107 protein-coding genes and 1 tRNA gene (2 of these 108 cut by a window edge) are annotated in these 115,343 nt (G+C 31.6%); 30 read left to right on the plus strand and 78 right to left on the minus strand.

The genetic code is table 11. The features are described 5' to 3' along the window. On the plus strand, nucleotides 1-1,561 hold the 3' portion of the coding sequence (locus N508_RS03705) for an acyl-CoA mutase large subunit family protein (RefSeq protein ID WP_023275058.1). 80 nt of this gene lie to the left of the window's left edge; only the last 1,561 of its 1,641 coding nucleotides appear in the window; the start codon falls outside the window, past its left edge; its stop codon occupies nucleotides 1,559-1,561. Between the two features lie 200 nt (nucleotides 1,562-1,761). Here the strand turns inward: N508_RS03705 and N508_RS03710 are convergent, their stop codons facing one another. After that, entirely contained in the window at nucleotides 1,762-2,622 is an 861-nt protein-coding gene (locus tag N508_RS03710) for a hypothetical protein (RefSeq protein ID WP_023275059.1), read from the minus strand. Nucleotides 2,623-2,760: 138 nt separating this feature from the next. Further along, a complete protein-coding gene (locus N508_RS03715; protein WP_023275060.1) occupies nucleotides 2,761-3,699 on the minus strand; it encodes a DDE-type integrase/transposase/recombinase in 939 nt (312 codons plus the stop codon). A 198-nt stretch (nucleotides 3,700-3,897) separates the two neighbouring features. On the opposite strand from N508_RS03715, the gene N508_RS03720 reads away from it, so the two are divergent. The 3 genes from N508_RS03720 to N508_RS03730 all read left to right on the plus strand — a co-directional run bounded on the left by N508_RS03720 (nucleotide 3,898) and on the right by N508_RS03730 (nucleotide 5,045). Continuing rightward, entirely contained in the window at nucleotides 3,898-4,263 is a 366-nt protein-coding gene (locus N508_RS03720; protein WP_023275061.1) for a hypothetical protein, read from the plus strand. A 34-nt stretch (nucleotides 4,264-4,297) separates the two neighbouring features. Continuing rightward, nucleotides 4,298-4,891, plus strand: a complete 594-nt coding sequence (locus N508_RS03725; protein WP_023275062.1) for a ribonuclease H1 domain-containing protein — start codon at nucleotides 4,298-4,300, stop codon at nucleotides 4,889-4,891. Between the two features lie 72 nt (nucleotides 4,892-4,963). Beyond that, nucleotides 4,964-5,045: transfer RNA gene (locus N508_RS03730), tRNA-Leu, on the plus strand. Between the two features lie 568 nt (nucleotides 5,046-5,613). Here the strand turns inward: N508_RS03730 and N508_RS03735 are convergent. From N508_RS03735 to aspA, 4 genes are all read right to left on the minus strand, one after another. Beyond that, nucleotides 5,614-6,027 carry a YolD-like family protein gene (locus N508_RS03735; protein ID WP_023275063.1) on the minus strand — a complete coding sequence of 138 codons (414 nt, stop codon included), beginning with the start codon at nucleotides 6,025-6,027 and terminating at the stop codon, nucleotides 5,614-5,616. Continuing rightward, nucleotides 6,027-7,529, minus strand: coding sequence for a Y-family DNA polymerase (locus tag N508_RS03740; RefSeq protein ID WP_023275064.1), 1,503 nt, complete (start codon nucleotides 7,527-7,529; stop codon nucleotides 6,027-6,029). Before N508_RS03740 ends, N508_RS03735 begins: the two co-directional genes overlap by 1 nt. 529 nt (nucleotides 7,530-8,058) lie before the next feature. Next, nucleotides 8,059-8,598: a hypothetical protein gene (locus N508_RS03745; RefSeq protein ID WP_023275065.1), complete on the minus strand. Its 540-nt coding sequence runs from the start codon at nucleotides 8,596-8,598 to the stop codon at nucleotides 8,059-8,061. 129 nt (nucleotides 8,599-8,727) lie between these two features. Next, a complete protein-coding gene (aspA, locus tag N508_RS03750; RefSeq protein WP_023275066.1) occupies nucleotides 8,728-10,146 on the minus strand; it encodes an aspartate ammonia-lyase in 1,419 nt (472 codons plus the stop codon). A 380-nt stretch (nucleotides 10,147-10,526) separates the two neighbouring features. Between aspA and N508_RS03755 the strand changes: the two genes are divergently transcribed. Together N508_RS03755 and N508_RS03760 are read left to right on the plus strand one after the other, a co-directional pair. Next, nucleotides 10,527-11,999, plus strand: coding sequence for an LTA synthase family protein (locus tag N508_RS03755; RefSeq protein ID WP_023275067.1), 1,473 nt, complete (start codon nucleotides 10,527-10,529; stop codon nucleotides 11,997-11,999). Next, nucleotides 11,984-12,478, plus strand: coding sequence for a cupin domain-containing protein (locus N508_RS03760; protein ID WP_023275068.1), 495 nt, complete (start codon nucleotides 11,984-11,986; stop codon nucleotides 12,476-12,478). Before N508_RS03755 ends, N508_RS03760 begins: the two co-directional genes overlap by 16 nt. Here the strand turns inward: N508_RS03760 and N508_RS03765 are convergent. The 3 genes from N508_RS03765 to N508_RS03775 form a co-directional block, all read right to left on the minus strand. Then, nucleotides 12,475-13,413: an AEC family transporter gene (locus N508_RS03765; protein ID WP_023275069.1), complete on the minus strand. Its 939-nt coding sequence runs from the start codon at nucleotides 13,411-13,413 to the stop codon at nucleotides 12,475-12,477. The two genes, N508_RS03760 and N508_RS03765, sit on opposite strands and share 4 nt — an antisense overlap. Nucleotides 13,414-13,483: 70 nt before the next feature. Beyond that, a complete protein-coding gene (locus tag N508_RS03770; RefSeq protein ID WP_023275070.1) occupies nucleotides 13,484-14,098 on the minus strand; it encodes a DNA-3-methyladenine glycosylase in 615 nt (204 codons plus the stop codon). 20 nt (nucleotides 14,099-14,118) lie between these two features. Beyond that, the gene (locus N508_RS03775; protein WP_023275071.1) at nucleotides 14,119-14,373 is read right to left on the minus strand and encodes a DUF3781 domain-containing protein; all 255 of its coding nucleotides are present in this window, start codon (nucleotides 14,371-14,373) and stop codon (nucleotides 14,119-14,121) included. A 204-nt stretch (nucleotides 14,374-14,577) separates the two neighbouring features. On the opposite strand from N508_RS03775, the gene N508_RS03780 reads away from it, so the two are divergent. Then, nucleotides 14,578-15,000, plus strand: coding sequence for a PepSY-like domain-containing protein (locus tag N508_RS03780; protein WP_023275072.1), 423 nt, complete (start codon nucleotides 14,578-14,580; stop codon nucleotides 14,998-15,000). 1,226 nt (nucleotides 15,001-16,226) lie between these two features. Further along, nucleotides 16,227-16,649 carry a PepSY-like domain-containing protein gene (locus tag N508_RS03785; protein WP_023275073.1) on the plus strand — a complete coding sequence of 141 codons (423 nt, stop codon included), beginning with the start codon at nucleotides 16,227-16,229 and terminating at the stop codon, nucleotides 16,647-16,649. 942 nt (nucleotides 16,650-17,591) lie between these two features. Here N508_RS03785 and N508_RS03790 read toward each other — a convergent pair. The 6 genes from N508_RS03790 to panD all read right to left on the minus strand — a co-directional run bounded on the left by N508_RS03790 (nucleotide 17,592) and on the right by panD (nucleotide 24,781). Further along, nucleotides 17,592-19,592, minus strand: coding sequence for a methyl-accepting chemotaxis protein (locus N508_RS03790; RefSeq protein ID WP_023275074.1), 2,001 nt, complete (start codon nucleotides 19,590-19,592; stop codon nucleotides 17,592-17,594). A gap of 121 nt (nucleotides 19,593-19,713) precedes the next feature. Continuing rightward, nucleotides 19,714-20,652 (minus strand): DDE-type integrase/transposase/recombinase, encoded by a 939-nt coding sequence (locus N508_RS03795; protein ID WP_023274862.1) that lies wholly within the window; start codon nucleotides 20,650-20,652, stop codon nucleotides 19,714-19,716. 393 nt (nucleotides 20,653-21,045) lie between these two features. Next, nucleotides 21,046-21,900: a hypothetical protein gene (locus tag N508_RS03800; RefSeq protein WP_023275075.1), complete on the minus strand. Its 855-nt coding sequence runs from the start codon at nucleotides 21,898-21,900 to the stop codon at nucleotides 21,046-21,048. Beyond that, nucleotides 21,901-22,704, minus strand: a complete 804-nt coding sequence (gene larE, locus N508_RS03805) for an ATP-dependent sacrificial sulfur transferase LarE (protein WP_023275076.1) — start codon at nucleotides 22,702-22,704, stop codon at nucleotides 21,901-21,903. It lies immediately after the preceding gene. Then, nucleotides 22,704-24,227, minus strand: a complete 1,524-nt coding sequence (gene nhaB / locus N508_RS03810; RefSeq protein WP_023275077.1) for a sodium/proton antiporter NhaB — start codon at nucleotides 24,225-24,227, stop codon at nucleotides 22,704-22,706. Before nhaB ends, larE begins: the two co-directional genes overlap by 1 nt. A gap of 125 nt (nucleotides 24,228-24,352) precedes the next feature. Further along, on the minus strand, nucleotides 24,353-24,781 hold the full coding sequence (gene panD, locus N508_RS03815) for an aspartate 1-decarboxylase (protein ID WP_023275078.1): 429 nt from the start codon (nucleotides 24,779-24,781) through the stop codon (nucleotides 24,353-24,355). A gap of 106 nt (nucleotides 24,782-24,887) precedes the next feature. Here panD and N508_RS03820 point away from each other — a divergent pair, with 106 nt between their 5' ends. Next, entirely contained in the window at nucleotides 24,888-25,664 is a 777-nt protein-coding gene (locus N508_RS03820) for a TSUP family transporter (protein WP_023275079.1), read from the plus strand. 463 nt (nucleotides 25,665-26,127) lie between these two features. Here the strand turns inward: N508_RS03820 and N508_RS03825 are convergent, their stop codons facing one another. The 10 genes from N508_RS03825 to hemE form a co-directional block, all read right to left on the minus strand. Beyond that, the gene (locus N508_RS03825) at nucleotides 26,128-27,105 is read right to left on the minus strand and encodes a class II fructose-bisphosphate aldolase (protein WP_023275080.1); all 978 of its coding nucleotides are present in this window, start codon (nucleotides 27,103-27,105) and stop codon (nucleotides 26,128-26,130) included. A gap of 14 nt (nucleotides 27,106-27,119) precedes the next feature. Further along, the gene (locus N508_RS03830; protein WP_023275081.1) at nucleotides 27,120-27,662 is read right to left on the minus strand and encodes a flavodoxin family protein; all 543 of its coding nucleotides are present in this window, start codon (nucleotides 27,660-27,662) and stop codon (nucleotides 27,120-27,122) included. A 148-nt stretch (nucleotides 27,663-27,810) separates the two neighbouring features. After that, entirely contained in the window at nucleotides 27,811-28,020 is a 210-nt protein-coding gene (locus N508_RS03835; RefSeq protein ID WP_023275082.1) for a hypothetical protein, read from the minus strand. A gap of 14 nt (nucleotides 28,021-28,034) precedes the next feature. After that, nucleotides 28,035-28,502 (minus strand): hypothetical protein, encoded by a 468-nt coding sequence (locus tag N508_RS03840; protein ID WP_023275083.1) that lies wholly within the window; start codon nucleotides 28,500-28,502, stop codon nucleotides 28,035-28,037. Then, nucleotides 28,474-28,857 (minus strand): hypothetical protein, encoded by a 384-nt coding sequence (locus tag N508_RS03845; protein WP_023275084.1) that lies wholly within the window; start codon nucleotides 28,855-28,857, stop codon nucleotides 28,474-28,476. The genes N508_RS03840 and N508_RS03845 overlap by 29 nt, the downstream gene beginning before the upstream one ends. Nucleotides 28,858-28,859: 2 nt before the next feature. Then, nucleotides 28,860-29,321, minus strand: a complete 462-nt coding sequence (locus tag N508_RS03850) for a hypothetical protein (RefSeq protein WP_023275085.1) — start codon at nucleotides 29,319-29,321, stop codon at nucleotides 28,860-28,862. Next, nucleotides 29,318-29,896 carry a UbiX family flavin prenyltransferase gene (locus N508_RS03855; protein ID WP_023275086.1) on the minus strand — a complete coding sequence of 193 codons (579 nt, stop codon included), beginning with the start codon at nucleotides 29,894-29,896 and terminating at the stop codon, nucleotides 29,318-29,320. The genes N508_RS03850 and N508_RS03855 overlap by 4 nt, the downstream gene beginning before the upstream one ends. Further along, nucleotides 29,896-30,750 (minus strand): UbiA-like polyprenyltransferase, encoded by an 855-nt coding sequence (locus tag N508_RS03860; RefSeq protein WP_023275087.1) that lies wholly within the window; start codon nucleotides 30,748-30,750, stop codon nucleotides 29,896-29,898. The genes N508_RS03855 and N508_RS03860 overlap by 1 nt, the downstream gene beginning before the upstream one ends. Before the next feature lie 14 nt (nucleotides 30,751-30,764). After that, entirely contained in the window at nucleotides 30,765-31,730 is a 966-nt protein-coding gene (hemH, locus tag N508_RS03865; RefSeq protein WP_023275088.1) for a ferrochelatase, read from the minus strand. 1 nt (nucleotide 31,731) lies between these two features. Then, nucleotides 31,732-32,739, minus strand: coding sequence for a uroporphyrinogen decarboxylase (gene hemE / locus N508_RS03870; protein ID WP_023275089.1), 1,008 nt, complete (start codon nucleotides 32,737-32,739; stop codon nucleotides 31,732-31,734). 325 nt (nucleotides 32,740-33,064) lie between these two features. On the opposite strand from hemE, the gene serA reads away from it, so the two are divergent. After that, nucleotides 33,065-34,696 carry a phosphoglycerate dehydrogenase gene (serA, locus tag N508_RS03875; protein WP_023275090.1) on the plus strand — a complete coding sequence of 544 codons (1,632 nt, stop codon included), beginning with the start codon at nucleotides 33,065-33,067 and terminating at the stop codon, nucleotides 34,694-34,696. Between the two features lie 175 nt (nucleotides 34,697-34,871). Here the strand turns inward: serA and ligA are convergent, their stop codons facing one another. The 6 genes from ligA to mltB form a co-directional block, all read right to left on the minus strand. Next, nucleotides 34,872-36,842, minus strand: coding sequence for an NAD-dependent DNA ligase LigA (gene ligA, locus N508_RS03880; protein ID WP_023275091.1), 1,971 nt, complete (start codon nucleotides 36,840-36,842; stop codon nucleotides 34,872-34,874). Nucleotide 36,843: 1 nt separating this feature from the next. Further along, nucleotides 36,844-38,043, minus strand: a complete 1,200-nt coding sequence (locus N508_RS03885; RefSeq protein WP_023275092.1) for a peptidase U32 family protein — start codon at nucleotides 38,041-38,043, stop codon at nucleotides 36,844-36,846. 205 nt (nucleotides 38,044-38,248) lie between these two features. After that, nucleotides 38,249-39,520, minus strand: coding sequence for a hypothetical protein (locus tag N508_RS03890; protein WP_023275094.1), 1,272 nt, complete (start codon nucleotides 39,518-39,520; stop codon nucleotides 38,249-38,251). Nucleotides 39,521-39,533: 13 nt separating this feature from the next. Further along, nucleotides 39,534-40,685, minus strand: a complete 1,152-nt coding sequence (locus N508_RS03895) for a PorV/PorQ family protein (RefSeq protein WP_023275095.1) — start codon at nucleotides 40,683-40,685, stop codon at nucleotides 39,534-39,536. A gap of 20 nt (nucleotides 40,686-40,705) precedes the next feature. Next, a complete protein-coding gene (locus tag N508_RS03900; protein ID WP_023275096.1) occupies nucleotides 40,706-41,572 on the minus strand; it encodes a hypothetical protein in 867 nt (288 codons plus the stop codon). 20 nt (nucleotides 41,573-41,592) lie between these two features. After that, entirely contained in the window at nucleotides 41,593-42,591 is a 999-nt protein-coding gene (gene mltB / locus N508_RS03905; RefSeq protein ID WP_179077829.1) for a lytic murein transglycosylase B, read from the minus strand. Between the two features lie 341 nt (nucleotides 42,592-42,932). Here mltB and rpe point away from each other — a divergent pair, with 341 nt between their 5' ends. From rpe to N508_RS03970, 13 genes are all read left to right on the plus strand, one after another. Next, nucleotides 42,933-43,577 (plus strand): ribulose-phosphate 3-epimerase, encoded by a 645-nt coding sequence (gene rpe, locus N508_RS03910; protein ID WP_023275098.1) that lies wholly within the window; start codon nucleotides 42,933-42,935, stop codon nucleotides 43,575-43,577. Between the two features lie 254 nt (nucleotides 43,578-43,831). Beyond that, nucleotides 43,832-44,194 (plus strand): response regulator, encoded by a 363-nt coding sequence (locus N508_RS03915; protein ID WP_023275099.1) that lies wholly within the window; start codon nucleotides 43,832-43,834, stop codon nucleotides 44,192-44,194. 139 nt (nucleotides 44,195-44,333) lie between these two features. Further along, a complete protein-coding gene (locus N508_RS03920) occupies nucleotides 44,334-46,835 on the plus strand; it encodes a sugar phosphate nucleotidyltransferase (RefSeq protein WP_023275100.1) in 2,502 nt (833 codons plus the stop codon). Nucleotides 46,836-46,973: 138 nt separating this feature from the next. Further along, nucleotides 46,974-49,064: a glycoside hydrolase family 57 protein gene (locus N508_RS03925; RefSeq protein ID WP_040636509.1), complete on the plus strand. Its 2,091-nt coding sequence runs from the start codon at nucleotides 46,974-46,976 to the stop codon at nucleotides 49,062-49,064. A gap of 25 nt (nucleotides 49,065-49,089) precedes the next feature. Beyond that, on the plus strand, nucleotides 49,090-51,135 hold the full coding sequence (locus N508_RS03930; protein ID WP_023275102.1) for an alpha-amylase/4-alpha-glucanotransferase domain-containing protein: 2,046 nt from the start codon (nucleotides 49,090-49,092) through the stop codon (nucleotides 51,133-51,135). A gap of 4 nt (nucleotides 51,136-51,139) precedes the next feature. After that, nucleotides 51,140-52,162, plus strand: a complete 1,023-nt coding sequence (locus tag N508_RS03935) for a galactose-1-phosphate uridylyltransferase (RefSeq protein ID WP_023275103.1) — start codon at nucleotides 51,140-51,142, stop codon at nucleotides 52,160-52,162. Continuing rightward, on the plus strand, nucleotides 52,159-53,577 hold the full coding sequence (locus tag N508_RS03940) for a glycogen synthase (RefSeq protein ID WP_023275104.1): 1,419 nt from the start codon (nucleotides 52,159-52,161) through the stop codon (nucleotides 53,575-53,577). Before N508_RS03935 ends, N508_RS03940 begins: the two co-directional genes overlap by 4 nt. A 3-nt stretch (nucleotides 53,578-53,580) precedes the next feature. Beyond that, a complete protein-coding gene (locus N508_RS03945) occupies nucleotides 53,581-54,327 on the plus strand; it encodes a DUF4912 domain-containing protein (protein WP_023275105.1) in 747 nt (248 codons plus the stop codon). Nucleotides 54,328-54,329: 2 nt separating this feature from the next. Continuing rightward, complete coding sequence (locus N508_RS03950; protein WP_040636510.1) at nucleotides 54,330-55,907, plus strand: glycoside hydrolase family 57 protein; 1,578 nt, start codon at nucleotides 54,330-54,332, stop codon at nucleotides 55,905-55,907. Between the two features lie 607 nt (nucleotides 55,908-56,514). Further along, nucleotides 56,515-57,120, plus strand: a complete 606-nt coding sequence (locus tag N508_RS03955) for a carboxymuconolactone decarboxylase family protein (RefSeq protein ID WP_023275107.1) — start codon at nucleotides 56,515-56,517, stop codon at nucleotides 57,118-57,120. 215 nt (nucleotides 57,121-57,335) lie between these two features. Further along, nucleotides 57,336-59,333 (plus strand): methyl-accepting chemotaxis protein, encoded by a 1,998-nt coding sequence (locus N508_RS03960; RefSeq protein ID WP_023275108.1) that lies wholly within the window; start codon nucleotides 57,336-57,338, stop codon nucleotides 59,331-59,333. Nucleotides 59,334-59,434: 101 nt separating this feature from the next. Then, complete coding sequence (locus N508_RS03965; RefSeq protein ID WP_023275109.1) at nucleotides 59,435-61,726, plus strand: tetratricopeptide repeat protein; 2,292 nt, start codon at nucleotides 59,435-59,437, stop codon at nucleotides 61,724-61,726. Nucleotides 61,727-61,782: 56 nt separating this feature from the next. Then, a complete protein-coding gene (locus tag N508_RS03970; RefSeq protein ID WP_023275110.1) occupies nucleotides 61,783-62,988 on the plus strand; it encodes a dicarboxylate/amino acid:cation symporter in 1,206 nt (401 codons plus the stop codon). A gap of 364 nt (nucleotides 62,989-63,352) precedes the next feature. On the opposite strand, the gene N508_RS03975 is transcribed toward N508_RS03970, so the two are convergent. From N508_RS03975 to N508_RS04045, 15 genes are all read right to left on the minus strand, one after another. Continuing rightward, nucleotides 63,353-64,660, minus strand: coding sequence for an aminotransferase class I/II-fold pyridoxal phosphate-dependent enzyme (locus N508_RS03975; RefSeq protein ID WP_023275111.1), 1,308 nt, complete (start codon nucleotides 64,658-64,660; stop codon nucleotides 63,353-63,355). Nucleotides 64,661-64,757: 97 nt separating this feature from the next. After that, on the minus strand, nucleotides 64,758-65,681 hold the full coding sequence (gene lpxK / locus N508_RS03980) for a tetraacyldisaccharide 4'-kinase (protein WP_023275112.1): 924 nt from the start codon (nucleotides 65,679-65,681) through the stop codon (nucleotides 64,758-64,760). Beyond that, nucleotides 65,678-66,454, minus strand: a complete 777-nt coding sequence (locus N508_RS03985; protein ID WP_023275113.1) for a glycosyltransferase family 2 protein — start codon at nucleotides 66,452-66,454, stop codon at nucleotides 65,678-65,680. Before N508_RS03985 ends, lpxK begins: the two co-directional genes overlap by 4 nt. After that, nucleotides 66,441-67,487 (minus strand): glycosyltransferase family 9 protein, encoded by a 1,047-nt coding sequence (locus N508_RS03990; RefSeq protein ID WP_023275114.1) that lies wholly within the window; start codon nucleotides 67,485-67,487, stop codon nucleotides 66,441-66,443. The genes N508_RS03985 and N508_RS03990 overlap by 14 nt, the downstream gene beginning before the upstream one ends. 9 nt (nucleotides 67,488-67,496) lie before the next feature. Beyond that, complete coding sequence (locus tag N508_RS03995; protein WP_251930664.1) at nucleotides 67,497-69,215, minus strand: ABC transporter ATP-binding protein; 1,719 nt, start codon at nucleotides 69,213-69,215, stop codon at nucleotides 67,497-67,499. Between the two features lie 104 nt (nucleotides 69,216-69,319). Continuing rightward, nucleotides 69,320-69,598: a hypothetical protein gene (locus N508_RS04000; RefSeq protein WP_023275116.1), complete on the minus strand. Its 279-nt coding sequence runs from the start codon at nucleotides 69,596-69,598 to the stop codon at nucleotides 69,320-69,322. After that, nucleotides 69,580-70,665, minus strand: coding sequence for a radical SAM family heme chaperone HemW (gene hemW / locus N508_RS04005; RefSeq protein ID WP_023275117.1), 1,086 nt, complete (start codon nucleotides 70,663-70,665; stop codon nucleotides 69,580-69,582). Before hemW ends, N508_RS04000 begins: the two co-directional genes overlap by 19 nt. Next, nucleotides 70,665-71,201, minus strand: a complete 537-nt coding sequence (locus tag N508_RS04010) for an NUDIX hydrolase (protein WP_023275118.1) — start codon at nucleotides 71,199-71,201, stop codon at nucleotides 70,665-70,667. The genes hemW and N508_RS04010 overlap by 1 nt, the downstream gene beginning before the upstream one ends. Before the next feature lie 29 nt (nucleotides 71,202-71,230). Then, nucleotides 71,231-71,536, minus strand: coding sequence for a hypothetical protein (locus N508_RS04015; protein WP_023275119.1), 306 nt, complete (start codon nucleotides 71,534-71,536; stop codon nucleotides 71,231-71,233). A 16-nt stretch (nucleotides 71,537-71,552) separates the two neighbouring features. Next, nucleotides 71,553-72,677 carry a metal ABC transporter permease gene (locus N508_RS04020; protein WP_023275120.1) on the minus strand — a complete coding sequence of 375 codons (1,125 nt, stop codon included), beginning with the start codon at nucleotides 72,675-72,677 and terminating at the stop codon, nucleotides 71,553-71,555. A 2-nt stretch (nucleotides 72,678-72,679) separates the two neighbouring features. Beyond that, entirely contained in the window at nucleotides 72,680-73,579 is a 900-nt protein-coding gene (locus tag N508_RS04025; protein ID WP_023275121.1) for a metal ABC transporter permease, read from the minus strand. Further along, nucleotides 73,563-74,369 carry a metal ABC transporter ATP-binding protein gene (locus N508_RS04030; RefSeq protein WP_023275122.1) on the minus strand — a complete coding sequence of 269 codons (807 nt, stop codon included), beginning with the start codon at nucleotides 74,367-74,369 and terminating at the stop codon, nucleotides 73,563-73,565. Before N508_RS04030 ends, N508_RS04025 begins: the two co-directional genes overlap by 17 nt. A gap of 20 nt (nucleotides 74,370-74,389) precedes the next feature. Further along, entirely contained in the window at nucleotides 74,390-75,313 is a 924-nt protein-coding gene (locus tag N508_RS04035; protein ID WP_023275123.1) for a metal ABC transporter solute-binding protein, Zn/Mn family, read from the minus strand. 4 nt (nucleotides 75,314-75,317) lie between these two features. Continuing rightward, nucleotides 75,318-76,364, minus strand: a complete 1,047-nt coding sequence (gene ispG, locus N508_RS04040) for a flavodoxin-dependent (E)-4-hydroxy-3-methylbut-2-enyl-diphosphate synthase (RefSeq protein WP_023275124.1) — start codon at nucleotides 76,362-76,364, stop codon at nucleotides 75,318-75,320. Between the two features lie 428 nt (nucleotides 76,365-76,792). Beyond that, nucleotides 76,793-77,395 (minus strand): hypothetical protein, encoded by a 603-nt coding sequence (locus tag N508_RS04045; RefSeq protein WP_023275125.1) that lies wholly within the window; start codon nucleotides 77,393-77,395, stop codon nucleotides 76,793-76,795. A gap of 298 nt (nucleotides 77,396-77,693) precedes the next feature. Here N508_RS04045 and N508_RS04050 point away from each other — a divergent pair, with 298 nt between their 5' ends. From N508_RS04050 to N508_RS04060, 3 genes are read left to right on the plus strand one after another with little or no spacing between them, the layout of a single operon-like run. Then, complete coding sequence (locus N508_RS04050; RefSeq protein ID WP_023275126.1) at nucleotides 77,694-78,251, plus strand: hypothetical protein; 558 nt, start codon at nucleotides 77,694-77,696, stop codon at nucleotides 78,249-78,251. Then, nucleotides 78,248-80,395, plus strand: a complete 2,148-nt coding sequence (locus tag N508_RS04055) for a hypothetical protein (RefSeq protein WP_023275127.1) — start codon at nucleotides 78,248-78,250, stop codon at nucleotides 80,393-80,395. The genes N508_RS04050 and N508_RS04055 overlap by 4 nt, the downstream gene beginning before the upstream one ends. Before the next feature lie 17 nt (nucleotides 80,396-80,412). After that, on the plus strand, nucleotides 80,413-80,748 hold the full coding sequence (locus tag N508_RS04060; protein ID WP_023275128.1) for a hypothetical protein: 336 nt from the start codon (nucleotides 80,413-80,415) through the stop codon (nucleotides 80,746-80,748). 813 nt (nucleotides 80,749-81,561) lie between these two features. Here N508_RS04060 and N508_RS04065 read toward each other — a convergent pair. The 7 genes from N508_RS04065 to N508_RS04095 form a co-directional block, all read right to left on the minus strand. Continuing rightward, entirely contained in the window at nucleotides 81,562-83,280 is a 1,719-nt protein-coding gene (locus N508_RS04065; RefSeq protein WP_023275129.1) for a chemotaxis protein CheW, read from the minus strand. Nucleotides 83,281-83,290: 10 nt separating this feature from the next. Then, entirely contained in the window at nucleotides 83,291-84,175 is an 885-nt protein-coding gene (locus N508_RS04070; RefSeq protein WP_023275130.1) for a nucleotide-binding protein, read from the minus strand. A gap of 159 nt (nucleotides 84,176-84,334) precedes the next feature. Further along, nucleotides 84,335-85,582, minus strand: coding sequence for an MFS transporter (locus N508_RS04075; RefSeq protein WP_023275131.1), 1,248 nt, complete (start codon nucleotides 85,580-85,582; stop codon nucleotides 84,335-84,337). Between the two features lie 107 nt (nucleotides 85,583-85,689). Next, a complete protein-coding gene (locus N508_RS04080) occupies nucleotides 85,690-86,205 on the minus strand; it encodes a DUF2062 domain-containing protein (RefSeq protein ID WP_023275132.1) in 516 nt (171 codons plus the stop codon). Nucleotides 86,206-86,212: 7 nt separating this feature from the next. Next, nucleotides 86,213-87,079: a UTP--glucose-1-phosphate uridylyltransferase GalU gene (galU, locus tag N508_RS04085; RefSeq protein ID WP_023275133.1), complete on the minus strand. Its 867-nt coding sequence runs from the start codon at nucleotides 87,077-87,079 to the stop codon at nucleotides 86,213-86,215. A 63-nt stretch (nucleotides 87,080-87,142) separates the two neighbouring features. Continuing rightward, nucleotides 87,143-87,985 (minus strand): hypothetical protein, encoded by an 843-nt coding sequence (locus tag N508_RS04090; RefSeq protein ID WP_023275134.1) that lies wholly within the window; start codon nucleotides 87,983-87,985, stop codon nucleotides 87,143-87,145. Beyond that, complete coding sequence (locus N508_RS04095) at nucleotides 87,978-89,003, minus strand: CofH family radical SAM protein (RefSeq protein WP_023275135.1); 1,026 nt, start codon at nucleotides 89,001-89,003, stop codon at nucleotides 87,978-87,980. The genes N508_RS04090 and N508_RS04095 overlap by 8 nt, the downstream gene beginning before the upstream one ends. Before the next feature lie 232 nt (nucleotides 89,004-89,235). Between N508_RS04095 and N508_RS04100 the strand changes: the two genes are divergently transcribed. Continuing rightward, nucleotides 89,236-90,054 (plus strand): tetratricopeptide repeat protein, encoded by an 819-nt coding sequence (locus tag N508_RS04100; protein WP_023275136.1) that lies wholly within the window; start codon nucleotides 89,236-89,238, stop codon nucleotides 90,052-90,054. Here N508_RS04100 and murB read toward each other — a convergent pair. The 11 genes from murB to N508_RS04155 form a co-directional block, all read right to left on the minus strand. Then, a complete protein-coding gene (gene murB, locus N508_RS04105; RefSeq protein WP_023275137.1) occupies nucleotides 90,044-90,913 on the minus strand; it encodes a UDP-N-acetylmuramate dehydrogenase in 870 nt (289 codons plus the stop codon). The genes N508_RS04100 and murB overlap by 11 nt on opposite strands. Next, the gene (locus N508_RS04110) at nucleotides 90,910-91,710 is read right to left on the minus strand and encodes an S-methyl-5'-thioinosine phosphorylase (RefSeq protein ID WP_023275138.1); all 801 of its coding nucleotides are present in this window, start codon (nucleotides 91,708-91,710) and stop codon (nucleotides 90,910-90,912) included. Before N508_RS04110 ends, murB begins: the two co-directional genes overlap by 4 nt. Then, the gene (locus N508_RS04115; protein WP_023275139.1) at nucleotides 91,711-92,328 is read right to left on the minus strand and encodes a trimeric intracellular cation channel family protein; all 618 of its coding nucleotides are present in this window, start codon (nucleotides 92,326-92,328) and stop codon (nucleotides 91,711-91,713) included. A 7-nt stretch (nucleotides 92,329-92,335) separates the two neighbouring features. After that, on the minus strand, nucleotides 92,336-92,992 hold the full coding sequence (locus N508_RS04120) for an ABC transporter ATP-binding protein (RefSeq protein WP_023275140.1): 657 nt from the start codon (nucleotides 92,990-92,992) through the stop codon (nucleotides 92,336-92,338). A gap of 10 nt (nucleotides 92,993-93,002) precedes the next feature. Next, the gene (locus N508_RS04125) at nucleotides 93,003-94,238 is read right to left on the minus strand and encodes an ABC transporter permease (RefSeq protein ID WP_023275141.1); all 1,236 of its coding nucleotides are present in this window, start codon (nucleotides 94,236-94,238) and stop codon (nucleotides 93,003-93,005) included. Between the two features lie 309 nt (nucleotides 94,239-94,547). Then, on the minus strand, nucleotides 94,548-96,032 hold the full coding sequence (guaB, locus tag N508_RS04130; RefSeq protein WP_023275142.1) for an IMP dehydrogenase: 1,485 nt from the start codon (nucleotides 96,030-96,032) through the stop codon (nucleotides 94,548-94,550). Nucleotides 96,033-96,142: 110 nt separating this feature from the next. Continuing rightward, nucleotides 96,143-96,949 carry an NAD+ synthase gene (locus tag N508_RS04135; RefSeq protein ID WP_023275143.1) on the minus strand — a complete coding sequence of 269 codons (807 nt, stop codon included), beginning with the start codon at nucleotides 96,947-96,949 and terminating at the stop codon, nucleotides 96,143-96,145. 3 nt (nucleotides 96,950-96,952) lie between these two features. Further along, complete coding sequence (gene moaC, locus N508_RS04140) at nucleotides 96,953-97,441, minus strand: cyclic pyranopterin monophosphate synthase MoaC (protein WP_023275144.1); 489 nt, start codon at nucleotides 97,439-97,441, stop codon at nucleotides 96,953-96,955. A gap of 17 nt (nucleotides 97,442-97,458) precedes the next feature. Next, the gene (locus N508_RS04145) at nucleotides 97,459-98,370 is read right to left on the minus strand and encodes an SH3 domain-containing protein (RefSeq protein ID WP_023275145.1); all 912 of its coding nucleotides are present in this window, start codon (nucleotides 98,368-98,370) and stop codon (nucleotides 97,459-97,461) included. Then, complete coding sequence (ychF, locus tag N508_RS04150) at nucleotides 98,363-99,463, minus strand: redox-regulated ATPase YchF (RefSeq protein ID WP_023275146.1); 1,101 nt, start codon at nucleotides 99,461-99,463, stop codon at nucleotides 98,363-98,365. Before ychF ends, N508_RS04145 begins: the two co-directional genes overlap by 8 nt. Nucleotides 99,464-100,171: 708 nt before the next feature. Then, entirely contained in the window at nucleotides 100,172-101,320 is a 1,149-nt protein-coding gene (locus N508_RS04155; RefSeq protein ID WP_023275147.1) for an aldo/keto reductase, read from the minus strand. Between the two features lie 61 nt (nucleotides 101,321-101,381). Here N508_RS04155 and N508_RS04160 point away from each other — a divergent pair, with 61 nt between their 5' ends. Then, entirely contained in the window at nucleotides 101,382-102,266 is an 885-nt protein-coding gene (locus N508_RS04160; RefSeq protein ID WP_023275148.1) for an AraC family transcriptional regulator, read from the plus strand. A gap of 24 nt (nucleotides 102,267-102,290) precedes the next feature. Here the strand turns inward: N508_RS04160 and N508_RS04165 are convergent, their stop codons facing one another. The 14 genes from N508_RS04165 to N508_RS04230 form a co-directional block, all read right to left on the minus strand. Continuing rightward, nucleotides 102,291-103,160 carry a CfrBI family restriction endonuclease gene (locus N508_RS04165; RefSeq protein WP_023275149.1) on the minus strand — a complete coding sequence of 290 codons (870 nt, stop codon included), beginning with the start codon at nucleotides 103,158-103,160 and terminating at the stop codon, nucleotides 102,291-102,293. Beyond that, a complete protein-coding gene (locus tag N508_RS04170; RefSeq protein ID WP_023275150.1) occupies nucleotides 103,147-104,313 on the minus strand; it encodes a DNA-methyltransferase in 1,167 nt (388 codons plus the stop codon). The genes N508_RS04165 and N508_RS04170 overlap by 14 nt, the downstream gene beginning before the upstream one ends. Nucleotide 104,314: 1 nt before the next feature. After that, nucleotides 104,315-105,061, minus strand: a complete 747-nt coding sequence (locus tag N508_RS04175; protein ID WP_023275151.1) for a basic amino acid ABC transporter substrate-binding protein — start codon at nucleotides 105,059-105,061, stop codon at nucleotides 104,315-104,317. Nucleotides 105,062-105,319: 258 nt separating this feature from the next. Continuing rightward, complete coding sequence (coaD, locus tag N508_RS04180) at nucleotides 105,320-105,796, minus strand: pantetheine-phosphate adenylyltransferase (RefSeq protein ID WP_023275152.1); 477 nt, start codon at nucleotides 105,794-105,796, stop codon at nucleotides 105,320-105,322. A 4-nt stretch (nucleotides 105,797-105,800) separates the two neighbouring features. Next, nucleotides 105,801-106,334 carry an RsmD family RNA methyltransferase gene (locus N508_RS04185; RefSeq protein WP_040636513.1) on the minus strand — a complete coding sequence of 178 codons (534 nt, stop codon included), beginning with the start codon at nucleotides 106,332-106,334 and terminating at the stop codon, nucleotides 105,801-105,803. Continuing rightward, nucleotides 106,255-107,262: a radical SAM protein gene (locus N508_RS04190; protein WP_023275154.1), complete on the minus strand. Its 1,008-nt coding sequence runs from the start codon at nucleotides 107,260-107,262 to the stop codon at nucleotides 106,255-106,257. The genes N508_RS04185 and N508_RS04190 overlap by 80 nt, the downstream gene beginning before the upstream one ends. After that, the gene (gene rnc / locus N508_RS04195; protein ID WP_023275155.1) at nucleotides 107,255-107,965 is read right to left on the minus strand and encodes a ribonuclease III; all 711 of its coding nucleotides are present in this window, start codon (nucleotides 107,963-107,965) and stop codon (nucleotides 107,255-107,257) included. The genes N508_RS04190 and rnc overlap by 8 nt, the downstream gene beginning before the upstream one ends. Then, nucleotides 107,955-109,196, minus strand: a complete 1,242-nt coding sequence (gene fabF / locus N508_RS04200) for a beta-ketoacyl-ACP synthase II (RefSeq protein WP_023275156.1) — start codon at nucleotides 109,194-109,196, stop codon at nucleotides 107,955-107,957. Before fabF ends, rnc begins: the two co-directional genes overlap by 11 nt. Nucleotides 109,197-109,329: 133 nt before the next feature. Next, the gene (acpP, locus tag N508_RS04205) at nucleotides 109,330-109,569 is read right to left on the minus strand and encodes an acyl carrier protein (RefSeq protein ID WP_023275157.1); all 240 of its coding nucleotides are present in this window, start codon (nucleotides 109,567-109,569) and stop codon (nucleotides 109,330-109,332) included. Nucleotides 109,570-109,621: 52 nt separating this feature from the next. Further along, on the minus strand, nucleotides 109,622-110,362 hold the full coding sequence (fabG, locus tag N508_RS04210; RefSeq protein ID WP_040636652.1) for a 3-oxoacyl-[acyl-carrier-protein] reductase: 741 nt from the start codon (nucleotides 110,360-110,362) through the stop codon (nucleotides 109,622-109,624). Nucleotides 110,363-110,372: 10 nt separating this feature from the next. Then, nucleotides 110,373-111,287: an ACP S-malonyltransferase gene (gene fabD / locus N508_RS04215; protein ID WP_023275159.1), complete on the minus strand. Its 915-nt coding sequence runs from the start codon at nucleotides 111,285-111,287 to the stop codon at nucleotides 110,373-110,375. Between the two features lie 276 nt (nucleotides 111,288-111,563). Beyond that, a complete protein-coding gene (plsX, locus tag N508_RS04220) occupies nucleotides 111,564-112,589 on the minus strand; it encodes a phosphate acyltransferase PlsX (protein WP_023275160.1) in 1,026 nt (341 codons plus the stop codon). 2 nt (nucleotides 112,590-112,591) lie between these two features. Next, a complete protein-coding gene (rpmF, locus tag N508_RS04225; RefSeq protein WP_023275161.1) occupies nucleotides 112,592-112,777 on the minus strand; it encodes a 50S ribosomal protein L32 in 186 nt (61 codons plus the stop codon). A gap of 70 nt (nucleotides 112,778-112,847) precedes the next feature. Continuing rightward, the gene (locus tag N508_RS04230; RefSeq protein WP_023275162.1) at nucleotides 112,848-113,348 is read right to left on the minus strand and encodes a YceD family protein; all 501 of its coding nucleotides are present in this window, start codon (nucleotides 113,346-113,348) and stop codon (nucleotides 112,848-112,850) included. Between the two features lie 270 nt (nucleotides 113,349-113,618). Between N508_RS04230 and N508_RS04235 the strand changes: the two genes are divergently transcribed. Next, complete coding sequence (locus tag N508_RS04235; RefSeq protein ID WP_023275163.1) at nucleotides 113,619-114,650, plus strand: alpha/beta hydrolase; 1,032 nt, start codon at nucleotides 113,619-113,621, stop codon at nucleotides 114,648-114,650. 88 nt (nucleotides 114,651-114,738) lie between these two features. Continuing rightward, nucleotides 114,739-115,343 carry the 5' portion of a DUF362 domain-containing protein gene (locus N508_RS04240; protein WP_023275164.1) on the plus strand. It continues 460 nt past the right edge of the window, so the window shows 605 of its 1,065 coding nt (coding positions 1-605); its start codon is at nucleotides 114,739-114,741; the stop codon falls past the right edge of the window.

Below are 115,343 nucleotides of genomic sequence, written 5' to 3' on the forward strand. Positions count from 1 at the left end.
CGGATATGTTGTAAAGCCTTTCTACACTCCAGCAGATATTCCTGATTTTGATTACGAAAAAAAACTTGGTTATCCAAGCATTTATCCACTTACAAGGGGTGTTCAGCCTACTATGTATCGCGGTCGTTTTTGGACAATGCGTCAGTATGCAGGCTTTGCAACAGCAGAAGAATCAAATAAAAGATACAGATATCTGCTTGACCAGGGGACAACAGGGCTTTCAGTAGCTTTTGACCTGCCAACTCAAATTGGTTATGATTCTGATGACCCAATGGCATCAGGAGAAGTTGGTAAAGTTGGTGTTGCTATTGACTCTCTTGCTGATATTGAAACATTATTTAATGGCATACCGCTTGATAAAGTTTCTACATCTATGACTATTAATGCAACAGCTTCATATCTTTTATCATGCTATATTGCTGTTGGTGAAAAACAAGGGGTTTCCTCTGATAAATTAGCAGGAACTATCCAAAACGATATATTAAAAGAATATATGGCTCGCGGCACATACCGTTTCCCACCTACTCAGTCTATGAGATTAATCACTGATATTTTCTCTTTCTGTAAAGATAATGTTCCTTTATGGAATACTATCAGTATCAGCGGATATCATATAAGGGAAGCAGGAAGTGATGCTGTGCAGGAAGTTGCATTTACACTTGCAGACGGTATAGCTTATGTTGATGCGGCTATTAAAGCAGGACTTGATGTTGATGATTTTGCAGGCAGGCTTTCTTTCTTCTTTAACTGTCATAATAACTTTATTGAAGAAGTTGCAAAATTTAGAGCAGCAAGAAGAATGTGGGCAAAAATTATGACAGAAAGATTTAAAGCTAAAAAAGCAAAATCTACTATGCTTCGTTTCCATACTCAAACAGCAGGCTCTACATTAACAGCACAGCAGCCGCAAAATAACATTGTCCGTGTTGCACTGCAAACATTAGCAGCATGTATAGGCGGCACACAGTCTCTGCATACTAACTCTTATGATGAAGCTCTTGCTCTGCCTACAGAAGAATCTGTTCGCATAGCTTTAAGAACTCAGCAGATTGTGGCAAATGAATCTGGTGCAGCAGATACTATTGACCCACTTGCTGGTGCATATATGGTAGAAGCTATGACTGATGATATAGAAAAACGCGCATTTGAATATATCCAAAAAATAGATGACCTTGGCGGCATGATGCGTGCTATTGAGCAGGGTTTTCCACAAAGAGAAATCCAAAACAGTGCTTATGAATATCAAAAAGCTATAGAAGATGAAGATTTAATTATTGTTGGTGTGAATAAATATCATATAGATGAAGAACCACCTAAAGGTCTTTTAAAAATTGATTCTTCTGTTGAAGTAAGCCAAAAAGCAAAACTTAAAAACTTAAAAGAAACTCGTGATAATGATGCAGTTAAAAGAGCTCTTGCAGATTTAACAGCAGCTGCAAAAACAAACGAAAATTTAATGCCAAAAATCTTAAATGCAGTTAAAACTTATGCTACTCTTGGCGAAACAATTAATGCTTTAAAAGAAATATTTGGCGAATACAAAGAAAACATCGTATTATAAAATCAAAAGCCTTTCTGCAATTGATGAGAACCCCATTTATTGGACAAATAAATGGGGTGTTTTTATGTCATGCAGAATTAAATATTTTTATTAATCAGTTCTGGTTTTAGGCATTCTTTTAAAAAATACATTAAATCTTGATATACTTTAATAATATATATTATTCTTTAATACAATTAATTTATGGTATATTTGACATATCAAGGAACTGTTGGAAATATGTTATCTGGTATTGTTATACCAAGAGAAACTGAAATATAATTTATAAGACTGTCTTCTGTAATTTGCGATTTATCATCACGCAGACTTGCTGCAAGCTCACCAAAAACACTGCTGAAACTGTCCTGCCCCAGTAAATCACCAAGCATTGCTGCTGCATCTTCTGAAAGTTTAAGTCCACTGTCTAAATTATAAAGAAATAAATTATATTCCTTTAAAAATGAAGGTAAACCAAGCCCTACAACAGTTGGATTAACATCCTTGCCAAAGTCTGTAAGACCTTCTTCTGTAAGCTGCAGTTCATTAGAACCACCCCCACTTGAATTTAAAAGCATAGCACTAATATTAACAACTGTTCCCATAGTGCCTGCAAGACCGCATAATGTAAGATTAGTATTATTTAAAGTATGATTTGATTGTGCAAGCTCTGTTTTATAATCTGCACATATATTAATAGCTTTTTCATACTGTTTGTATAAATACATTGATGTATTCATATCTATCACATTATGTCCAATAACAGCCGCAGCTGTTCCATAAATATCATTACCGCCAGTCTGCAATATGCTGTCAAGCCCTTTTACAATATCAAAGCCACTGCATGAAAGAACAGCACTAACATAACTATATAAATCCTTTTCACTAAGGGATACACTAGAATTAACATAGTCATCATAACGCTCAATAATTACATCACATTCATTTTTTAAAAAACGAAAATCAAAATCATCTATTAATGCTTCTTTAGAACTGGTATTTTCTGCACCAGAATATATGCTTTCACCACAGCCTGTTAAAACAGAAAGAATTATTACCAGCAATATTCCAATATATTTATTCACATTTAATACTCCAAATATGCTTTTTAGATATTATAATACATATCGCATTTTTTATCAAGAAATTTAGTATAAAATTAATATAGCTTATCTTAACTAACAGGACAAATGTTACACTTTTAGTAAAAAATAAATCTTAACTTAATATAAATCAAGCAATAATTTATTTTCAATAACAATCTCATATGGAGATTTAAAATTTAAGCATGTTTTAGCAGTATTATTATATCTATCTTCATGCTGTTTAAGAGCCTTAATTAATTCATCTTTGGAATAGAATTTATTATTTGCATATAAAATTTTTCCATCCTCTCTATGACTTCTTTCCACCTTTCCATTCTGCCAAGGTGAATAAGGTCTTATTCGTTTAATAGTATATCCTTTCTTTTCAGCTGTCTCTTCAAAATAGCTTTTCTTGTTTGTAACTTCCTTATCATTTACAAACTCATAGCCATTATCCACTTGAATTGTTTTTAGTGGAAAGCCAAATTTACTTTCCAGTTCGTCTAAAAACTTACCTGTTTCAAATGTGCTTTTTTCTTCTACTATTTCTAATACTCTCATTCTGCTGTATTCATCTATCGCTGTTATCTGATAATATTTTTTACCATAGCTGGAAAACATTATACATTCCTGTGGAACATATTTTATATCTATCTGAACCTTGTCGCCTATATACTGACCTGTTATTGGTTCATATCTTGTATAGCTCTTTTTTGACTTGTTTAATGACTTTAAGCCTTTCTTCCTTATCTGCATACACATACTGCCAAAACTACGATTATAACCAATTTCTAGAAGTCTGACATATACCTCCGCATTACCATACAAACCATGCTCGGCATATGTGTTAAATATTAAATCAAGCTCTTCTTTACTATGCTTATTTGGACTGGTTCTTGGTCTACGACTTTTAAAAGATAAACTCTGAACTGTTCCATCATATTTCTTTAAATGCCTGTATACAAACATACGGTTCACTTGATATTTGCGGGCTGCTTTCGTTGCTCCTTTTTTTAATGCATACTCACATAACCGTTGACGAAATCGCATTTCTTCTGTTATTATCACTTTATTCATTGTGATACCTCTTAGTTTAGTTTAGTTTTTTGCTTAATTTTATACTATATACTAAGAGGTATTTTTTTATACTTATTTTTGTAACATATGTCTCATAATCTTACATTTAGTATAAAATTAATATAGCTTAATTAAATTAGTGCTTGAAAAAATTTATATTATTATATAAATTATAGTATAATTTTTTATGAGGATATTATGGAGTCATTTTTTGATATAAGTGATTTTGCAAACCTGATTATATATTTTGCAGTATTTATTGGTATTACAATCTATTCTGCATTTAAAACAAAAAATAAAAAATCAAACCAGAATGATGATGAAAGTGTTATTATTCAAAACAGTAATCAGAACAATACAGATATAGAAACAAAATTAAAAAGCATTATAAGAAAAAAAAATAATCCATACCAAATAAACAGAAATAAAAACAATAATCCAATTTTTGCTAATTCTACTAACAACATAAGCTATACTCGCACTCTTATGATTTTTTTAGCTGTGGCAGCTGCTGCTGTTTTACTTATCGCATATTTTACAGGCACTTATGAAAGTTTTATGTAAAAATTATTTATTAGTAGTCTGGTTAATCTAAATAATGTATTATGCAGTAAAAAAAGGCAGAGAAACAGGTATATTTGAAAGCTGGGAAGAATGCCAAAAACAAATCACTGGTTTTTCTGGAGCAGAATTTAAAAAATTTAAAATACTTCATCAAGCAGAAGAATATTTATCTGCTGACAGCTTAAATGATGAAAAAAATGATGATTTAAGCGGTCTTCATGCTTATATTGACGGCAGTTTTTCTGAAAAACAGACAGAAGCTGGCTTTGGTGCCGTTATTTTATATAATGGAGAAATAATACACACAATAAAAGGCAGCAGCAAAAAATATATAGATATGCGTAATGTAGCAGGGGAACTTTTTGCAGCAGCTGTATCTATTAAATGGGCTGTAGAAAATAAATATAAAAGTATAACACTGCATCATGACTATTCAGGTATTGCTTACTGGGCAAAAGGACAGTGGAAACGCAAACAGGAAGGCACTATCAATTATAAAAAATTTATTGATGAAATATCTGAAAAAATAAATATTTATTTTGTAAAAGTAAAAGGACATTCTGGAGATATATATAATGATATGGCAGATAAACTTGCAAAAGAAGCAATAAATATTACAGATGAATAAGGAATAATATGAAAAGTATTGACAAATGAATATTATTTATGTTTAATCATTTATCAAATTTATAGTTTATAAGCCGAAGTGGCGGAATGGTAGACGCAGCGGACTCAAAATCCGCCGATTTTTAATCGTAGGGGTTCAAGTCCCCTCTTCGGTATAATCATCAAAAATATACCCAAATAAGTGAACTTATTCAAAATTTTTTTCTCACATTCATTTTAAGCCTGATTTTAAAGGTGAAAAATCTAAATTATATATATTAAAGCAGTGTATAACATATTTAAAACTATCTAACTTTTTAGATACTTCGCCTTGCAGGCTCAGTATGACCTAGAGCTTTCACATTGCAGTAAGATACGGAAACAGGCTCAGGACGAGCTGTCTTTAGTAAGCGATAGACGAACTTATTTCGGCAGAGGGTGATTTAAAAAATTTATGGATGAATTTTTTAATACAAATTTATTAAGTCATTTTGAGCCTGACTTTAAGGCGAAAAATCTAAATTATATATATTAAAGCAGTGCATAGCATATTTAAAACTATATAGCTTTTTATTTACTCAGCCTTATCATTCTCAGTATAACTGATATGCAAAATTTTTAAGTAAGTCTATTTTATTCATCATAAGATTATAATATTTGATAAGTAGAAATACATCTAATATATAAATATGTTATTACAGTTTTAATCAAAAATATAAGTAATGCAGATTTTTAATATTTATCTTATAGTATGCTTATATCCATAATGTCATCAATATTAATTTTTGTATCATTAACAATAATAAGTCTGTTATAAGTATCTATTTTTTTGATAATGCCAGTTACTTTTACAAATCTGCCACCGCTTTTTCTCTCATCTGCTATAAAATATTTTACATATATATTATTTACAGCATTAGTATTATATAAAATATTCTGCAAAATATAATTAATTCTTTCCTTTTCTTCTTCATCAAGACTGTAAGATGTTTCTGTAATTCTTTCTGTTTCTTTCACAGCTTCGCTATGACCTGGCAGGGCAGAAAATGGTGCAAACTGGGCAGCACGATTTAATACATTCATTGGAGCATGTATATTAGATATTCTGTGTGGCATATTTATAATATCCCCATAATATTTACAGCTGTCATTATCCATTATGCTATATGACCACCTATCTGATTATTTCTATCCATTGCAGTAGCACCATCAAAAAGATTCATACATTTTATTACTGAATTTTTGCCAAACCGCTTTTTTATATTGATTAAAGTTTTCTGTATATCTTTCTCTTTCAGTCTGCTTTTATCATCAGCTTTTTTATCTTCTTCTAAGAAATCTAATATTGTTAATGGCTTATTCTCTGATTGATATGTATTTTCTGGTATTACATGATTAAATATAACACTTATTCTTCTAATCCATAAATTTTTGTCTACAATGCTGTCATAAAGGGAAGATACTGCTGCAACTATATCTTTTGTAGATGATGTATAACTTTCTAAATTGATAGTGCCATGAGCACTTTTTGGTTTAATCCTGCCATATCTATCTATTTTTAAATCTCCATTATATGCTGGTAAATCATTCCTTGATAAATTTTCAACATCATAACTAACTGCTAAAATTATCTGGTTTGTAACAAGTCCTTTTTCTACTAAATCAAGGGATAAAATATCTGCCATTTCTTTTGCTACTGTGCGTGCTTTTTCGCTTGTATATGGACTGTGCAATACCTGTGCTGAACCTATACTTTTGCTTTCTGACTTATATGCTTTAATATGCGCCATAGTGCATGGTTCGTATCCCCATGCGTGGTCTATTAAAAGCTCTGCATTTATACCAAAAAGTTTATAAAGCAGTTCTTCATTATAAAAATCATGGTGGCTGATAGAGCATTTTGCAATATCCCCCATAGTAAATATGCCATACTTTTCAAGTTTTTCTGCATATCCTTTGCCTATCCGCCAGAAATCAGTTATTGGCTTATGGGTCCATAGCTTATAACGGTAAAGTATTTCATCAAGATAAGCGATACGGACACCATCTTCATCTGGCAGAGTAATTTTTGCCATAATATCAAGTGCAATTTTTGCAAGATAGAGATTTGTGCCAATACCTGCTACAGCTGTAATACCTGTTTTTTTATAAATATCCTGTATCATCATTTTAGCAAGATTGTATGGTGTAATATTATATACTTTTAAATAACTTGTTATATCTATAAAAACTTCATCTATGGAATAAACATGTATATCTTCAGGAGCAATATATTTTAAATATATTTCATAAACTAATGTGCTGTATTTTATATAATGAGCCATTCTAGGCGGTGCTGCAATAAAAGCAAGAGCAAGGCTTGGATTATGCTGCAGCTCTGTAATATTGTATGATTTTCCAGTAAACTGTCTAAATGGCAAATGAATAAGCCTTTCCTGATTAATATTTTTTACCTTCTGTATCACTTCAAAAAGACGCGGTCTTCCAGTTATTCCAAAATATTTTAAAGCTGGAGTAACTGCTAAGCATATTGTTTTTTCACTGCGGGATTTATCTGCCACTACAAGATTAGTAGTTATTGGGTTAAGCCCTAAATCAACACATTCCACAGAAGCATAAAAAGATTTTAAGTCTATACATAAATAAACCCGTTCTGACACATTTATCTCCATATATAATATAGAACAAATGTATTATATAAGATTTTTTAAAAAAAGAAAAGCAAAAAATAAAATAAGTGGGTTTATCCTAAAAACTTTGTGCTGTAAGTTACTTTGAGCCTGTTTTAAAGGTTAAAAAATCTAAATTATATATATTACAGCAGTGCATAATATATTTAAAACTATCCAGCTTTTTAGATACTTCGCCTTACAGGTTCAGTATGACCTGCAGTTTTCACATTGCAGTAAGACACGGAAACAGGCTCAGGATGAGCCGTCTTTAGTAAGCGATAGCCGAACTTGTTTCGGCAGAGCGTGTTTTAAAAAATACAGGGATGTATTTTTTAATAAAAGATAAATTAAGATACTTCGCCTTACAGGCTCAGTATGACTGAATTTACTTTTTTCTAATACTATTACTAAATATTTTGATAATAATAACTATCATTTCTTTCCATATAAGTTTATTATATGGATTAGTTTAAGTTTTTTTGTAAGAGCAGTATAAAAAACATAAAAAAGGCTGCTTTTATTTGCAGCCTTGACCGATAGAAGAAATAGTAACTTCTCCAAAATAATCTGAAAATGTATTATTTAAAACAGTATTATGTCCATTTCCATTATATTCACTTGCAACCATTTCTATTTCAAGACGATATGTGCCATCCGCAATCTCTGCAGCATCTATCATACTTTTCTCAATAACCGCTTCTAATGTAACACGAGAATTATATTTAAGATCTTCTGGATGGTCAATTTCTATTGGTATATCATTAAAATAAAGCCTTGCTCTAGTAAAGCGAAGATAACTGTTTCTAATAACAGGGTCTACATTGCTGGAGCCATAAAGACCTTCTGAGCTGATAGTATATTTTACAGTTCCATCACCTTGAATAAAATCTATACATACAGGTGGAAATTTATATGTATTTGTGCCATTAGTTATGCTGTCAATATCAACTGATGCTGTAGTAAAAGCAAAAACTCCGTTAACTTCATCTGTTGTTTCTTTTTCTAAGGCACACGACATAATGAAAAACGGTATAATCAATGCTGCCCAATATCTCATATTTTAACTCCTTACAATTTGTCATGATAGCATAAAATAAAATTAGTTAGCAAGAAAAACATACTATTTTTTACATAAAAAAATGGGCAGCTGTTAACTGCCCACTATCATATATGGCATTATATGCTGCTATTTTTTATGTTTTAATTCTGCCCCAGAAATACCCGGAGTTGTCATACCTACAGGGTCTAAAATAATATTAATTTCTTCTTCTGTAAGCACTTTATCCCTTAAAATAAGTTCTCTAATTGGTTTGCCAGAAACATATGCTTCTCTAGCAAGCTGTGCAGCTGTTTCATAACCGACATGTGGGTTAATAGCTGTAACAATACCAACAGAGTTTTCAACATAAGCTTTCATTCTTTCAGGATTTGCTGTTAAATCTTTAAGCAGATATTTAGTAAAAACTCTGAAACCATTTGCCATAATAGTTAATGACTGGATAACATTAAATACAAATATTGGCTCCATAACATTTAACTCAAACTGACCAGCTTCAACACCCATTGTAACTGTAACATCATTACCAATAACTTGGAATGCTATCTGATTAATAACTTCTGCTATTACAGGATTAACTTTACCCGGCATAATAGAGCTGCCTGGCTGACGAGGTGGAAGATTTAATTCAAGTAAACCACATCTTGGACCAGAAGCCATTAAGCGTAAATCGTTACATATTTTAGACATACTTGTCATGCATACTTTCAATAAAGCACTTACTTCAAGATATGAATCACAGTTTTGAGTGCCGTCAACTAAATCTTCAGCACCTTTAACAGGAAGACCTGAAATCTCTCCAAGCTGTTTAACAACTTCTTTAATATATTCAGGCTCTGCATTAAGACCAGTTCCAACAGCAGTAGCACCCATATTTACTGTAAGCATGTGTTCTCTAGCATTAGTTAAGCGTTTAATATCTCTGCCAACAACAGCTGCATGTGCTTTAAATTCCTGACCTAATCTTATAGGCACTGCATCCTGCAAATGAGTTCTGCCCATTTTAATCATACCGTCAAATTCTTTTGCTTTTTTAAGCATCATATCCTGCATTTCTTTCATTACTGCTATTAATTCATCAAGCAGCATAGCAATAGTTAAATGTGCTGCAGTAGGAAAAGAGTCATTTGTGCTTTGAGCCATATTAACATGAGAGTTTGGAGAAATAACTTTATAATTACCCTTGCTTTCGCCTATAATCTCTAATGCACGGTTAGCAATAACTTCATTTGTATTCATATTGATAGATGTGCCTGCACCGCCCTGAATAGGGTCAACTAAAAACCAGTCGTTAAATTTACCAGCAATAACATCATCAGCAGCTTTTGCAATAGCTTCTGCTTTATCTTTTTCAAGCTCGCCAATTTTTGCATTAGCAAGTGCAGCAGCTTTTTTAACAATAGCCATACATTTAATTAATGCAGGATGTATTCTATAACCTGTAATAGGAAAGTTTTCAATAGCTCTTAATGTCTGCACACCATAATAAGCATCTATTGGAACCTCTTTATCTCCTAAAAAATCATGTTCCATACGAAATTCAGCCATAAGTAACTCCTTCTTTAAATTATTTTACTTTATAGTTTCCTTATACCACACAAACTATTATATTGCAAGAAAAAATATTAATAAAATTATAACTATGTTATCATTTAGCATTAACTATATATATCAATTAGTTATAAAATATATTTAAAATTATAAATTACATTCTAACTCAATATAAAACATATTTTACTTTATAATTTATAAGATATAATTTATTATTATATAACATAGTAATGAAAATTAAATTTTATGATTTTTTTAGTTTTTTACATAAAATTTTAATGTGAAAAAATTTTATTAATATATATTTAATACTTTAAATTAATTAAGAACAATGATATAGTATATCACTTTTTTACATAACAGAATAAGGATTTATAATGGCTATAATAAATATAAACAAACAGTTTTTAAAAATACCTTGGAGCAAAAGAGCTTTTTCATATTATGTGCTGCTTCTGCTGAATACATTTTTATATACTTTAATATTTGATGAACCTAGAATACAACTGATGAATTTAAATCATTATAATACTGCTCTTATTATTACACTTGCAGCACTTTTTAATCTTGTGCTTTTTTTTCTGCTTATGCTTTCCAAATGGGTTTTTATTATTGTAAATCCCGTTTTATTTTATATAGGCTCTGTAGGTGCACTGTATGCGGATAAATTTCATCTTGATACAACAGAACATTCTGCAACAAAATTTCTACTGCATAATACAATAAAATCATCTATTTCAGAAAATACAACTTATACTGTTTTTGTAACACTTATGTTTTTACTAGGACTTGCATTTGGTTTTATAAGGTTTTTCTTTGCAAGAGATAAATCTGTTATCCGCAGAGGGCAGGCATTTGCAATAATATTTCTTATTGCTGTAATATGCTATACTAATCTTTATAATAACTTTAATCAATTTACTATACAGCCGTATGCATTTTTGAAAGGTGTAAAAAATTATACATTATCATACCTTTCATACAAATTTTATGCAGATAAAAGGCAGGATAAAGTAAATGCAGTCAAAACAGATGATAATATTACAGGTGTAGTGATATTAATAGACAAACTTTCAAATGCACCATTTAAACAAACAAGCTCTCAAATGCCTTTAACAAGCAGCAGTATTATAATATTTGATAATGTTACTACTGATTATGCAAACAATTACAGCACAAGAAGTGCAGTATTAACTGGTGCTGCAGCTGAAAATATTAATGACATCAATAACAGCCGCTCTTTTATAAGTCTATTTAAAAATGCAGGCTATAATACAGTATATTTTGCTGTTTATAATTCTTTATTATCAAAAGATGCTCTTGCTTATAATATTGTAAAAAATGATACAAAAAATATTATAGAAAAATATACTAATAACAGCCCAAATCTTTTTACATCACTTGCCTATATTAAAGAATTTGCAGCTGAAAATAACGGCGGTCTGTTTGTTGTAAATGCAGAAGGTTCTGCTCCATTAATAAGTATGAGATATAAAGATTTTATTAATAATAATACAAATAATGATGAATACAGCCAGTATATTGACTATATTGATGCTTATCTTCATGAAACTATTAATATACTAGCAGATAAAAAAGCACTTATTATTTTACAGGGTTTAGAAGGCGAAAAATATAAAGATAAGTTATCTGCAAGTAAAGACAGAGCTTCAGTTATGATAGTATGGGTATCTGATAAATTAAATAAAGAATATAATATCTCAGGCAGCATTACTGCCCATAAAAATGATGCAGTATTAGATGATACTTTATTTAATACACTTTCAGGCTGCTTTCAAATGGATAGTTCTGTATTTAATAATGGAAGAAACTTATGCAGAAAGAATTAACTACTGCTGATATTTTAATTGAAAAATTAAACCTTGCTCCACATGCAGAAGGCGGATATTTTAGAAGATATTACCAATCCAGCAAATATATCATAAAAGATGATAATACCAAATGCAGAGCAGGAAGTGCAATATACTATCTTTTGAAACAAGGTCAGTTTTCTGCATGGCATTCAATAATGTCTGATGAAATATGGCATTATTATAAAGGCGGTCTTTTAGAGATATATGAAATCAAAAAAGACGGCTCACTTAATTATCATAAACTTGGTGACAGTCTTATATATAATAATGCGTCATACAGTGCTGTTATAGAAAGCGGAAGTATTTTTGCTGCAAAAATTATTGATGGGGAATATGTATTAACTGGGTGCAGCCTGCATCCAGAATTTTCTTATGATGATTTTATTCTTTATAAAAAAGATGAAATGCTTTTAAAATATCCAAAATATTCTGACATTATTAATATGTTTTACTAAAATAAGTATTGAAATGATATTACATATAATGGCAGTGCTATCATACTAACCACAAATGACCATGCAGTAAGTATTGTAGAATATTTATAATCACATCCATAATATTTGCTTAATATTGTAACTTGATTCATAGCTGGCATTGCAGCCTGTAAAATATATACTTCCTGCCTTTCTGCATTAAATGATGTAAAAAACATCATAATCAGAAAAACAGCAAATGGAGATATAACAAATCTTCCTGTCATTACTGCCCAGAAATCTTTTGTAATTTTAAAATCAGATAATTTCATTTCAGCAAAGACCATACCTATAAATAATGTGGCTAATGGTGAAGTCATACTGCCAAGCATACTGGCTGGTTTTTGCAGCATTTCTGGAAGTTTAAAACCAGCAAGGACAAATATTATTGCTACAACTGTTGCTGTAAGTGATGGTGTTAACAGTGCCTTTAAATTAATACTGCCTTTTCCACTGCCTGATGATTTTTGGATAGAATAAACACCAAGGGTCCAAAAAAGAATAGTGTTTGCAATGTAGTATTCAAGAACATAGGCAACAGAGCTGTCTCCAAACAATGCCTGATTTACTGGAAGACCAATAAAGACAACATTAGAATATACAAACAAGGCTAAAAATACACCCATATTTTCATTTTTAACTTTAAAAATCTTACCAGCTGTATATCCTAATGGATAAAGAACTGCTGTTGCAATTAATGCAGCAAAAATACCACCTGCTGATTCCATAAACTGTGCTTTTGTAAACTGATAAGGCAAGGCTGATAAAATATAAGCAGGAAATGTAAGATTAACAACAAGCCATGCAATGCGTGAACCAAACTCAGTAGATAAAATATCTTTTTTGGTAAGAATATAGCCTGCTGCAATTAATAAATATACTGATATAATACTTTGGATAGAATCTAAAAACCCCATACAACCTTCTTATTCTTTGAAAATTTATCTATATGTATTAAAACTTTTTTTGTATTAAATCAAGTAAAATTTAATAAAACTTACATCTGCCTTTTGTAGCATATTTTAGAAACTCTTTATCAATATATCTATATGGCAATAAAGCATTATCCCTGCCCTTTGGGATACCAAGTCTTGATGAAATAAGGATATTTTCAGGTATATATCCAATATTTTCTATATATAATTCACCATTAAATGATTTTTTATCCCATAACATTCTTTCAATCATTAGACTTTTACAAAGCAAGGTCTGTCCAGAAGCAAGATAATGTATATCTCGTAATTTTCCATTTTTTTTATTTATCTGCTGTATAAAAGCAAGTGTATTATAATCATTATCAAGAAAACATATACCCGATTTTACAAGGACAGCATCACCATATCCTAATGCACTTATGTTAAATGATGCCCCTGCCCTGCTGTGATACATATATATTGTGCCAGCCTCCATAAACATAGCTGCACGATTTAAGGAATACCCAAGACTTGAATGGCTTGCAGGTTCTGATTTGCTGTATGCTTCTGTTTCAATAATTCTTGCTTTTAATATAAAATTATCTATTTTTCTGCATAATACTTTTCCAAGCAGCGATTTAGCAAGTGTTACAACATCTTTTTGAAAAAAATTTTTATCTAATATCATTAACAAAACCCAGCATTAAATTATGATTTATATTTTTTTTTATGTGCAGTAATAATAGTAAAACTGCACGCATTAACAGTTATAATGCAGTCATCAAAAGATATATACCAATTTTTGCCTTTTCTAACTGTATTAATCTTTTTTTGAGATATTTTTCTTTTACACCATTCAATAACATCTTCATAATCATTTAAACATAAATTCTTTTTTATTCTAATGATACCAAGCTTTGTAGTATGAAGTTTTTCAAGATTTATTAATAATTCCTTTTCCATATTACATTCCTTTATGTAATGCTTATTAATATTATCTTATATTATGCTATAATACAACAAAATATCCTATCATATTGATAAATGATATAATTATGGCGGTATACCTATATTTTAAAAAAATAAATATTTTTTGTAACTTTTATTTTCCTGCTGCAACATATAAAACATAAGAAGCAAATAATAAATTAAAAAAGGAGCAATCTTATGAAAAAACTATTTGTAACATTTTTTACAGCAGTCATCTCACTGTTTGCATTTACTGCATTTGCTGCTGATATGCTTATTCAGCCAAATCAGCTGCCACAAAACTCTCAACAGTTTATAAGCAAAACTTTTAAAAATGCAAATATTGTTGCAGCTAAAAGGGATAAAAACAGTTTTGAAGCTATCCTTAATACTGGTGCAAAAATTGAGTTTAATTTAAGTGGTGAATGGGAAGAAATAGAAGCATATTCTGCATTACCTGATGGACTTTTACCTGCTGCAGTTGAAAAAGCAGCAAAAAGCCAAGGCGGTCAAATCATTAAAATAGACAAAGATTTTGGATATTATGAAGTAAAATTAAATAACAATCTTGAATTAAAAATTGATATGAATGGTAATATTTTAAAAAGAAAAATGGACTAATCCCATTCCTTTAATATATAAACCTATCCGCCTGTTTCCAATTTTGGAAGCAGGCATTTTTTTATAAAGTTCATATAGCACCGTCAGAAAAAAGTATCTTTGTAACAACTTGTCATAATTATATTATATAGTGCACAGCTGATAATAACATAGATGTTACAATTATGTTATACTAAGACTAAAACGAAATATTACAAAAAAAAGGATGTATTTTTTAATAAAGGATAAATTTATTCACTTCGCCTTATAACTCTCATTATGACATAATTGTAGTAGTTTTATTATTCAGAGCTGCTGTCACACAATGTCTATTATGAGGATAGCGAAGAATCTTGTATCTATAATGAGGTTAAAACTGCTAACTTTTTAGGATACTGTATAATATAAGTATAAGTATGAATTTAGATATTGCCTAAACAGTTAATAATTTATAGAATGTTTAAATTGCAATAATTCTAAATACTATATTGTGGGTTGCAGTTTTTACAATACAGATACTTCGCCTTATGGCTCAGTATGATATGAATGCAGGCTTAGGACAAGCCGTCTGAAAATGAGCGATAGCTGAACTTGTTTTGGTAGAGCGTGATTTTAAAAAACATGGAGAGCATATTTTACTACACTGCACTCCGAGTATGTAAAACGACTTGCCATTAATATAGGCAAGACTCTGTTTTTGCAGCACAAGGACTTTCCGAGCAAGCAGCGATGGAATAAAAAGTCCGCAGCTGGACAGTATTTGAAAATAAAGGGTAAATTAAGATACTTCACTATATTTCAAGACCAGTATTAACATACAGTTTTCACACGATAACTCATTTTGAGTCTGATTTTATAGGCGAAAAATCTAAATTATATATATTACAGTAGTATATAAATCAAAAAATGCAGCAATCTTAAAACAGTATTGACAATTATTGCAGCTTATACTAACTAAATTATTCGCATTCGCTCATAATGACAGGTGGCAGCATATCTTTCTTAAAAAGAGCAAAGCGGAGCAAAAGAAATATATATCAAAATAAGATAATGTTTAATAAATAAGCAAAATAAATAGATTATTCCATTTGCTTATAATAAATATCCATCCTTTTAAACATTAAGAAACATATTAAAAATAATAAAATATAAAAACAGTTTTTTTGTAACTATTTTCTTTCAACTGCGACTAATAAAACATAAAGTAAAGGTATAAAAGGTTTCAAGCCTTAAAAGGAGTTATACTTATGAAAAAAATCTTAGTTTTAACAGCAGCATTTTTAATGACAGCAAGTCTTGCTTTTGCAGATATGGTTATTGCACCAGATGCACTTCCTGCAAATGTTAAGCAATTTATTCAAGCAAATTTTCCTACTTCTAATATTATGTTTGCAGAGCAGGATTATGATAGTATTGAAGTAAAATTAAATACAGGTGTAGAAGTTGAATTTTATATAAATGGTGATTGGAAAGAAATTAAAGCATACCAAAACTTTCCAACAGCAGTTTTACCTGCCCCAGTTGCAGATGCAGTAAAAAATGCTCATCCTCAGGCTTTTATTATAAAAGCAGAAAAAACATGGAATGGTTTTGAAATAAAAACAAGTAATATGATGGAAATATATATTACTGCAAATGGTCAAATAATGGGACAAAAATTTGATGATTAATGTTTTAAAAAATAGTATACTCACAACTACCCGTTAAACAACGGGTAGTTTATTTTTATGCTATAATCTATTATCTCTTGCAGTTTCTATTATGCTGACTTATTAAAATCACATCACAGTAATTACAATCTTATCACTAACTGGACTTACCCCAGAAATTTTATATATCAGTCATTTTGAGCCTGATTTTAAAGGTGAAAAAATCTAAATTATATAGTTTTAGATACTTCGCCTTATTACTCTCAGTATGACATGTAAGCAGGCTCTGGACGAGCCGTCTGAAAGTGAGCGATAACCGAACTTATTTCGGCAGAGCGTGATTTAAAAAATACAAGGATGTATTTTTTAATAAAGGATAAATTTATTTACTTCTCCTTATTACTATCAGTATGACAATTGTAGCAGTTTTATTATTCAGAGCTGCTGCCACACAATGCCTATTCTGAGCATAGCGAAGAATCTTATATTTATAATGAAATTAAAACTACAAACTTTTTAAGATACTGTATAATATAAGTATAAATTTAGATATTGCCTAAAAGTTAATAATTTATAGAATATTTAAATTGAAATAATTCTAAATACTATATTGTGGGTTGCAGTTTTTACAATACAGATACTTTGTCTTATCACTATCAGTATAACCTTATTTATCTTAAATTCTCTTACTATATTTATTACATTTAAAAGTATAATTTAAACTTAATTTACATGACTGCCTATATTTGTTATAGATTTTACATATCATTTTTTATGTATTTTACAACAAGCATTAAATTACATTATAATATCCCTATGCTTTTACAGAAACACAAACTTATTATATATCTTTTATACTTTTATAATATTTATTATAAATCATTTTTCTTCTATACTAAAGAGTTACTAAAAAAGCCACTGATATTCAGTGGCTTTTGTTTTATTTTATTGTATTATATATAACTATACATTAAATTTACTTATTAACATTTTTAACCCGTCTGTTCTTTCCTGTAAATGTGCAACAGTTCTATTAACTTCACTTACTGCCTGATTACTTTCTTCAATACCTGCTGCAATTACCTGAGTATTATCAACAACTGTTAATATTGTGCTGTATTGGTTAGACACACTTTCTGCAACTGTTTTCATTTCTCTGTGTAAGTCCATAACACTTTCAACAGCACTTTTAAATCCTTCATTAGTTTCGCCAATATTATCAACACCAGCCTGAACGCTTTCTACTGATTTTGTCATCTCAACAGAAGCAAGATTTGATTTCTGCTGCAATGAGCCTATAATAGATTCTATTTTGCCAGTAGCATGCTGTGTTCTTTCTGCAAGTTTTCTTACTTCATCTGCAACTACTGCAAACCCCCTGCCTGCTTCACCTGCACGAGCTGCTTCAATTGCTGCATTTAATGCAAGAAGATTTGTCTGGTTTGCAATATCATTAATAACACTTAATATTTCACCTATCTGGTTAGAGCTGTCTGCAAGCTCTGAAATAACAGCTTCCAATGATACTGTTTCATTTTTTATAGTCATCATATCCTGCTGCACACCATTTAACTGGTCTGCTCCAGACTGAGTTTTTACTGCTGCACCTTCTAATATATCCATATTAGTATCAAGAGCCTGTGATGTTTCATTAGAAATATCTCTAACAGTATCCATACTTAAAACCATATCAGATATTTGTTTAGCCTGAGAATCAAAAGTTGTTGATAATTCTTCCATTGTAGCTGCAAGCTCATTATTACCTGAAGCAACTTCATTTGTTGCATCTTTTACTTCTTTAATAATAATCTGCACATTTTCTATAAAAGAATTAACATGTGCTGCCAGCTCTCCAAACTCATCTTTTGATTTAATATCTATTCGTTTAGTTAAATCACCATCACCATTTGTTAAATTACTTATCCTTGCTACAAGGACATCTAAAGGTTTAATAACACTAATATTTAATGATAATATAACAATGAATGCTAATATTATAGCCAAAACAGCAAAAAAGGAACTAGTTAAAAGAGCTTTTTTCTGACTGGCAATAATGTTATCAGCTGCTATTCTAACATCATCTGCAGAAAGTCTTTCATATTCTTCTAATTGAAAAAATAATGTATCCTTGCTGGTATTAACTTTCCCCATAGATGAAGAAAATTCACTAAATAAAGGCTCTGCATTTTTAGCCATTTTTTCAAGCTCTACAATTTTATTAGAGATATATGTTAAATCATCTATAGATTCTCTTAATCTTGCTACTTTTCTTGCTTCTTGTATATGTTCTCTCATTTCATTTATTTGCAGATAAATAGAATTATATACTTCCATACTGTAAGTAGCCCCTGAAAGTATTGTATTAGCAATAGATACTGTTTCTAAAGCATGCTCTTTTGCTTCACCAAGTAAAAAAGAAAGTTTAAAAAAATTAAGAATACGCTCTTGATCATTTCTATCAATATAATCTTCCATACGATTAGCAGTTCTGTTTTGTATTCTCTCAGTAGCTGTGAATAAATCATTAGCAGTAGTAAGGAAAGTATCACCATTATCTTTAAGTAATTTAAAAGAATTAGTTACCTTTTGGGAGCTTACAGCAAAATCTTCAACACCACTATAAAATTCATCTAACTGATTATAATCATAAAACATTTTAGGATTTTTACTCACTATATTTTTAAACTGAGCTAAATTATCAGAATCTATTGCTTTTTGCATATTCTCAATATATTTTTGATCACCAGTAATTACATACTTGCTCACATCAGAATTAACATTTAATACATTAGTTTTAACAGCAGTAAGCAGTAAATTCGCAGATAAACTGACTTCATCAAGAGTTTCAGCTTCATTTATCCCTTTTATACTAGCTATTATAGAGAATGAACTTGCTAAAATACATGTTAAAACAAGTATAATAGTAAAAGTATTAATTTTTTTTGCAATAGTGAATCTTAACATCGTCTTATCCCACAATCTTTATTTTATTTACAAATTATATATAATATATTGATGAGCAAATGTCAATATATCTTAACTAACAGGACAAATGTTACACTTTTAGTAAAAAATAAATCTTAACTTAATATAAATCAAGCAATAATTTATTTTCAATAACAATCTCATATGGAGATTTAAAATTTAAGCATGTTTTAGCAGTATTATTATATCTATCTTCATGCTGTTTAAGAGCCTTAATTAATTCATCTTTGGAATAGAATTTATTATTTGCATATAAAATTTTTCCATCCTCTCTATGACTTCTTTCCACCTTTCCATTCTGCCAAGGTGAATAAGGTCTTATTCGTTTAATAGTATATCCTTTCTTTTCAGCTGTCTCTTCAAAATAGCTTTTCTTGTTTGTAACTTCCTTATCATTTACAAACTCATAGCCATTATCCACTTGAATTGTTTTTAGTGGAAAGCCAAATTTACTTTCCAGTTCGTCTAAAAACTTACCTGTTTCAAATGTGCTTTTTTCTTCTACTATTTCTAATACTCTCATTCTGCTGTATTCATCTATCGCTGTTATCTGATAATATTTTTTACCATAGCTGGAAAACATTATACATTCCTGTGGAACATATTTTATATCTATCTGAACCTTGTCGCCTATATACTGACCTGTTATTGGTTCATATCTTGTATAGCTCTTTTTTGACTTGTTTAATGACTTTAAGCCTTTCTTCCTTATCTGCATACACATACTGCCAAAACTACGATTATAACCAATTTCTAGAAGTCTGACATATACCTCCGCATTACCATACAAACCATGCTCGGCATATGTGTTAAATATTAAATCAAGCTCTTCTTTACTATGCTTATTTGGACTGTTTCTTGGTCTACGACTTTTAAAAGATAAACTCTGAACTGTTCCATCATATTTCTTTAAATGCCTGTATACAAACATACGGTTCACTTGATATTTGCGGGCTGCTTTCGTTGCTCCTTTTTTTAATGCATACTCACATAACCGTTGACGAAATCGCATTTCTTCTGTTATTATCACTTTATTCATTGTGATACCTCTTAGTTTAGTTTAGTTTTTTGCTTAATTTTATACTATATACTAAGAGGTATTTTTTTATACTTATTTTTGTAACATATGTCTCATAATCTTACAAAATCTAATATGTTTTACCCCTGTTTTTTAATAAATACTATGATATAATATACATCAGAGCAATAAGTAAACTTACCCAGAAATTTTGTGCAGCATTCATTTTGAGCCTGATTTTATAGATGAAAAATATAAATTATATATATTACAAAAGTGCATAATATATTTAAGTTATCTTACTTTTAGATACTTCGCCTTTAAGGCTCAGTATAACTTACTGCTTTCACACCACAGTCATTTTGAGCCTGATTTTAAAGGCGAAAAATCTAAAAAATATGATATAAGTTTTAACTAAAATTTTACTTTTATTCCAGTGTGAAATATAAGACTGTTTATAAACTTAATTTCTGCAAAAATAGATGAATACTTATAAATATCAAGCTCCATGCCAAACAGCATATTGATATTTTTATCATAATTTTCTTGATACTCTGCAGCTGCATAGAAATTATATACTGACATACCTGTCATTAAATATTCATTAGGAACAGCAATATTAATATTTTCAATCATTAATCCGTTATTAAAAAGAGTTGTGTAATCTGCTCCAGTATAAATATTTAATATAAAATTTTTATTAAATGTAATATATGTGCCTGCTTTTAATGCAAATGATGCATTATAAAATATATCTTCATAGCGTTCTGAAACTGTTAAGCCAAAACCTGTTTTAAATGAAATATATGGTGTATATTTTTTTATAGACCATTCATAAGCTGCTTCAAATCCTGCCATATAGATATGTTCATTACTTTTTTTTGAAAATACAGATGTATAATCTTTTATAAGATATTGGTGATTATTCTTATTAAGTGTATATTTTATATCCAAAAGACTATTTCTAAATGTATAGTTTACAAATAATTTAAGAAATGGTGTAATATAAAGGTCTGCTTCTGTTTTGATTCCACTACTGTATTTACTTATTTCTGTATTACTTAATGCTTTGCTTGATGTTATTAAGTTAAATCCATCTGTGCTGCTGTATTCATAACCTATGCTTATGTTAAAAGGCTGCTTTTTAATAAATCCCTTTTCATTAAATCTTTCATCAAATAGTGGCAGGCTGTATGCATAACTTATTTGTATTAAAAAATGACATAATGCAAATATTATTATAGTGTATTTTATTGTTTTAAATTTCACTTATATCAGCCTATTCATAGAGCCAGTTTTATATTCTTCTAAATCCATACATACAAATATAAATCCAAGAGATTTCAGATATGTAATAATTTTACTTCGTATTTCTTTATTATTTATAATATCTTTTATATGATTTTCAGATGCTTCTATTCTGGCTGTTTGATTATGATATCTTACTCTTACACTGTTAAAGCCAAGTGAATGTATATAGCATTCACTTTTAGATATAATTTCAATCATTTCTTTACTTATTTCTATGTTGTATGGAAACCGTGAAAAATAGCATGCAAAAGATGGTTTATTATAGTCTAAGTCTGCCTGTTTTAAAAGGTTTCTAATATCTTCTTTTGTAAGAGCTGCCATATCAAGCGGGCTTAATGCACCAGCTTCCTGCACAGCTTTAAATCCGGGACGAAAATCTTTTCTATCATCATAATTTGAGCCTTCAATAATAGTATCACAGCCATCATTTTCTGCCATTGTTTTTAGCATAGAAAACATATATTTTTTACATATATAGCATCTTTCTTTTGGGTTATATTTAATATTTTCAATCATTTCTAATGGCTCAATATAAATTATCTTATGCTCTATATTTAATAGTATTGCAGTGTTTTCAGCATCTTTCAGCTCACTGTCAGGGTATAAATAAGAATGAAATGTATATGCTTTTGTTTTAATATTCAGTTTAGAAAGATAGTATAGAAGCAGTGTAGAATCAGTGCCGCCTGAAAAAGCGACGGCACATGATTTAAAACATTTTAATATATTGATTAACTTTTCTTCTTTATCTTTTAATGTCATTACAAATTATAGTATGTTGCGATTAATGCAACTGTTGTCATTATAATTGTATATGGAAGTGCAAGTTTCATCATCTGTAAATAAGATAATCTTATTAATGGGGCAAGTGTAGAAGTTAGCAAGAATAAAAATGCAGCCTGTCCGTTTGGTGTTGCAACTGATGGAATATTTGTTCCCATATTTGTAGCAACAGCAAGTTTATCTGCCTGAAGCTGGTCAATTATACCGCCTTTTAATGCAGCAACAACTTCTGTAATATAAACAGTAGCAACAAACACATTGTCACTAATAGCAGAAAGCACACCGTTTGCAATAAAGAATGCTAATATCTGATGTTTACCATCCATTCCAAAAACCACATTAATGATAGGTTTAAATAACCCTTGGTCTGCAATAACTGCTACAATTGTAAAAAATACAACTAAGAGTGCAGTAAATGGCAGTGATTCAGTAAATGCTTCACCAAAATGGTGTTCTTCAATAACACCTGTAAATGATGTAACTAAAATGATAATTGTTAAACCAACAAGACCTACTTCTGCTAAATGCAGAGCAAGAGCAATGATTAAAAATACACCCGCAGCAGCTTCTGCAATGTATCTGCCTATTGTTTTAACATCCATATCTTCAGAAGTTCTTTTCACTTCAGCTTCTAAAACCTTACGGACATTTTCAGGCATTTGGTAGCCATAGCCTAATATTTTAAATACTTCTGTAAGAACACATGTTACAAGACCGGCAAAAAATACTGGCACTGAAACAGGGGAACATTCTTTAAAAAACTGTATAAAATCCCAGCCCATTTGTTTACCAATAATTAAGTTTTGCGGCTCACCTACTAATGTTAATGCACCGCCTAATGCTGTTCCAACAGCAGCATGCATCATTAAGTTTCTTAAAAATCCACGAAAATTATTTAAATCTTCTCTGTCAATTTCATCAATACCATCATCATCTTTAATAGATTTTGCCTGCCTGTCGCCTTTGTTTGATGCATATTTATGATATATCCCATAAAATCCATAAGCAACAGTAATAACAACTGCTGTAACAGTAAGTGCATCTAAAAATGCAGATAAAAATGCTCCAAGGAAGCAAAAAATTAATGATAATAAGATTTTAGAGCGAACACTTACTAAAAGACGAGTAAAAATAAAAAGCAGCAGTTCTTTCATAAAGAAAATACCTGCTACCATAAACATAAGTAATAGTAACACTGGAAAATTATCTACTACATGGTGATAGACATGTTCAGCGGAAGTCATACCAATAACGACTGCTTCAATAGCTAATAAACCACCAGATGGCAGTGGATAGCATACTAATGCTAATGCTAATGTAGAAATAAATTCTGCCATTAACACCCAGCCTGCTACAAATGGATTAATAGCAAATAAAATAGGGTTAATGATAAGATATGATATAATTAAAATCTTATACCATCTTGGAGCTCTGCCTAAAAAGTTAGAGCCTATTGCAGATAATACATTTTTTTCTGCACCTGAATTTCCATTTACCTTCATTTTTTCTCTCCCAAGATAAACAATTATTATAATATTCTATTAATAAACTTATTTTTTTATATTGCAAGAGAAAATTTGTATTTTTTTTTAAATAAAATTAATATTATATAATATAAAAGAAAGTTTTAATACAGCTTATTAATTTTAAACTGCCAGTTATCCTCTGTATCGCTTATAAAGTCATACTCTAATATTTCATCAACTGTGTTTATGCGGCTGTCATGGTTAAATGTAACTACTTTTGCTTTTCTGCATGCCATTTCGTCATTTGTTATATATTTAGAAAGGGATATAATCACTTCATCTCCAACCTGACAGCTTCTTGCAGCAGCTCCGTTTAAGCAGACAATACCACTGCCTTTTTCTCCGGGCAGCACATAAGTAGCAATTCTTGCACCACTTGCTTTGTTCCAAATATATACAAACTCCATAGGGCGAATACCTGCCTTGTGAAGTATATCTTCATCAATTGTAACACTTCCATGATAATGCAGTGCACTTTCTGTTATTTTTATCCCATGCAGTTTTGCAGATATAACTTCAATCAGCTCCACTAATAAGCCTCCAAAAAATATAGTAGAATAGGTATATATTAAATTGTAGAATAAATCAATTGAAATAATTACAAATTTATATTATAGATTACTCTGGGGGAATTATATGGAATATATTTCTGATTCATACTATATACTTGCATTTTTAATTGCTGCTTCATTTTGTGCAGGCTTTATTGACAGTATTGCAGGCGGCGGCGGGTTTATCCTTGTGCCTGCTTTAATGCTTGCTGGTCTTTCTCCAACTATGGCAGTAGCTACAAATAAACTGCCTGCAGTATTTGGCACAGCAACTGCCGCATATAACTTTATCCGCAGTAAAACTGTAATATGGCCTATTGCATTAATTGGTCTTGTGTGTGCATTTTTAGGCGGGATGGCAGGCTCTCATATAAACTTAGGGGTTACTCAAGATACTCTAAATAAAATCATTCTTTTTATTCTTCCTATTGCTGCTATTGTAACATTTATTCCTAAAAAGAATTTAAAACATAATGTAAAAGATTTTTCCAGAAAGGAGCTTTATATTGCTGCACCATTTATCACTTTTGTTTTAGGAATATATGACGGCTTTTTTGGTCCTGGAATGGGAACATTTTTGATTATAGCATTTTATTCAATTCTTGGTATGAATATGGTGCAGGCTTCAGCTGTTGCAAAGATAGTAAATTTTGCTTCAGGTGCAGGTGCATTAGTAATGTTCTTAAAAGCAGGACAGGTGATAATATATATTGGCATACCGCTTTTAATAGCTAATGTATTAGGCAGCTATATAGGCAGTAAAATGGCTATTAAAAACGGGCAGGCTTTTGTTAAAAAAATATTAATAATTGTATTTATTGTGATGTTTGTATCACTTATTATTAAAATTGTTAAAGCATAAAATTTGCAGGATTTTTGATTTAGACTTACACAAAAAATTAGACTAATACATATAATGAATACTGCAATAAAATAAAGTAAATTAGGTCATACTGAGCTTGGTTTAAAGCGAAGTATCTAAAATATATAAACTGCAATAATTATAAAAATAGTATGTATAATTATTGAAATTTATACTATATAGATTTTTCGCTTTGCTAAAAATGACTTACTAGTGTGAAAGATGTAAGTCATACTGAGCTTGATTTATAAGCGAAGTATCTAACATATATAAACTGCAATAATCATAAAAATAGTATGTATAGTTATTGAAATTTATACCGTATAGATTTTTTGCCTTTAAAAATCAGGCTCAAAAAGACTGATACACAAAATTACTGGATTCAAAAAATAACAAGTTGCATAAATAATTATAATATTATTTAGCTTAATGGGAAGATAAACTTCCCATTAGGCTTATATACTTATTTCACTCTGTTTGCACTGCCTAAAACATTTTCGTTTTTAGCTTTATATGCTTTTACAAGTTCGCTTCTAGCATTACCTAAATATTTTCTAGGGTCAAATTCACTTGGTTGTGTAGCAAGTGTTTCTCTAACTTTTGCAGTGAAAGCAAGACGACCATCAGAGTCAATATTAATTTTACATACTGCTGATTTAGCAGCTTTTCTTAACTGGTCTTCAGGAACACCAACTGCATTTTCCATTTTACCACCGTATTTATTGATTAACTCTACATATTCAGGAAGAACAGAAGAAGCACCATGTAAAACAATAGGGAAGTTTGGAAGTCTTTTTTCACATTCTTCTAATATATCAAAACGAAGTGGTGGAACACTTTCGCCCGGTTTTAATTTAAATTTGTATGCACCATGTGATGTTCCAATAGATATTGCAAGCGAATCAACACCAGTGCGTTTAACAAAATCTTCAACCTGGTCTGGGTCTGTATAGTGAGAATGTTCGCTTTGAACTTCATCTTCTATACCAGCAAGCACACCTAATTCACCTTCAACAGTAACATCAAATTGATGAGCATAATCAACAACTTTTTTAGTTAATGCAACATTTTCTTCATAAGGCAGATGAGAGCCGTCAATCATAACTGATGAGAAGCCTTTTTCTATACAGTCAACACAAAGCTCATAGCTGTCTCCATGGTCTAGATGCAATGCTATAGGTATGCTGCAGCCTAATTCTTTTGCATATTCAACTGCACCAACAGCTAAATATCTTAAAATTGTTGCATTTGCATAATTTCTTGCACCTTTTGAAACCTGCAGTATAACTGGAGATTTTGTTTCAGCACAAGCCTGAATAATTGCTTGAATCTGCTCCAAATTGTTAAAGTTGTATGCAGGAACTGCATAACCATTTTTCATAGCGTCTGCAAACATTTCTTTTGTGTTTACAAGACCTAATTCTTTGTAAGAAACTGCCATTAGAGTATCCTCCTTTAATTAAAAAACATTGATACATTCATTTTTATTTCATCAAGTTTTATTTTTACACCATCAGTATTATCATAGCCACAGTTTGGTATAACAAAAGTAAAAGTTTTTAATCCATATTGCTCAAAAAAACCTTTTGCCCAGTTTACTGCCATATTTCCATGGCTTCTGTCTGCTGATTTTTGAGTTAATATAAAAAACATTTTTTTGCCTTCTTCAAATTTAGTTTTACGCTCTGATGTTTTCAAACAGTAAAATCTGTCTGTTAAAATCTTTGCATGGCTTGAAATAAAACCCATAATATTTGGGGAAATAAGAATAATTTTATCAGCAGATAAAAGTTTAGAATAAAGCTCAGAAATATCATCTTTAATAACACAAAAACTGTTATTAATTTTACAAGAGCGACAGGAAGTGCATGGCTTTATATTAAGCTCTGCAAGATTTACTACTTGACAGCTATCTCCATACTTTTCCTTTAAACTTTCAGCTATAAATGTTGAATTGCCACTTTTTCTAGGGCTTGCATTAATTATTAATATGCTCATAATAAGTTATAGTATTATATTGTTTAATATCTTTCAAGATATATTTTATCTTAAATCAAAATATTTCACTACATTTATTAAATTGATGACTAGAAGCCTTTTTAAGATATATAAAAAAAATTACTTAGTTAAACTGTTTAGACAGAAGTTATTTTTTATATTTAGAGTTTATAGCATCATCTTGAACTTTTGACTGACTCATAATAATAGCATTTCTATTTTCATATTCTTCTATCATTTTAGAAAGCTGTTCAAGCTCATCACCTTCTGGCGTGCCAGGAACTGCATGAAACATTAGTGTATCAACTCTATTCAAGGCTGATAAAAACTCTTTTTCATTGTTTATTCTTTTAATCATACATCCTCCTTATATTATTTTATTACTAATACACCATCAACAGGTATATCATTTGAAACAGGTATAGGATATGAACCAAACCTGTCTGTATATATAAACCCACCGTCTTCCTGTGGATAATAAATATACTTTAACACTAAACTTTTACATTTATCATAATCTATTTGAAAGACTACATTTTTGTAAAAGTATGCTTTTAAATTGCTTAGTGAATGAATATCTGTGATTATATTCCCATTATTATACTCACATTCCATAGACATATTTAAGTTTGTCATAAATGTGCTGCTTACATTTTTAACTGTGGAAGTTATATAGCCATCTGTAGTGTTATAATATACACTTATATCCATATTTCTTATATTATTTTTATACAGGCTGTCTAGATTATCATAACCAAATAATGTTCCAGAACAGCCTGTTACAACACATATAAGCAGTATAATAATATAATTATTTATTATCCTCTTTTTTCTCATCATTTTCAACAGTTTCTGGTTTAACATCTACAATATTTTCATTATCATCAGATTTCTTTTTACCAAATCCATATTTTAAATTGCCTTTAATAGCTTCAACTTCTGCTTCCATTTCTTCTATTTTTTCAGAAATCTGCATAATAGAGCTGTATTCTGGCTCAAAAAGAGATGCATCTATTTCTCCCTGCTCTATAAGTTTAAGCAGGCGTTTGCTTATTTTATGCATCTTCTCATTATAAGTTTTATTAAAAGAATTGATTTCTAATTTTAAACGAGAAATTTTGTAAACTTTTGCTGTTTCTTCTGTAACATTGTTAAGTGTTTTTGCAAACCAGTCTTTTCCTTCAGATTTATCCATAATCAGCCTCCTGTTATTTGACCTACTAAATTGGTTATTCTGCTATTCATCATATATAATAATACAATTAATGTAAAATTAATTGCAATAGAAATTATTAGAAGAAACACAAGCATATTAATAACTGACAACTTTTTTTTCTTTTTTTTATATAAAATTATACCGCTTCTGTTATCCTGTTCATCTATTTTTTTAAAATAATATTCAAAAGATGAATCATAAACATGTATCCATGGTCCATCAACACTTGCAATATAATCACCTGCTAAAATAGAGCCTGTTTTTATACCTAAAACAATATCATCATAAGACAGGCTTGTTTTAATAAACCCACCAGAAAGGCGGACTTTAAACTGAGTACTTTTTTCTGCAATATTATATTCTGCATTACAGCAGGAACATATTGCAATACCTTTTTTAATGTTTACTATCTGGTTAAAACATTCTACACAAAGTATTCTCAATTTTTCCACCGTGTATAACAGCTGTTATCTATACCTATAACATCAAGAACTTTTCCAGTTACAAAATTAACTAAATCATCAATAGTTTCTGGTTTATTATAAAAGCCTGGAGCTGCAGGAATTATTACTGCACCAGCTTGAGAAAGCCTTGTAAGATTTTCTAAATGTATAGTAGATAAAGGCATTTCTCTAAAAAGCACAACTAACTGCCGTCTTTCTTTTAATGCAACATCAGCACATCTTTCTATTAATGATGAACTAATTCCATTTGCACATCTGCCAACAAACCCCATAGAAGCTGGAGCAATAATATAATGCTCTACTTTAAATGAACCGCTTGAAACGGATGCACTCAAATCATTATTATTATGTATTATAATATTTTCTATACCATTTGATTTATACATATCTTCAATGCTTTTATATGCAGCACCAGTTTCTGCCTGAGCATTTGCAAGTGCTTCATTAGCTGCTGCTGTATGAACTTCAAAGCCTGCCTTTTGCAGTGCTTTAATTATACCAAAGCTGTAAAGAATACCACTTGCCCCAGTTAATGCAACAAATGAGCGTTTCATTATTTACCTACCCATATATCTATAATTGTAAAAATCATTATTGTAATACTAATATAAGCATTCATATTAAAAAATGCCAGATTAAGTTTGGATAAATCATCTTTTGACACCAAGCTGTGCTCATAAGCCATTAATGCACCAGATAATAATACCCCTGCTAAATAAATATATCCTAAATTAGTAAATGCCATTAATGATATAAATAAACATATAGCTGCAAAGTGCAGCACTCTTGCAATTATTAAAGAACCACCTGTTCCAAAAACTGCAGGGATAGAGTGCAGCCCTTCTTTTCTGTCATATTCTATATCCTGCACTGCATATAATATATCAAAACCAGCTACCCATAATATTACTGCACTTCCTAATATAAAAGGTGCAGTATCAACCCTTCCGGTTACAGCAATCCATGCACAAATTGGTGCAAGTCCTAATGCTATGCCTAAAATTATATGGCAGAAGTTTGTAAACCTTTTTGCATAAGCATATAATATAAATATCAATACAGGAACAGGGGAAAGTATTGCTGTTAACCTGTTAAGCATAAATGCTGCTGCAAAATATACAGCAAGGCTTAATAAAATATAAAATAATGCTGCTTTTTTAGAAATATTGCCAGCAGGTATTTCCCTTGAAGCAGTGCGGGGGTTTCGTGCATCTATCTCAGCATCTGCATATCTGTTTATACCCATAGCGGCACTTCTTGCACCAACCATTGCAACAACTACCCATAATATTATATTCCATGAAGGCAGTCCATTAGCTGCTAATATCATACCAACAAAGGCAAAGGGAAGTGCAAAAAGAGAATGTTCTAATTTTATCATTTTTATAAAAGCAAAAAAACTGTTCATTAAATACTCCAAAATTAAATATTTATAACATCACTTAAAGCTTCAATAAAATCAGGGCTGTCATTTAAACTTTCTATCCGAACTATATTTTTGCCAGCATTTTTTAATATTGGCATAAGCTGTTCATCAAGCTCTATTAATGTTTCTATATGGTCAGAAATAAAAGATATAGGAACAATAATTATATTATCAATATTTTTATCTTTATAGCTTTCAAGTATATCTATCATAGCAGGCTGCATCCATTTCACAGGACCTACTTTACTTTGATAAGCAGTTTCAAATGATTTTATACCTGTCATTTTATTAATTATATATATGTGGTTTTTTATATGTTCAGGGTAAGGGTCGCCCTTTTCTATATAACTCATTGGCACAGAATGGGCAGAATAAAGCACATGGCAGTCTTTTATATCTTTATTCAGCTTTTCTGCAGCCTTTAATATTCTTTTAGATAATGCCTTGCAGTATTTTTCATTTTCATACCAGTATGGAATAACTACACTTTTATATTTATTACTGCCAGAAATATTATACATTTTTGCAAGTCTGTTAAAGCATGCTTCTACAGTAGTTAAAGAATACTGTGGATAAACTGTTGTAAATATTACTCTGTTACACTCTGTATTTTTAAGCACTTCAAGAGCCTCATCAAAAAATGGATGATAGTAGCAGTTTGCTTCTATAACCATTAACTGCCTGCCTGTTAAATCTATATAATATTTTTCAAGTGCTTTAAAGATTCTTCTGTGAATTATATTCTGCGGCGATGCACCATTATATCCCATTTTTAAATATTCTGGTGATAGCTTTTTAGAGCGTTTTGCAGCTATTTTTTTTGCAATAAATTTTTGCAGAATATTTCCCACATGAAAGTTTATTATATCTCTGTCTGAAAAAAGGTTAAATAAAAAGGGCTCTATTGCTTCAATACTGTCTGGACCGCCCATACCCATTATAAACAATACATCTTTTTTCATATTAAGCTAAACCTTTAACAACATCTATTAAATATTTCACATTTTCCACAGGTGTTGCAGGCATAATTCCATGACCTAAATTAAAAATATGACCAGGACATAATTTTCCTTCATTTATTGCAGTTTCTGCATATTTTTTAATAGATGCTTTGTTAGAAAATAGTATTGCTGGGTCTAAATTACCTTGCAGGCTAAATTTACTGCCAAGCATGACATTTGCTTCTTTTAAGCTGATTTTCCAGTCAATCCCTATACCTGCACAGTTTAGTTCTTTAATAGTATCAAAATAGGCTGAACCGTCTTTTGCAAAATATATAAATGGAGCAGAAATGCTTTCGCTTATTTCTTTTACATAAGGAAATACCATTTCTTTATATTCTGCAGGCGGCAGAATACCTGCCCATGTATCAAACATTTGGATAGCAGCACAGCCATGTTTCACCTGATTTTGTAAATATTTTATGGTATCTTCAGTTAATTTTTTCATAAGAGAATGAAAAACATCTGGTGTGTTTAACATCATTTTACGGATTTCTAAAAATGATTTAGAGCCAGCTCCTTCTGTCATATAGCATGCAAGAGTAAAAGGTGCACCAGAAAAGCCAATTAATGGAACATTTAACTTTTTAACAAGTAAATCTATTGTTTTATATACAAATGGTGCATCGCTTTCTGGGTTAAAATGGTTAAGTCTGTTAACATCTTCCATAGTTCTTACAGGGTTAGATATAACAGGGGCAGGATTAAAGCTTAAATTTACCCCTATTGGCTCAATAGGTATTAAAATATCTGAAAACAAAATTGCAGCATCTGCACCTAATATATCAACAGGCTGTAATGTAACAGCACATGCAAGCTCTGGTGTTTTACATAATTCTAAAAATGAAACTTTTTTACGCACTTCCATATATTCTGGCATATATCTGCCAGCCTGCCTCATAAGCCATACTGGCGGACGCTCTGTTTTTTCTTTATTTAATGCTTTTAATAGCAAGTCGTTGAAAGCCATATTTGTATCCTCATATTTAGTTTATAAATGTTTTGACAAGTATATATACAGTAGTATAAAATATCAAGGAAAATATATTATACAGCAGGGATAATTATGAAATCAAAGTATACTTTTCTATCTTTGGCAGCAGAAATTTTAGCTGAAAGTGAAATGCCTGTGATAAAAAAGATATTGTGATAAAGTCCTTACTGATGATGAAATAAATATCTTTTAAAACTAAAAACAAAAAATGATGAAATTTAATAGTTACTCTTGATTAGTTAAGAGAATTTTGATATTGTTATCCTGCTTTTAATTATTAAAGCTATTTTTGAGGTGGATTGTGAAAAAATTTGATATTCTTATTACTGACCATATTGCAGAGGAAGGTATTGAGATTTTAGAAAAAGCAGAAAGCGTTAATTATGAAATCCGTGCAGGTATTTCTAATGCTGATTTAAAACATATTCTTGGCAATTATGATGCTGTTATTACTAGAAGCGGCACTACAGTAGATGCTGATTTACTTGAAAATACAGGCAAACTTAAAATTATAGGCAGAGCAGGTGTTGGTCTTGATAATGTTGATATTGAGACAGCCAGCAAAAAAGGTCTTATTGTTATGAATGCTCCAACAGGTAACACTTATGCTGCTGTTGAGCTTACTATGGGGATGATATTAGCTGCATGCCGTAAAATTCCTGCTGCTAACAGCTCTGTTAAAGCTGGGGAATGGAACAGAAAGAAATTTATGGGTATTCAGCTTTTAGATAAAACTCTCGGTATTGTTGGTATTGGTAGAATTGGCGGTAATGTTGTTACAAGATGTAAAGCATTTGGTATGAAAGTGCTTGCTTATGACCCTTATGTTAAACAGTCCTGTGCAGAAAACCTTGGTGTTACTTTATGCAACTCTCTTGATGAAGTATTATCTCAGGCTGATGTTATTACTCTGCATACACCATTAACTGAAGAAACAAAAGGTATGATAGCAAAACCTCAGTTTGATATGATGAAAGATGGAGCTGTATTTGTTAACTGTGCAAGAGGCGGTTTAGTAGATGAAGATGCTCTTTATGAGGCTGTAAAAAGCGGTAAATTATTTTCTGCTGCAACAGATGTTTTTTCATATGAACCTCCAAAAGGTATGAAATTATTAGAACTTGATAATATATTTGTAACGCCTCATATTGGTGCAAATACTCATGAAGGTCAAAAAGGTGTTGCTGTTATTATATGCGAGCAGATAGTTAATGCTCTTGAAGGCAGGTCTTATGCTAATGCTGTAAATATTCCTTATATGAAATCACTTCTGCCTGAAGAATTACAGCGTTATTTTGAGCTTGCAAGAAGTATGGGACGACTTGCTTCTCAATTTATTACAGGCAGACCAGAAGAAATCAGATTTACTATGGTTGGTAAAAGATTTGAAGAAGATTTTGGCGAGAGAACATTTGATTCGCCATTTAACTATCAGCCATTTACTATTGCAGCATTAAAAGGCTTTTTAGAAGTTGTGCTTGAAGATTCTGTTTCTTTTATTAACTCACCATATTTAGCAAAAGATAGAAATATTAATATAATGGAAGCTAAAAATGACCATTATGATAAATATAACGATTTGCTTGTATTAACAGTAAAAACAAATGATGGCAAAGAAACTACAATTGGCGGAACACTTTTTGCAGAAAATATTGGCAAAATATTATTTATTGACAACTATACACTTGATTTAGAAGCAAGCGGCAATTATATCTATTTTAGAAATAATGACCGTCCGGGCATTGTTGGTAAAGTTGCAACACTGCTTGGTGAAAATAATATCAACATTGCTAACTTTGGACTTGCACGAGTAGGCAGTAAAGGAAGTGAAGCTATTTCTTTTGTTCTTGTAGATGATAAAGTATCTTCTGAAGTTGTAAAAAAAATTAGCAATTTAGAAGATATTATAGAAGCAAAATATATTAGAATATAGTAAAAATCAAAAATATATTATACATTACTGCAATATATGTAATCTAGATTTTTCGCCTTTAAAATCAGGCTCAAAATGACTTATATTGTGAAAACTGCACTGTCATACTGAGCTTGATTTTTAAGCGAAGTATCTAAAACAGATACTTTATGATGCAGTTATAATTAAGATATTTTTATCTATTTATCATATTTAAAAACTCATTTTGAGAAATAACTTTTACTTCAAGTTTTTTTGCTTTTTCCAGCTTTGAGCCTGCTTTTTCTCCAGCTATTAAATAGTTTAAGTTTTTAGAGACACCGCTTAAAAGTGTGCCGCCATTTTGCACAATTAAGTCTTCATAATATTTCCTAGGCTTATCAAGTGTGCCTGTAATTAAAAATGTGCTGCCTTTTAAGCTGCTGCCTGTTGCACTGCTTACATATTCCATCTGCAAACCATAGGATTTCAGTCTTGCGATAATTTCCTGTATATTTTTATCATTCAAAGATGAAAGCACTGATTTTGCTGTTTCTTCCCCTACACCTTTCACCTGTTCTAAATCATTAAAGCTGGCATTCATTAGATTATCCATACTTTTAAAATGTTCTGCAATTAATTTTGCGGCAACTGCACCAACATGACGCAGACCAAGAGCAAAAATCACCCTTTCAAATGGTATATTTTTACTGTCATTTACAGCATTAATTAAATTAATAGCAGAAACTTCACCCCAGCCTTCTCTGTTTTCAAGCTGAGATACATTTAATTCATAAATATCCGCATAATTATTTATAAGATGAGCATTATAAAGCTCTTCCACTACTTTTTCTCCAAGCCCTTTAATATCCATAGCATCACGGCTTGCAAAATGAATAATTGAGCCCTGCACAAGTGCTGGACATTCTGTATTTTTACACCTTCTTTTTGCATCATCTTCACTTATTTCAAGTAATGAATTGCATATTGGGCATTTATCAGGAAACACTATTTCTTTGGCATTATCACTCCTTAATTTTTCCTGCACACTTACCACTTTTGGAATAATTTCTCCGCCTTTTTCAATAAATACAGTATCACCTGTCATTATATTTAATCTTTTAACTTCATCTTCATTATGCAGACTTGCTCTTGAAACAGTTGTGCCAGAAATCTGCACAGGCTCAAGCACAGCAACAGGAGTTACTGCACCAGTTCTGCCTACCTGAAATATTACATCTAAAAGTTTTGTAGAAACCTGCTGAGCCTTATATTTATATGCTATTGCCCATCGTGGAAATTTTGCAGTCCAGCCAGCTTCTTCCTGATAGTCTTTATTATTAACTTTAATAACTGCCCCATCTATATCATAAGGCAGGCTGAAACGCATATCTTCAATAGTTTTAAGTGCCTGCTCCACTTCAGAAATAGATGAGCATACATATAAATACTGGCTTACAGGCAGATTATTTTCTTTGCAGAAATCAAGAGATGCGGTATGTGTGATAAATTCTTCATCACAGTAGGCAGTTCCATATATATACATTTCAAGCTCTCTGGAAGATGCTTCTTTAATATTAATAAGTTTTAAACTTCCGCTTGCTGCATTTCTTGGATTTGCAAATAAAGGCTGCCCCATTTCGCCCCTTATTTTATTTAACTGCTTAAATACAACTTTTGGCATAATCACTTCACCGCGAAGAATAAGCCTGCCCTTATATGATATTTTTTTCGGCAGGTTTTTTATAACAGCAGTATTTGTAATATCTTCGCCAGATTTACCATCACCCCGTGTTACTATTTGCTGCAATCTGCCATTATCGTAAGTAACAGATAATGCAGCTCCATCCATTTTTACTTCAACAGTTACCTCTGGATTTAAGCCAAAAAGTTTATAAAGCCTTGTATAAAACTCTTTAATATCTTCTATGGAATATGAATTTTCCAAAGAATACATTGGTATTTCATGGGTAATTGTTTTTATTTTATTATTATGCTTTATACCTACTGTTTTAGTAGGACTATCTTCCATAACATATTCAGGATATTTTTTTTCTAAATCTTCCAGCTCTTTATAAAGCCTGTCATATTCCACATCAGAAACAAGCGGGCTGTTATCAATATAATATGCTTTGCTGTATTTATTTAAAATATCTACAAGTTCTTTTATGCGATTTTCTACATCCATTTTAAAACCTCATAATAAGTGAGCCTTCTGGTGCTTTATCTTTAAATGGTATTTTGTAAATATAGTTAGGTCTTGTGGCCTCTACCTTATTATTCCCTTCATCTAAAACTATTTCTGGTATAACTTTAATTTTTTTCAAATCAGGAGTAAGTATAGTTATTTCTTCATCTGGTGCAAATTTTGCCCTGCAAGTAATTTCTAATTCATCATTTGAGCTGTCTTTTAATGCAACACCTAAAAATGCAGCAGAGCGGGAATATCCACTTGTTTCTCTATTTACTGCATTTGTATCATATTCGCCACCGTAAAAGCCTTCAATATATCCTCTGTTGCTTACACTTTCCAGTAAATGACGCCATTCTGGCAGCGGCTTATAATTATCTGCATCTTTCACAGCTAAATCTATTGCCTGCCTGTATACACCAGTTACAATGGAAACATACATTATACTTTTCATTCTGCCTTCTATCTTACCACTTGCAGAGCCCATTTTTACAAGCTCGCCTATTCTATCAAGCAGACATAAGTCTTTAGAATTATATAAATATGTTCCCCTGTCATCTTCATATACTGGAAAATATTCTCCATCACGCTTTTCTTCCATTAAAGCATAATTCCACCTGCACGGATGAGTGCATTCTCCATTATTTGCATCTTTTCCTGTCATATATGAGCTTATTAAACATCTTCCACTCATAGATATACATATTGCTCCATGAATAAAGGTTTCTACTTCACACTGAGCATTTTTCATAATTTCTACTAAATCTTCTTTTCTCACTTCCCTTGCCATAATAACACGGGAAGCACCAAGAGATGCCCAGAAATTAACAGCGGCAAGGTTTGTTGTGTTTGCCTGAGTGCTTATTGATACAGGTGTTTTTATACCTTCCTGTTTAACTATTGAAAATATACCAGGGTCACTTATAATTAAAGCGTCTGCCCCTAACTGCTCGCATTTTTTAAGATACTGCCTAATACTTTCAAGCTCATTAGTCTGTGGATATATATTAACAGTAACATATCCTTTTTTACCCCTGTCATGTAGGTATTTAAAGGCTTCTTCCATTTCATCAAATGAAAAGTTGCCTGCATTTGCTCTCAAACCAAAAGCAGGACCACCCATAAATACTGCATCTGCTCCAAAACGAACAGCAGCTTTTAATTTTTCAAAATTCCCAGCAGGAGAAAGTAATTCCATATATCATTATCCTTATTTATTTAGTTTAGTGGCTTAATATAGCATAATTTATGTTTTATTAAAAGAACATATTTATAATACAGCACTTTATTTAAAATATCTGCACAAATATAAAATGGACTTATACAAGATTCTTGAACTAAGCCACTAAATAAATTTCTTTTTCCTGTAACACTGTAAGTCCATACAGTTTTCACACTATAAGTCATTTTGAGCCTGATTTAAAAGGCAAAAAATCTAAATTATCAAAATAATAATATATAGTATTATCTTCTACTCGGCGATACATTACTGCATCTTTATTATTTTTAATAGGTATGGCGAATTTACCACATTTTTTGCCAGAACAGTAAAATTCACCATAATTAAGGACTACATTTTTACTGGAACATTTTTTAGGCATTACTGATATTTTGCTTTCCTTTCCATTTATATTTTGATAAATACTGCCACTGAATGACTTATAATATACAGTTTTACCAGAAACACATGCCTTTGGCCTTTCATAACTCATAGATAAAAATCTCTGCCAAACTGTCTCAAGATAATATATATTTATATTTGATTTATCAAGGGTAATAAAAGTGGTAGATGTGGAAGCAAACTTATCTTTTACAGGCAGGTCATGATATATTTCATTATCAGTTATTAATGTAGTGCCGCACAGCCCTGAAACACTGTATGGGCTTGCAGTGCAGTCTGTATTATCGCTGATTTTTACTGTGTCATTATCAAGCACAAAAAATTTCTTTTCATCTTTTAATGTGCCATAAAATCTGCCTTCAGAATGGTATATTTCATTATAACCTGATGGAATTTGCCCTGTTAATATAAAAGCCTGCATACTTTTATCATAGGTTAATATATAGCCATTTTCCTGCAAAAGAACAGGTGCACCATTTACATATCCTGCTGCTTTTATTAAAAGCCCTGTATCACCAGTATAGAGTTCATCACCATTATAAGAATTTCTTAATGCTGCCTGAGAGCCAGCCCATTCTATAATATAGTTTGGCACTATTTCCACACTGCCGTTTAACATTCTAGGATATGTTCCTAAACTTGCACATTCTGAAGCAGAATAAACATCTATATAACTGCTATTATATATTGCTGCTTCTAGTCCGTATACTCTTACATTGTCATAAGTATTTTTTAAATAAAGTCCCGGACAGCTTGTAATTGTAAAACCTATTTCATCTGGCTTCAAAACAGTAATCATTTCTTTACCTGCTGCCATTGATGTTACATTGCTGTCACTGTATACTCTTTGATATGTTTTATTAAAGCTGACTAAAGAATTTCTAATCATTGAAGATTCTGGTATTTTTAATTCAAAATCTTTTGGATTTGATGGCTCAGCTTTTACATGGCTTACTACCTGCAAAAGCTGCCCGCCAGTAATAACTTTTTGTTTTTCTGCACAGCCATATAATAAAAAAACTACACAAAATGTTATTAATACAGATTTTTTCATTTTATTTTAATATCTAGTCAATAAGCCTGCTGTTTGGCTGCTTTTTAAGCTGGTCCCAGCCTAAAACTACTTCTATTACATGACGCTGGTCTGAATACTGACCTGCATAAGCACCAAGCTCTTCTGTATAATAAGCATAATTTATGCGAAGTGCCCAGATATTAATGCCTGCACCTGCTGTCCAGTATCCCTGATGAAGTCCTGTGCGGAGAAATATCCTGTTCCAAAATCCTATTTCTGCACCAATATTTACACGCTTGCCAAAAGAATCATCAGTGCCGTTCATAAATAATAAATCATTAAAATCTATAACTATATTAGATGAAATAAACTCCCAGTTTGGTGAAATTGCTAAACTTAAATTTAATGTAGGCTCAATTTTATCAAGCCCGTCCGCCATATACTGATACCCAAAATCATTAAAGGAAAGCCCTACTCTTGCATTTAATTCTTTTCTAAGCCATGGAAGTTCATACATTACACCAACACTTGCAAGAATACCCCAGCCAGTGTTTTCTAATAAATCACTTACTATGCCGTTTGTATCAAGATTTGCAATATCAACTGCTGTATATGTTGCACTGTAACCCATACGGTAAAAACCCATTAATGATACACCTAAATGCAAAGATTTATCTTTTAAAAATGAATGTGCATAAGTTAAAACTGCACCTGCATCTGCATGAATTTTTGCAGAAACTGTTGGCATTACTTTATTATATGTAAGCACATCTGCATAGCTGTTTACAAATATACCAAAAGACCAGTTTTTATATGTAAATGCAGGAAAAAAAGTAATAGGACTTATATTATTATACTGACCCATCATACCATCTAATGTTTTTACAATAGTATCTGTACTTAAACCGCCTTTTAAAAACATACTTCCCAAATCTGTGGCATTTGAAATCATATTGCTGTTGGCACCAATGCTTAATGGAATAATATCAACATTCCATACACTTTTATTCATAGCAAGACCTGCAGGGTTATAAAAAGCTGCATATTTATCATCACTTACACCAAAAAAAGCATTCCCCATACCCATAGCACGCACAGAAGTCATCATTCTAGGATATTCTCGTGAAAAAACTGCTTTTTGAGCATAGCTTGATGCAAATGGAATGATTACTAAAAGAGTAACTAAAATTGCTTTAAATTTCATACCTATATTCCCCCATAACCTTAGCCATTGCCTTGAATGCGGTCATTAGCCCCATTACTGCTGATATTTTGACCTTCTTGTATACTTGTTATATATGATTTTAATTTATCTTCAGATACTTGATTTAAAACTTCATCAAACAGACTGCTTTTCATTTCATTTACCATATCAGTAGAGCCGCCTAAAAAACTTTCCATAGATGATAACCCATTAAAAGCTGTGTTTAGTGTTAATGTTAATTCTTCTAAATATGTGTCATTTTCTGCATTTGCAAAAAAATTATCTACTGCCATATTTATATCTATCTGCTTCAATGCCTGCTGAAAACCGATTTCACTGAATTTTACAGGAATATCTTCACCTGCAATAGAAATAATAAGAGATGAAACATTTAATGCAGTGCTTATCATACCAGCAAATCCGCATAATGAAGCAGTGCTTTTATCAAGAGTAGTATTATTATCTTTTGCAAGAGCATGTCTAATATAGCATATATCAACTGTTTTTTTATAATATGGACTTATAGCATTTAAATTTTCAAAAGTTACTTCTGATATGCCAAGCATGCCAGCAACAACACCATACACATCAGATGTGCCTGTTTTACTAACCATATCTATGCCGCCAATAACATTAAAACCACCACAGTGTAATATTGCACTTAAAAATTTAAATGTATCATCCCTTGATAAAGCTGCACCAGTTGAGTCTACACTATTATAATAATTCATAACTGGAGCACAGTTATTACCAATAAATTCAAAATCTAACTGGTCTTGCTTAGCCGCCAGTGAATAATTATTATCTACATCTGCATACATATTTTCACCACAGCCATATATAAATACTAAAAAAAACAGTAATAAATATAAAATATTTTTCTTCATTTCAGCCTCATCATATTATTTTAGTGTGAATATAGTTTAGCTCCCGCACGAGAGCCAACAGTATTTCCTAAATAATTCACACCTAAAACATAATGAATACTTGGATTATACCTGTAAACAGCACAAAAATTATTAAAAGCTGCATGATACTCTTTACCATTTTCTGCCTGCACTGTAAAAAGTATGGCTTTTGTATCATTAGAAATATTAAATGGAAATGATACCCCTGCATTTTTTAATGTCTTAACAGTTACTTTATAGCCATTACATGGTGATTCTGTCACATATTTATGAAATTTTTTACCTTTTACATGCACTTTCATAGAAACAGGCTCCCCTGTTTTCCAGCCCTTTTTCTTCAAAAAGTTTGCAACACTGTATAAAGCATCCAAATGGTTATTAATTATATCTATATGTTTATTTCCTGTGCCACTGACAGCATAAGTCAGCACATTGCTTGGCATAAACTGCGGTATACCAATAGCTCCAGCATAAGAGCTTTTAATATCAAAAATATCAGTATCTGTTTTTCTTGCAAATAAAAATAATGCTTCAAGCTCTCTCTGAAAATATTCAGCACGCCTTGGATAATAAAATGCAAGAGTTGCAATAGAATCAACAGCACGGAACTTCATAGGGGAATATCCATAATTAGTTTCCATACCTATTATACCAGCAATAATATAAGCAGGCACCCCATAATGTTTTTGTGCTTTTAAAAGCTCTGTTTTATGTTCTTTAAAATATCTTACACCTAAATCAACACGGATATTATTTACCATCTTTTTCCTGTAAACTGCCCATGTATTTACACTTTCAGCAGGGCTGTTCATATACTTTGGAGTAAAACCTGAATGCATTGTTTTATCAAAAACACCATAAAGATAATCTTTACTAAAACCATGCTGATTATTCATTTTATTAACAAAAACATCAACATCTGGATTATTTATAAACTTACCTGCAGTAAGCTCTGCATAAGAGTTGCCAAAAATAGACAAATATAATAAAATTATCAAAAAAGTCAATTTTTTCATAATCTGGATATAGCATATATTTTATAAAAATAAAAGAAAAATATATGATTGTGTAAAATTTTTGTAATGAATAATCACATATAATAAAAGTGTTTTAAAAAACAATAGCCTGCAAATCACTATACATGCAAATAATCATAAAATAATTATAACTATCTTTGCTAAAAGACAGCTGATAAAAAGATTTAATATTTTCCTAAAAAAACCTGCAATTTTAATTATAAGAAATAAAAATCTTATTATTTACTATCAAAAATCGCTGGTCTAAGTTATTGCTTTTTTTATATAATAATGTATAATTATATATTATTTTGGAGGATTAAATGATAGTTTCCGCATCTATTTTAAGTGCAGATTTTGCTAATTTAGAAAAAGAAATTAAAGCAGTAGATAAGGCTGGAGCAGACTGGATACATTTAGATATTATGGACGGCTCTTTTGTTCCAAATATTACTTTTGGAGCACCTGTAGTTAAAGCTTTAAGAAAACATACAGATAAAATATTTGATGTTCATTTGATGATTGATAACCCAGCAAAGTATATAGATGATTTTATTGATGCAGGAGCAGATATTATTGTGCCGCACTTTGAAGCTGATAAACATATTCAAAGAACAATCTCATACATTAAAAGCAAGGGAAAAAAAGCAGGCATTTCTTTAAACCCCGGCACACCAGTATCTATGCTTGAAGAAATACTGCCATTTCTTGATTTAGTTCTTATTATGTCAGTAAACCCCGGCTTTCCTGCCCAAAGCCTGATTGAAACAAGTTATGATAAAATTACTAAATTAAAAATTATGGAAGAAAATATAAAACATAGTTTTATAATAGAAGTTGATGGCGGTGTCAATGACAAGACAATTGCAAGGCTTGCATCTTCTGGAATGACTTGTGCAGTTGCTGGCAGTTATATATTTAAAGCCAGTGATTACAGCATACCAATAAACCTGTTAAAACAGTATTAATTACTGATATATAATGGCTTTTTCAAAAAAGCTCTTTTTTGTATTTTTTATTATTTTATATTACTGTTATAATTTTAAAAAAATAATTAACTAATTGATATTTTTTTGTAGCATATTTAAGTTTATTCTGTTATACTCTTTTTATGGAGTGTATTTTGCTGCATTATTTTACTGCATACCAAAATCTATCAGTTTCTCAGCAAAATATAATTCTTTATCAATCTGTTTTATACACAATTTAAAAGGAGGATTTTATGGCTTATAATATTTTATTAGTTGATGATGAGGAAGATATTCGTTTTCTATTTTCATCAGTTTTAAAGGAAGAAGGCTATAACACTTTTGAAGCATCTAACTCTGCAGAATGTTTTAAAATATTAGAAACAGAAAAAATAGACCTTTGCCTGCTTGATATTAAATTAAAAGGTGAAAGTGGTATTGATATTCTGCAGCGTATAGTTAAAGAATACAAAGGTATGAAAACTATCCTTGCCACAGCTTACTCTGCTTATCAAGATGATTTTTCAACATGGAGTGCAGACGGATACTGGGTGAAATCTCAAGATACAGACTCTTTAAAAGAAGAAGTGAAAAAAGTGCTTGCTAAAGAAAGCTAGAATAAAGGTCAGTTAATTATTCCTAAATAACAGTCTTTAAATATTAGTAAGTGCATTTTATATTACTTTTACAGCAAAGACTTTATTTAATTTGTTTAAAAACAATTAAAAAATAAAGAAATATAAAGGTGGTACAATTATGAAAGCAGTTGTTATGGCTGGTGGATTTGGAACAAGGATACAGCCCCTCACATCAAGTGTTCCAAAACCAATGATTCCTGTTTACAACAAGCCTATGATGGAGTATATAATAATGTCTCTGCGTGATGCAGGCATTAAGGACATTGCTATCCTTCTCTACTTTAAGCCTGAAATTATTAAAGAGCATTTTGGCGATGGCTCTAAACTTGGTATTCATATAGAATATTTTACGCCAGATGATGACTATGGCACAGCAGGTGCAGTTAAAAAAGCAGAAAAATTTCTTAATGAACGCTTTATTGTTGTAAGTGGCGACTTAATTACTGATTTTAATATACCAGAAATTATAAAATATCATGAAGATAAAAACTCAAAAGCAACTATTACACTTACTTCTGTGCCAGACCCTTTACAGTTTGGTGTTGTAATTACTGACAGCGATGGCAAAATAGTCCGTTTTCTTGAAAAACCGGGCTGGGGTGAAGTTTTCAGCGACACTATCAATACTGGTATTTATGTATTTGAACCAGAAATCTTAAACTATATACCAGAAAATAAAAACTTTGACTTTTCAAAAGACTTATTCCCAAGCATTATGGCAGGCGGAACACATATATATGGATACAATGCAAAAGGCTACTGGAGAGATGTAGGCAACCCTGACTCATACAGAACTTCTTTACTTGAAATTGCATCAGGCATGATTAAGCTGCCATTTGAAGGAACAAAAGTTACTTTAAATGAAGGTGTATTATACCATGGCGAAAATTTTAAAATGGCAGAAGGTGTTGAAATTACAGGTTTGGTTGTTGTTGGTGATAACTGTTCTTTTGGAGCTAATGCAAAAATCTCTGACTGCTGCATGGGCAACGACTGCTCTGTTGATGAGAATACATCAATTTCTAAATCTATCCTTTGGAATAAAGTAAATATTGGTGTCAACTGCTCTATTACTAATGCAGTTTTCTGCGACAGTGTGCTTGTTGGCAGCAAAGTAAAATGCGAATATGGAGTTATTATTGCAGAAGGCACTTCTATTGGCAATAATGTTGTATTTGAAAAAGATATTATGGCATGGCCTAATAAACAGGTGGAAGAAGGCTCTATTGTTTCATCTAATCTTATATGGGGTGATAAATGGAAAAACTCTATATTTGAAGGCGGCAAAGTAAGTGCCAGAACAAATATTGAGCTTTCAGCAGATATGGCAGCAAAACTTGGTGCAGCTTTTGGCTCACTTTTACCACATGGTGCTAAAATCCTTACATCAAGGGATTATCATAAAGCTTCAAGAATGCTTAAAAGAGCATTTTTAGGTGGTCTTCTTTCAACTGGTGTTAATGCTGTTGATTTAAAAATGGAAGCTCTGCCTGCTATGCGTTATAAACTTTCTACTTTTGGCGAAGTTGGCGGTGTTCATTTCAGACAGTCTCCTTGTGACCCAACTCACACAGAAATACTTTTCTTTAATGATGCTGGCGACAGTATAGACTCTGGTGTTGAAAAAAATCTTGAAAGAGCATTTTTCAGAGAAAATTTCAGGCGTGTAACACACAATGAAATAGGCGATATTAATGAAAAACAAATGGTTAAAGAGTTTTATATTGAAGGGCTTTTAAGAAGTATTGACCAGACTTCGCTTATGGCTAAGAGCACAAAAATAGTTCTTGACCTGCTTAATGGTGTAACAGACCCTATTCTGCCTAAAATACTTAATAAAGTAGGTATTGATTCTATTATATTAAATGCAAACCATGATGAGCTTAAACTTTCACGCTCTGAACATCAGCAGGATGCTGCAATACAGCAGGCTGCTAATATTGTTAAAGTATTAAATGCTGATGCCGGATTTACTATATTCCCATCTGGCGAGCGTTTAACAGTTATTGATGATATGGGCGAAAAACTTAACGGTCATAAACTGCTTATGCTTATGCTTTTGTTAATAGATAAATCTGTTGATAAAAAAGTAAAAGTCTATCTGCCTGCTTTTGCTCCTAGTGTGCTTGACCATAAACTTAAAAATGTGGAAGTAATACACGGCTCTTTTACAGGCATTAAAGGAACATTTTTAAAAGATTACTATTTTACAGGCAATTTAAGAAGCTTCATCTGCTTTACTGAACATAACACTACACCTGATGCAATGTATGCTTCATTAAAAATAGTTGAAATGATGAATAAAATAGGCAAACCACTTTCTGAAATAGTATCAGAAATACCAGAATATAAATTTTATCACTCAGTAATTAACTGTCCTGTTGAAGTAAAAGGATTTTTAATGAGAAAAATGAGTGAAGAAGCAAGAGAAAAAGAAGCTTCTTTCTTAGATGGTATTAAAATACTTCTTGACGGCGGGTGGGCTCACATGGTGCCAGACCAGTATTCCCCAAATGTTCACTTATACATTGAAGGAAAAACAGAAAAAGAAGGTGATGCAATCCATAAAGAATTTGTTGATAAAATAAATAAATGGATTGAAGAACACGATGCAGAATAAATAAATATTTCCTGCCCTTAAACACAGGGCAGGAGTTACTTATTATATAACAATATTAGATTAGTAGTATATAGTATAATGCCGGTAAAGTAGTGTCCGGCTTAATTAGTTTTAATATGTAAAAACATAAGGAAATAGATGATGAAAAAATTATATTTAAGTTTACTGTGGCATCAACACCAGCCTTATTATAAAAATGACAGTGATGGCAGGTTTTATATGCCATGGGTATATCTGCATGCCTTAAAAGATTATTATGAAATGGCTGCCCATGTAGAAAAATCTGGTGTTAAGGCTGTATTTAACTATGTGCCTTCGCTGCTTATTCAGTTAAAAGAATATACAGATTTTAATGCAGCAGATAATTTCCTTATACTTATGCGTAAACAAACATCATCACTTACTCAGGAAGAACGCCAGCTTGTTTTAAACCAGTGCTGTATGGCAAACTTTAATACTATGATTAAACCTATTAAAAGGTTTTATGAATTGCATCAAAAAATTGTCGCATCAAATGGAAATGCTGCAGATTTTTCAGATGCTGAAATATTAGATTTAGAAGTTGTATATATACTTTCATGGTGCGGCGAATATTTAAGGCAGGAAGATACCCATATAAAATACCTTTTAAGTAAAGGCTCTTCTTTTACAGAAGAAGATAAAATTGAGCTTTTAAAACATGCTGCAGACTGGGTATCAAAAATAGTAGAAATTCATAAAAGACTGCAGGTTAATAATCAGGCAGAAATATCATGCACTCCATTTTATCACCCTATTCTTCCATTACTTATAGACATTAATTCTGCAAAAGAAGTTTGCCCTGATATGAATATGCCAGCTTTTGAAGGCAGTTTAGAAGATGATGCTTCATGGCATGTAAGAGAAGGGCTTAATGAATTTGAATCACACTTTGGTTTCAGACCAAAAGGAATGTGGCCTGCAGAAGGCAGTGTAAGCCAGAAAGCAGCTGAAATATTTGCAGACAATGGTATCAGCTGGATAGCTACAGATGAAGAAGTTTTAGGCAACAGTCTTCAAATTAATATGAAAGATGGAGCAAACAGACACAGGCTTTATCAAAAACATTTTCAAATACATAACGGTAATAAAATAAATATATTTTTTAGAGATAAAATGCTCTCTGACTTAATAGGTTTTACTTATTCATCATGGAATGAAGATGATGCCGTTAATGATTTTATGCACCATTTAAAAAATATATATGATTCTGTTGATTTTTCTCCCCATGTATCTGTTATATTAGATGGGGAAAATGCATGGGAATATTATAATAAAAATGCTTATAACTTTTTTACAAAACTTTATGACAGGCTCACTCATACTGACTGGCTGCAAACTCAGACATTTTCAGAAGTAATCAGCAACTATGATATACCAGAAGAAACTCTCCATAATATTAAAGCCGGCTCATGGATTATGGGTAACTTCCGTATATGGATAGGTCATCCTGAAAAAAATAAAGCATGGGAACTGCTAAGCAAAACTAAACGCTCTATTGAAAAACATATTTCAAATGCTGATAAGGCTGCTGCTGAACAGATTTATAAAGAATACCATGCAGCAGAAGGCAGCGACTGGTTCTGGTGGTATGGAGATGACCATTTTTCTATACAGGCAGATATATTTGACAAACTTTTTAGAACTCATCTTGTTAACATATACAGGCTCTTAAAATTAAATGTGCCATCAGAGCTTTTTACACCAATAAAAGCTGTAAAAAATTCTGGTGTCATTACAAAACCTTCATCTTATATCTGTCCTAAGATAGAAGGTAAAATCAGCAACTTTTTTGAATGGCTTGGTGCTGGCGAATTTGATTTGAAATCTGATGCAGGCTCTATGCATGCAGGTGGTGATATTTTGCAGCATATACTTTATGGCTTTGATGATGAAAACTTGTATATTGCTTTAAAAAGCGATTTTTCATCAATAGAAAATACAGTCTGCCAGATAGATGTATCATGCAGTGATAACAAAAAGACTTTTGAAATAGATTTAGACTGCAAAAAAAATACATCTGGAGATATAACTTATGCAATAGACCATATTTTAGAAGCGTCTATTCCTTTAAAATTATTTAAAGGAGCTGAAAAAATATATTTAGAATTTAAGCTGATACAAAACGGTCTTGTTATTGAAAAAGCACCTCTTTATAATGCTGTAGAAATAAATATTGCAGATGATTTTAAAGAGGAATGGATAGTATAAAATAGGAATAATTATAGAGGTTAATATGAAAATACCATTTTTATTTGGAATTCACTGCCACCAGCCTGCTGAAAATTTTTACAATGTTGTAGACTGGGCAATAAATGAAAGCTATGCTCCATTTATTGAAGTGGCTTTAAAAAACAAAAAATTTAAATTCTCAGCACATTACAGCGGCTGGCTTTTAGAATATATAAGAAATCATAGAGAAGATGTTTTTAATAATCTTAAAAAAATCAGCGATGAAGGCAGAGTTGAATTTTTTGCAGGTGGTTTCTATGAGCCTATACTTTCAGCAATCCCCAGTGATGACAGAAAAGGACAGGTTAAAATGCTTATAGATTATATTGACAATTATTTTGGTCAAAAACCTGCAGGTCTGTGGCTGACAGAAAGAGTGTGGGACCCTGCCGTTATTCCTGATATGGCAGAAATAGGCATTAAAAATATAATAGTTGATGACTATCACTTAATAGCAGCAGGCTTTCCACAAGAATCTTTAACTGGTTATTTTACAACTGAGCAGGATGGCTGCCTTGTAAACATTTTTCCTATTGATATGGGGCTTAGATATTTAACTCCATTTAAACCTCAGGAAGAAGTTATAAAGCATATTCTTGAAGCTAAAAACAGAAATGTAAAACTTATTTCATGCTTTGATGATGGAGAAAAATTTGGTGTATGGCCCAATACTTATGACTGGGTATATACAAAAGGCTGGCTGAAAAACTTTATTAAAGCAATTATGGCAGAAAAAGAAATAGAATTTATGCACTATGAAGAAGCTGTAAAAAAAGTAAAACCATCAGGTCATGTATATCTTCCTATCACAAGCTATGAAGAAATGGGACAGTGGTCGCTTTTTGCAGATAAGGCAGAAAAATTTGAAGAAATAAAAGAATATTTAAAATCATCTCCATTTAATCATGATATAGAACAGTTTTTAAAAGGGAGTGTTTGGAAAAACTTCCTTGTAAAATATCCAGAAAGTAACAGACTGCATAAAAGAACTGTTGATTTATCTATAAGAGGCAGAAAATATAAAAACAACTCTGAATTTAAAGACCTGCTTTATAGAAGCCAGTGTAATGATTCACTATGGCATGGTGTTTTTGGCGGGCTTTATCTGCCTAATTTAAGAAATAATGCATGGGCACCACTTATTCAGGCAGAAGCAATGTATGAAAAACTTGAAAATATAAAGCTGCCTATTATAGAGCAGCCAGCAGATATTGATAGAAATGGTTATGATGAAGTATATACAAGAGGCACTGAATTTAACTGTCTTTTTGAAACAAGAGATTTTGGTCAGCTTACAGCCATAGAATTAAAAGATAAAAATTTTAATCTGCTTAATGCTATATCAAGGAAAAAAGAAGCATATCATGCAAAACTTTTAAAAAATATAAAACCAAGACAGGAAAATAAGGCAGAAGAAACTGCATCAATTCATGATATGGAATATTCTATCACACCAGAAGAAGCAGGAAGAATTATTTATGACTGGTATAATAAAAACTGCTTTGTAGACCATTTTATGGATAAATTTATACTTGAAACTTATGAAAAATGTTCTTTCAGAGAGTTCAGTGATTTCACAAACCAGCCTGCTGACAGTGTGGAAGTCAATGATAATAATATACTTTTTAAAAGAAACGGTGGAATATACATTAATAATGAAAAAATAAATACACAGGTGGAAAAATCATATACAATAAATAATAATGCAATAGACTTTAATATTAAAGCAAAAGCATCTAAAAAAATAGAATGTGATTACAGCTGCGAATTTAATTTTCATTTTGCTGATGTTTCACAAATCACTATCAATAATAAAGAATTTATAGGAAATGGCTCTATTAAAGGCAAAAAGTTTGAAATTTATGACAAATATCTTAATAAAAAGATTGCAATTACAGTAGAAAAAGAGATAGAATTTATCTACTTTACATTGTATACTGTTTCTCAGTCTGAAATAGGTATAGATTTAACAGAGCAGGGTATTACAGTTGCTTTTGGTATGCCATTTAGCAAAGAAATGAATATAAAAGGCACACTTAGTATAGGGTAAAATAATGGGAGAATTAAGATATAATCCAGTGACAAAAAAATGGGCTGTTATTTCACCAGAAAGAGGAACTCATAGAAATTCATATATTACAAATGACACTATTACATCTATGCCCTGCCCTTTTTGTGATAAAGATGGCGGTATAAATAAAAAATTACGGAGTATTTTTACTATTAATCTGCCAGAAAGCTCATGTCCTGCTTTAATTGTAACGCCAAACAAATACCCTGTTATGGGTATAGAAGGCTCTCTTAATAGAAAGGCTTATGGAATATATGATAAAATGGCATCAATTGGTGCTCATGAAGTAATTATTGACTCTTTCAGACATGGTATTGATATATCAGGCTATACAGAAGATGAGCTTAATAACTTATTTACTGCATTTAAATGCAGAATTGCAGATTTAGAAAAAGATATTAGGTTTAGATATGTGGCAGCTTTTAAAAACATTGGTGCAGAAGCTGGGGAAAATATACACCATCCACATTCACAGATACTTGCAATGTCTGTTATACCAAGCATTGTTGAAGAATATATGAATAAAGCGGTAGATTATTATAAAGAAAAAGAACGCTGCATATACTGTGACATAATTAATCAGGAAAAGCAGTGTAAAGAAAGAATTATATTTGAAAACTACGAATTTATTGCATTTGCACCTTATGCATCTGAAAATCCTTTTGAAATATCAATATATCCAAAGCAGCATGAATACTGTTTCAGCAATATTTCAGAAAGTTCAATAAGGCAGCTTGCAGATATTACACATGAAATATTTAGAAGACTTGCACAAGTTTTAGCCTGCCCTGCTTTAACTCTTGCATTGAGGCTTGCACCATATAAAAATAACAGACCAGACTATAATGGTTATATGAAGTATTTAAAAGATGCTTTCCACTGGCATATAGATATTCGCCCAGTAGCTGCAAAATTAACAACAAGCAGCTGGGCAGCAAATATATGTATTAATCCTGTAAGCCCAGAAGATGCTGCTAAACATTTAAGAGAGGTCAATCAGTTATGAATATTATTCACATAACATCAGAAGTGCTTCCCTTTTCCTATGCAGGAAGCACAGCTGAAACATTATTTTGCCTGCCTTATGCAGAAAGGATGGATGGTCATCAGGTGACAGTATTATCGCCTCTTTATGCTTCTGTTGATACTGTTAAGCATAATATAAACTCATTACAGCTTAAAACATGGGTTAATGCAGGGTTTGCAGTATATGAATTTGAACTTTTTGAAACTCACTTAAATGGTGTCAGGTATGTCTTTTTTAAAAATGATGAGTTTTTTAACCGTGCAGGTTTATATGGTGTTGGTAAGTTTGATTATGCTGATAACGATATCCGTTTTGGAACATTCTGTCAGGCTGCTTTAAACTTTGTTAAATATCATAATATAGAAGCAGATATTCTGCACTGCCATAACTGGCAGACTGCTCTAATACCAGTTTACAAAAAACTAAATTTTGCAGATTTAGAATGCAAAGTTGTTTTAACTATACATTCAGTAGATAATCTTGGAATATTTAATAAATTTACATTAGAAGCACTTAATCTGCCATGGGATATTTATAATATTGACTGTATAGAATATTACGATAATATCAGCTTTTTAAAAGGTGGTATTGTTTATTCTGATGCTATAACAACATTAAGCCCTACTTTTGCCAGTGAGCTTATAAACAACGGCGGCAGTATAGGGGTAGAAGAAATTTTTTATAACCATGCACATAAACTTGTAGGTATATTAAATGGTATCTGCTCTATGATATGGAATCCAGAAATTGATACAAATATTGAAAAAACTTATTCAAGTAATGACATAAGTGGCAAAAAAATGTGTAAAAATGCACTATGTAGTGAACTTGGACTTGACCAAAGCCTGCCTTTAGTGGTATTTATACAAAAAATGCTGCCAGAACGAGGGCTTGACTTAGCACTTAATGCAGCAGAAGAGTTTGAAAAAAATAATATTAACTTAATTATCTTTGGACCAAACAGCAGTGATTACGGCCATAAAATCCAAGAAATAAAAGAAAAATATAATAAAAATATTCGCATAATTATTAATGACCATGCAAATGAAAGCCAAAAAGAATATGCAGCTGCTGATATTGTGCTTATGCCTTCACTTTATGAGCCATGCGGCTCAAGCCAGATGATTGGTATGCGATATGGGGCAGTGCCAGTGTCCCGCAGAACTGGCGGACTTGTAGATGGTGCAAAAGAAGCTGTTGAAAAAGGTGTTGGATTTACATTTGATGAATTTAGTGTAGATGCTATGATGAAAGCTGTAATGAATGCTGTATCTCTTGTTTCATCTGAAAAATATGATGAAGTTGTAAAAATTTTAATGCAGATTGATAATTCATGGCAAAAAGCATCTGAAAAATATATAAAGCTATATGAAAGATTACTGGAGGGTAAATAAAAAATGAAGCTGGATAAACTGACAAAAAAGGAACTGCTTGATCTGGCTGCAGCCAAAAAAGTTGCAGGTAGAAGCAAGATGAGTAAAGATGAGCTTATAAAAGCATTAGAGCCATTCTTTGCAGAACCTGCTCCTGCTAAAGATGCAGAAGAACTGCAGACTAGAAAAGCAGAGCAGAATGTAGGCTATACATATCAAGAAGCAACAGGACAGCCTGCAAAAATAAAGCGTGATGAGTATCCTATTCCACCTTATTATGATAAAGATACTATTGCATTTATGCCTGTTGACCCTTCAAAAGAGTATGTATATTGGGAAATAAGTGACTATACACTTAACCAGTTTAAAAGTGAATTAAAACTTTCTGAATCAAGAATTGTTTTAAAAATCTTTTCAAGCATAGATAATTACACAACAGAAGCCGCTTCTGTATCTGTTGAAAAAATGGGGAACTGGTATTTTAATATCTATGCTCCTGATACTATCTTATGGTCTGAAATAGGCTTGATTGATTCTAATGGTGGTTTTCACCCTATTTTAAAATCAAACAAAGTTCTTATGCCATCTGATAAAGTGTCTGATATTGTAGATCAGGAAACTTGGATGACAATAGGCGGCAATTTAGACAAACTTTATGAACTTTCTGGAGTTGGTTTAAAGGATTTGAACAGCAGTGTTACTATTAATACAGAAATAGCAAAACACATATCACAACACATGGGCTCATCTGGTGTGTTGAAGGATAAATAACTATGAAACAAGGATACTGGATGCTGGTGCTGCATGCTCACCTTCCTTTTGTAAAGCACCCTGATTATGACTATTTTTTAGAAGAAAACTGGCTTTTTGAAGCAATTACTGAAACATATCTGCCTATCCTTTTAAATTTGAAAAAGCTGGAAGCAGAAAATGTGCATTTTAGATTGACTTCTTCTGTTACTCCCCCACTTGCAGAAATGCTTGCTGACTATCATCTTCGTGATAAATACATTAAGTATTTAGACAGAAGCATAGAACTTGTTGGCAAAGAATTATGGAGAACGAAAGATGACCCTAATTTTAAGCCTGTTGTTGAAATGTATCGCGACAGACTGAATACATTAAAAGGGTTTTTAATTAATGATTTAGACGGCAGTGTTTTAAATGGATATAAATATTTTCAGGATAAAGGTTATCTTGAAATTATTACATGCGGAGCAACACATGGCTACCTGCCATTTATGACAAATGAAAAAGCTGTCAGAGCACAGCTGGAAGTGGCTGCTCAAACCCATGAAAAGCATTTTGGCAGGCGTCCATTAGGTATATGGCTGCCTGAGTGTGCATATTATGCAGGGCTTGAATATAAACTAGAAGAAGCAGGTATTAAATATTTCTTTGTGGATACCCATGGTATATTATATTCTAAACCGCGTCCACGGTATGGAACTTATGCACCAGTTTATGCAAAAAACGGCACTGCTGCTTTTGGCAGAGATTATTTTTCATCAAAACAAGTATGGAGCTCAAAAGAAGGCTATCCGGGCGATTTATATTACAGAGATTTCTACCGTGATATTGGTTATGATTTAGACTATGAATATATTAAACCTTATATATGCCCTGATGGCACAAGAGTATTTACAGGGCTTAAATATCACAGAATAACAGGTGACTCTGAATATAAAGAAGTATATCAGCCAGATATTGCTTACAGTAAAACAATAGACCATGCAAAACATTTTGTTCAGGGCAGAGAAGCTCAAATTAATGAAGTTGGCGATATAATAGACAGAAAACCACTTATTATATCACCTTATGATTCAGAGCTTTATGGGCACTGGTGGTTTGAAGGCCCTGATTTTTTAATGAATGTATTTAGAGAGATGGATAAGTCAGACACTGTAAAAGCCGTTACTGCTCTTGAATATCTTGGCGAGTTTCCTACTAATCAGGTTGTAGATGTAAACCCATCATCATGGGGCGATGAAGGATACTATAAAGTATGGCTTAATACTGGGAATGACTGGATATACCGTCATCTTCATTTTATGGCAGATAATATGACTATGCTTGCTGGTAAGTATAAAGACGGCACAGACAGCTTAAAAACACGCTGTTTAAATCAGCTTGCAAGGGAATTACTGCTTTGTCAGGCAAGTGACTGGGCATTTCTTATCACAACAGGAACTGCAACTGAATATTCTACAGAAAGAACAAGAGAGCATATATATAATTTTATGAAATTATATGGTATGCTTGAAGACAGCAGAATAGATATTGGATACCTTGAATGGCTTGAAAATAAAAACTCAACCTTTCAAGGAATTGATTACAGAATATATGCTTAAACTAATATTGGGAGGCTTTGGTCTCCCAATATTATTGTAGAAAATACATTTTTTTGCATTATGCTGCCCCGCCTTATAATGTCCGCAGCATATTATTCAGGATGTTAAAGAAAGGTCATATTAAGCCTGCTTCTGTGTCATACTGAGCATTTAAGCGAAGTATCTAAAAACAGATACTTTAAATATATTATACACTATTGCAATATATATAATTTAGATTTTTCGCCTGTAAAAATCAGGCTCAAAATGACATAATTGTAATAGTTTTATTATTTACAGAGTTATCCTGCACAATGTCTATTCTGAGCATAGCGAAGAATCTTAATCTATTCTTTATTAAAAAATATATACTTGTATTTTTTAAATCACACTCTGCCGAAACAAGTTCGTCTATCGCTTACTAAAAACGGCTCGTCCTGAACCTGCTTCTATGTCTTACTGAGCGTTTAAGCGAAGTATCTAAAAAATAAGATACTTTAAATATATTATACACTGCTGTAACAATAAATAATGTAGATTTTTCGCTTGTAAATTAAAGTTAAAAATGAGTATAATCCAAAATTATTGGGTAAGTCCCAAAAAAATATACAATTATAAAAGGTATTATATGAAATTTACACTGAATAATAAAGATAACTTCTTTAAAGATTTTGACAAAGCATATATTGAACCGCCAAAAAAACTGCCTTTATTTATAAGACTTGGTGCATGGATTTCAAAAAAAATTATCAAAAAAGATATTATGATACCAAAACTTTTAGCATGGTATCCAAAAGCAGCAATAAGCTCTGGCATAATGGAAAGCCTTGTTGCCCATGATGATAAAGAGATAGATAAACGGCTGTTAAAAATGATAAGAGTGCAGGTTTCTGTTATGGTTGCCTGCCCATTCTGCATAGATATGAATGCTTTTGAGTTTGACAAGGCTGGACTTAATATAGATGAAGTTAATGCTATAAGAATCGGTGATTATAAATTTCACTCTTTTTCAGAGAAAGAGCAGCTTGTTATGGAATATGTAAATTTAGTTACAAAAACACCTGTTATAATACCAGAAGAAATAGTCAATAACATGCAAAAGCATTTCTCAGAACGGGGTATTATTATCATTGCATCAACTATCGCACAAGTAAATTACTGGGCAAGACTTATACGCAGCCTTGGTATTCCTGTTGCAGGCTTTTCCGATATATGCAAAATAGAAAAATCATAATTAAATTTTATTCTATTTATTTAAATAATAAATCAAAAAGCACTGCCTGATAATGTGATTAATCTTAAATAATAATAGTGTCTTATTTTTCTTTACATATATATAACATAACAGTGTTTTATGCCAAACAGAACTAATATATATTGACTTAACTTATGCTTTATGGTAAAAATACCAGTATATATAGTATAAGTAGTAAGGTGGGGGGGGGGAAAATGAGAATCACACTTAAAATTAAAATTTTTGCAATAATTATTTTATTGATTACTATGGCTTTACTATTAGGCTTTTTCTCTGTGGTAGCAGTAGAAAATGCAGCTAAACGAATGGAGAATATGAACCAGCGGTATATTTATGTTTATAAACTTAATTCTTCCACTGCTTTAAATACAATGAATTTCAGAAGATATTTCTACATAATACAAAGGACACCTTCTCAAAACAATTTAAACACTTTTATTGAATTTGGAAAGCAGGTAACTGATAATATGACAGAGCTGAACTCATTTATGCAGATTGCTGAAAATAAAAAAGAAATGCCTGCTGTTTCAGAAATTATTCCTGAACTAAATGATTCAGTAAACACTTATATTCAAGCAGCTGTTGAACAGCTTTCAATAAGAGTAAATAATGTTCCATTAGAATTAAGTTTTGTGAAAGGCATTCAAGATTTCATTAAAGAAGAAGAGACTTATAAAACAAATTTAAAAAGAATAATAAATAATGCAGAAACTCCAGCAGATGCAATCAGAAATTTCACAAACTATGACAGAATAAACAATATAAGTATAGAAATAACAGAAATAAAAGATATGTTTTCAGATGCAGTGATGTTAAACAGTTTACAAACTCTGCTTCAAGTAGAAGAGCCTTTAAAAAATATAAATAAAGATGCTCTTGATATAAGAGATAATTTAAATAATAGAAATTTGATAGGCAATATTACAAAAATGATTAATATATCAGAAAAAATGATGGATGATTATAACAAGTTAAAGCAGGCATACACTCAAATGCAGGCTATAGCTGAAAGCAGAACAAAATATATGAACAGCATGCAGGAAATAACAAAGGAAACTCAAGACATTGTAAATGGTATGCTGCAAAGAACTTATGACAGCTCAATTAATGGTGTTTTACTGGCTAAAACACTTATATATACTTTACTTGCAGCGATGATAACAGTAGCAGTGCTGTCTTTTATTATAGTGCAGAAAACAGTGCTTGCTCCAATAAATAATTTTGTGAAAACTGCCAAAAACCTTACAAGTGGCGATAAAGACTTAACTATCAGGCTTACAACTAAAACTAAAGATGAACTTGCAGAACTGTGTGTTTATTTTAATACTTTTATAGAAAGTGTGCAGAATATTGTAAGAGAAGTAAAAGAAGCAGCCAATGATGTTGCTTCAGGAAATAATCAGCTGGCAGCAACTATGGAAGAGTTTTCTGCCACATTCAGCTCTCAGGCAGAACAAGTTGATAATATTGTTGTAGATATGCAGGTTATTCAAAATAAATCAGAAGAAGCAACTGTTGAAATGGGAAATAATTTAAATAAAATTGATGAAACTACTCAAAGAACAGTTGAAGGTTCAAATTCATTAAATAATATTAAAAATACAATGCTTGAAATAAGCGACAATACTAAACAGCTTTCAAAAACTATTGATAATCTGCTTGCAAGCTCTACACAAATTGGAGAAATTTTAACTGTTATTAATGATATTGCAGACCAAACAAACCTGCTTGCTTTAAATGCAGCTATTGAAGCAGCAAGAGCAGGTGATGCAGGCAGGGGGTTTGCTGTTGTTGCAGATGAAGTTAGAAAACTGGCAGAAAGAACAACAAAAGCTACAAGCGAAATAGAAAATATTATCTCTGCATTGCAAAATGAATCTGAACAGGCAGCAAATGCTATGAAATCAGCAGATACAAGTGTATCAACTGGTGTTAATGTAATTGAAGAAACTGCTTCATCATTCAGCCTTGTTGTAGATGGTGTAAATGATGTTACAAACTCAACTCATAATATGATGACAAATTTTGAAGAGCAGCATCATACAGTTCAAGATGTTACAGATAAAACTCAGGCTATTGCAAGCGGTATTGAAGAAAGCAATGTGGCAGTAAGCGAAGTAACTGTTACAGTTAACCATTTGCAGGCAAGAACAGAAAAATTAAAAATATTAGTGGAACAGTTTAAATCATAGGTTCTTGTATATACCTATTTTATTGCTCCATGTTATAATAAAACATGGAGTTTTTTATATTTTACTAGACAAAATATTTTATTAAACCTATTAATATTACTATGAATAAAAAAAATTTATATAAAATTAATTATGATAAACTGGATATTCAGGAAAAACAGAATATTTTAAATGAAATTGCAGACCATTACGGCTTTATAATAAAAAAATATGCAGAATTTGAAAAAAACAGCATAACCCTTTATACTGCCATTTTTGATGATAATGGCACAGAGTTTGTATTTATTCCCGGAGCAAAAAACATTGCTCTTGGATGGAAAGCTGCTATTTCTTCAAAAAAAGAAGAGCCTTTCTTAATTGAGCAGATAAAAGATATATTCCTTGATTATTTTCTTATGCCTGACAATAATTCTGATATTGTAAATCTTAATAATACACAGCAGCTGCAAAAATTATTAGATAAGGAAAATTATAAACAGGCAGATATACTTTTATCTAAAATGGTATTTGATTTTATAGATGAACATACTTCCTTTTTAAGACGGATTGATATAGAGCCTATGCTGATAGAGAGAAAAAGCAGCAGTATAAACTGGATGTTTGTTAAAGAAATATCATCAAAAACAGTAGCTGACAGCCCAACATATTTTAAAATATATCAGGAAATCATAAAAGGAAATAAACAATTTATAATAAAACAACATACTTCAAAATCTGAATATAAAAAAATACAAAAATTTGAAATATCAAATCATGGCTTAAATGTATATAAATATATAGATATTTCTTACGAGGAAATACTTTTCAACTATGCATCAAAAGGATATTCAGTGCCAAACAGAAACCAGTGGGAATATGCAGCCTCTGGCGGCTGTTCTACTTTTATGCAGAATACTGATACTTTATTAAATAAGCATAATAATATGCCAAATGCTTTTGGGCTTTATATTGCTGATAATATTTACAAACCTGAAATAATTTCTGATGATAAATATACATATAAAGCTGGTGATAATGGGTATTTTAAAAACTATATATCAAAAAAACTTGCTGATTTTTCATTAAATCCTTTTTACAATGTTACTTCTAATGTTTTTGAATACACTGATAATAATGGACTTTTTGCTAGGAAAGTTATCACAGTGGATTTAAAAAAACAATTTAAGCCATCTATTACTAAAAAAAATCTTAATAAATATATTACTGAAAATATGTCAGAAAATAACTTTGATAACATTATTTATGCTGTCCAGTCTGTAAAAAACCCTGATTTATATTTTAAAAATGCATTAAGAATAATAAATATATACCATTCAAAAGGGTTTATTAATAAAGCTTATGAACTGGTTGAGAAATATATAAATAAATGGCATAATAATCCAGATTTTTTATATCTTGCTGGGTTTACAGTTTTTAGATTACAGGATTATGAAAAAGGAGAATATTTACTTAAACGGGCAGTTTATTTTAAAAGAAATATACCTGAATGTTATCAGCTGCTTTCATATATTTATCAAAAACAAAATAATAAAGAAGAAATGGAAAAAGCTCTGCATAATCTTTATGTTTTAGCTCCAGAAGTGGCAGAAAGCATGCTGCATATACTTATACCAAAAGGTGTTTCTTTAAAAGATATGGATTATGAAGATTTATGGAGCAAACTTGTTGCAAACCTTACTAGACAGGATAAAGAAAAAGTTAACTTATATACAATAACAAGCGAAGTGATACTTCTTGATTCTACAATTAAGCTGATTATACATAAAGGTGTTACCCATTATATTAAATATATCAAACCTACAGGCAGTAAATATTTAATGGAAATTTTTGATAAAATAGAAAATTCTAAATATATTTCAGATGAAACTTATTTATCAAAAGATGATTATATGCAGGCTCTTGAAGAATTTAATGCCTGCAAAAATATTATTTATGAAGCAGAAAATATTACTGATTTAAAAGAAAATAAAGAGTATCTGCAAAACTTAACTAACACTTTTTTTGATTACTTTCCTGCACTTATGAGCCTTGCTTATATTCATTACAGTAACTGCAGACTTTTTGAAGCAGAAAAACTGTTTGATGAAAACTATGCCCTTTGTGCCACACTTTATAACACAAAAGCACTGCCTATACAAATAGCTGATAAAATAAGGGTATTGCTTGAAAATTTTATTCTTTCTATTACTATGAATATTCTTTCATACGGACAGATACAAGACTATATTGATAATATAATAGATGAAGTAAATAACATTAAAGAAAGTTATTCGTCAAAAATAAATCAAGGTATTTTAACAATAGAGTTAAGTGTAACAAAGGATATTAAATATATATTAAACTGGTTTAATATTAATATAGAAATAAAAGATGCTATGCGTAAAAATAATTAAAATATTCTTGATTAATTTATATATTCAAGCTACTATTTTTTTCTGTGGGGTAAAAAATGAAAGAAAAAAAATCAGATTCTTTACTTATAAAAATTGCTGCTGCTGTTATTTTGGGTATAATAATCGGTTTGATTATTAAATCTACAAGCAGCGAATCAGTAAATGGCAGTATGCCAACTCAGCATATACTTATGAATATTGTTTTGCCAATCAAGCATATTTTAGGTCAGGTAATATTTTTTATGGTGCCGCTTATTATTATAGGCTTTGTAACACCTGCTATTACAGGAATGAAAAATAATACAAGTAAAATGCTCGGCACAATGCTTATGCTTGCTTATTTATCATCAGTGCTTGCCGCTGCCTTTTCTATGGCTGCAGGATATATTATAATACCACACTTAAATATTGAGCAGAATGTTACAGATATACTGCTTCCTGAAATGATATTCAAGTTAGATATTGCACCAATGTTTCCTGTTATTACTGCCCTTTTCTTTTCTATTACATTTGGTCTGGCAGTAATATATACAAACTCTGCTTTACTTGAAAAAATATTTAATGAGCTTAATAATGTAGTAATGCTGCTTGTTAATAAACTGATTATTCCTATACTTCCATTTTTTATATGTGCTACATTCATAGAGCTTACATATCTTGGCAAGATAACTGACCAGCTTTTTACTTTTATCTCTATGGTAATATTAGTTTTAATAGGTCAGTTTATATGGCTTACACTTTTATATACTATTGGCGGCTTAATATCTGGCAAATCTCCATTTAGAGTTCTTAAACATTATGCACCGGCATACTTTACAGCAGTAGGAACAATGTCAAGTGCTGCTACACTGCCAGTTGCATTAAAATGTGCAGGCAAGTCTGATGCTCTTGATAAAGATATAGTTGATTTTGCTATACCTATGGGAGCAACTATCCACTTATGTGGTTCAGTTTTAACTGAAACTTTTTTTGTTATGGGAATAAGCTATATACTATACGGCTCACTGCCAGACCTGCATACTATGCTTATATTTATTGTGCTTTTAGGCATATTTGCAGTAGGTGCTCCAGGAGTTCCCGGTGGAACAGTTGCCGCATCTATTGGCATCATTACATCAGTATTAGGCTTTGATGCTACTGGTGTTGGTTTAGTAATGGCAATATTTGCTTTGCAGGACAGCTTCGGCACAGCATGCAATGTAACAGGCGACGGTGCTCTTGCTCTTATGCTGCAAGGAATATTTAAGAAAAAACAACAGTAACTGGATTTACACATATTACATTTATATCACCGTGAGAGAGTAAAACAACCGAAGGGTCTTAATTACAAATAATTTGTATATCTATAATTGTTGTAACTATTATGCATTAATAAGATTTGCATAGTTTAGATTCTTCAGCAATGCTTCAGAATGATATAATAAGATAAAATATTATATACCAATAACTTACAGCAAAATATTAATAGTTAAATATTATTTAGCTAATAAAGCATTGAAATAATGCCATAAAAGGATTAAAGATTTTTGCATTATACTAGGCGGATTAAAATTTTTGCGACAGGAGTTTACAAAATAGTAAATGACTGAGCAAAAATTTTAACCAATAATAAGCAGCACAAAAATATTAAGCTGTAAGTGATTTGCAGCACTGATAAATAACTGAATATAACTCTTCAATATTTTCCACATCTACACTGGAGAATGCTATTCTTATATCTGTTTGATTTGTGCTGATTACCCCTATGCCATATTTATCAAGCAATGCAAGACGCAGAGTTTCTGCTTCAACATTTTTGAGTTTTATACACATAAAATAACCAGAATTAAATGGATATGGAGTAAATTCATCTGCATACAAACCTTTATCAAAAATTGATTTTACTTTTTTACATCTTTCTTCAATAACTGCATTTAATCTGCTTCTTTCTGTTTTAAAAGACGGCTCTTTTAATACATCTACTGTAATAGACTGGCTTGGGTGTGGAGCACTTGATATAGTTGCTCTTAAATATCCTGCTGCCTTTGTTTCAAGTGCTTTAAAAAGTGCTGAGTTATCGCCTTTGAAAGTCTCTCCAAATGTAATAAAGCCCACACGGAAACCCCATGCAAAACTTTCTTTTGTGATACCATCTATTTTAACAGCCAAAAGCCTTTTGCTTCTGCCTGCAAGCATACTAAATAATGATTCTTTTAATACATCATCAAAAAATAATCCAAAATAAGCATCATCTGTAACTGCTATAACATTTATTCCGCTTTCTGCAATATCTACTAAACCGTCACTTAACTGGACTGCTTCATCTTTTGTTAAAGTATATCCTGTTGGGTTATTAGGAAAGTTAAGCACGACAAAAACTTTTTTATTTTTTATGCCACACTCTTTTACAGTTTTTAAAAAACCATCCACATTATAGCCATTATTTTCATTAAATGTTTCATAAGTAGCTATTTCTGCCCCAATTAATGTGCTGAACATTAAACGATAATTGCCCCAGAATTTATCTGGAAGAACAACAAAATCACCTTTATTTAAAAACAATTCTCCAGATGTAACAAGACCATTAGTTAATGCATTACATACTACAGGGTTGCTTATTTGAATATTTTGCAGCGACGGATTTTCTGATTTAATTTTTGCCGCCCATAATTCTCTTAATTCTGGAAGTCCTGTTGCAGGTGCATAAGTAAAAAGTTTTTTAGGGTGAATACCTTGAAATTTTTTAAACATACTCATAAGATACATAGGCTCGCCTTTTTCAGTAGAAATACCTATTGTTGCATTAAATTTAGTTGCTTTTACTTTTGCTTCTGCACTTTGGCTTAATATACCTTTTGGCATAAATATTTCTCTACCAGTATCTGAAAGCATTTCTAAAATATGCGGGTTATTTTCTTTGATTACTTCATTTAAACTTTTTGCTAATGGATTCATATATCACCTTTATTATTTAGGCAAAATATTATATCTGCCTTAAATTTTAATTTTTATCAACCAGAAATATAGTATAAAATAAACATTTAATCAATATCTATTTTGATACAGCAGCTTCTATTTCCTTAATAAAAGCATCTTTATTATTAAATTCTATATCCATTTTTAAATATCCAAAAATATTTTGATATTCCTGAGGCAGCTTAACAAAATCTTTTTCTGTGGTAATAAAAAGTGCTGCACCTTTTTTTCTGCCTTGAGTTATAATACCATTAATAGATTTTTCTGAAAGCATTCTATGGTCTGCAAAACCTGCAAAAAATCTAACATCAAGCCCTGCATTTTGCAGTGTGTGATAAAATACATCATTATTTGCTATACCTGAATAAGCGGCAGTTACTGCACCTTTTAAATATTTAAGCTCTACAACTTCATTTTTTAAAATTACCCTGTTAAATACAGTGTTGCTGAAATATAAACTCTGCTTATCAATAAACTCTTTTACACTTTCAGGTATATTGTCATTTAATGCTCTTGTAAATACTATTATATCTGCACGGCTTATGCTTGAGGGAAACTCCCTTAAATATCCAAAAGGAAATGGAAAGCCAGTAGATATTGGTCTTTTATGGTCTAACAGCAAAATATTTACATCTCTTTGCAGTTTTTGATACTGGTATCCGTCATCAAGAACAGCTGCTGTTGCACCAAACTTATCTCTTGCAATTTCTAAAGAGATTTCTCTTTTTTTTCCAGTAATTACAACTGCATTAGGCAGATTACTTGCCATCATATAAGGCTCATCTGCAGCCATTGGAGGATGATGAAAAAAGTTTCCGTTCCCGTCACTTATAACATTTATATCATAGCCAATTTTACCTTTATAACCCAATGATAATATTGCAGTTTTCTCGCCTTTTTTTATTAATTCATCTGCTATGAACAGTGTATGGGGCGTTTTTCCTGCTCCGCCCATTACAATATTACCAACAGATATAGTTTTTATTCCCTTATTTATCATTTACCAGTATCCTTGTTCTTGCCTGCATTATGCATTTCCCACAAAAAAGCATATTTTAAAAAGCCATAAACATAAGCACTGATACCTGCAATAAAACCGGGAATACCGTCTAAAAAACCACCCTTAATGATATATATTTTTATAAAAGCAATTACAGGACTGAAAATCATCTTGCTTAATTTAAACTTTTTGCCTTTTTTATAATAACTTTCTGCACTAAGTCGTGCATAACGAATAGTTCGTCTAAAATGGTCATCAATATCCCTGTATGAATAATGGATAATAAAGCCATCTAAATGCGAAGTGCTGCCTTGAATTTTAAGCTCTTCATGGACTATCTCACCTACCCATAAAGGATTTGCAGATGCTTTTACAAGCCTTAATCTTTCATCTTTCTGCCATGAATAATTAAGCAGCTTTCCAAGATAATGTGTTTTACGCCTTATATAGTAGCCGTCAGATTTGCCGTTTTTAACAGCATTAATCACTGCCTTTTTTAATTCATCACCTATAACTTCATCTGCATCAAGGTATAAAATATATTCTTTTGTGCATTTTTTGGTGAGAGAGTTTTTTTGTGCTGCAAATCCACGCCATTCTTCATTATATATTTTTGCACCAAAACTTTCAGCAACAGCACAAGTATTATCTGTAGAGTTACTATCTATAATAATAATTTCTGATGCAATATCTTTTATGCTTTCAAGAGTTTTAGTAAGCCGTTCTTCTTCATTATAAACTATCAAAGCAGCAGATAAATTAAGTGTATCCATAAAGTTTCTCCAGAGCTTTCTCTGCTGCTTCATTTATTATATCATCAGTAATATTAGAAAATACTTTTGACTTATAATTCTGCTCTATATTATTAATATCTGGCACTATATATGTTGTATTTTCATCATTACCGTAAAGCCCCCAGCGTGCATGTGATAAAAATTTATAAGCTGGATAAATACATATACACTTTTTACTCAGGTTACCTGCTATATGGCTTGGCCCTGTGCTTGCTCCAATATAAAGTCTGCATTTATCTATTAATGCTGCAAGTTCCAAAATAGATTTTGCATTATATACATAAGTGTTGCTGCACTGCTGCGATATATATTCTGCTTCTTTTATATCGCTTTCTGATGATGATATAACTATCTGCTTATCTGGCCATTTTTCATGTATTTTATTAATAAGCCTTATATATTCATCTACCTGAAAATTTTTAGTAGAGCCCCCTGAAAATGGATGAACTACAACATAATTATAAATACTATTTGCATCCAAAAAAGCTACTATTTTATTATGGTTAAGTTTGCCATAAGGTATTTTATCAATAGTAACGATTTTGCTGTCAAAAAGCTCACTATCCATCTGCCTTACTAAATCAAGATTATATTCAGCTTCATTTTTTAGTGATTCTGAGCGGTGCTGTCTTATACCTTTATTATATATAAACCATGAAAGCGGTTTAGATAATGGACCTATCCTGTATTTTGCTCCACTTTTTAGCACCAGTTTCAATATTTGGTTATCAGAATAAAGTGCAATAAAAACATCTGCTTTTATCTGCCTTATTTTTGCAGTCAAATCTTTTTCCTTATAATCATCAATAGATATAACTCCATCAATAAATGGAAATCCTTTTACTATCTCAGCATTATATCTTCTTACAAGCACATAAAGCTTGCTTTCAGGATACATTTTTTTAACCATAGAGATAGCAGGAATGGAAAGAACTAAATCACCTATTTTATCAGTTCTTGATATAATAATATTTTTTGGAGTTTTTATTTTTCTTTGGCAGAATATAAACATTATAAGCCCTTAATCTTCTGTTTTAAACTGCATTTCATAAAGTTTTTTATATGTAGGTGAAGTTTTAATTATTTCTTCATGTCTGCCAATGGCTTCCACACCACCTTTATTAAATACCACAATCATATCAGCATTTAAAATAGTGCTTAACCTGTGGGCTACTACAAAAGAAGTTCTTCCTTTCATTAAGTTATCAAGAGCTTTCTGCACAACCCGTTCACTTTCTGTATCAAGAGCACTTGTTGCTTCATCAAGTATTAATATTGCAGGGTTTTTAAGCAATGCTCTTGCAATAGTAATACGCTGTTTCTGACCACCTGAAAGTTTTACACCACGCTCTCCACATAATGTATCATATTTTTCAGGAAAACTTTCTATAAACTCATCTGCATAAGCAGCTTTAGCTGCTGCTTTTATTTCTTCTTCTGCTGCATTTTCTTTGCTGTAGCTTATGTTGCTGCCTATTGTATCATTAAATAGAAAAGCATCTTGAGAAACTATGCTTATATTATGACGGAGAGAAAATAAATCATAATCTCTAATATCTACATTATCAATTAATATCTGCCCTTTTGTTACATCATAAAATCTAGGTATTAAGTGAGCCATAGTAGTTTTGCCTGCACCAGATGGCCCAACAAATGCAATGGTTGAACCTGCTTTCACTTTAAATGATACATCTTTTAATGCATAAATATCATCTTTATATATGAAAGAAACCTGCTTAAATTCTATGTCTTTATTTTCTGCATCACATTGTTTTGTTCCTTTATTTTCTATCACTTCATCGCTTTCTTTAAACATAGCAAAAACTCTGTCGCTTGCAGCAACTGCAGCCTGTAAAGCATTATTTGATGATGCAAAAAGCTTAACTGGTTCATATATCTGTATAAGAGCAGCTAAAAAAGCAAAAAATTCACCTGTTGTAACTGTGCCATTTATAACCTGATAACCGCCTATAAAAAGAACTGCTGCAATACCCACAGAGCCAAGAGCTTCTGTTAATGGAGAAGCTAAGTTACCTGCTAAAACACTTTTGTTTGCATATTTTATAGTTTGAGCATTGGCTTTTTCAAACCTTTCCATTTCCTTATCTTCTGCAACAAAGGCTTTCACAACACGAACACCACTGAATGATTCCTGCAGCACACTTGTTAATATACCCATACTTTCCTGCCCTCTTGTGCTGTATTTTCTTAATTTTTTACTAATAACACTAAGGGGATAAATAAATATTGGATACAATATAATAGCTACAAGAGCAAGCTGCCAGTTCATATATATTATAACACCAATAAGCCCTATCATTGTGATAACTGCACGAAGCATATTTATAATTGTAGGAATAGATGACTGCACTAGATTAATATCATTTGTAACACGGCTCATTAATGCACCAGTAGATTCTTCTGCATAGTATTTTACAGGCAGATGTATCATCTTTTCAAAGGTTTCATTTCTTAATTTTTCAATAACCTTATTGCCTATAAAGCTCATTAAAAAGCCCTGTAAAAATAAAAAGCCGCTTTTTGCCACATATATAAGCATAACAGCAAAAGGCAGAACAAAAAGATATGTATAATTTTTAGCAATAAAAATACTGTCTAATACATATTTTACAGCAACCGCAAGTGCACCATTTGTAGATGCAGTAATAATAGATGCTGTAACAGCAATAACAAGCAACACTTTATATGGCTTAAAATAAGGCCACATTAATTTAAACACTTTTTTTATAGCAATACCCTCATAAATCAGCAAAAAATATATGCTGAAAAAGTAACACAATTTAACTTAATCTGCAAAATGCAGTTTCTATTTAACAGAAAAATTTATTTTTCATGACAGTTTAAGCATGTATTTAAAGATGCATGATTGCCATCTTTTGGCCATTCAGCATGGCACTGAAAACATCTATCCCCACAGCCGCCAAGAGATAAAGAAAATGACTTCTGCTCTGATGGTTTATGACATTTTATACATGTGGTTAAAGATAAATGTCTCATATCACCAATTAATTTTGGATGGCATGTCATGCAGTCACCTGCACATCCTGATACCGCATCTTGATAATAACCAGATACAAGTATTATTAAGGCAGTAAAGAGCATGATAAAGATTCCAGCACTAAACTTCCTTTTTGTGTTGTTTTCAGCCATACATCATCCTTTTCAAGTAACCCAAGTTTAATATTTTTTTCTATTTTATTTAGCAGACTTTTATCAATTTTGCCAAACTTTTTTTCAAGATTATATAAATTTATACCTTTTTTCATACGAAGACCAAAAATAATATCTTCCAATAGTGCATCGCTTTCAGATATTATTTCCTGATTATCAATATTATATGGATTTTTTATATATTCTTCAATACTGTCCTTATGATTATACCTTTTTCTTTTATTTTCTTCAAGCAAAACCATAGAGTGAGCAGCAGAGCCTGCGCCTTTATATTCTTCTCCCTGCCAGTAAAGACAATTATGCCTGCTGTGTTTGTCTGGCAGTGAGAAATTAGATGTTTCATATTTATAATATCCAAATTCACAGCATATTCTTTCCACTTCTTCAAAAAGAGTTTCATCATCCTGCACCCCATCTTTTAAATAGAGAGTATCTGCATAGTCATAAGAGTAAGCAGATATATGGTGCGGATGAATTGAAATAATTTTATTTAAAGTTGATATACTTTTTTTACTATCAGTATATGGAATATCATAAATCATATCTATATTAAGCTGTTTCCCAGTTGATAATATATCTTCTGCTGCCTGCTCTGCTTTTTCTGCACTATGCAGACGGCCTAAAAGCTTTAAAACATCATCATCAAAGCTCTCTACACCAAGAGAAACCCGCGATACAGGGCTTGATTTTATCAGAGATAAAAAATTACTATCTGTGCTTTCTGGATTAGCTTCAATTGTCCATTCTGCACCTTTATAATCAATCAGCTTTATTATATTATCTACTAATTTATCAAGCAGTTTATAATGCAGCGATGATGGAGTGCCGCCGCCAATATATACAGTATCAAACTGCTTATTATCAAATGATGCTATTTCTGCAATTAAAGCATTAATATACTTTTTCTTTATGCTTTCATCTATATTTTTTTCAGAATAAAAGCTGCAGTATGGACATAAGCTGTTACAAAATGGAATATGTATATATAAGCCGCGCATTACAAAATATTTTTATAAAGGCAGTAAGCAGCAACTGATAAACTTTGAGAAAACTCTCCTGTTTTAAGCATTTGCTTAAAACCATCTTCTGTTACTACTATTGGCTCTGTATCTTCAAATAAATCAAGCTGCTGCACACCATCAAATGTGCAGTCAAGAGCTGCAAACGCATAGCATTTATTAGTCATAAATGCAGGGTTTGGGTCTATCACACCAAGTGGTATAATACTGCCTGAAACTGCACCTGTTTCTTCCTGCAATTCTCTTGCTGCAGCATGAGCAATATCTTCATTTTTATTTATACTTCCACCGGGAAACTCTAAAGTGTCAGAGTTAGTGCCTGCTCTGAACTGCTTAACCAATATAAATTCACCATTTTTTGTAACAGGCACTATTACAGCCCAGCTGCTCATATCCTGCACAGTAAATACCATAGATTTATCAGCTGTTTTATAATAATATTCTAAATGTCTGATAGAAAGTATATTGTCACTGTATACTTTTTCTTCTTTTATAAACTGCCACTTCTTTTTCATAATATTAACTTTAAATTTTATATAAATGGTTATAAAATAATATTGCCGTTATTTGAGCCTGAAATAAGTTTAATATTAGAAGTTGCTTCAGTATATTTGTTTTGTAAATCTTCAGGCACTTTTTCTATTTCATATATTATTTTATCATTTGAAATAAATCCAGTAAATTCATTTTCAAAAGGAAACCCAAAAGGTATTAATGCAACAGACATACCGCCAGTTTCCGCAGGCACAAACTGTAATGAGCCTATATTTTTAATTCCTTTGTTTTCTTCATCGTTAACGCCTATTATAAAATCACCGCTAACTAATTTGCCTAATCTGATTTCTGCCATTTTTTACTCCTTATAATTAATAGAAACAGTGCTGAGCTGCTAAAAATCTATTAAGTATATCTTTTCCTTCTTCTGTAAGCTGCACTTTATCTTGAACTATTTCTATTTTATTTTCTGATTTTAATTTATTCATTATATAAGATACTCTCATTAACTTCCACTTTAAAGAATATGAAATTACTTCATTAATATTTTTTTCTTTACAGTCTATAATTTCTGAGTTTAATATATCCATAATAATATATTCTTCAAGTCTTTTTTGTGTTGTAAGGTTATCAAAATATTTTTTTAAAAGCCCTTCTTCTGGAGAAAATATTACAGATACAACAAATAAAACACCTAAAAATGATACTATTGTGCCAGAAATAGAAACTTCATTAGGCCATGCTATACCAAACCCTGCAAGACAGGCAACTGATGATATGAATACAGAAACAAAAGCTAATGAAGAAAGCCGCTTAGTGTAAAAAAGAGCAGTTGCAGCAGGCCCTAAAATGAAAGCTGAAGTCATAAAAATACCTGCTGTCTGAAAAGATACTGATACACTTAATGATGTCATTATCAAAAGAAGATAATCAATAGTGCTTTCTCTCATTTCTATTGAAGCTGCATAGTTTTTATCTACACCATCTATTTTAAATTCTTTGTAAAACACTGTAATTATGATAATATTAATAATCAAAACAAGCGAAATTGCATAAAGAGCATAAGAGCCTATATCTACACCAAAAATTCTTAATCTGTTAAAATATGTAAAAGCAGTTTCACCAAGATATATTATTGATAAATCAAAATTTGATGTGCTGCTGAAAGAAACATTTGCAGCAATCAGTATACCAAAGCATAAAAAAGCTGATGAAATTATAATAGACAACCCTTTTGCTCTAAACATTGTAAAATCTTTTATTTTTTTTACAAGTATCATAGCAAGCACTGCTGTAATTGAGCCAAAGATAATTACAAGAGGCGAAGAAAGGTATGATGAAAAAATTAATGCAGCTGCAATACCAAGCATTGACGAACGGTTTGTTGTGTCTGCTGCATAATAATTTTTACGCATTACTAAAAAGGCTCCCGGTATAGAGCATGTTACGGCAGAAAGTATGATAACTAAAACTATTTCAAATTCTATAGAAAACATAATTATTTTCTCCCCCTGAGCCATACACCAAGCAGCCCTTTATATGGTGCAATAAGCAGTGATATAAAAAACATCATAGAAAGAACAATGGTAATAGATATTCCAGAAGAAACATTGCTTATATTTCCTGCAATTACTGCGCCTATGCCCCCTCCTATTCCACCAAAAAAGCCTGAAAGAAGTGTTATAATAAAAAGTCTGTTACTCCATAATCTTGCAGTAACTGCTGGTATTAAAAATATTGATACTGCTAAAAATACACCCATTAATTTTACAGATAAAGCCACAAGACATACTACAAATATATTTATTAAATGCACATAATACATAGTATGAAAATGAGTTGTTTTTGCCATATCTATATTAAAAATAACTACACGAAGCCGTCTGAAAAATAAAAGCAGCAAAACTATTACTGTCAGGATAATTATTCTTAAAAAATAAAATTTTTCATCAGTTAAAGATGTTGCTTCTCCAAATAAATATACATCTATGCCAGAATCTAATGCACCGCCTGCCTGCTTTATACTTGTAACAAGAGTAATGCCTACACCAAGCAGCACCGCAGTCATAAGGCTTTGTATAATATGGGGATGAAGTCTGTTTGTTTTATAAAGCATATTTAATATTGTTATCATTATCAATATGCCTAAAACAGAGCCTGTGAATGAATATATATCCTTATCTACCTGACCAAATATATAAGGGCTTATAGATAAACCAAAACTTGACATCAGCAATAAAAGCAGTGTGCCTACAAATGAGCCTGCTGAAAGAGCATTTATTTCTATACTTCTTCTCTGGTATGATATAAATACACCAAGCATACCCGCACTAAACCCAAGAAATACAGCATTTTTGAGCATAGTTTGGAATAGAAATGAATTATTTATTTCTAACATTGCTTTCTTCCATATATAAACGGATATTTTTTATCATACCAGCATACATACCATATGCTTTTTCAAAGTTTTCCTCTGTTAATACATCTTCAGTTTTTCCGCCTGCAATGAGACGCACATTTAAAAGTGATACCATATCAAAATAGCGTGGAATAGTAACAAAATCATAATGGGAAACAATAACTGTTTTCTTTTTATGCCTTAATTCCTGCAGCACATCAATAATAATATTAATACTTTCTTCATCTGCTGCTATCATTGGCTCATCCATTATATAAATTCTAGCATCCTGCACCAATGACCTTGCAATTAATGCTCTGTGCTTTTCACCCCTTGATAAATCACATATGCTTTTTTTACTGATAGTATCAAGGCCCATTCTTTCAAGAGCTTCACGAGCAGAAACCTTGTCTTTATTTCCCGGTGATTCCACTTTTTTAAGCCTGTTATAAGAGCCCATAAGCACTAAATCATAAAGATTAATAGGAAAATCCCAGTTTACAGAATTTCTTGCAGGCACATAAGCTATATCATTTTTTAATGCATTAGCAGGTCTTGAATAAATATATACATTACCTGCTGACGGTTTATTTATCCCCGCAATAATTTTTAAAAGAGTAGTTTTACCTGAGTTATTAGGACCAAGCACAGCCATTAATACACCACTTGGAATATCTAAATTAATATTAAAAAGAGTTGGTCTGCCGTTATATTCAACAGTTAAATTTTCTATTTTTACTGCTACACTTAACTGCTCTATATGTTCTTTTGATGAATAAGTTCTAAGCATATTAAATTCCACTATTATATTTATTTTGATGATAAAGCATTTACTATTGTATCTACATTATGACGCATCATAGCTTCATAATCATTATTATATCCAAGAGTATCAGAATAAAGTGTGCCGCCTATTTTTACAAAATGACCTGCTGCCTTTAATGTAGACTGTAAAAGTCTGATATTTTTATCAGGCAGGGTAGCTTCTAAAAATAAGGTGGTAACATTTTTTTCTATTAATAAGGCTGCTAACTCATTAATATCAGCAGATGAAATATCGCTTGATGAGCTTGACCCATGCAAATAATATGTCTCAAACCCATAAGACGCACCAAAATATGCAAAAGCATCATGCTCTGTTACTATTATACGGTTTTCTGCGGGTATTTTCTGCACCTGCTCTTTTATATAATTATTTAATGTATCTAATGTATATAAAAATACTTCTTCATTTTGAAAATATATCTGCTGGTTTACATTATTCATTGATGCAAGATTATCTGCAATAAAATGAGCTGCAATTTTCCATAAAACTGGGTCATGCCAAAAGTGGTGGTTTACTGTTTTTTTACCACTATTTTTATCTGTATCATATATAAGTTTATCTTTTGGCAGACAGTCTATAATAGATACTGCTGGAGTAATATTGCCTATCTTGCTTAATGCCCATTCAAGCCGTCCTTCTAAACTTCCGCCATTATATATAATAAGAGATGAATCTGTTATTCTGATAATATCTTTTTCTGTGGCAGTGTATGAGTGCGGGTCGTTTCCTTTTCTTATAACCATACTTGTTTCTATAAAGTTGCCGCCAATAGATTTTACTAAATCATCTATAATTTCATTTGAGCTCATTACCACTGATTTATATTTATTTTTAACTGTTTTAGGCTGACATGCAATAAATACCATACCTAAAATTAATATACTGATTAATAAATATATTTTTTTCATTATTTTATATTATTCCATCTTCTTTTAAAATATTTTCAAACTCTTTTAATAATATATCTTCATTAACTTTTTTTAAAATTGTGCCTTTTTTAAAAATAAGCCCCTGACATGTGCCGCCAGCTATACCATAATCTGCTTCCCGTGCTTCGCCGGGACCGTTTACAGCACAACCCATAACAGCAACAGTTACAAGCGATTTTGAGCATTGCAGCATATTTTCTACTTTCTGAGCTAAATCTATTAAATTAATTTCTGTTCTGCCGCATGTTGGACATGATATTATTTCAGGCCCTTTTCTTCTTAAATCAAGAGCAGATACTATCTGCCAGCCAGTTTTTACTTCCTCTACTGGCTCTCCAGTTAAGGATACCCTTAATGTATCACCTAAGCCAAGAGAAAGAATTGAGCCTATGCCAACAGCGGATTTAATAGTGCCAGAAAAAAGTGTGCCTGCTTCTGTTACACCAACATGAAGCGGAGAATTATCCTGCTCTGCAAAAAGTTTATAAGCCTGAATAGTCATTGGAACAGAGCTTGACTTTAATGACACTTTAAAATTATCAAAATTCAAATCATATAAATATCTGATATTTCTTAAAGCTGATTTTACAATAGCAGCTGCAGTTACACCATGATTTGCAAGAATATCTTTTTCCAGTGAGCCTGAATTAATACCAACTCTTATAGCAGCACCAGCTGCTTTTACTGCATCAGTTACAATTTTAAGCCTTTCAAACCCGCCTAGGTTACCGGGATTTATGCGTATACAGTCTGCTCCATATTCTACAGATTTAACTGCTAATTTATAATCAAAATGAATATCTGCAATTAGTGGTATATGTATTTTATCTTTTATTTCTTTTAAAGCATAAGCAGCCTTTTCATCAGGCACTGCACAGCGGATTATCTCACAGCCTGCATTTTCAAGCTCTAATATCTGCTGCACAGTAGCAGCAGCATCTCTGGTATCAGTATTTGTCATAGACTGAATAAGCACAGGATTACCACCACCAATCAATACACTGCCAACTTTTATTACACGGCTTTTCATTTAACTTCCTTTTATATAAATATAATTTTTACACTTTAACATAAATATATAAATAAAAGCAACTTTTAATTTTAACTATGGCACTTCTATTTTTTGTGTAAGTCCAAAGTATATGAGTGCTTTACTATATGTATTTTGAATGTGGCAGCATTTTTATACTGCATATATTTTTGAAATACTAAAATATGTCTTCCTGAGTAAGTATCAGCGAGCAAAGGAACTATAAAACATCACCATTATAGATACTTCGCCTTTTAGGCTCAGTATGGCAAAAGTTGAAGTATATAAATATTTTACTTAACTTTATATATTTTTTAATGAAGTAACATTTTTATACTGCATATATATTATTAATACTAAAAAAACAGACAGAGAAAATTCTCTGCCTGTTGTTTTTGTCTTTATTACTTATTCACTTTTAGATAGGATTAATTATTTTTTAATTCATATTTTATATCTTGGCTAAAATTATTAATCACTGGAGTATCATAAGGTGTATTAGGATCTAACTCAATAACATCATTACTTGTTTTTTTCATACGGATAACAGTATCTGCTGGCATAACAGTTTTATCCGTTACCCTGCTAACTACTATTCCATCTTCTGCAACAGTAAAATTAAATGTATTTTTATCACTTTTTGTTTCGTCAACTAATGTTTTTGCACTTCTGCCATATGTTCCTTTAATGTCATTACCAGCTGCAGCATTAATAGTAGTCTTACTTATTGCACTACTTGGTACTGTCGGAAACTCTGTAAAATTATATGTTTTATCTGATGCAACAGATTGTATAATGGAAGAAGTATCAAATACTCCACCATTAATTTGAACTTTTGATATAACTTTAACTGAACCATTATCATTAACTTTGATTGTAGCTTGTCCTTTATGCTTAACTCCATCAGTATCTGGTTTATTACATTTTTTAGCCTCTGCTCCAATATATGTTGCAACCATAGAACAATCTGTTGTTAATGTTTCTACCTTAGCATCAACATAGAAAAACTCAATATTATATGTCCCTTCCAAAGACTTAAGTGTTACAGGGTCTGTTAAGTCTATACCACTGTCACTACTGGAATCATCACTGCATCCAGTAACTAAAAATACAAGTAAAATACTTGTTAAAATAAAAACTTTTTCATTGTATTCCTCCGTTAAAAAATTTTTGCCATTATAACGGGGGGGGGGATTTTGTCAATTACAATCAACAATATTCAACAAAATATAGTTATTTGTTAAATTTTAATATTTTTCGGACATTACGGACACTTATATTTTTATTCTCCATATTATAGCTGATAAATTACTTTTTAGGAGCAATAATATGACAAATATGCAAAACTTAATTGAAAGAATAAGAATAAAAATTAATGATACAGCTTCTTTTGAGTTTCAAGATAATGAGCTTTTATCATATATTCATGAAGGATTATCTATGCTTGAAATGCTGATGTTATCTAATAAAGTGCAGTTTAATATTACATATCTTTACACTGCTTCATCAATATGCCCTGTGCCAGAAGATATGCTTGAAATACATAAAATAGTATCTGATAACAAAGAAATGCCACTTAAAGATGTAACTGATTTATCCTATGGTTATTATATTTTAAATAATAGTATTATTCTTCCATGTGCTAATGCTGAAATATATTATATTAAGGAATTTGAAAGATGTAATATTAGTGATGATATAAATCTTCCAAATATTTATATAGAGTATCTTTATAATAATGCAGTAATCAAAGCCCTTTCAAGATTAGAGTTTAATATGGAAAATGAAAAAAATGAACTTATGCAGCTTTCTTCTTTAATTATTAAAACTGCACTTCATAAAAACAGCATATATCAAATGAAAAGATATAACGGGTATGCTTTATGAAAAAATCATCATATCATTCAAAAAACAGTGTATTAAAACTATATAAACCAATAGGTGGTATGTGTAACACCATAAGTGGCGAATATATAAAAGATAATCAGGCTTGCAGTATAAGTGGTGTTATATATAATGAAGATACAAATACATTTCAAGGCTCACCAGCTTATAAATCAGTATCTTCTTTTGCAGGCAGAAAGTTTGCAAGGCTTTTCAATGTAGAATATAACGGAAAAAATGCTGTTTTTGCAACTTATGCAGGCGGCATTGCAAATATTACTGAAAATAAATATTATCAAGTAGAAACAGGTATAACACCAACTGATATTATATATAACCAAGACGGGCTTTATATTTCATCTTCATCAAATGTATATCATCTAAATCCAAATGGAGAGCTTACTAAAATAGCTTTTTCATTTGCACCATTTATGTGGCAGAGAATATCTGCAAGGCAGAGTGTGGATACTCTTACAAATGCAGCTGCTTATTATGGAGATAAAATATATTTCAGTGACAGCCGCGGAACTGGTTATATGTCTATAGATGGAAAAAATGTAAAAATATTAAATCATGAAATAAAAGTAATTGAATTTTTCCCATGCAGCAATACTCTTTATGCCTGCGATGCAACTGATATATATACAATATCGGGAGATGAATTTATACACTTTTTAAATTTTTCACATCTTGGTTTAAAAGTCAGAGTGTGTGCATCTACTGCTTACAGCTTATTAATTTTAGATTACAATACAGCTTATGAAATATATGAGATAAATACTTTAACAAAAGCAATTAAAAAATATAATGTTAATGCTTTAAAAGGACTTGGCACTTACGGCATAAAATATTTAAGGGTTATTGATAACAAGTTTTATTTATTAGTTAATGAAACTGATGCACTGTTTTCAAATAATACTGCATCTCTTTACAGGCTCTCATTTAACGGCAAAGAATATAATATTGCAGAAAGATTATTTGAAAACTATACCATAAAAAATTTTTTACAAGATGTTTTTTATATCAATTCTAAACTAATATGCTATTTTGGCTCAATTAATGAAAACTCTGCATTAAATGATACAATAGAGCTTTATGAATGCAGCAGGGAAATGTTAGTCTATCTTGATTATTCAAACAGTCCTGCAAATGCTGCAGCTGCTCAAAAACTTTCTGTTAAAGGAAACAGGCTTTATTGTGCAAATAATTATGGCATGTATTATGTTGACATTTTACCATCAGATGAAAATATCCCATGTCTTTTAGTGCAGAATGGCAGGCTTATAGTGCCGCAGAACTCTAATTTATATTTCAGTGGTGCAGGTGATTTTTATAACTGGTCATGGAATACTGACAGTGACGCACAGTTTATAGAAATTGGATATAAAGACGGCGGCAGAATAATTTATACTGCCCTTGTGCTTGACAGTATTATTGTTTTTAAAGATAACGGCAGTATATACAGGCTTGCAGGCAGTTATCCTTACTGGACTGTATCAAAACTTGGCGAAATAGATAAACTTACCACAAAAGCTATTGTATATGGCTCTGAAATCATTTTTGGAGCATCTTTTGGCATAAAAAAAATAGGAGTTACAGAATATTATGGTGATTTTTTCTTATCTGATTACCAGCAGTATATTCATGACAAAAATATATCAGATGTAAGCCTGTGTTCAGAAAGAAACACTATTATTTTTATAAATAATGAATATATTTTTGAATACAGCAGTATTTTAAAAGGATTTACTGTTTATAAAAATAATTTAACAGATAAATTAATGCAGATTATTGAAATATATGAAAATAATAATACATATTCCAGCTATGGATTAGATATAAATGGCAGGCTTTATAAAGCAGATAAAAATATGCGTAACAGCATAGATGTAAAATATAAAGAAATTAAAAACAATCAAGATATTTTAATTAAATCAATTACTGTTTTTACACCAATGTTAAAAACTAACAAAATATTTAAATTAAGTATAAATGAATATAATAACACATTTACTTTAAAGGCTGATAGAATACGCCATAAATATTTTATTTTAAAAAGATTAAATAACTTGCAAATAAAATTATCCCATAATGGTGATTTTTTTATAGATAATATTTTTATAGAATACTCCACTATTGGAGAATAAATGAACGGAGAAAAATTATGAGTTTTTGGGAAGGATTTAATAAACTTCTTTTTGGAGAAAACAAGGCAGGCTCAAAACAGAAAGAGCAGTATGATAAATTAGCAAATTATGATAACAGAGTGGAAGATTTTGAAAGTTTAAGTGGAAATGTTATAAATGAAATGGCAAACCGTGGAATAATCAATTCTTCTGTTACTGGAAAAGCCTTAGGCAGTGCTGTGGCAGAAGCTGAAAATAATTACTGGAACGACCAAATGAAATTATTAGGTTACAGCTATGGCACAGATAAAAAAGGTATAGCAGAAGATTTATCATCAACTTTTACAAAAAGCTTTGTAAAAAGCATATTTTAAAGCATTTCATAAAAAAATGTCCGCCCTGCAATGCAGAGCGGACAATATATCAATGCAGTTACTTCACAGTATGGCAGTAAATATTCCAGTAATTTACTTTCAGACGGGACTTCCTGTCCCTACATTAGTCTTACTGAGCCTAAAAGGCGAAGTATATTGATTTATCCTTTATTTTCAAATTCGTCCATGAATTTGAAAAAATACGCTTGGTCGCAGTAAATGCTCCCGTCGCTTACTTTCAGACGGGACTTCCTGTCCCTTACATTGTCATACCGAGCCAAAGGCGAAGTATATTGATTTATCCTTTATTTTCAAATTCATCCATGAATTTGAAAAAACACGCTTGGTCGCAGTAAATGCTCCCGTCGCTTACTTTCAGACGGGACTTCCTGTCCCTTACATTGTCATACCGAGCCAAAGGCGAAGTATCTATAATAGTAATGTTTTATAGTTCCTTTGTTCGTTGATACTCACTTAGGAATACATATTTTAGTATTTCAAAAATGTATGCAGTATAAAAATGTTACTTCATTAAAAAATATACAAAGTTAAATAAAGTATTCATACATTTCAATTTATGTCTTACTGAGCTTGATTTTTAAGCGAAATATCTAAAAGAAAAGATAAGATAAAATAATTTAAATATTATGCTGATGTAATAATAGATGATTTAGATTTTTCGCCTTTAAAATCAGGCTCAAAGCGACTGCTGAACAGAATGATTATAAGTCCACTACTGCACTTGTTTCACTCTATCATGAAGAAATATTTTATTTTAAGCTGTATGGCATAACTGCAATGGTTTTATAACTCTTATGCTAAACCATAATCTACAAGAAGCTGTTCTCTATTTCTTCTAAACTCACTGCTTGATTTACTATCACTAACCTGTAGAAAACCAACTATTGTGCCTATTCTTGAACCCATATCTTCAATAGATTTGATTACTTTGCGAAGTTTCTGCTCTGTAATATCTTGAAACTCAAGTGATTCTAATATTTTAAAGCCAAGTGATTCTGCTTCAGAAAGATTATTTACTATTTTTTCATAAAGAGCCATAAATTCATCTTCATGTTCTTTATTAGCAAGTTTTTTCAGTGCTGCAATATCAGAAATAAATGACTTATAAAAATCAGCCATACTGTCTGATGCTTCCATTAAGTTAATAGTTGCTTTCTCTGTATCATCATTTACACCTTCAAGCATTGATGTTACATTTGGCAGATTTTCTTTAGATTTTTCAATCAGAGGGTCTATTTCATCAACTCTATTTTTAGTATCTAATATAAGCCTTAAAAGCTCTCCTATCTCACCTTTTATATTTACACCAATTTTACTTCCAGTTTCATCACCAGAGATAATTTTATCGGCAATTCTTTTTAACTCTTTTATTGACACTTGAACAGATTCTCCATCACTTGTTGGGTTTGCAGCAGGGGATGTATCTATCCCTACTTCTGGTGTCAGCCTTTCTTCCTCATACTGTTCCTCTACTGGATGAGTAATAATTTCAACCATAGGAACAGCATCTGGGTCTACAACAGAAAGGTCTATGTCTATATCAGTATTTTTTTTTTCCTCTCTGTGCTTTTTATTAAGCTCATCAGTTTCCGCTTCACGCATAGCCAGCTCTTTAGCAATTAAGCTGTCTAAATCATTCTGCTCTATCTGATCACTTGAATCTATTTGAAAGATAGCATTACTTTGCTCTAATGCATCTTTCAGCACATCATCTGGATTTAGCTGCGGCTTCCTTTTTTTTTTATTCAATTCGTCAGTTTCAGCTTCTCTCATAGCTAATTCTCTGGCTATTAATGCATCAATATTGTCTTCAATATCAGAATCTGCACTGCCAGTTTCTATTGCACTATCTCCCTCATCTGCTTCTGCACTGATAACTGGTGTTTCAACACTATTTGCATCTGGAAGCATTGTATCTTCAGCATGCTGTTCTTGAACAGGTGCCGGTGCTGCTGGCTCTGGTGCTGCAATAGGAGCTAATACTGTCTGTTTAGTTGAACCAAGCATTTTTTTACGAAGTTCACTTTCACTTGCTTCACTTTCATTAATAACTCTATCTATATCTAAAAGCATAATTAATCTAGAATCATATTTACAAATACCTAAAATATATTCTTGACCAATAGAGCCAACTAATGGCGGAGTAGGCTCAACCATAGAGCGTTTAATACGCATAACTTCTGTTACTTCATCAACAACAAAACCTATATTTTCATTATTAATGTTCACCACAATTATTCTAGTTGCTTTATCAAAATCATTTTTTGCAAGATTAAAGCGAACTCGTAAATCAATAACAGGAACTACCTTGCCACGAAGGTTCATAACACCAAGTATGTATGATTCCATACGAGGAACAATTGTGATTTCAATAGACCTGATGATTGTATTGATTTTCAGAACATCAATAGCATATTCTTCATCACCAAGTTTAACTCCAACAAGCTGGATTTGGTCCATCTCTTCTGCATATTCACTTTGTTCAACATCATCAAATAATTCTTCACTCATTAGCAAGCCTCTATAATTTAGCTATCATCTGGTCTCTGATATCGTCTATGCAACCAACTGTTTCACTATCAGGAAAACGCAGATAATAAGGTTTTAATAATTTTATACATTCACTTACCTTTTCATCATAAGGTAAAAATCCTAATTTTTCAATATCTATACTTAAATATTTTTTAACAACACTTTCAAAACCATAAAATACATTAAGCTCTCTTTTAAATTTAACCTGATTTAATATCATACCGGGTTTAAATGCTGCAACAAATGTTGTTATAGTTGCAGCAATGTCTTTATCTATCTGTGCAGTTGCTTCTATAATTGATTCAACATTAGGAAAATTCATACTTTTGCTGCGGAGTTTTTTATTAATATCTTCAAAATCCCACCTTTTAGAAAGAAAACGCTCAATATGTCGGTATATTGCAACTTTTAAAAAACCATAGGCATTTTCAATAGATGTAGGCTCTCCACTCATAACAACTATTTTTATATCAGCAACATTAAATAAATCAACCATATTAAAGCTGGTGCCTGCACCTAAATCTAAAATAGTGTAGTCATAATCCAGCTCTTGAATATTTGTAAGTATTTTAATCTTTTCAAACTTAGTAATATGAGCCATGCCAAGCACATCACCAGAGCCGCCTATAAAATCAACACCAGCTGGAGATTTAACTATAACATCTTTTAGCTCACTGCGTTCACGAATAAAATTATATAAGCCGATACCAGGGACTTTAAGCCCTACAAAGTTATGCAGGTTTGCCCCGCCTAAATCCGCGTCAACAAGTAATGTTCTATAACCTGCCGCACTTAAAGATAAAGCAAGACTTGATGAACAAAAACTCTTTCCTACGCCGCCTTTACCGCTTGCGATTGATATTAACTTTGACATTATCAGCCCTTTAATAATTTATAAATATAAACTCTTATATTACCATCTATTATATCTATACAATGTTATTTAAATAAATACAAGATAATTTTTATATTTTTATGTATATAAAATAAAATTTTTTATAACACCTTATTTTTTTCCAGTAATTTTATATATTTAATGTTTTTCAAATTCCTGCCATACAGGCTCTAATTCCTTATTAACTCTTTTAAGCCTGAAACCAAACACTATGGCAGAAATAATCATTATGCTGCACCATACAACCACTGTAATTTGCGGTGAAAAATGCTCTGTCATGATACCTGCAAAAAATGCTCCAAGCGGACCAAGACCATAAATGCCTATGGAATAAAGGCTTGCTGCCCTGCCACGCATATCACTTCTTACTGCTGACTGAAGATAAATATTTGTTGCAATAAGGGATGATATAAGACCAAATCCAGCAGGCACCATCATAACAAGTGAAAAATAGTGATTAGTGCTTAATCCAAAAATTATCATACATATACTATGCAGTAAAACAAGAGTAAATATTGCATTAGGCAGTTTTCTCATAGTGATAAATGCAGCTACTGCAAAAGCACCTGTCATTGCTCCAAGACCAAAAAAACCCTGCAGGAAACCTAAAAGCTGTGATGAACCATGCAGAACATCTTTTGCATATATTGGAAGCATTACAGAATAAGAATATGAAAAAAATCCAACTACTATAAAAAATGCAAACATTACACGCATATAGTATACATTTTTAGAATATTTTACTACTTCTACTATATCCTGAATAATACTTTGTTTTTTTGCCACTTTATTTTCTCTTGCTCTAAATTTTATGATAAATAATGCTGCAATTACAGGTATATAGCTTACTGCTGTTATTGCAAAACAAATTGCCTCATCTGTGATAAAAATTATAAATCCTGCAGCAGTAGGACCAATAAGCCTTGATAAATTAAATATTACAGAATGTAGAGCTATGGCACTTTTTAAATCAGAGTTTTTATTTACCATTAAAATAAGTGAAGCCTGTCTTGCCGGCATATCTACTGCAAATACTACTCCTAAATAAAAACTTAAAAATAAAATATGCCACATCTGAATTGTATCAGTAAAAATCAGCAAAGCCATTATTAAAGCATGCAGTAAAGTTAAAATCTGGGTAGCAATTATAAGCCTGCGAATATCATGCTTTTCAAGCCATGCCCCTGCAACTAATCCAACAATAAATATAGGTGCATTTGATAAAAGCTCCACAAGACCCAGCAAAAAAGCTGATTCAGTAGTGCGATAAACAAGCCATGATGCAGCAAGCTTCTGCACCCACATACCAGTTAAAGCCACAGACTGACCAGCCATATATATTGAAAAATTTTTTGATTTTAGTGCATCAAAAGTATGGACAACCATATATTTTACCTTAAAAAATATGCTTATTCACTGCATTATAATTTATCAACAAATAATAAGCAATAAAATAATGTAAAATATAAGGATAAATGAAATTTTGAAATAAATTATTTTATACCATATTTTGCTTTGCCGCTTTCATCACTGCCTTTATACACTTTATACCGTGCAGCTATAAAATATATAATAAAATATGTCAATACTGCACAAATTATACCTACAAAATGAGTTCCTACAATAAAAGGTATAAAAAGAGTTTTACCTGCTTCAAAAAGTGAAGATAAAGTTACATTATTCCAGTCAAAAGTAAAGGTGCTGTCCATACCAAGCAATATAAGACCTACTTTTGTTGTAAAAGCAAAAATAAATGGAATAGTAACAGGATTAGTAATATATACACCTATCATTAAAGGATATACAGGCAGATTAAAATAGCTTGATACAAAAAGTGCTATATAAGTTTGAGTGCCAACATAGGGAGAAATACCAATTAATGCACCAAGTGCAGATGATTTTGCAAGCACTCGTGGTGAAACATCAAGTGAAAGCATCATTTTCAGTTTTAATCTTATTCTAGCGATAAAACGAAGCCTTGATGTTCTATTTTTAAAAATTTTCAGCATTCAGCACCTAGAAAATATTTAAAGCTGATACTGCATCTTTTAAAACACTTTTTAGTTTTTCATTAGATGCTGCAAAATTAACAGTAGCTTCTAAAAGACCTTCTTTTGTGCCACAGTCAAAGCGTTTGCCTTCAAATTCATAGCCATATACATCATGATATGTAGCAGTATATTTCAGTGCATCTGTCAGCTGAAGCTCACCGCCTGCACCTTTTTCTATTTTACTTAATGCACTTATTACTTCAGGGGTTAAAATATATCTGCCAATAATTGCCATATTAGATGGCGGATTTTTTTCAGGTTTTTCAACCATATCTTTAAGACGAGAAAATCTGTCTGTTATGTTTTCTTTTATCTCAACAATGCCATATTTAGATGTTTCACCTTTTTCAACAGGCATAAGAGATATTACTGGACGCTCTACTTTATCATAACATTCCATTAACTGCTTTGTAACTGGTATTTCAGACAGGATAATATCATCTGGAAGAATAACTGCAAACGGCTCATCTTTTACAATATCTTTAACACACATTATAGCATTGCCAAGTCCAAGCATATACTTCTGGCGGACATATATAATATCCACCATTTCACTTATCCGTTTCATATCTTTTAAAATATCTTTTTTGCCGGATAACTCAAGCTGACTATTAAGCTCAACATTAACATCAAAATGGTCTTCTAATGCTTTTTTTGTGCGGCCGGTAATAAAAATAATCCTTTCTATACCCGCATCAATAACCTCTTCTACTGCATACTGTATAAGGGGCTTATCTATTAATGTTATCATCTCTTTTGGTATAGCTTTTGTTGCAGGAAGCATACGAGTGCCAAATCCAGCAACAGGAAATACTGCTGTCCTTATATTCATAATACCACCAAATAATGTATATCGCTTAAACTAAAATAGCATATAAAGAATTATAGTCAATACTTAAAAATCCTGCTTTTGTTTTTTATCCATAGTATGACTATTAATAAAATTTGCAAACCTGTCATACCATGCAGAAGGCATTGATACAGAAAGATGCCCAAAACTGTAATCATTAATTAAATAACCAGAAGCACCAGAAACAGATACTAACCACGGATTAAAATTACGAAGAACTGATTTTTCTGACTCTTTTTTAAAAGAAAACTTGCTAATCATAGGGATAAGTGCTGTAAGTGCTTCCAAATGTTTATCACCGCTCCCCCTGCCTATTGTAACAAGTTTATCACCTGCTGCATAAGCCTCTATTCTTCTGTTGTTTGCAAAGAAAACAAAATAATCTTTATTAAAAGTAGATGCTAAATCAAAATCAGTTTCCCAGATACAGACAGATTCACTGCCCTGCCCGACTATCCTGCTTGTAATAATAAAGCTGTCTCTGTTATTAGCAAGAACATCATTAAAAGATGTATATTGAATCATGCCCACATGCTCTTGAGACTCATCATTTCTTAAAACACTTCTTTTAAACAGCAAAAGGTCAGTAAAAGTGCCAACTGAAAGTTCTGGATAAGACATTTCCATATTTTTTTTAAAGCCCATAATTTTAAACCTTGAAAAAATATTCCGCTTAAAAAGATAAACTCTGTCTTCCCTTTCCATTTCGCCCTGTATTTCTGTGGTAAAGCATATATTTACACTGGATAAAAAGTAAAATACTCGCTCAGCAGAGCTTGCAGGAATATCTGAAGAATAAGCAAACTTGACATTTGCTCCATACATTTTCATTTCCATAGCCGCAAGACGCATATTAACTGATGGGTTTACTATCAATATATTAACCATATATTTTCACTTCCCTGTAAAATGAATCACGCTCAACTGCAACCATTCCTGCTGATTTTACCATAAATACAAGCTGTTCTGCTGTCATTGCATTATCAGTATTTTTCCCTGCTGCATACGCAATATTTTCTTTTACTATTGTGCCGTCTAAATCATCAGCACCAGCACGGAGAGCTGTTTGGGCTGTTTTATGACCAAGCATTACCCAGTATGATTTTATATGTGGTATATTTTCAAGCACAATTCTTGCACAAGATATAGTTCTAATATCTTCTATACCTGTTGCATGAAATTTTCCATGCAGAAATGTATCGTCTGGCTGGAATGAAAGCGGAATAAATGCAGAAAAACCAGTCAAACCGCGGCTTAATGATTTTTCCTGCAACTCTCTTAATAAAAGAAGATGCTGAAATTTATCGTCATCATTTTCTAAATGACCATAAAGCATAGTTGCATTAGTAGTAAGCCCAGTATTATGTGCTGTTTCATGAATTTCAAGCCATCTGGAAGCTGGTATTTTTTCTGGACATATCTGTTTTCTCACATGGCCTGCAAATATTTCTGCACCACCGCCCGGCATCATTTCCACCCCTGCTTTTTTTAATGCTTCTAAAACTTCTGATATGCTTTTTCCTGAAATACGGGAAAAATAATCAATCTCCACTGCGGAAAATGCTTTTATAGTTTTCTCTGGAAAGTTAGTTTTTAAAGCATGCACCATATCTATATAATATTCAAACGGATAATCAGGGTGTAAACCGCCAACAATATGTATTTCACAAGCATCACTGCCTTTTTGAGAAACATATTTTACAGCATCATCAGGTGTCATATTATAAGAGCCATCTTCATTTTTATTCTTAGCAAAAGCACAAAATTTACAGTGGCTTACACATATATTTGTATAGTTTAAATGCAGATTGCGGACAAAAAACACTTTTTTTCCCCATTTTGACTGCCTTATTTTATCAGCTTTTTCTAAAAGACTGTGAAATTCTAACTGAAATGGATTTTCCATATTTCTCCCTGTAACAATCACTTTTCTTATCAAGTTTAGTATTATATCATATTGTAAAAACTATTGCAAAGTAAAAAATACTCTGACTTACTTTTTATATTATATTGATTTAAATATAAAAATTATTGACATTTTACATTATTATACATTATCCTGAATAAACTATTACAAAGAGAATATGCTTATATGATTAACAATATTTTAGAAAACTTTATAAAACTTAAAAAATCTTATGATGAAAAAAAATAATAAGTATTTTATTATAATTATTGTAATTACAGCTTTATTTGGCTGCTCTAAAACACATGATGAATATTTATCAGAAGCAGCAGCATTTTATGAAAATAAAAAATATGATAAGGCTCTGTATATGTATGATAAAGCATGCGAAAAAGGAAACCTAAAAGGCTGTATGTTTTTAGCGGATGTTTACAAAAAAGGCACAGCAGCAGCTGTTGATAACAATAAGTCTTTAAATTATTATAAAAAATCATTTCTTTTAGCAGATATTTACTGTCAGCAGAATAGTAAAGATGCCTGTAAAACTCTAAGTTTTTTATATGAAAACGGTTTAGGTATAGAAAAAGATTTAAATGAGGCAGACAGTGCTTCTGAAAAATCATGTGATTTAGGTGATGCTGCAAGCTGCTATTATTTAGCAAGAATTAATGCTGATAATATAACTGAATTTCTATCATATACTGATAAAGCATGCCAGAATAACCTTGCTTATGCCTGCCTTGTGATTGGTAATACTTATCTGACAGGTTTTAATGAAAATATGGCAGAAGTCAAAAAAGATACAGAAAAAGGTATATTATATATTAATAAAGCCTGTGAAATAAATAATGAAATATGTGCAAACCTCGCTGATATTTACATAAGTGGTGATGATATAGAGCAGGACTATAATACAGCTGTTACATATTATAATACCGCATTAAAACATTATGAAATGCTGTGCACAGAAAAAAATAATAATAACCCTGCATGCAGAGCCATAGATATTATAAAAGCAAAATATTCTTATGATAATAATACTATTTTTTAAACCCTATCATTCTTACTTCAGGTTCTAATTTTATACCTGTTTTATCATATACTGTGTTTTGAATATGCAGTATCAGGTTATATATATCAGAGCTTGATGCATTATCTTCATTTAAAATAAAATTAGCATGCTTTATACTGACTTCTGCTCCACCTATGCGGCAGCCTTTCAGCCCGCATTTTTCTATTAATGTGCCGGCATAGTTTCCCGCAGGTCTTTTAAATACTGAGCCGCAGGAAGGCTTATGCAGCGGTTGTTTTTCTTTGCGTTTTTCAAGAATTTCTTTTCTTATATTTAAAAGTTCTTCACTTGTTTTTCTGCCATATAAAAACTCTGCCCATAATACAATACAGTCATTTGTTCCTGAGCTTAATCTGTAACCATAGCCTATTTCTTCATTAGTTTTTATTACTATCCTGCCATTTTTATCCATAAGAGCAGCTTTTATATTTGTATCTTTTATTTCCTGATTATATGCACCAGCATTCATTTTAACTGCTCCGCCAGTGCTTCCGGGTATACCAGCCATTGATTCCATACCAGAAAACCCATGACTGCATGTGTAATAGACTAAATCAGCTAAACTTATGCCAGCTCCGCACTTTATGATATTATTACCATAGTTAATAATATATCTGTTTAATTTTGCTGTGCATATAATCAAGCCATTATATCCACCATCACTGATTAATAAATTTGAGCCGCCGCCTATTACTTCATAATCTAGATTATTACTGTGTGCAAAATCCAGTGCCTGCCTTACATCATCATTATTATAACACACAGCAAAATATTTTGCCATGCCGCCTGTTTTATAGCTTGTATATTCTTTTAAAAACACATTTTTTTCTATTATCATACCTGTTTATTTATCTCTGCACCCTGTAATATATTTTTACAGTTACATTCTTCCCTTTTATCATATTTTAAATACTGCTCTATTATTTTTGATATTTTTAATGTATTTCTTTTTGCTTCTTCTATTACTTCATCACTTGTAAGTTTCCTGTTTTCTTCAACACCTGCTGCAGCATTAGTAACAAGTGAGATATTTGCATAACATATTCCCATTTCCTTTGATAAAGTAACTTCTGGAAACAATGTCATACCTACCATATCTGCACCCCAGTTTCTATACATTTTTATTTCTGCAGGTGTTTCAAACCGTGGACCATTAGTGCATATATATATGCCTTTATCTATTAAATCAATGCCGCATAAATCTGCACTTTCTTTTAACTTTAATCGTAATGATGGACAAAACGGCAGGCTCATATCAATATGCACCACATAACCTGTTCTGTCATAAAAAGTAACATTTCCCCTTACAGTATTATCTATTGCATCATCTGTTAAAACTAAATCACCATTTTTATAATTTAAGTTTATGCCACCAACAGCTGAAAATGATAATATTTCCTGCACCCCTGCCTGATAAAAACCATAAATATTTGCTTTATAGTTTATCTGATGTGGAGCAAACCTGTGGTCATCGCCATGTCTTGATAAGGAATAGACTATAACATCGCTGTTTTTATATATTTTATATTTACAGCTTGGTCTGCCATAGGGTGTTTCTATAAATTCTTCCCCATAAAACTTAAGAGATGTAATATTTTCCAGTCCACTGCCGCCTATTATGCCAATCTTTTTCATTTAATTTCTCACTTTGAAATGTGGCAGATGCCAGTTTTTATATATTGCTAATATCCTTATAGATGTTACTGCAACAGAAGTTATGAAAATATTTATATTTAAACTTATGTTCATCTTATATATTATAATAAATATTATGCCGCCAATAATAGATGCTGATGCATACACTTCCTTTTTTAATACAAACGGCACTTCACCTGCCAAAGTGTCCCTAATCATACCGCCTGCTGTGGCAGTCATAACACCAAAAAATACTATGCCGTATAATTCTACATTGTATGAAACTGCTACACTTGCACCTATACTTGTAAAAACACCAAGTCCAATGGCATCTGCAATATTTAATGTTTTCATTGGAATGCTTTTTTCCACTACTGAATTTAAGAAAAATACAAGCAGTGTTGCCACAGCTATTACAATCATATAATTTGCATCAGTTAAAACAAATGGCGGTATTCTGCCAAGCATTATATCACGCATTGTGCCGCCGCCTGCCCCAACAGATATGGCAAGCACAAACATTCCATATATATCCATATCCTTTTTTACACCAAGCAGTGCACCAGATATTGCAAAAGCAAATGTTCCAAATAAATCAAAAAAATATAAAACACTCATTTTATCCCTATAATTTTTGCATAACTATATGCTTTTTACATTCTGTGGCAATATATTCATCATGTGTTACTATAATAACACATACACCATTTTCTGCCTGCTGTTTTAAAATATCAAGCACTGCTAAACTGTTAGATTTATCAAGATTTCCAGTAGGCTCATCAGCAAGTATTATTTCAGGCTTATTAGATAATGCTCTTGCCACTGCTATTCTCTGCTGTTCGCCACCAGAAAGCTCTGATGGATAGTGATTTCTTCTTTCATAAAGGCATACACTTTTAATAAGTTCTTCTGCCCGCTTTTCTGCATCGCGTTTTGAAACATTATGTATAAGCATAGGTATCATAATATTTTCAATTGCTGTAAAATCATCAAGCAGATAATGAAACTGAAAAACAAAGCCCATATTTTTACCCCTGTAAACATTAAGCTCTGTTTCTTTCATATTATAAATATCTATATTATTAAAAATTACATTACCTTTTGTAGGCTTATCAAGTCCGCCTATAATATGCAAAAGGGTTGACTTGCCTGCACCCGACGGACCTGTTAACGCTATTAAATCACCTTTTTCTGCTGTAAAATTAAAGTCATTTATTACATTCAGAGAGCTGCCTTTCATATCAAAACTTTTTGAAACATTTTTTATTTCCAGTAAACTCATTGTTATATCCTTAATCGTTCCTTATGCCGTCTACAATATTCATTTTAGCACTTTGGTTAGATGGCAAAAGGCTTGCTAAAAATGTAACTAAAACTGCACATACTGAAACCACCAAATATACATGATAATCAATATTTAAAGGCAGACTATCCATAAAATATATATCTTCAGGAAGTTTTATCAGTTTATATTTTGTAACAAGCACAGAAAGCAGTAACGCTGCAATATTTCCTAATGCTGTGCCTAATATACCAACAATTAACCCCTGTCTTATAAATATACTTCTTATACATGATGAGCCTGCACCATAAGCTCTGAGTATAGCAATATCTTTCTGCTTATCCTTTACAGTAATTGCTATCATTGAAACAATACTAAATGATGCAACTATAATAATTAATGTAAGCACAATAAATAGTGCATATTTTTCAAGCTCTAGTGCAGAAAAAAGACTTTGATTCATAGAAAGCCAGTCTCTAGCCCAGTATTTATTTTCTATTTTCTGGTTTATTGTATATACTAAATCAATAGAATTTATACCACTTTCTACAGCAACACTTATGCCTGTTACACTGTTTTCTTTTAATCCAATAAAATCCTGTGCAGCTTCTATGCTGATATAAGCCATACTTGCATTATATTCATATACTCCAGTATCAAAAATACCTTTTACTATAAAGCTGCGCATTTTTGGATTTAAACCAAAAGGTCCGCGGTTTAACTGTGGGCTGATTAATGTGATAGTATCACCAATACCAGCCATTAATGAAAATGCTAAATTTTTACCAAGAAGTATGCCATAAGGCTCCCCTTCCTGCCTGTTTTTCAAATCATCAATAGTGCCAAAAGTGATAAAAGAAGATATTTTTGAAACAGTTTTTTCCAAATCTGCATCAATACCTTTTATAATAATGCCTGAAACTCCACTGCCGCTCATAGAAACTGCCTGAGTGTTTACAAAAGGTGCTGCTGCTTTTACACCTTTTATATTCTCCACTTCCTTTATCAGTTTGTCATAATCTCTAACAGGCACAGTAGAAAAATCTGTTATAATAATATCGGAATTTGTCCCCATCAGCTTTTCTTTTAAATTGTTTGTAAATCCAGACATTACACTAACTACAAGTATTAATGTGGCAGTGCCAAGCATTAAACCTATAATAGATGTAATAGAAAGAAATGAAACAATACTGTTTCGTTTATGGCTTTTAAAATATCTTAATGCAATAAGATTATCTATTTTCATTAAAAATCAACACCTTTTGTTATTTTAAATAAGTCATTTTAAGCCTGATTTTAAGGCGAAAAATCTAAATCATATATATATTACAGCAGTGTATAATATATTTAAAGTATCTTGTCTTTTAGATACTTCGCTATATTTCAAGCTCTGTATGACATGCAGTTTTAGCATTATAAGTCATTTTGAGCCTGATTTTAAGGCGAAAAATCTAAATCATATATATATTACAGCAGTGTATAATATATTTAAAGTATCTTGTCTTTTAGATACTTCGCTATAAATCAAGCTCTGTATGACATGCTGATTTCATTATTATTTTACCCAATAGTTTGGAGCCTCTTTTGTGATTTGCACATCATGAACATGTGATTCTGAAAGCCCTGCACTTGTTATGCGGACAAATTTTGCATTGCTGCGTAAATCATCAATAGTTTTACAGCCTGCATATCCCATACCTGAACGAAGACCGCCAATTAACTGATAAATTGTATGATTTAACTCACCTTTAAAATGAACACGGCCTTCAATACCTTCTGGAACAAATTTTACATCACTTACAGTTCCATCTTGGAAATATCTATCTTTTGAGCCGTCTTTCATAGCACCAACTGAGCCCATACCACGATATACTTTATAGCTTCTTCCTTGATAAAGCTCTATTTCTCCGGGTGCTTCTAAAGTCCCTGCCAATAGTGAGCCAAGCATTACAGAATTTGCCCCTGCTGCTATTGCTTTTACTATATCGCCAGAATATTTTATGCCGCCATCTGCAATTATAGGGATACCAGCATCACGAGCTGCTACAGAGCAGTCAAGAATTGCTGTAATCTGTGGCACACCAACACCTGCAACAATACGAGTTGTGCATATTGAGCCGGGTCCGATACCTACTTTAACACAATCTGCTCCTGCTTTTGCTAACTCTCTAACTGCTGCACTTGTTGCCACATTACCTGCTACAACTTGTAAATCAGGATATTTTCTTTTAATTTGGTTTACCATATCTATTACTTTCTGAGAATGACCATGAGCAGTATCTACGGTAATAACATCTACTTTTTTGCTTACAAGCTCATCAACCCTTTCTAATGTATCTGGTGCTGTGCCAACTGCCGCACCTGCTAAAAGCCTGCCCATTTTATCTTTTGATGCAAGTGGGTATTTTAAGCGTTTATTTATATCTTTTATAGTTATTAAACCTTTTAAACAGTAGTTATCATCAACTACTAAAAGTTTTTCTATTCTGTGCTTGTGTAAATGCTCAATAGCATCTTCAAAAGATGTGCCAACTGGAACTGTTACAAGATTTTCGCTTGTCATATATTCTGATACCTTAGATGAAGTATCTTTAACAAAACGCAAATCTCTGTTCGTTAAAATGCCGCATAATTTACCATTTTTAACAACAGGTATACCAGAAATCTTATATTTTGTCATAAGCTCCCATGCATCACCAATAGTCTGGTCTGGGTCAATAGTAATAGGGTCTACTATCATACCGCTTTCTGAGCGTTTCACTTTATCTACTTCATCTGCCTGTTTTTCAATAGACATGTTTTTATGAATAAATCCAAGACCACCAACTTGAGCCATAGCTATTGCAAGCTTTGCTTCCGTTACAGTATCCATTGCTGCTGAAACAATTGGAATATTTAATGTAATTGAATTAGTCAGTTTAGTTGCAGTAATAACATCTGATGGTAAAATCTCAGAGTATGCAGGTGCAACAAGCACATCATCAAAAGTAAGTGCCTCTCCTAAGAATTTATTTTCGTAGTATTGAGTAAATTTGTTCACAAAAGCCTCCAATAAAAGACAAATCAAAAAATCTATTAACTATAATACATAATAAAAATTTTATTCAGTCCAAAATTATATCTATCATTTTATTATATGATAAACCTTTACTATTTATCAAGATTTAAAAAAATATTTTCATCAATAACACTTCTTTTATATATACCACTTTGGCATATAAATGGTGTATACCTTTTAAAACTGTTAGAAACTACACGCTTTATTATTTTATCCACACTTTCTTTGTCATACTTTTCATAAAGTTCATTTCTGCATAAATGCTGCTGCTCTATATCATATAAAATATTATCTATTAGTTCATAAGTAAAACCTAACTCTGCCTCATCAGTCTGACCCGGCCACAAATCTGCAGTAGGTGCTTTTTTAATAATACTTTCAACCATTTCAGCAGCATTACTTACTCTATAAACTTCCCTTTTATAAAGTTCGCCAATAATATTTATACTTGAAGCAGTATCTCCATACCATGTTCCATATCCTAAAAGCAGCTCTGTTCTGTTGGTTGTGCCAATAACAATTCCTTTATTTTCTGCAGCTTTATCAAACAGTATAATCATTCTACAGCGAGCCATAATATTGCCTTTTCTAAGTGGTGTAGTATTTTCACATATTTTAATAAAAGCATCTGCTGGTGCAGAAATATCCACAATATCAAGTTGAAAGCCATATTTTTCTGATAACTTTAAAGCATCATTATAAGAATGTTCTGATGAAGTTTTATAAGGCATAAAAAAGCCTTTTACTCTGTCTTTACCAATAGCAGCACAAGCAATACTAGATACAAGGGCAGAATCTATCCCACCTGATATACCTATAACGGCATTTTCTGCACCTGTTTTATTAAAAGCATTTTTAAAAGATAATGTTAAGTTATTAAATATATCAGAATAATTCATAAACTATTCCTGTATGCTGCTTTTGCGTATATATTCGCCACTTTTACCGCCTGATTTATGCTGAAGCATAATATCACTGATTATCATATCTTTATCTACTGCTTTGCACATATCATATATTGTAAGTGCAGCAACAGAAACACCTGTCAATGCTTCCATTTCCACACCTGTTTTATCATCAAGCCCGACAGTTACTTCAATATCAACCTGACCTTTATCAATATTATAGCTGAATTCTACATTAACCTTACTGATTGCAAGAGGATGGCATAATGGTATCAAATGGGGTGTCTGCTTAACTGCCATAATAGCTGCAATTCTTGCTACTTCAAATACATTGCCTTTTTTAATACTCATATTTACAATCTTCTGCAAAGTTTCCTTATTCATTGTAACTCTGCCTGTTGCTGCTGCTTCTCTTTTAGTAGGAACTTTCCCGCTTACATCTACCATACGGCTTGCACCCTTTTCATCAAAATGAGTAAATTCCATTTATACAACCCCTTTTATTATTTTGGAAAAACTTTAAATAAATCTTTCACAAGTATATTACATTCAGCAAGGCTTAATAATGATACATTTTCTTTGCGGATTTTCTCAATATTCACCTTATTAGGTGTTAATACAATATTTGCATATTCTTTTTCAAAATCAACCACATTGCCGATTTCATCATAAGTTGGAATTTTGATAACTATATTTAAACTTTCTGCATTTGTTAATACAAGCCTGCCTAAAATCAAATCTAGAAGCTGCTGCATATAAGCATATAAATCATTATCATTATATGATGGTATAGGTCTGCCTTGCAAATCTGCACAGGCATAATGAAAAACAAGTGTTACATTATTTTTTATATTTTTAGCATCAACAAGCTCAAATATGGGACGAATTTGATATTTTTTTGCATAGCTTGAATTTTCAAGTGTATCATCAAATTTATTTAACAAATCTTCAAGCTCAATAGAAATCGTTTTATTCATCTGATTTTTTGCAACAGTTTCATCCATAAAAAGTTTAGTTGTTCTTACATATTTTTTCTGGATATAAGCTTCTTCATTATTATACATAATGACCCTGTACCAGTCATCAGTTTCCCCTATTAAAATAACTTTTTCAGCACCTGATGAATACCTTAAAATTCTTGATTTAAGGGATGGAGCTGCACAAAAAGGCACTCTATTATAAGGAATATGACCAACACCTTCCACCACTTCCACAATCTGTTTTTCTTCACTAATGCCTATATTTGGCATACCTGCACCTGCTTCATCAGGGTTATCCGCCTCTTCATTAGGTGCAAACTGCTCATTAGCTGCTGCATTTGCATTAGTATTTACAGCACCATTTACTGCAGCTTGAGCAAATACATAAGATGAAAAACAAACTGTAATAATTAAAATCAATACTGTTTTATACATTAAATCTAAAATACATTATATCGCCATCCTGAACAACATAATCTTTTCCTTCAAGTCTTAATCTGCCGTTTTCTTTTGCTGTTGTAAGGGATTTATATTTTTCAAAATCAGCATAAGAACATACTTCTGCTCGGATAAAGCCTCGTTCAATATCAGAATGAATTTTACCTGCAGCCTGTGGAGCAGAAGCTCCGTTTTCAACAGTCCATGCACGGACTTCTTTTTCACCTGCTGTAAAAAATGTAATTAATCCAAGCAGGTCATAGCCGCTTTTTATAAGACTGTCAAGCCCGCTTCTTTCCATTCCAAGAGTTTGTAAATATTCTTTTGCTTCTTCTTCTGATAAATCCTGAAGCTCACATTCTGTTTTACCGCATATTTTTACAACTTCCGCACCTTCTGATGATGCAATCTGGCGGACAGTTTTAACATGCTCATTATCTTCTGCTAGTGCATCTTCATCAACATTTGCCACATAAAGCACTGGTTTTATTGTAATAAAGTTATATTCTCTAATTTCATCAATATATTCTGGATGCTCTTTAAGTAATGCTCTTAAAGGCTTACCCTCATCTGCACATTTTAAAAACTCTTCTAACACTTCTACTTTCTTTTTTAAAGCCTTATCACCGCTTTTTGCTGCCTTTTGGTGTTTTGTAACAGCTTTATCTAATATTTCCATATCAGCAAGCAAAAGCTCTGTATTAATTATTTCTATATCATTAGCAGGGTCTACTTTATTTTCTACATGAACGATTTCATCATTTTCAAAACAGCGAACAACATGTGCAACAGCATCAGTCTGCCTGATATGAGTTAAAAACTGGTTGCCCCTGCCTTCCCCATGACTTGCACCTTTTACAAGTCCTGCAATATCCACAAACTCTACAGTTGTAGGAACAATAGATTTTGGCTTAATATACTGAATAATAAAATTCATTCTCTCATCAGGAACAGGAATAACCCCCCTGTTTGGATCAATAGTACAAAATGGATAGTTTGCACTTTCTGCATTCTGTGCTTTTGATAAAGCATTAAAAATAGTTGATTTACCTACATTTGGCAGGCCGACAATACCACAACTGAAACCCATTTATCACCTTTTACATATATTTATAATCATGAAATGTTATATAGAATTTTATTATTTTTTTCAATATATAAATTACTGCTTCACCCCCATTTTTTAAAACTATAATTAAAAATGATTATTTATAATAAAATTAGTAATTATTATTTTATTAAACAATATGTATTTGTAGTATATTTTAAACTATCTATCTGTCTCAAATCTCACAAATCAAGTTTTCGTTATTTCATTTATCATGTTCCAATTTCTTACATATTCGCTGTTTTTTCTTTCAGCCACTTTTTTTGTTTCCTCACTTCTCAGTCGGAAAACATATCGGGCTTATTATTCCCGATTGTTTCTGGACACGGAACGAAGTAGAGCAAAAAAGTGTCCTCGCAAAAAACGCTCGCACTGCTGCTGCAACTAACTTCGTTCAGACAAGCAGTCAGCAAATCGTTCCACAAAAACAGCTCATAAGAAATTAAGTCGCAAAGAAAACTAAATAATACAGGTGAATCCTCTAAAAGCAGATGTTAAAACATATTAATATATATTAATTTTAAAAACCTATTTTTAAGCTTCGTATGTATTTTATCTTTATTATATAGTTATAAATATTCTTTCCAAAAAAATGTGATAAGCCAAATTAATTATTTATATTTATGATTAGCATAATTTAGAATAAACCTGCGGATAAGCTGCATATTTATCAGCAGGTTTTTAAGAATTTTATATAAGATTATATACACTTTTTGCGGCATCGCTTTCAGGCTGGTATCTCTCCCCGTATAATTTTATTTTTGAAAGCCTTTTATTAATTTCTTCCATTTCTTTTTTAGTCCATGTAATATTTACTGCTTTTATATTTTCTCTTAAATGCGAAATATTAGTTGTTTCTGGAATAGGCACAATCCATGGCTTTTGTGCAAGTATCCATGCAAGTGCAATCTGTGCGGGGGTGGCACCGCCTTTTTCATTTCCTAATTCTTTTAGAAAATCAATGATTACTCTGTTTTTTGTCATATTTTCATGGCTCATTCTTGGAAAGCCTGCACGCATATCAAGTTTTTTATCAAATTTAGTGTTTCCATCCATCTGCCCTGCTAAATATCCCCTGTCTAACGGGCTGTATGCAACTAAACCAATACCTAATTCCTCAATTACTTTAAAAGTCTGTTCTTCATGGCGTCTAAAACTCATTGCATACTGGTTTTCAACAGCTGTAACAGGAAACTCTTTATGAGCTCTTTTTATAGTTTCTATATTTGGCTCACTCATACCCCAGTGAAGAATTTTACCTTCTTTTACTAAATCTTTCATCGTGCCTGCCACATCTTCTATAGGCACTTTATTATCTATTCTATGCTGATAATATATATCCACATAATCTGTCTGCAGTCTTTTTAAAGAGCCTTCTAATGCTTTGCGAATACTTTCAGGTCTTGCATCTTCTAACTGTTTGCCATTTGGATAATAAAGACCAAATTTTGTACCTATTGCAACCTGTTTTCTGTATCTTTTTAATGCACTGCCCACAAGTTCTTCATTTATATGGGGCCCGTATATTTCTGCTGTATCAAAGAAATTAATACCTAAATCATAAGCCTCTGCAATAAGATTTATCATTTCTTTTTTATCTCTTGCAGGTCCATGGTTTGCACTCATTCCCATACAGCCAAGCCCCAATGCTGATACTTTAAAATCTTTACCCAGCACCCTTAAAGGCATACTATATTTATGTTCTTTTGCCATAATATCTGCTCCATTGAATCCTGCTGCTGCACCTGCCAGCATAAATGATGTTATTTTCAAAAACTCTCGTCTATTCATTTCTGCCCCCATTGATTTTATATTTATTTTTATTGTATTTATAGCCATTATTCAATATCTTATACTACTTTATTATTGCCTAAAATTCTCATTTATAGTATATAAGTATATGGACAATAAATTACTTGAAGAAATAAAATCAAAACTGATTAACATTCTACCAACTGAAAGCGAGATAGATACAGGTTTTTATGGAGTAAAATTTTACAGAAGAAATAATGCAGAAAATACTCATACTTGCATACAATGCCCATGCATTATTTTTGTTGCAAATGGAGAAAAGTATACTCATATAAGTAACGAAAATTTTATATTTAAAAAAGGATATTACAATATTACATATATTGATTATCCAGTATCTTCTCATTTTTATAATATTTCAAAAGATAACCCATATCTTTCTATTTACATGCCTGTTGATAGAAATATAATTACTGAAATAATTCAAAATATTCATCATATTCCAAACACAGTTTTTAAGGGAATATCTGAAAACAAAGCAGATAATAAGCTGCTTGCTGCATACAGCAGGCTTATTGATTTGTATAATAAGCCTGATGAAATAAGCTTTATGGCACAGTTAATTATTAAAGAAATATATTACAGAATATTAAGCGGTCCTGTTGGAGCAGATTTAAAAGCATTATACACTTTTGGCTCGCAAAGCAATAAAATATATCAGGCTGTAGAATTTATAAAAAATAATTATAAAGAATACCTGCATATAGATGATATTGCATCAAAAGTAAATATGGCACCATCTACTTTTTTCAGGAATTTTAAAGCAGTTACTATGATAAGCCCACTGCAGTATCAAAAAAAATTAAGGCTTTATGAAGCTCAAAGATTAATGCTTTCCAAAAAATATACAGTATCAGATGCTGCATATACCGTAGGTTATGAAAGTATTACCCAATTTACAAGAGAATATAAAAAATTATTTCATTCATCCCCTGTAAGAAATATAAAAGAAATTATAAATGGAAAAGTATAGCCTGCACAATAGTTTATATATCTTCTATTTATATGGAATATCCAGTTTTGACAGAATTTTTTTAAAGTTTTTCAAAATAACATCAGTAGAATTATTTTTTAATTCCAACCATTCACAATTCCACTGTTCCGCCTGCTCTTTATTCATTTTTGATAAAGTGTCTGCTATAAAAATTTTAGATTCACGGGCAAAAATTGCATCTGCTGATTCAGGATTACCTTTTCCCATCAATTTTACTTCACATCTATTCCATACTCCACTATTAGATTTTATCTTAAAATCAACTTCTCTATCAAACAAAGTATTTTTTTTAAATATATCTGAATTTATATTTTCCATTGGTACACCACATAATTCACATAATTTCAGCATTAAAGGTTTTTCGCATTTTTTACCTATTGAACTCCAGGCTCCACCTCTAATTGCTATTTTTTTAGTTGCAAGGGCATTTATAACAATCAAACTCTCTGATAAAGATAACTCTACTGATACACCATTATATGAAAGTTTTATAACTACATCAAGACCTGAGAAAGCTTCATCTTCTAATTCTTTTATCATTAAAGATAAATATTCAAAATTTTCACTAGCAAAATCCAATACAACTTCCTTTGTTGCTGAACCTTTAATATTATGAATCGTTTTCTTATTAATTCCTGCATAAATTGCAATATTATCTGTGGAAATCAAATCATTGTTAATAAAGTTCTGCTTATACCAATTCAAACTAATATCAGTACTATCACATTTTGCTTTTATTATGTCTTTGAAAAAATCTATTGCAAATTGTAAAAAATCAGCATTTATCTTAGATACTACAATACTTCTATAATCTTCACCTTTTAAAAGTTTATCTACTGTCTGTTTTATTATAATTTCATCAAATGTTACCATAATTATATCCTTGCTTTATAATTTCTATATATGATTTATTCTGTTCGCATAGTATTGGAATTCTCCCCATTTGCAATGCGACTCTACCAAATGTTCCACTACCTGCAAACATATCAAGAACAACATCGTTTGGAAAAGAATAATAAGTTAAAACTTTTTCACATAGTTCATCAGGAAAAACAGCTGGATGTTCTTTATGCGATTTTGGATTAATATACCAGCAATTAGTAGTATCATATTTCTCACTGTCATTAATACCAAATTTTTTAGGGTATTTACTTATATTTTTATCTAATAAAAAATCTACTTTTTTTCTATAAACTAGAAGAGATTCCGTTATGCAATTAGGTTTATAGCTCAATGGTTGTCGTGTTTGATGATATCCTCCAACTCTATTAGGAACTGAATATTCTGGTTTAATCCAAATAATCTCATCAACAAAATAAAATCCACTTTCTTCTAAAATTTTATGAAAATCAAAATGAATAGGATAACGAGTACTTTCAAATTCTCTCCCTGGTCTTTTAGTTATTATAGGAGATACATTAATAATAATAAATCTACCATCTTCCAATACTCTATAACATTCAACAAGTGTTTGTTTCATCATGTTCATATAGCTTTTATATGAAGTATAAACACTATAATCCCGTGCATTATAATAAGGTGGTGAACTAAATATTAGCTGCACCTGTTGGTCTTTTATTTTTTTCAGTGTTTTTGTATTATCACCTTCTAATAATATGGGATATTTAATTTTATCTATATTTTTTTTACTGTGTGTCGTATGCCTATAATCGTAGTATGCTTTCATTTTATAAAGTATTTCATTATCAAAGTATTCTAAAATTTCTCTTTGTAATGATAAAAATCTATCATCATTACTATTATAAAGGCAGGTTCTAAACATCTGATAAACTAATTCCATAATTCCACAATTATAAATGTTATCCTTTATAAATATATAAATCTTATCTTTATTACTCTGCCTACCAATAGATGAAACAATTTCTCTTCTGACATTAATGCTATTATTTTCCGCATAAAGCAATATTAATTTATCTAAAATATCTTCGCTAGTATCTACACCAAGTTTTTTTATAAAATCTACTGATAATTTATCATTGCTGAACGATAGTAAATCTTTTTCCATGTTATTTATCAAAATATTTTGAATATATTTTATCGTATGTGCCGTTTTCTTTCATTGTTTGTAATGCTTTATTGATTTCATCTAATAAAGCAGTATTATCTTTTGGCAGAGCAATAGAATATTCTTCTTCAGCCAGTGCAGTATCAAGTACCTTAAGCCCTTCATTATTTGCAACATATTCTTTTGCAGGCTCCATATCTAATACAGTCGCATCAACTTTTTTTGCTGATAATGCCATAATCGCCTGACCTGTTGCTTCATATCTTGTAATAGATGATGTGTCTTTATACATATCTGTTACAACCATATCACCAGTGTAACCTATCACAACACCAATTTTTTTGCCTTTTAAATCTTCAAACTTTTGAATATCTGAACCATCTGGCACAATAACAGCTTGTTTTGATACAAAATAAGGCATGCTGAAATTTACATGCTGGCGTCTTTCGTCAGTTGCAGTCATACCGGAAATAATACAGTTGATTTTACCTGTCTGCATAGCTATTAAAAGGCTGTCAAAAGCCATATTTTTAAATACTACTTTTTTGCCAATGATTTTTGAAACTTCATTCATTAAATCTACATCAAAACCAACAATATTGCCCTGTTCAATATATTCAAATGGCGGAAATTCTGGGTTTGTCCCTACAATTAATGTATCAGCAGATGCTGCATCATTTTTCTTACAGCCAAAAAGCATAACTGATGATAATACTGATACTAAAATTAATAACAATACTTTTTTCATATCTTCTCTCCAAAATTTTATTTTAAAAGTAAGTAATACATTAATATTGTAATTATGTCAAAGAGTAAATGAATAAAAGAGAATATAATCAAATTTAGAATACAGCTGCTTATCTCATAATAATCTTTATTTATAAGCAAAGTATATAAATAAATAATCTAAACATATTATGTTCTGCTGTAACAAGAAATAACTTAGATTTTTCGCCTTTTAAAATCTCAAAATGACTGATACATAAAATTTCTGGGTAAATTCATTTTAACTGCTGTATTTTTCCTGTAATTTTTTGCATACTATTTCTGGCACGAGTTTAGATACATCACCTTTATTATATGCTATATCACGCACTATTGTTGAGCTTAAAAATAAATATCTGCTGCCTGGCACCATAAAAATAGTTTCCACATCATTATTTATACTTCTGTTAGCAAAAGCCATTTGAAACTCATATTCAAAATCTGAGACAGCTCTTAATCCGCGGATAATATACATTGCATGCTTTGATTTCATATAATCTACTAAAAGTCCATTAAATGATTCTACAATTATGTTTTCATTTCCTGCAAATACTGCACTTATCATATCTACCCTTTCTTCAAGAGTAAATAAATGCTTTTTATTAATATTTTCTGATACTGCAATATAAAGTTTGTCACAAAATTTTGCTGCACGCTCCACAATATCTTTATGTCCTAATGTAAAAGGGTCAAATGAACCCGGATATATTCCCGTCATATACTTACTCCTTATTATAATGCAGAAATCTTATTATAGTATCTCCATACCTGCGTTCATCTATTATCTTAAATTTATCATGATTTATAAATTCTGTTTTATAAAATTCTTCATAAAGTATTATGCCATCTTTTTTTAAAAGATTACTGCTGCTTACTGCTGCAAGTATTTCATTAGTCTTATAAATATTATACGGCGGGTCAAAAATAATTAAATCATACTGTTTGTTTAATGTGCTGCATATTTTTAAATAATCGCCTTTATATATATTATAACTTCCTTTTTCCATTAAAGCAGTGTTTATTTTTAATGAAGAAATATCTTTATCTATAAAATCAATATGCAACGCACCTCTGCTGTATGCTTCTATGCCTAATGCTCCAGTGCCTGCAAAAGCATCTAATATTTCAGGATAGCACTGCATATCAGATATTATGGAAAATACTGCGGAACGAAGTTTATCTGTTGTTGGTCTCACTTTTGAGCTTACAGGCGAATGAAGCTGCCTGCCCTTTAATAAACCGCTTACTATTCTCAAGATAATTTCTCCTTACTTCTATACATATATCTTTAAAGTCACTTTCTTTTATATCAGAATATAATTCATAATTTCTGCTGAATAACTTTCTACCTGTTTTTTTAAAGCCTGAATACCGCACATGACCGCCCATATCCATATATAAAAGCATAATAAATGTTTTTACAATATCGCCAAATGATTTATGATATGCCCCAGCTGCAATCTGACTATTTTCTGCTGCATTAACTGGCAGCCCCATACGGATAACCTGCACATTTTCTGCTGTAAAATGAGCATACATTCCACCTGCTGCTAAAATCATATCTGCTAAATCTGCTGCCTTATATTCTCCACTTAAATACATACCATAAAGGGCAGTATTTTTAAACACCTGAGTTGGATATATTCTTGCTGTTTTTATATTTTTTTTAGCAAGCAGTGCAGCATCATCAATGCAGGAATATAAGCTCTGTTTATACATGCCTGCCATAAGCTGGACACCACATTCTGTAATATTTAATATATCATCTACTGCTTTTTCTGCCTGTATGTTTGTATAAGGTCTGCCGTTTGCTTTTAATACTTTATCATCAAGGCTTTGTATTCCAAGCTCCACAAGAGATATATTATAATCTTTTATCTCTGCAAGTGTTTCATTATTTATTGTATCAGGTCTTGTGGAAAATCGGATTTTACTAAACCCATTATCATAAGCCAGCCTGTAAAGTTTCTGCCTTTCAAAACTTTTGATTGCTGCAAAGTTTCCACCATAAAATGCTATCTCATCATAAGATGTGCCATAGGAAAGCCATGTTTTTATTTGATTTTCTGCCAGTATTATTAAATTATTTTCTGCTTTAACACCGCTTATTGCCTGCTGGTCGCAGAATATACATTTATTACCACAGGAAGCAAAAGGAAGAAAAACTGGTAAAATTTTAGCCATTGTTACTTTGATACTGCTTTAAAGCCAGCGTTGCTGCCTGCTTCTCTGCTTCTTTTTTACTTCTGCCCTGACCTTGTGTTTTCATAATGCCGCATACATCTACTTCAACAAAAAATGTTTTGTTATGCTCTGGACCTGTTGCAGAAATTAAAGTATATTCTGGAAGTCTGCCAAAATCACGCTGGCATATCTGCTGCAGCTGAGTTTTTGCATCACGAAAAGAGTTGCTTTGCACTGCTTCTATTATAAACTCTTCAAGTAGATTTAATACTATTGATTTTACTTTTTCATAACCGCCGTCTAAATATACAGCTGCCATTACAGCTTCAAATATATCTGCTACAATAGCTTTTTTAATGTTATCAACACCATTAAACTCACTTTTGCCTAATAATATGTTGCTGCTTAAATCAATCTTTTTAGATATTTCAAAAAGAGCTGATGAATTAACTATATAAGCCCGCAGAATAGATAAATCACCTTCTTGAAATTCAGGATACTTTTTTACAAGATATTCTGTTATAACAAGCTCCACTACTGCATCTCCTAGAAATTCAAGCCTTTCATAGTTGTAGTCAAGATTATTATCATGAGAATAAGAAGAATGAGTAAGGGACCGTAAAAGAAGCCCCTTATCTTTAAATGTATAATTTATTTTTTCTTCAATATTTGTAATATATACAGCAGAAATTTTATTCAACATATTTTTTAAATACTAATGATGCGTTTGTGCCGCCAAAGCCAAAAGAGTTTGATAAACCATACTCCATTTCACATTTAACAGCTTTATTTGGTGTATAGTCTAAATCACATTTTTCATCCTGATTATCTATATTAATAGTAGGTGGAACAATACCTTCATTTACAGCCATCATTGTAATAATACCTTCTACAGCACCAGCTGCACCAAGAAGATGACCTGTCATAGATTTAGTAGAGCTGATTTTTACTGTTTTTGCATACTCACCAAATACATCTTTAATTGCCATGCTTTCTAATACATCACCTGCTGGAGTAGATGTGCCGTGAGTATTAATATAGCCAACTTTATCTGGAGTAATGCCTGCATCTTTTACAGCTGCCGCCATACATCTTCTTGCACCGCTTCCATCACTTGCAGGAAGTGTAATATGATAAGCATCACTGCTCATTCCATAGCCAACTACTTCACCTAATATTTTTGCACCCCTTGCTTTTGCATGCTCTAAACTTTCAAGCACAAGCATACCACCGCCTTCACCAATTAAGAAACCATCTCTGTCTTTATCAAATGGACGGCTTGCTTTTTCAGGCTCATCGTTGCGTCTAGATAATGCTCTCATATTAGCAAAACCAGCAACAGCAAGTGGAGTAATAGCTGCTTCTGAGCCACCTGACACCATAATATCAGCATCGCCCCTTTCTATAATGCGTGCAGCATCACCTATTGAGTGAGTGCCTGTTGCACATGCTGTTACTATGCTTATATTTGGTCCTTTAAGTGAATATTTTATAGAAACAAGCCCATTTGCAATGTTAATAATAGCTCCCGGAATAAAGAATGGAGATACTTTTTTATAACCGCCTGCAAGGTATGCTTCCTGAGTATCTTCAATCACTTTAAAACCGCCAATACCTGCACCTATGCAGCAGCCTGCTCTATCATGGTCAAATTCATAAGCATCAAGACCAGCCTGTTTTATAGCTTCTTCTGCTGCTGCAAGTGCATAAAAGCAGAAATAGTCATATTTTTTAATATCTTTTTTATCAACATAATTTTCTGGATTAAAATTTTTAACTTCAGCTGCAATTTTTACAGGGAATGTAGAAGCATCAAATTTTGTAATAAGACCTGCGCCGCTTTTACCAGCGATTAAATTTTCCCATGTTTCTTTAACTGAATTACCTAATGGAGTTACACACCCCATACCTGTTATAACAACTCTGCGTTTCACGACTCCTCCAAATAAAATAATAAAGAATAAGACTTATATATTACAATTATAAATTGAAAACTATAATATATAAAACTTATTTTAACGATTTCTCATGATATGATAAATAAAAGGGCGGATATACCGCCCATAACTATTTTGCGTTAGCTTTAATAAAATCAATTGCGTCTTGAACTGTTTTGATTTTAGTAGATTCCTCATCAGGAATTTCAATATCAAATTCGCTTTCAAGTTCCATAATAAGCTGAACTGTATCAAGAGAATCAGCACCTAAATCATCAATAAAAGATGCTTCATTTGTAACATTAGCTACATCATCAACTTTTAACTGCTCTGCAATAATTTCTTTTACTCTTGTTTCAATATCTGCCATTTTATTCCTCCTTACAGAAATAATATTTTATCCCCTGCGGGTTTATTTTGCATTATAAATACATACCGCCGTTTAAATGCAGCGTTTGACCTGTCATATAATCAGAAAGCGGGCTTGCAAGATAAATTACAGCATTTGCTATATCTTCAGGCTTACCCAATGATTTTAAAGGTATCTTTTCCATATATGCAGCTTTCATATCATCAGAAATTGACGCTGTCATATCAGTTTCTATAAACCCCGGTGCAACAGCATTTACTCTGATACCACGAGAAGCACATTCTAATGCTGCAGATTTTGTCATGCCAATAACACCTGCTTTTGTTGCAGAATAGTTAAACTGACCTGCATTGCCAGAAAAACCTACAACACTTGATATATTTATGATTTTGCCGTAACGGTTTTTCATCATACCTTTTAATGCTCTTCTTGTGCATAAGAATGCACCTTTTAAATTAACATCAATAACCATATCCCATTCTTCTGTTTTCATACGCATAAGAAGGTTATCTTTTGTTATACCTGCATTATTAACTAAAATATCTACAGGTCCAAGTTTTTTTTCAACAGCAGAAAACATTTCTTCAACTTCTGCTTCCTCATTAACTCTTGCTTTAAAGATTTCTGCTTTGCCGCCGTTTTTTCTGATTATTTCAGCCACTTCCAAAGCAGATGACTCACTGCTTGAATAGTTGACAGCAACAGCCGCACCATTTTCTGCCAAGCCTAATGCTATGGCTTTACCTATACCACGAGATGCTCCTGTTACAAGTGCAACTTTACCTTTTAACATATCTTTCATATTATAACTTACCTAAATCATCTACAGTTGATATATTTATAGTTTCAACTGTTTTATTAATTTTTTTAATCAAACCTGTTAATACAGAGCCTGCACCTACTTCTATAAACGAAGTAACTCCTGCTGCAATCATATTTTCAACTGACTGTGTCCATTTAACTGTGCCTGCAACTTGACGAATAAGTGCATTTTTAACATCTGCACCAGATTTTTCAACTGCTGCATCAATATTATTAATGATAGGAATATTTAAATCATTTATTGTAATGTTGTTTAAATATTCTGCCATAGCCTCTTTTGCAGGCTGCATAAGTGAGCAGTGAAATGGAGCAGAAACAGGCAGCGGCACAACTCTTTTCGCACCTGCTGTTTTAAGCTCAACATCTGCTGCAGCAACAGCATCTGCACTGCCTGCAATAACTACTTGACCGGGACAGTTAAAATTTGCTGGCTCTACCACATAATCAGCTTTTGAAATACCAGCACATACTTTGCTGACAGTATCTTCATCAAGACCAAGGACAGCACTCATAGCACCAGCACCAACAGGAACAGCACTTTGCATAAATTTACCTCTGTTATGCACTGCTTTAACAGTCTCCTCAAATGATAAACCACCCGAAGCATATACCGCACTGTATTCACCTAAAGAATGACCAGCAAAAAATGCAGGCTGAACTTTATCTTTTATAAGCGACCATATAGATGCACTCATTGTTACAAGAGCAGGCTGAGTGTTCTGAGTAAGTTTTAAATCATTTTCAGGACCATTAAACATAATATCAGACAGGCTGTAACCTAATGCCCTGTCTGCATTTGAATAAAAGTCCCTTATGTTTGAAAACTTATCATAAAAATCTTTACCCATACCTACAAATTGTGCCCCTTGTCCGGGAAATACAACAGCTACTGACATAAGTTTCTCCATTAATATGGCTTACAAGATAAGATAGAAATAATATAATAATTAAGACTAGAAAAACTAGAATGGTGGCATTATCTGCCGTATAAAGACGAAAATTGTTTTCCTATAATGTAAGCGTATTTTTTTCTTATTTAATTTTACAAACAACATTTTTGGCATAATATCTGCCGCATTTTAAGTTTTATTCTTTATATATACATTAATATTATACAGTAAAATTTATATAATATCAATAATTCATTTTATTTATAACATTAATAATAGTAATTAATAGTTTAATATACTTGCAAGGGAATCTTTTACATCTCCAACAATAGCTTCATTCATCCTGCTTTCTGCGGCATTCATAGCAACCCTTATACCATTTGCCACTGCTGTATCATTAGATGAACCGTGACCTATAACACATATACCATTAACACCAAGCAGCGGTGCACCACCATACTGAGCACTATCTGTTTTTTTCTTTAAATTGTTATATGCTTTTTTAGAAAGTAAGGCACCTATTTTAGATACAGTAGATGATAAAAGCTCCTGTTTAAGCATAGATGTAATATATTTTGCAACAGACTGGCTCACTTTTAATGCAATATTGCCTGCAAAACCGTCACATACTACAACATCAGCTTCGCCTTTAAATAATGCTTTACCCTCTACATTTCCAGTGAATTTGATAACATCAGTTTTTTTAAGGATAGGGTATACTGCTTTTGTAAGCATATCGCCTTTACCTTCTTCTTCGCCGTTACTTAAAAGACCAACTGTTGGGTTATCTATATGAAGAACTTTTTTTGCATAAGCTGAGCCCATTATTGCAAATGTAACTAAATGCTCAGGACGGCAGTCTACATTTGCACCAACATCAAGCATAAAAAAAAAGCCTCTTTCATTTGAACAAGGAAGTATTGTTCCTATAGCAGGACGGGCAACCCCTTCCAGCAGACCTAACTCTACCATTGAGACAGCCATAGCTGCACCGCTGTTGCCAGCTGTAAAAAAACCGGCAGCTTTCCCGCCTTTTACAAGTTTCAAACCTATATGCATAGATGATTTGCGTTTACCACGAACTATTTCTGACGGATGGTCATCCATAGTAATAAATTCATTAGTATGTTCTATCTGTATTTTAGACTGTTCCTGTTTAGAGCAGGCAGCAAGCTCCTTTTCAATAACAGCTTGATTACCTACTAAAATCACTTCTAAATTTGGTGTTTCATTAACAGCCTTAACAGCACCTTTTACAACTTCGCTTGGGGCATTATCACCACCCATAGCATCAACAGCGATAACCATGACTATACTTCTTTAGTTTCAGCCAATACTTTACGGCCTTTGTAAGTTCCGCAGCTAGGGCATACTGTATGAGCCTGCTTTAACTCACCACAGTTTTCACATTTAGCACCAAGAATAGTAGATGTATGATGATGTGACCTTCTCATACCTACTTTGCTTTTTGTTGTCTTGTGTTTTGGATTAGGCATTTTTGCTCTCCCTGTTTTTACCAAAATGGTTATTATTATTTTATATCGTATACCAAAAATGGTTTATTTACTATTTTAATTTATCAAGTGCAGCCCAGCGTTCATCTTTATGCTTTGTGCATGTGCATTTTTCAGTATTCAGTGATGCACCGCAGCCCTGACATATACCTTTACAGTCCTGCCTGCAAAGCCTTTTTTCAGGAACTAAAAGCAGTGCTTCTTCCCTTAAAAGCTCATGTATATCAAAGTGGTCTTTTGGTGTAACATACATGCCAGCTTCTTCATCTGATAAACCATCTTCCCCGTCTGCTTCCATTGGCGGATATTCACCAAGTGGGGAAAGAGTAAGTATTAAATCTTCCACAATGTCCATATTAACAGGCTCTAAGCACCTGTCACAAGGGCATGAAAAATGCAGATTAAGTTTTCCTGTAACCACATAAGCATCACCTGCCTTATCTATGCGGCCAGAAAAAGATTTAATGTCAAATTTATCATCACCTTCAGTGAATGAAAATGCTTCATTTATAATAAAGCCTTCATCATGCACCTGCTCATAATATATAATCATTACTAACTCATCTTATAAAATCATAAACATTTGCCCGTGATTATAATAAATATAATAATAATCGTCAAGAGAAAAAAGCATATACCACATTTTCTATAAGTTGTAAATAAAAAAATGTAAAATATAAAAGCAGCTGCACCAATTTAAGCAAAAGTTATTAAATATAAAAATAATACACATTATAATTAATGATATTTTTATGCAATTTTATGACATTTTTGCATATTGAAAAATATACCCTTACTTATATAATTACACACGAGGTGTATAATGAAAAAATTATTATTATTTTTAACTATACTTATTATTTCTATTACGGAGGTATATGCAGTGGAAGCAAAAAATAATGAAAGCTGGGATAAAACATTTAAAAAAAGTGATAAGGTGATTACCCAAAAAGTATATTTTAAAAACAGATACGGTTTTAAATTAGCAGGCGATTTATATATACCTGAAAATCTTGATAAATCAAAAAAATATCCTGCAATTGCAGTAAGCGGACCTTTTGGAGCTGTTAAAGAACAGGCTTCCGGGCTTTATGCACAGCGAGTGGCAGAAAAAGGGTTTATTACTCTTGCTTTTGATGCGTCATACACAGGCGAAAGTTCAGGTGAACCTAGAAATACTTCTTCACCTGATATAAATACAGAAGATTTTAGTGCTGCTGTTGATTTTTTAAGCAATTATAAATATACAGACCCTGAAAAAATAGGCATTATTGGTATATGCGGATTTGGCGGTTTTGGATTAAATGCTGCTGCTATTGATACAAGAATAAAAGCATCTGTTATTTCAACAATGTATGATATGAGCCGTGTTACAGCAAACGGCTATTTTGACAGTCTGGATGAAAAAGCAAGATATAAAATAAAAGAAACATTAAATAAACAAAGAACAGAAGATTTTAAGACAGGCAAATATAAAACAGCTGCAGGACTTCCTGATAAACTTTCAGGCGATGAAGAACAGTTTATAAAAGATTATTATGGTTATTATAAAACACCAAGGGGCTATCATAAACGCTCTTTAAATTCAACAAGCGGCTGGAATATGACATCATCACTTTCTTTGATTAATATGCCTATACTTTCTTACAGTAATGAAATACAAAGTGCAGTATTAATTATTCATGGAGAAAAAGCTCACAGCAGATATTTTAGTGAAGATGCTTTTAAAAAATTAAAAGGAAAAAATAAAGAGCTGCTTATTATTAAAGGTGCAAACCATGTTGATTTATATGATAATATGGAAAAAATACCATTTAATAAAATAGAATACTTTTTCAATACATACCTAAAATAATAAACCTGTTTATATAATGATTGATATTTTACATATAAATTGATATAGTAAACGATAATTGATATGCGAAAAAAATAAAGAGGTCAAAATGAGTGCAAAAGTTTATTATTCAAGTATGAAATGCAATATGAACCAGTCTCCACTTAATAAGATTAAAAAACTTATTAATAAATGCGGTATAACAGATATTTATGGCAAAAATGACATTACTGCTGTGAAACTCCACTTTGGAGAATATGGCAATACAGCCTTTCTTCGCCCTGTATATCTTCGTCCTGTATTAGAAACACTTAACAGAATTGGTGCAAAGCCATTTTTAACTGATACAAATACTTTATATATTGGTATGAGAACAAACTCTGTTGACCACCTGCATAATGCAGTTTTAAATGGTTTTGGATATTCTACTCTTCAAACACCTATTATTATTGCAGACGGATTAAAAGGTGAATCATATACTAATTTGGAAGTGCCTAATGGAGAAATATATAAAAGTGCAAAAATTGCTTCAGTAATTGCAAATGCAGATAAATTATTTGTAATAAATCACTTTAAAGGTCATGAAATGACAGGCTTTGGCGGTGCAATGAAAAATCTTGCTATGGGATGTGCCAGCCGTGCAGGTAAAAATGAAATGCATTCAAGTGTCCGCCCCACAGTTGACCCAGAAAAATGCACTGCATGTGGAAGATG

It is taken from the genome of Mucispirillum schaedleri ASF457 (genome assembly GCF_000487995.2).
Lineage (GTDB): Bacteria > Chrysiogenota > Deferribacteres > Deferribacterales > Mucispirillaceae > Mucispirillum > Mucispirillum schaedleri.

What these genes read in the sequence shown, in the direction of transcription:
- N508_RS03845 (WP_023275084.1), bottom strand. Translation starts at nt 28,857, where the DNA reads ATGGATAAATCTGAAGGAAAAGACTGGTTTGCAAAAACACTTAACAAT.
- N508_RS04165 (WP_023275149.1), bottom strand. Translation starts at nt 103,160, where the DNA reads ATGGTAACATTTGATGAAATTATAATAAAACAGACAGTAGATAAACTT.
- N508_RS04095 (WP_023275135.1), bottom strand. Translation starts at nt 89,003, where the DNA reads ATGGAAAATCCATTTCAGTTAGAATTTCACAGTCTTTTAGAAAAAGCT.
- N508_RS03830 (WP_023275081.1), bottom strand. Translation starts at nt 27,662, where the DNA reads ATGAGCATATTAATAATTAATGCAAGCCCTAGAAAAAGTGGCAATTCA.
- N508_RS03860 (WP_023275087.1), bottom strand. Translation starts at nt 30,750, where the DNA reads ATGAACAGTTTTTTTGCTTTTATAAAAATGATAAAATTAGAACATTCT.
- N508_RS03715 (WP_023275060.1), bottom strand. Translation starts at nt 3,699, where the DNA reads ATGAATAAAGTGATAATAACAGAAGAAATGCGATTTCGTCAACGGTTA.
- N508_RS04235 (WP_023275163.1), top strand. Translation starts at nt 113,619, where the DNA reads ATGAAAAAATTATTATTATTTTTAACTATACTTATTATTTCTATTACG.
- N508_RS04100 (WP_023275136.1), top strand. Translation starts at nt 89,236, where the DNA reads ATGATGAAAAAAAATAATAAGTATTTTATTATAATTATTGTAATTACA.
- N508_RS03745 (WP_023275065.1), bottom strand. Translation starts at nt 8,598, where the DNA reads ATGAGATATTGGGCAGCATTGATTATACCGTTTTTCATTATGTCGTGT.
- N508_RS03835 (WP_023275082.1), bottom strand. Translation starts at nt 28,020, where the DNA reads ATGATTAAAAGAATAAACAATGAAAAAGAGTTTTTATCAGCCTTGAAT.
- N508_RS03970 (WP_023275110.1), top strand. Translation starts at nt 61,783, where the DNA reads ATGAAAGAAAAAAAATCAGATTCTTTACTTATAAAAATTGCTGCTGCT.
- N508_RS04065 (WP_023275129.1), bottom strand. Translation starts at nt 83,280, where the DNA reads ATGAGTGAAGAATTATTTGATGATGTTGAACAAAGTGAATATGCAGAA.
- N508_RS03720 (WP_023275061.1), top strand. Translation starts at nt 3,898, where the DNA reads ATGGAGTCATTTTTTGATATAAGTGATTTTGCAAACCTGATTATATAT.
- N508_RS03795 (WP_023274862.1), bottom strand. Translation starts at nt 20,652, where the DNA reads ATGAATAAAGTGATAATAACAGAAGAAATGCGATTTCGTCAACGGTTA.
- larE (WP_023275076.1), bottom strand. Translation starts at nt 22,704, where the DNA reads ATGACATTAAAAGATAAAGAAGAAAAGTTAATCAATATATTAAAATGT.
- N508_RS03935 (WP_023275103.1), top strand. Translation starts at nt 51,140, where the DNA reads ATGGGAGAATTAAGATATAATCCAGTGACAAAAAAATGGGCTGTTATT.
- N508_RS04175 (WP_023275151.1), bottom strand. Translation starts at nt 105,061, where the DNA reads ATGAAAAAAGTATTGTTATTAATTTTAGTATCAGTATTATCATCAGTT.
- N508_RS04000 (WP_023275116.1), bottom strand. Translation starts at nt 69,598, where the DNA reads ATGCTCTTTACTGCCTTAATAATACTTGTATCTGGTTATTATCAAGAT.
- N508_RS03760 (WP_023275068.1), top strand. Translation starts at nt 11,984, where the DNA reads ATGCAGAAAGAATTAACTACTGCTGATATTTTAATTGAAAAATTAAAC.
- N508_RS03885 (WP_023275092.1), bottom strand. Translation starts at nt 38,043, where the DNA reads ATGGAATTACTTTCTCCTGCTGGGAATTTTGAAAAATTAAAAGCTGCT.
- N508_RS03755 (WP_023275067.1), top strand. Translation starts at nt 10,527, where the DNA reads ATGGCTATAATAAATATAAACAAACAGTTTTTAAAAATACCTTGGAGC.
- N508_RS04020 (WP_023275120.1), bottom strand. Translation starts at nt 72,677, where the DNA reads ATGTTTTCTATAGAATTTGAAATAGTTTTAGTTATCATACTTTCTGCC.
- acpP (WP_023275157.1), bottom strand. Translation starts at nt 109,569, where the DNA reads ATGGCAGATATTGAAACAAGAGTAAAAGAAATTATTGCAGAGCAGTTA.
- N508_RS03975 (WP_023275111.1), bottom strand. Translation starts at nt 64,660, where the DNA reads ATGAATCCATTAGCAAAAAGTTTAAATGAAGTAATCAAAGAAAATAAC.
- N508_RS04050 (WP_023275126.1), top strand. Translation starts at nt 77,694, where the DNA reads ATGACAAATATGCAAAACTTAATTGAAAGAATAAGAATAAAAATTAAT.
- N508_RS04080 (WP_023275132.1), bottom strand. Translation starts at nt 86,205, where the DNA reads ATGCTGAAAATTTTTAAAAATAGAACATCAAGGCTTCGTTTTATCGCT.
- moaC (WP_023275144.1), bottom strand. Translation starts at nt 97,441, where the DNA reads ATGGAATTTACTCATTTTGATGAAAAGGGTGCAAGCCGTATGGTAGAT.
- N508_RS03945 (WP_023275105.1), top strand. Translation starts at nt 53,581, where the DNA reads ATGAAGCTGGATAAACTGACAAAAAAGGAACTGCTTGATCTGGCTGCA.
- N508_RS03920 (WP_023275100.1), top strand. Translation starts at nt 44,334, where the DNA reads ATGAAAGCAGTTGTTATGGCTGGTGGATTTGGAACAAGGATACAGCCC.
- N508_RS04190 (WP_023275154.1), bottom strand. Translation starts at nt 107,262, where the DNA reads ATGGCTAAAATTTTACCAGTTTTTCTTCCTTTTGCTTCCTGTGGTAAT.
- N508_RS03950 (WP_040636510.1), top strand. Translation starts at nt 54,330, where the DNA reads ATGAAACAAGGATACTGGATGCTGGTGCTGCATGCTCACCTTCCTTTT.
- N508_RS04025 (WP_023275121.1), bottom strand. Translation starts at nt 73,579, where the DNA reads ATGTTAGAAATAAATAATTCATTTCTATTCCAAACTATGCTCAAAAAT.
- N508_RS03790 (WP_023275074.1), bottom strand. Translation starts at nt 19,592, where the DNA reads ATGTTAAGATTCACTATTGCAAAAAAAATTAATACTTTTACTATTATA.
- N508_RS03925 (WP_040636509.1), top strand. Translation starts at nt 46,974, where the DNA reads ATGATGAAAAAATTATATTTAAGTTTACTGTGGCATCAACACCAGCCT.
- N508_RS03990 (WP_023275114.1), bottom strand. Translation starts at nt 67,487, where the DNA reads ATGTTTATATTCTGCCAAAGAAAAATAAAAACTCCAAAAAATATTATT.
- hemH (WP_023275088.1), bottom strand. Translation starts at nt 31,730, where the DNA reads ATGAAAAAAGATGTATTGTTTATAATGGGTATGGGCGGTCCAGACAGT.
- N508_RS04155 (WP_023275147.1), bottom strand. Translation starts at nt 101,320, where the DNA reads ATGGCTATAAATACAATAAAAATAAATATAAAATCAATGGGGGCAGAA.
- N508_RS03785 (WP_023275073.1), top strand. Translation starts at nt 16,227, where the DNA reads ATGAAAAAAATCTTAGTTTTAACAGCAGCATTTTTAATGACAGCAAGT.
- N508_RS03940 (WP_023275104.1), top strand. Translation starts at nt 52,159, where the DNA reads ATGAATATTATTCACATAACATCAGAAGTGCTTCCCTTTTCCTATGCA.
- N508_RS04010 (WP_023275118.1), bottom strand. Translation starts at nt 71,201, where the DNA reads ATGAAAAAGAAGTGGCAGTTTATAAAAGAAGAAAAAGTATACAGTGAC.
- hemE (WP_023275089.1), bottom strand. Translation starts at nt 32,739, where the DNA reads ATGGCTTTCAACGACTTGCTATTAAAAGCATTAAATAAAGAAAAAACA.
- N508_RS03960 (WP_023275108.1), top strand. Translation starts at nt 57,336, where the DNA reads ATGAGAATCACACTTAAAATTAAAATTTTTGCAATAATTATTTTATTG.
- N508_RS03765 (WP_023275069.1), bottom strand. Translation starts at nt 13,413, where the DNA reads ATGGGGTTTTTAGATTCTATCCAAAGTATTATATCAGTATATTTATTA.
- N508_RS03955 (WP_023275107.1), top strand. Translation starts at nt 56,515, where the DNA reads ATGAAATTTACACTGAATAATAAAGATAACTTCTTTAAAGATTTTGAC.
- N508_RS04160 (WP_023275148.1), top strand. Translation starts at nt 101,382, where the DNA reads ATGGACAATAAATTACTTGAAGAAATAAAATCAAAACTGATTAACATT.
- N508_RS03985 (WP_023275113.1), bottom strand. Translation starts at nt 66,454, where the DNA reads ATGGATACACTTAATTTATCTGCTGCTTTGATAGTTTATAATGAAGAA.
- N508_RS04015 (WP_023275119.1), bottom strand. Translation starts at nt 71,536, where the DNA reads ATGGCAGAAATCAGATTAGGCAAATTAGTTAGCGGTGATTTTATAATA.
- murB (WP_023275137.1), bottom strand. Translation starts at nt 90,913, where the DNA reads ATGATAATAGAAAAAAATGTGTTTTTAAAAGAATATACAAGCTATAAA.
- N508_RS03825 (WP_023275080.1), bottom strand. Translation starts at nt 27,105, where the DNA reads ATGGCAGTTTCTTACAAAGAATTAGGTCTTGTAAACACAAAAGAAATG.
- N508_RS04145 (WP_023275145.1), bottom strand. Translation starts at nt 98,370, where the DNA reads ATGTATAAAACAGTATTGATTTTAATTATTACAGTTTGTTTTTCATCT.
- N508_RS04030 (WP_023275122.1), bottom strand. Translation starts at nt 74,369, where the DNA reads ATGCTTAGAACTTATTCATCAAAAGAACATATAGAGCAGTTAAGTGTA.
- ispG (WP_023275124.1), bottom strand. Translation starts at nt 76,364, where the DNA reads ATGAAAAGCCGTGTAATAAAAGTTGGCAGTGTATTGATTGGTGGTGGT.
- fabD (WP_023275159.1), bottom strand. Translation starts at nt 111,287, where the DNA reads ATGTCAGTAGCTGTTGTATTTCCCGGACAAGGGGCACAATTTGTAGGT.
- N508_RS04230 (WP_023275162.1), bottom strand. Translation starts at nt 113,348, where the DNA reads ATGATTATATATTATGAGCAGGTGCATGATGAAGGCTTTATTATAAAT.
- N508_RS03725 (WP_023275062.1), top strand. Translation starts at nt 4,298, where the DNA reads ATGTATTATGCAGTAAAAAAAGGCAGAGAAACAGGTATATTTGAAAGC.
- N508_RS04070 (WP_023275130.1), bottom strand. Translation starts at nt 84,175, where the DNA reads ATGTCAAAGTTAATATCAATCGCAAGCGGTAAAGGCGGCGTAGGAAAG.
- N508_RS03890 (WP_023275094.1), bottom strand. Translation starts at nt 39,520, where the DNA reads ATGAAAAAATCTGTATTAATAACATTTTGTGTAGTTTTTTTATTATAT.
- rpmF (WP_023275161.1), bottom strand. Translation starts at nt 112,777, where the DNA reads ATGCCTAATCCAAAACACAAGACAACAAAAAGCAAAGTAGGTATGAGA.
- ychF (WP_023275146.1), bottom strand. Translation starts at nt 99,463, where the DNA reads ATGGGTTTCAGTTGTGGTATTGTCGGCCTGCCAAATGTAGGTAAATCA.
- N508_RS03775 (WP_023275071.1), bottom strand. Translation starts at nt 14,373, where the DNA reads ATGGAAAAGGAATTATTAATAAATCTTGAAAAACTTCATACTACAAAG.
- N508_RS04055 (WP_023275127.1), top strand. Translation starts at nt 78,248, where the DNA reads ATGAAAAAATCATCATATCATTCAAAAAACAGTGTATTAAAACTATAT.
- N508_RS03915 (WP_023275099.1), top strand. Translation starts at nt 43,832, where the DNA reads ATGGCTTATAATATTTTATTAGTTGATGATGAGGAAGATATTCGTTTT.
- N508_RS03840 (WP_023275083.1), bottom strand. Translation starts at nt 28,502, where the DNA reads ATGATGAGAAAAAAGAGGATAATAAATAATTATATTATTATACTGCTT.
- N508_RS03930 (WP_023275102.1), top strand. Translation starts at nt 49,090, where the DNA reads ATGAAAATACCATTTTTATTTGGAATTCACTGCCACCAGCCTGCTGAA.
- plsX (WP_023275160.1), bottom strand. Translation starts at nt 112,589, where the DNA reads ATGGTTATCGCTGTTGATGCTATGGGTGGTGATAATGCCCCAAGCGAA.
- N508_RS04120 (WP_023275140.1), bottom strand. Translation starts at nt 92,992, where the DNA reads ATGAGTTTACTGGAAATAAAAAATGTTTCAAAAAGTTTTGATATGAAA.
- N508_RS04170 (WP_023275150.1), bottom strand. Translation starts at nt 104,313, where the DNA reads ATGGAAAAAGATTTACTATCGTTCAGCAATGATAAATTATCAGTAGAT.
- N508_RS04115 (WP_023275139.1), bottom strand. Translation starts at nt 92,328, where the DNA reads ATGAGTGTTTTATATTTTTTTGATTTATTTGGAACATTTGCTTTTGCA.
- N508_RS04035 (WP_023275123.1), bottom strand. Translation starts at nt 75,313, where the DNA reads ATGAAAAAAATATATTTATTAATCAGTATATTAATTTTAGGTATGGTA.
- nhaB (WP_023275077.1), bottom strand. Translation starts at nt 24,227, where the DNA reads ATGAAGGTAAATGGAAATTCAGGTGCAGAAAAAAATGTATTATCTGCA.
- N508_RS04060 (WP_023275128.1), top strand. Translation starts at nt 80,413, where the DNA reads ATGAGTTTTTGGGAAGGATTTAATAAACTTCTTTTTGGAGAAAACAAG.
- N508_RS03735 (WP_023275063.1), bottom strand. Translation starts at nt 6,027, where the DNA reads ATGGATAATGACAGCTGTAAATATTATGGGGATATTATAAATATGCCA.
- coaD (WP_023275152.1), bottom strand. Translation starts at nt 105,796, where the DNA reads ATGACGGGAATATATCCGGGTTCATTTGACCCTTTTACATTAGGACAT.
- lpxK (WP_023275112.1), bottom strand. Translation starts at nt 65,681, where the DNA reads ATGATAAATAAGGGAATAAAAACTATATCTGTTGGTAATATTGTAATG.
- N508_RS04125 (WP_023275141.1), bottom strand. Translation starts at nt 94,238, where the DNA reads ATGAAAATAGATAATCTTATTGCATTAAGATATTTTAAAAGCCATAAA.
- fabG (WP_040636652.1), bottom strand. Translation starts at nt 110,362, where the DNA reads ATGTTAAAAGGTAAAGTTGCACTTGTAACAGGAGCATCTCGTGGTATA.
- N508_RS03900 (WP_023275096.1), bottom strand. Translation starts at nt 41,572, where the DNA reads ATGAAGAAAAATATTTTATATTTATTACTGTTTTTTTTAGTATTTATA.
- rpe (WP_023275098.1), top strand. Translation starts at nt 42,933, where the DNA reads ATGATAGTTTCCGCATCTATTTTAAGTGCAGATTTTGCTAATTTAGAA.
- N508_RS03895 (WP_023275095.1), bottom strand. Translation starts at nt 40,685, where the DNA reads ATGAAATTTAAAGCAATTTTAGTTACTCTTTTAGTAATCATTCCATTT.
- aspA (WP_023275066.1), bottom strand. Translation starts at nt 10,146, where the DNA reads ATGGCTGAATTTCGTATGGAACATGATTTTTTAGGAGATAAAGAGGTT.
- N508_RS04075 (WP_023275131.1), bottom strand. Translation starts at nt 85,582, where the DNA reads ATGGTTGTCCATACTTTTGATGCACTAAAATCAAAAAATTTTTCAATA.
- galU (WP_023275133.1), bottom strand. Translation starts at nt 87,079, where the DNA reads ATGAATATAAGGACAGCAGTATTTCCTGTTGCTGGATTTGGCACTCGT.
- N508_RS03770 (WP_023275070.1), bottom strand. Translation starts at nt 14,098, where the DNA reads ATGATATTAGATAAAAATTTTTTTCAAAAAGATGTTGTAACACTTGCT.
- N508_RS03855 (WP_023275086.1), bottom strand. Translation starts at nt 29,896, where the DNA reads ATGAAACGCTCATTTGTTGCATTAACTGGGGCAAGTGGTATTCTTTAC.
- N508_RS03780 (WP_023275072.1), top strand. Translation starts at nt 14,578, where the DNA reads ATGAAAAAACTATTTGTAACATTTTTTACAGCAGTCATCTCACTGTTT.
- N508_RS04110 (WP_023275138.1), bottom strand. Translation starts at nt 91,710, where the DNA reads ATGAAAAAGATTGGCATAATAGGCGGCAGTGGACTGGAAAATATTACA.
- N508_RS03820 (WP_023275079.1), top strand. Translation starts at nt 24,888, where the DNA reads ATGGAATATATTTCTGATTCATACTATATACTTGCATTTTTAATTGCT.
- rnc (WP_023275155.1), bottom strand. Translation starts at nt 107,965, where the DNA reads ATGTTGAATAAAATTTCTGCTGTATATATTACAAATATTGAAGAAAAA.
- N508_RS03965 (WP_023275109.1), top strand. Translation starts at nt 59,435, where the DNA reads ATGAATAAAAAAAATTTATATAAAATTAATTATGATAAACTGGATATT.
- N508_RS04090 (WP_023275134.1), bottom strand. Translation starts at nt 87,985, where the DNA reads ATGGTTAATATATTGATAGTAAACCCATCAGTTAATATGCGTCTTGCG.
- ligA (WP_023275091.1), bottom strand. Translation starts at nt 36,842, where the DNA reads ATGGATGTAGAAAATCGCATAAAAGAACTTGTAGATATTTTAAATAAA.
- N508_RS04135 (WP_023275143.1), bottom strand. Translation starts at nt 96,949, where the DNA reads ATGAATTATTCTGATATATTTAATAACTTAACATTATCTTTTAAAAAT.
- hemW (WP_023275117.1), bottom strand. Translation starts at nt 70,665, where the DNA reads ATGCGCGGCTTATATATACATATTCCATTTTGTAACAGCTTATGTCCA.